General features: G+C 69.8%; 85 protein-coding genes and 4 pseudogenes (1 of these 89 cut by a window edge). 47 read left to right on the top strand and 42 right to left on the bottom strand.

All coding sequences use genetic code 11. The features are described from left to right. Positions 1 to 100 precede the first annotated feature (100 nt). Positions 101 to 334 (bottom strand): annotated as a pseudogene (locus tag ACFXJ5_RS03965) (RICIN domain-containing protein); the annotation flags it as partial. A 776-nt stretch (positions 335 to 1,110) separates the two neighbouring features. Here ACFXJ5_RS03965 and ACFXJ5_RS03960 point away from each other — a divergent pair. From ACFXJ5_RS03960 to ACFXJ5_RS03940, 5 genes are read left to right on the top strand one after another with little or no spacing between them, the layout of a single operon-like run. Beyond that, positions 1,111 to 2,007, top strand: a complete 897-nt coding sequence (locus tag ACFXJ5_RS03960; RefSeq protein WP_384626378.1) for a TauD/TfdA dioxygenase family protein — start codon at positions 1,111 to 1,113, stop codon at positions 2,005 to 2,007. Then, on the top strand, positions 2,004 to 2,894 hold the full coding sequence (locus ACFXJ5_RS03955; protein ID WP_384626376.1) for an ABC transporter permease: 891 nt from the start codon (positions 2,004 to 2,006) through the stop codon (positions 2,892 to 2,894). The genes ACFXJ5_RS03960 and ACFXJ5_RS03955 overlap by 4 nt, the downstream gene beginning before the upstream one ends. Beyond that, a complete protein-coding gene (locus ACFXJ5_RS03950) occupies positions 2,891 to 3,631 on the top strand; it encodes an ABC transporter ATP-binding protein (protein ID WP_384626373.1) in 741 nt (246 codons plus the stop codon). The genes ACFXJ5_RS03955 and ACFXJ5_RS03950 overlap by 4 nt, the downstream gene beginning before the upstream one ends. A gap of 38 nt (positions 3,632 to 3,669) precedes the next feature. Beyond that, positions 3,670 to 4,719: an aliphatic sulfonate ABC transporter substrate-binding protein gene (locus tag ACFXJ5_RS03945; RefSeq protein WP_384626370.1), complete on the top strand. Its 1,050-nt coding sequence runs from the start codon at positions 3,670 to 3,672 to the stop codon at positions 4,717 to 4,719. A gap of 38 nt (positions 4,720 to 4,757) precedes the next feature. After that, a complete protein-coding gene (locus ACFXJ5_RS03940) occupies positions 4,758 to 6,083 on the top strand; it encodes an LLM class flavin-dependent oxidoreductase (protein WP_384626368.1) in 1,326 nt (441 codons plus the stop codon). Positions 6,084 to 6,097: 14 nt separating this feature from the next. Here ACFXJ5_RS03940 and ACFXJ5_RS03935 read toward each other — a convergent pair whose 3' ends face one another. Further along, on the bottom strand, positions 6,098 to 7,162 hold the full coding sequence (locus ACFXJ5_RS03935) for a LacI family DNA-binding transcriptional regulator (protein ID WP_384626366.1): 1,065 nt from the start codon (positions 7,160 to 7,162) through the stop codon (positions 6,098 to 6,100). Positions 7,163 to 7,270: 108 nt separating this feature from the next. Between ACFXJ5_RS03935 and ACFXJ5_RS03930 the strand changes: the two genes are divergently transcribed. The 5 genes from ACFXJ5_RS03930 (at position 7,271) to ACFXJ5_RS03910 (ending at position 13,330) form a co-directional block, all read left to right on the top strand. Continuing rightward, positions 7,271 to 8,497 (top strand): phytanoyl-CoA dioxygenase family protein, encoded by a 1,227-nt coding sequence (locus ACFXJ5_RS03930; RefSeq protein WP_384626363.1) that lies wholly within the window; start codon positions 7,271 to 7,273, stop codon positions 8,495 to 8,497. Next, complete coding sequence (locus tag ACFXJ5_RS03925; protein WP_384626360.1) at positions 8,494 to 9,282, top strand: SDR family oxidoreductase; 789 nt, start codon at positions 8,494 to 8,496, stop codon at positions 9,280 to 9,282. The genes ACFXJ5_RS03930 and ACFXJ5_RS03925 overlap by 4 nt, the downstream gene beginning before the upstream one ends. Before the next feature lie 21 nt (positions 9,283 to 9,303). Continuing rightward, entirely contained in the window at positions 9,304 to 10,305 is a 1,002-nt protein-coding gene (locus ACFXJ5_RS03920; RefSeq protein ID WP_384626358.1) for a Gfo/Idh/MocA family protein, read from the top strand. Further along, positions 10,302 to 11,321, top strand: a complete 1,020-nt coding sequence (locus tag ACFXJ5_RS03915) for a Gfo/Idh/MocA family protein (protein ID WP_384626356.1) — start codon at positions 10,302 to 10,304, stop codon at positions 11,319 to 11,321. Before ACFXJ5_RS03920 ends, ACFXJ5_RS03915 begins: the two co-directional genes overlap by 4 nt. A gap of 266 nt (positions 11,322 to 11,587) precedes the next feature. Then, entirely contained in the window at positions 11,588 to 13,330 is a 1,743-nt protein-coding gene (locus ACFXJ5_RS03910; RefSeq protein WP_384626354.1) for a multicopper oxidase family protein, read from the top strand. 31 nt (positions 13,331 to 13,361) lie between these two features. Here the strand turns inward: ACFXJ5_RS03910 and ACFXJ5_RS03905 are convergent. Together ACFXJ5_RS03905 and ACFXJ5_RS03900 are read right to left on the bottom strand one after the other, a co-directional pair. Beyond that, positions 13,362 to 13,475: pseudogene (locus ACFXJ5_RS03905) on the bottom strand (SAM-dependent methyltransferase); the annotation flags it as partial. Between the two features lie 12 nt (positions 13,476 to 13,487). Further along, positions 13,488 to 14,951: an MFS transporter gene (locus tag ACFXJ5_RS03900; protein ID WP_384626353.1), complete on the bottom strand. Its 1,464-nt coding sequence runs from the start codon at positions 14,949 to 14,951 to the stop codon at positions 13,488 to 13,490. 466 nt (positions 14,952 to 15,417) lie between these two features. On the opposite strand from ACFXJ5_RS03900, the pseudogene ACFXJ5_RS03895 reads away from it, so the two are divergent. After that, positions 15,418 to 15,632: pseudogene (locus tag ACFXJ5_RS03895) on the top strand (cation transporter); the annotation flags it as partial. Between the two features lie 18 nt (positions 15,633 to 15,650). Here the strand turns inward: ACFXJ5_RS03895 and ACFXJ5_RS03890 are convergent. Continuing rightward, a complete protein-coding gene (locus ACFXJ5_RS03890) occupies positions 15,651 to 16,043 on the bottom strand; it encodes an SCO5389 family protein (protein ID WP_384626350.1) in 393 nt (130 codons plus the stop codon). A gap of 262 nt (positions 16,044 to 16,305) precedes the next feature. On the opposite strand from ACFXJ5_RS03890, the gene ACFXJ5_RS03885 reads away from it, so the two are divergent. After that, the gene (locus ACFXJ5_RS03885; RefSeq protein WP_384626348.1) at positions 16,306 to 17,271 is read left to right on the top strand and encodes a metal ABC transporter solute-binding protein, Zn/Mn family; all 966 of its coding nucleotides are present in this window, start codon (positions 16,306 to 16,308) and stop codon (positions 17,269 to 17,271) included. A 71-nt stretch (positions 17,272 to 17,342) separates the two neighbouring features. Here the strand turns inward: ACFXJ5_RS03885 and ACFXJ5_RS03880 are convergent, their stop codons facing one another. From ACFXJ5_RS03880 to ACFXJ5_RS03860, 5 genes are all read right to left on the bottom strand, one after another. Continuing rightward, on the bottom strand, positions 17,343 to 17,642 hold the full coding sequence (locus tag ACFXJ5_RS03880; protein ID WP_384626346.1) for a hypothetical protein: 300 nt from the start codon (positions 17,640 to 17,642) through the stop codon (positions 17,343 to 17,345). A gap of 219 nt (positions 17,643 to 17,861) precedes the next feature. Beyond that, complete coding sequence (locus ACFXJ5_RS03875) at positions 17,862 to 18,905, bottom strand: WD40 repeat domain-containing protein (RefSeq protein ID WP_384626345.1); 1,044 nt, start codon at positions 18,903 to 18,905, stop codon at positions 17,862 to 17,864. Further along, positions 18,902 to 19,954: a CobW family GTP-binding protein gene (locus ACFXJ5_RS03870; protein WP_384626342.1), complete on the bottom strand. Its 1,053-nt coding sequence runs from the start codon at positions 19,952 to 19,954 to the stop codon at positions 18,902 to 18,904. Before ACFXJ5_RS03870 ends, ACFXJ5_RS03875 begins: the two co-directional genes overlap by 4 nt. Beyond that, a complete protein-coding gene (locus ACFXJ5_RS03865) occupies positions 19,951 to 20,229 on the bottom strand; it encodes a hypothetical protein (RefSeq protein WP_384626341.1) in 279 nt (92 codons plus the stop codon). The genes ACFXJ5_RS03870 and ACFXJ5_RS03865 overlap by 4 nt, the downstream gene beginning before the upstream one ends. Further along, entirely contained in the window at positions 20,178 to 20,639 is a 462-nt protein-coding gene (locus ACFXJ5_RS03860) for a Fur family transcriptional regulator (protein ID WP_384626339.1), read from the bottom strand. Before ACFXJ5_RS03860 ends, ACFXJ5_RS03865 begins: the two co-directional genes overlap by 52 nt. Positions 20,640 to 20,857: 218 nt before the next feature. Here ACFXJ5_RS03860 and ACFXJ5_RS03855 point away from each other — a divergent pair, with 218 nt between their 5' ends. Next, positions 20,858 to 22,813, top strand: coding sequence for an APC family permease (locus ACFXJ5_RS03855; protein ID WP_384626338.1), 1,956 nt, complete (start codon positions 20,858 to 20,860; stop codon positions 22,811 to 22,813). 54 nt (positions 22,814 to 22,867) lie between these two features. Here the strand turns inward: ACFXJ5_RS03855 and ACFXJ5_RS03850 are convergent, their stop codons facing one another. From ACFXJ5_RS03850 to ACFXJ5_RS03830, 5 genes are all read right to left on the bottom strand, one after another. Beyond that, on the bottom strand, positions 22,868 to 23,485 hold the full coding sequence (locus ACFXJ5_RS03850; RefSeq protein ID WP_384626336.1) for a DUF1707 domain-containing protein: 618 nt from the start codon (positions 23,483 to 23,485) through the stop codon (positions 22,868 to 22,870). Between the two features lie 126 nt (positions 23,486 to 23,611). Continuing rightward, positions 23,612 to 24,178, bottom strand: coding sequence for a hypothetical protein (locus ACFXJ5_RS03845; protein ID WP_384626335.1), 567 nt, complete (start codon positions 24,176 to 24,178; stop codon positions 23,612 to 23,614). 111 nt (positions 24,179 to 24,289) lie between these two features. After that, a complete protein-coding gene (gene lysA, locus ACFXJ5_RS03840; protein ID WP_384626332.1) occupies positions 24,290 to 25,645 on the bottom strand; it encodes a diaminopimelate decarboxylase in 1,356 nt (451 codons plus the stop codon). Positions 25,646 to 25,657: 12 nt separating this feature from the next. Beyond that, the gene (locus tag ACFXJ5_RS03835) at positions 25,658 to 26,020 is read right to left on the bottom strand and encodes an SAV_915 family protein (RefSeq protein ID WP_384626330.1); all 363 of its coding nucleotides are present in this window, start codon (positions 26,018 to 26,020) and stop codon (positions 25,658 to 25,660) included. A 184-nt stretch (positions 26,021 to 26,204) separates the two neighbouring features. Then, complete coding sequence (locus ACFXJ5_RS03830; RefSeq protein WP_384626328.1) at positions 26,205 to 26,381, bottom strand: hypothetical protein; 177 nt, start codon at positions 26,379 to 26,381, stop codon at positions 26,205 to 26,207. 80 nt (positions 26,382 to 26,461) lie between these two features. Here ACFXJ5_RS03830 and ACFXJ5_RS03825 point away from each other — a divergent pair, with 80 nt between their 5' ends. From ACFXJ5_RS03825 to ACFXJ5_RS03795, 7 genes are all read left to right on the top strand, one after another. Further along, positions 26,462 to 28,024, top strand: a complete 1,563-nt coding sequence (locus ACFXJ5_RS03825; RefSeq protein WP_384626325.1) for a Na+/H+ antiporter — start codon at positions 26,462 to 26,464, stop codon at positions 28,022 to 28,024. 306 nt (positions 28,025 to 28,330) lie between these two features. Continuing rightward, entirely contained in the window at positions 28,331 to 28,420 is a 90-nt protein-coding gene (gene kdpF, locus ACFXJ5_RS03820; protein WP_329311587.1) for a K(+)-transporting ATPase subunit F, read from the top strand. Next, positions 28,420 to 30,072, top strand: coding sequence for a potassium-transporting ATPase subunit KdpA (gene kdpA / locus ACFXJ5_RS03815; RefSeq protein ID WP_384626322.1), 1,653 nt, complete (start codon positions 28,420 to 28,422; stop codon positions 30,070 to 30,072). The genes kdpF and kdpA overlap by 1 nt, the downstream gene beginning before the upstream one ends. Next, complete coding sequence (kdpB, locus tag ACFXJ5_RS03810) at positions 30,072 to 32,207, top strand: potassium-transporting ATPase subunit KdpB (protein ID WP_384626320.1); 2,136 nt, start codon at positions 30,072 to 30,074, stop codon at positions 32,205 to 32,207. Before kdpA ends, kdpB begins: the two co-directional genes overlap by 1 nt. A 21-nt stretch (positions 32,208 to 32,228) precedes the next feature. Next, positions 32,229 to 32,858, top strand: a complete 630-nt coding sequence (kdpC, locus tag ACFXJ5_RS03805; protein WP_384626318.1) for a potassium-transporting ATPase subunit KdpC — start codon at positions 32,229 to 32,231, stop codon at positions 32,856 to 32,858. A 95-nt stretch (positions 32,859 to 32,953) separates the two neighbouring features. Next, positions 32,954 to 35,500: an ATP-binding protein gene (locus tag ACFXJ5_RS03800; RefSeq protein WP_384626315.1), complete on the top strand. Its 2,547-nt coding sequence runs from the start codon at positions 32,954 to 32,956 to the stop codon at positions 35,498 to 35,500. Next, on the top strand, positions 35,497 to 36,180 hold the full coding sequence (locus tag ACFXJ5_RS03795) for a response regulator (protein ID WP_384626312.1): 684 nt from the start codon (positions 35,497 to 35,499) through the stop codon (positions 36,178 to 36,180). The genes ACFXJ5_RS03800 and ACFXJ5_RS03795 overlap by 4 nt, the downstream gene beginning before the upstream one ends. Before the next feature lie 28 nt (positions 36,181 to 36,208). On the opposite strand, the gene ACFXJ5_RS03790 is transcribed toward ACFXJ5_RS03795, so the two are convergent. After that, the gene (locus ACFXJ5_RS03790) at positions 36,209 to 37,075 is read right to left on the bottom strand and encodes a nuclease (RefSeq protein ID WP_384626310.1); all 867 of its coding nucleotides are present in this window, start codon (positions 37,073 to 37,075) and stop codon (positions 36,209 to 36,211) included. Positions 37,076 to 37,419: 344 nt separating this feature from the next. Between ACFXJ5_RS03790 and ACFXJ5_RS03785 the strand changes: the two genes are divergently transcribed. The 3 genes from ACFXJ5_RS03785 to ACFXJ5_RS03775 all read left to right on the top strand — a co-directional run bounded on the left by ACFXJ5_RS03785 (position 37,420) and on the right by ACFXJ5_RS03775 (position 43,494). Next, positions 37,420 to 37,887, top strand: coding sequence for an RICIN domain-containing protein (locus ACFXJ5_RS03785; protein WP_384626308.1), 468 nt, complete (start codon positions 37,420 to 37,422; stop codon positions 37,885 to 37,887). 664 nt (positions 37,888 to 38,551) lie between these two features. Beyond that, on the top strand, positions 38,552 to 39,769 hold the full coding sequence (locus ACFXJ5_RS03780; RefSeq protein WP_384626305.1) for an Ig-like domain-containing protein: 1,218 nt from the start codon (positions 38,552 to 38,554) through the stop codon (positions 39,767 to 39,769). Between the two features lie 287 nt (positions 39,770 to 40,056). After that, positions 40,057 to 43,494 (top strand): hypothetical protein, encoded by a 3,438-nt coding sequence (locus ACFXJ5_RS03775; RefSeq protein ID WP_384626302.1) that lies wholly within the window; start codon positions 40,057 to 40,059, stop codon positions 43,492 to 43,494. Positions 43,495 to 43,547: 53 nt separating this feature from the next. On the opposite strand, the gene ACFXJ5_RS03770 is transcribed toward ACFXJ5_RS03775, so the two are convergent. Beyond that, on the bottom strand, positions 43,548 to 43,730 hold the full coding sequence (locus ACFXJ5_RS03770) for an SRPBCC family protein (protein WP_384626576.1): 183 nt from the start codon (positions 43,728 to 43,730) through the stop codon (positions 43,548 to 43,550). Between the two features lie 90 nt (positions 43,731 to 43,820). On the opposite strand from ACFXJ5_RS03770, the gene ACFXJ5_RS03765 reads away from it, so the two are divergent. After that, complete coding sequence (locus ACFXJ5_RS03765; RefSeq protein ID WP_384626299.1) at positions 43,821 to 44,972, top strand: histidine kinase; 1,152 nt, start codon at positions 43,821 to 43,823, stop codon at positions 44,970 to 44,972. Next, positions 44,960 to 45,604: a LuxR C-terminal-related transcriptional regulator gene (locus tag ACFXJ5_RS03760; RefSeq protein ID WP_384626296.1), complete on the top strand. Its 645-nt coding sequence runs from the start codon at positions 44,960 to 44,962 to the stop codon at positions 45,602 to 45,604. Before ACFXJ5_RS03765 ends, ACFXJ5_RS03760 begins: the two co-directional genes overlap by 13 nt. Positions 45,605 to 45,685: 81 nt before the next feature. On the opposite strand, the gene ACFXJ5_RS03755 is transcribed toward ACFXJ5_RS03760, so the two are convergent. Further along, positions 45,686 to 46,657: an SGNH/GDSL hydrolase family protein gene (locus ACFXJ5_RS03755; RefSeq protein WP_384626293.1), complete on the bottom strand. Its 972-nt coding sequence runs from the start codon at positions 46,655 to 46,657 to the stop codon at positions 45,686 to 45,688. A 262-nt stretch (positions 46,658 to 46,919) separates the two neighbouring features. Then, entirely contained in the window at positions 46,920 to 47,120 is a 201-nt protein-coding gene (locus ACFXJ5_RS03750; RefSeq protein ID WP_384626291.1) for a hypothetical protein, read from the bottom strand. A 168-nt stretch (positions 47,121 to 47,288) separates the two neighbouring features. On the opposite strand from ACFXJ5_RS03750, the gene ACFXJ5_RS03745 reads away from it, so the two are divergent. After that, positions 47,289 to 47,813, top strand: coding sequence for a sensor domain-containing protein (locus ACFXJ5_RS03745; protein ID WP_384626289.1), 525 nt, complete (start codon positions 47,289 to 47,291; stop codon positions 47,811 to 47,813). Here the strand turns inward: ACFXJ5_RS03745 and ACFXJ5_RS03740 are convergent. The 3 genes from ACFXJ5_RS03740 to ACFXJ5_RS03730 all read right to left on the bottom strand — a co-directional run bounded on the left by ACFXJ5_RS03740 (position 47,806) and on the right by ACFXJ5_RS03730 (position 52,167). Then, positions 47,806 to 49,356 (bottom strand): carboxylesterase/lipase family protein, encoded by a 1,551-nt coding sequence (locus tag ACFXJ5_RS03740; protein WP_384626286.1) that lies wholly within the window; start codon positions 49,354 to 49,356, stop codon positions 47,806 to 47,808. The two genes, ACFXJ5_RS03745 and ACFXJ5_RS03740, sit on opposite strands and share 8 nt — an antisense overlap. Before the next feature lie 133 nt (positions 49,357 to 49,489). Continuing rightward, entirely contained in the window at positions 49,490 to 50,986 is a 1,497-nt protein-coding gene (locus ACFXJ5_RS03735; protein ID WP_384626283.1) for an MFS transporter, read from the bottom strand. A 137-nt stretch (positions 50,987 to 51,123) separates the two neighbouring features. Then, complete coding sequence (locus ACFXJ5_RS03730) at positions 51,124 to 52,167, bottom strand: zinc-binding dehydrogenase (protein WP_384626280.1); 1,044 nt, start codon at positions 52,165 to 52,167, stop codon at positions 51,124 to 51,126. Positions 52,168 to 52,710: 543 nt separating this feature from the next. Here ACFXJ5_RS03730 and ACFXJ5_RS03725 point away from each other — a divergent pair. Further along, positions 52,711 to 53,205, top strand: coding sequence for a MarR family winged helix-turn-helix transcriptional regulator (locus ACFXJ5_RS03725; protein ID WP_384626277.1), 495 nt, complete (start codon positions 52,711 to 52,713; stop codon positions 53,203 to 53,205). A gap of 186 nt (positions 53,206 to 53,391) precedes the next feature. On the opposite strand, the gene ACFXJ5_RS03720 is transcribed toward ACFXJ5_RS03725, so the two are convergent. Then, positions 53,392 to 54,330 carry a helix-turn-helix transcriptional regulator gene (locus ACFXJ5_RS03720; protein WP_384626274.1) on the bottom strand — a complete coding sequence of 313 codons (939 nt, stop codon included), beginning with the start codon at positions 54,328 to 54,330 and terminating at the stop codon, positions 53,392 to 53,394. Here ACFXJ5_RS03720 and ACFXJ5_RS03715 point away from each other — a divergent pair. The 4 genes and pseudogenes from ACFXJ5_RS03715 to ACFXJ5_RS03700 all read left to right on the top strand — a co-directional run. Beyond that, the gene (locus ACFXJ5_RS03715; protein ID WP_384626272.1) at positions 54,329 to 54,598 is read left to right on the top strand and encodes a carboxymuconolactone decarboxylase family protein; all 270 of its coding nucleotides are present in this window, start codon (positions 54,329 to 54,331) and stop codon (positions 54,596 to 54,598) included. The two genes, ACFXJ5_RS03720 and ACFXJ5_RS03715, sit on opposite strands and share 2 nt — an antisense overlap. A 34-nt stretch (positions 54,599 to 54,632) precedes the next feature. Further along, positions 54,633 to 55,046: a (R)-mandelonitrile lyase gene (locus tag ACFXJ5_RS03710; protein ID WP_384626270.1), complete on the top strand. Its 414-nt coding sequence runs from the start codon at positions 54,633 to 54,635 to the stop codon at positions 55,044 to 55,046. Positions 55,047 to 55,078: 32 nt separating this feature from the next. Further along, positions 55,079 to 56,056, top strand: a complete 978-nt coding sequence (locus ACFXJ5_RS03705; protein WP_384626268.1) for an aldo/keto reductase — start codon at positions 55,079 to 55,081, stop codon at positions 56,054 to 56,056. A gap of 36 nt (positions 56,057 to 56,092) precedes the next feature. Further along, positions 56,093 to 56,401, top strand: a pseudogene (locus ACFXJ5_RS03700) (DUF2255 family protein); the annotation flags it as partial. A 102-nt stretch (positions 56,402 to 56,503) separates the two neighbouring features. Here ACFXJ5_RS03700 and ACFXJ5_RS03695 read toward each other — a convergent pair. Then, complete coding sequence (locus ACFXJ5_RS03695) at positions 56,504 to 57,193, bottom strand: response regulator (RefSeq protein WP_384626265.1); 690 nt, start codon at positions 57,191 to 57,193, stop codon at positions 56,504 to 56,506. Beyond that, entirely contained in the window at positions 57,190 to 58,863 is a 1,674-nt protein-coding gene (locus tag ACFXJ5_RS03690; RefSeq protein ID WP_384626262.1) for an ATP-binding protein, read from the bottom strand. Before ACFXJ5_RS03690 ends, ACFXJ5_RS03695 begins: the two co-directional genes overlap by 4 nt. A gap of 387 nt (positions 58,864 to 59,250) precedes the next feature. Between ACFXJ5_RS03690 and ACFXJ5_RS03685 the strand changes: the two genes are divergently transcribed. The 3 genes from ACFXJ5_RS03685 (at position 59,251) to ACFXJ5_RS03675 (ending at position 62,163) form a co-directional block, all read left to right on the top strand. Then, complete coding sequence (locus ACFXJ5_RS03685; protein WP_384626259.1) at positions 59,251 to 60,129, top strand: ABC transporter ATP-binding protein; 879 nt, start codon at positions 59,251 to 59,253, stop codon at positions 60,127 to 60,129. A 10-nt stretch (positions 60,130 to 60,139) separates the two neighbouring features. Beyond that, positions 60,140 to 61,036 carry an ABC transporter permease gene (locus ACFXJ5_RS03680; RefSeq protein WP_384626256.1) on the top strand — a complete coding sequence of 299 codons (897 nt, stop codon included), beginning with the start codon at positions 60,140 to 60,142 and terminating at the stop codon, positions 61,034 to 61,036. Positions 61,037 to 61,113: 77 nt separating this feature from the next. Then, positions 61,114 to 62,163, top strand: coding sequence for an ABC transporter substrate-binding protein (locus ACFXJ5_RS03675; protein WP_384626254.1), 1,050 nt, complete (start codon positions 61,114 to 61,116; stop codon positions 62,161 to 62,163). A 90-nt stretch (positions 62,164 to 62,253) separates the two neighbouring features. Here the strand turns inward: ACFXJ5_RS03675 and ACFXJ5_RS03670 are convergent, their stop codons facing one another. Next, positions 62,254 to 63,192, bottom strand: a complete 939-nt coding sequence (locus ACFXJ5_RS03670) for a GlxA family transcriptional regulator (protein ID WP_384626252.1) — start codon at positions 63,190 to 63,192, stop codon at positions 62,254 to 62,256. A 210-nt stretch (positions 63,193 to 63,402) separates the two neighbouring features. On the opposite strand from ACFXJ5_RS03670, the gene ACFXJ5_RS03665 reads away from it, so the two are divergent. The 6 genes from ACFXJ5_RS03665 (at position 63,403) to ACFXJ5_RS03640 (ending at position 67,218) form a co-directional block, all read left to right on the top strand. Further along, on the top strand, positions 63,403 to 64,092 hold the full coding sequence (locus ACFXJ5_RS03665) for a DJ-1/PfpI family protein (protein ID WP_384626249.1): 690 nt from the start codon (positions 63,403 to 63,405) through the stop codon (positions 64,090 to 64,092). Between the two features lie 64 nt (positions 64,093 to 64,156). Continuing rightward, positions 64,157 to 64,483: a hypothetical protein gene (locus ACFXJ5_RS03660; protein WP_384626247.1), complete on the top strand. Its 327-nt coding sequence runs from the start codon at positions 64,157 to 64,159 to the stop codon at positions 64,481 to 64,483. Continuing rightward, complete coding sequence (locus ACFXJ5_RS03655) at positions 64,480 to 64,950, top strand: DUF2269 family protein (protein WP_384626245.1); 471 nt, start codon at positions 64,480 to 64,482, stop codon at positions 64,948 to 64,950. The genes ACFXJ5_RS03660 and ACFXJ5_RS03655 overlap by 4 nt, the downstream gene beginning before the upstream one ends. 2 nt (positions 64,951 to 64,952) lie before the next feature. After that, positions 64,953 to 65,240 carry a DUF3817 domain-containing protein gene (locus ACFXJ5_RS03650; protein ID WP_384626243.1) on the top strand — a complete coding sequence of 96 codons (288 nt, stop codon included), beginning with the start codon at positions 64,953 to 64,955 and terminating at the stop codon, positions 65,238 to 65,240. 168 nt (positions 65,241 to 65,408) lie between these two features. After that, entirely contained in the window at positions 65,409 to 65,996 is a 588-nt protein-coding gene (locus tag ACFXJ5_RS03645) for a hypothetical protein (RefSeq protein WP_384626240.1), read from the top strand. A 139-nt stretch (positions 65,997 to 66,135) separates the two neighbouring features. After that, positions 66,136 to 67,218: an NAD-dependent epimerase/dehydratase family protein gene (locus ACFXJ5_RS03640; RefSeq protein WP_384626573.1), complete on the top strand. Its 1,083-nt coding sequence runs from the start codon at positions 66,136 to 66,138 to the stop codon at positions 67,216 to 67,218. 95 nt (positions 67,219 to 67,313) lie between these two features. On the opposite strand, the gene ACFXJ5_RS03635 is transcribed toward ACFXJ5_RS03640, so the two are convergent. After that, the gene (locus ACFXJ5_RS03635; protein WP_384626237.1) at positions 67,314 to 70,118 is read right to left on the bottom strand and encodes an FAD-binding and (Fe-S)-binding domain-containing protein; all 2,805 of its coding nucleotides are present in this window, start codon (positions 70,116 to 70,118) and stop codon (positions 67,314 to 67,316) included. 245 nt (positions 70,119 to 70,363) lie between these two features. Here ACFXJ5_RS03635 and ACFXJ5_RS03630 point away from each other — a divergent pair, with 245 nt between their 5' ends. Further along, positions 70,364 to 71,734, top strand: coding sequence for a beta-1,3-glucanase family protein (locus tag ACFXJ5_RS03630; RefSeq protein WP_384626234.1), 1,371 nt, complete (start codon positions 70,364 to 70,366; stop codon positions 71,732 to 71,734). A gap of 69 nt (positions 71,735 to 71,803) precedes the next feature. Here ACFXJ5_RS03630 and ACFXJ5_RS03625 read toward each other — a convergent pair whose 3' ends face one another. Next, positions 71,804 to 73,861 (bottom strand): DUF1906 domain-containing protein, encoded by a 2,058-nt coding sequence (locus ACFXJ5_RS03625; protein ID WP_384626231.1) that lies wholly within the window; start codon positions 73,859 to 73,861, stop codon positions 71,804 to 71,806. 911 nt (positions 73,862 to 74,772) lie between these two features. Between ACFXJ5_RS03625 and ACFXJ5_RS03620 the strand changes: the two genes are divergently transcribed. Next, a complete protein-coding gene (locus tag ACFXJ5_RS03620; RefSeq protein WP_384626229.1) occupies positions 74,773 to 77,649 on the top strand; it encodes an FG-GAP-like repeat-containing protein in 2,877 nt (958 codons plus the stop codon). A gap of 148 nt (positions 77,650 to 77,797) precedes the next feature. Here ACFXJ5_RS03620 and ACFXJ5_RS03615 read toward each other — a convergent pair whose 3' ends face one another. The 7 genes from ACFXJ5_RS03615 to ACFXJ5_RS03585 form a co-directional block, all read right to left on the bottom strand. Next, on the bottom strand, positions 77,798 to 80,773 hold the full coding sequence (locus ACFXJ5_RS03615) for a glycoside hydrolase family 2 TIM barrel-domain containing protein (RefSeq protein WP_384626226.1): 2,976 nt from the start codon (positions 80,771 to 80,773) through the stop codon (positions 77,798 to 77,800). 92 nt (positions 80,774 to 80,865) lie between these two features. Further along, positions 80,866 to 83,595, bottom strand: a complete 2,730-nt coding sequence (locus tag ACFXJ5_RS03610; protein ID WP_384626223.1) for a glycoside hydrolase family 38 N-terminal domain-containing protein — start codon at positions 83,593 to 83,595, stop codon at positions 80,866 to 80,868. A 31-nt stretch (positions 83,596 to 83,626) separates the two neighbouring features. Beyond that, complete coding sequence (locus tag ACFXJ5_RS03605; protein ID WP_384626220.1) at positions 83,627 to 84,484, bottom strand: carbohydrate ABC transporter permease; 858 nt, start codon at positions 84,482 to 84,484, stop codon at positions 83,627 to 83,629. After that, entirely contained in the window at positions 84,481 to 85,425 is a 945-nt protein-coding gene (locus ACFXJ5_RS03600) for a carbohydrate ABC transporter permease (protein WP_384626218.1), read from the bottom strand. The genes ACFXJ5_RS03605 and ACFXJ5_RS03600 overlap by 4 nt, the downstream gene beginning before the upstream one ends. A gap of 7 nt (positions 85,426 to 85,432) precedes the next feature. Further along, complete coding sequence (locus ACFXJ5_RS03595) at positions 85,433 to 86,767, bottom strand: ABC transporter substrate-binding protein (protein ID WP_384626216.1); 1,335 nt, start codon at positions 86,765 to 86,767, stop codon at positions 85,433 to 85,435. Between the two features lie 237 nt (positions 86,768 to 87,004). Then, positions 87,005 to 88,009 carry a LacI family DNA-binding transcriptional regulator gene (locus tag ACFXJ5_RS03590; RefSeq protein ID WP_384626213.1) on the bottom strand — a complete coding sequence of 335 codons (1,005 nt, stop codon included), beginning with the start codon at positions 88,007 to 88,009 and terminating at the stop codon, positions 87,005 to 87,007. 89 nt (positions 88,010 to 88,098) lie between these two features. Next, entirely contained in the window at positions 88,099 to 88,239 is a 141-nt protein-coding gene (locus tag ACFXJ5_RS03585; protein WP_384626211.1) for a hypothetical protein, read from the bottom strand. Positions 88,240 to 88,321: 82 nt separating this feature from the next. On the opposite strand from ACFXJ5_RS03585, the gene ACFXJ5_RS03580 reads away from it, so the two are divergent. The 3 genes from ACFXJ5_RS03580 (at position 88,322) to ACFXJ5_RS03570 (ending at position 94,119) form a co-directional block, all read left to right on the top strand. After that, complete coding sequence (locus ACFXJ5_RS03580) at positions 88,322 to 88,663, top strand: hypothetical protein (RefSeq protein WP_384626208.1); 342 nt, start codon at positions 88,322 to 88,324, stop codon at positions 88,661 to 88,663. A gap of 636 nt (positions 88,664 to 89,299) precedes the next feature. Then, positions 89,300 to 92,626 (top strand): S8 family serine peptidase, encoded by a 3,327-nt coding sequence (locus ACFXJ5_RS03575; protein WP_384626205.1) that lies wholly within the window; start codon positions 89,300 to 89,302, stop codon positions 92,624 to 92,626. Between the two features lie 329 nt (positions 92,627 to 92,955). Further along, positions 92,956 to 94,119, top strand: coding sequence for an FAD-dependent monooxygenase (locus tag ACFXJ5_RS03570; protein ID WP_384626203.1), 1,164 nt, complete (start codon positions 92,956 to 92,958; stop codon positions 94,117 to 94,119). Between the two features lie 87 nt (positions 94,120 to 94,206). On the opposite strand, the gene ACFXJ5_RS03565 is transcribed toward ACFXJ5_RS03570, so the two are convergent. From ACFXJ5_RS03565 to ACFXJ5_RS03550, 4 genes are all read right to left on the bottom strand, one after another. Further along, positions 94,207 to 95,541, bottom strand: a complete 1,335-nt coding sequence (locus ACFXJ5_RS03565) for a UDP-glucose dehydrogenase family protein (protein ID WP_384626200.1) — start codon at positions 95,539 to 95,541, stop codon at positions 94,207 to 94,209. 24 nt (positions 95,542 to 95,565) lie between these two features. Then, positions 95,566 to 96,600, bottom strand: a complete 1,035-nt coding sequence (gene galE / locus ACFXJ5_RS03560) for a UDP-glucose 4-epimerase GalE (protein WP_384626198.1) — start codon at positions 96,598 to 96,600, stop codon at positions 95,566 to 95,568. Positions 96,601 to 96,627: 27 nt separating this feature from the next. Next, positions 96,628 to 98,538: a glycosyltransferase family 2 protein gene (locus ACFXJ5_RS03555; protein ID WP_384626196.1), complete on the bottom strand. Its 1,911-nt coding sequence runs from the start codon at positions 98,536 to 98,538 to the stop codon at positions 96,628 to 96,630. 93 nt (positions 98,539 to 98,631) lie between these two features. Then, positions 98,632 to 99,657, bottom strand: a complete 1,026-nt coding sequence (locus ACFXJ5_RS03550) for a UDP-glucuronic acid decarboxylase family protein (RefSeq protein WP_384626194.1) — start codon at positions 99,655 to 99,657, stop codon at positions 98,632 to 98,634. Positions 99,658 to 100,142: 485 nt separating this feature from the next. Here ACFXJ5_RS03550 and ACFXJ5_RS03545 point away from each other — a divergent pair, with 485 nt between their 5' ends. Beyond that, the gene (locus tag ACFXJ5_RS03545) at positions 100,143 to 101,291 is read left to right on the top strand and encodes an arabinogalactan endo-beta-1,4-galactanase (RefSeq protein WP_384626191.1); all 1,149 of its coding nucleotides are present in this window, start codon (positions 100,143 to 100,145) and stop codon (positions 101,289 to 101,291) included. A 34-nt stretch (positions 101,292 to 101,325) separates the two neighbouring features. Here the strand turns inward: ACFXJ5_RS03545 and ACFXJ5_RS03540 are convergent, their stop codons facing one another. Together ACFXJ5_RS03540 and ACFXJ5_RS03535 are read right to left on the bottom strand one after the other, a co-directional pair. Further along, on the bottom strand, positions 101,326 to 102,225 hold the full coding sequence (locus ACFXJ5_RS03540; RefSeq protein ID WP_384626188.1) for a UTP--glucose-1-phosphate uridylyltransferase: 900 nt from the start codon (positions 102,223 to 102,225) through the stop codon (positions 101,326 to 101,328). Positions 102,226 to 102,624: 399 nt separating this feature from the next. Then, positions 102,625 to 103,566, bottom strand: coding sequence for a carotenoid biosynthesis protein (locus tag ACFXJ5_RS03535; RefSeq protein WP_384626185.1), 942 nt, complete (start codon positions 103,564 to 103,566; stop codon positions 102,625 to 102,627). Positions 103,567 to 103,696: 130 nt separating this feature from the next. Here ACFXJ5_RS03535 and ACFXJ5_RS03530 point away from each other — a divergent pair, with 130 nt between their 5' ends. Then, positions 103,697 to 104,179 (top strand): MarR family winged helix-turn-helix transcriptional regulator, encoded by a 483-nt coding sequence (locus ACFXJ5_RS03530; protein ID WP_384626182.1) that lies wholly within the window; start codon positions 103,697 to 103,699, stop codon positions 104,177 to 104,179. Between the two features lie 31 nt (positions 104,180 to 104,210). Here the strand turns inward: ACFXJ5_RS03530 and ACFXJ5_RS03525 are convergent, their stop codons facing one another. Continuing rightward, positions 104,211 to 105,059 carry the 3' portion of an alginate lyase family protein gene (locus ACFXJ5_RS03525; protein WP_384626180.1) on the bottom strand. Its footprint extends 468 nt past the window's final position, so only the last 849 of its 1,317 coding nucleotides appear in the window; its start codon lies beyond the right edge, outside the window; the stop codon is at positions 104,211 to 104,213.

Below are 105,059 nucleotides of genomic sequence, written 5' to 3'. Positions count from 1 at the left end.
TATAGTTCCTGCTATACACCCCCAAACCCCGCGGCGCCGCCTCGCGGGGGGGGGGGGGGGGGGCCCGCCCCCCCCCCCCCCCCCACCCCGCTGGTCGGGACTAGCTTCGGGTCCACGTCTGGGTGGCGTTACCGAGGCCCGTCCACAGTCGCACCTTCGATCCGTTGGCCGTCCCCCAACTGGTGACGTCGATGGCGAGACCGTTGGAGCGGTTGGCGATGGTGCCGTCCACGCGGAACCACCACTTCTGGCTGGGCTTGCCGTTGCAGGTCCAGAGGATGAGCTTGGTGCCCGCGGTGGTGCCGTCACCGTTCGCGGCGAGGCACTTGCCGCAGACGCGGAATGAGACTTGAGCTGGACGGGGACAGTATTGGGACGCGGCGCCGCCATGTCACCGGTGTGTTTCCGAAAGCGTTTCGTAAGCTGACCGTCATCGGGTGTTGACGCGGCGGCGACCGGAGGACGAGGTCGCAGCACGCGAGCCGCGACCTGGTGTGAGGCGGCCCGGTGGTCCCCGCGGCTCCATTCCGAGGAGACGGAGAAGTTCCGATGTCCGCAATGCGGGATCAGTTCGGAACTTCTTGACCGAACAGGTGCACGTCTGCTCAACTCACGTTCCATGAACCCGCGCGTGGACCTGACTCGGCGGCGCCACATCGATCTGGCGCACGTGTCCAGCATGTCCTGTTGTCGCTGACCCGGTAAGCGGTCGGCGTGCGCTGAAGGCGTACGTCCGGGCGAAGCGGCGCGAAGCCGCCCGTACATCGGTGCCTCCCCGCGGGACCGGCGTACCCACCCTCTTGACCGCCTCCTCCTTGGTCTTTGGCTGACGCGGTCGTCGAAGACACGTGGCGTCGTCGACCGGCTTGAGGCCGAAGAAGCGACGTTCCCTCAGATGCGGTTGGGCAGCATCCGCTGACCGAGGTGGTCGCACGACCTTGTCCCCGTGGCTTCACCTACTTCGGGCGCTCCGCGCGTGGTTCTCGGTCGCCGAAATATCGCTTCCGGACCGGCTACTGACGCTGCGGCCGTTCGTCCGCGCCCATCACCCGTTCACTCCAACTCTCAGCACGCGGCAGTGCGCCCCATTCCTCGAGAGGGACCCTCCTCATGTCTCCGTCCATCCGCAAGCTCACCGGTCGCATCGGCGCGGTCGTCGAGGGCGTCGACCTCACTGCGCAGCCTGACCCCTCGACGATCACGGCGCTGCGTGACGCCCTCAACGAGCACAAGGCGATCGTGTTCGACAACGTGAACCTCGACAACGCCGGTCAGGAGCGCGTGGCCGGGTGGTTCGGCGAGCTCACCATCGCCCACCCGAACGTGCCGGCCGCCGACGGTACGACGAACGTGCTCGCCGTCGACAGTGAGACGTCCAAGGCGAACGAGTGGCACACGGACGTCACCTTCGTGGTCAACCCGCCGCAGGTCAGCACGCTCCGGTCCATCGTGACCACCCCGTACGGCGGCGAGACGCTCATCGCCAACGCGGCCGCGGCCTACCGCGACCTGCCCGAGCCGCTCCGCGCGCTGGCGGACTCGCTGCGCGTCGTACACACCAACCAGTACGACTACGCGAGCCCTCCGGCCACGACGGAACTGCGGAAGGAGTACGACCGGGTCTTCGTCTCGACGCCGTACGAGACAGAGCACCCGGTCGTGCGGGTGCATCCGCTGACGGGCGAGCGAGGGCTGTTCATCGGCGGTTTCGCCAAGCGGATCGTCGGCCTGTCGAGCAGCGAATCGGCCGAGCTGCTGCGCATCTTCCAGTCGTACGTGACGCGTCCGGAGAACATCCTGCGCTGGACCTGGTCCCCCGGCCAGCTGCTGATCTTCGACAACCGGATCACCCAGCACTACGCGATCGACAACTACGACGACCACCCGCGTCGCCTCAACCGGGTGACGGTTGCGGGAGACGTGCCGGTCGGCGTCGACGGCCGCCGCAGCGAGCAGCTCGTCGGTGACGCCTCGCACTACACCAGCGTCCTGGAGGTGGCGGCATGACCGAGATCCGCCTCGCGGCGCCGGCCGTCACGCCGCCGGCTGCCGAGACGACGAGCGCGCCGGCGCGCGAGGTCTTCCTGCCGAGCGACACCCGCCGCCAGACGCTGCTGGGCACTCTGCGCAAGCGCCTGCGCTGGCCGCTCGGGGTCTACACGACGCCGGTCGTGATCCTCATCGCCTGGGAGATCCTCTCCAAGGCCGGGGTGCTGTCGCCGACCTACGCGCCGGCACCGACCTCCATCGTGAAGTCCACCGTCGATCTGTGGCAGCAGGGCGTGCTCGGGCCGGACTTGGCGATCTCGCTGCAACGGGCCGGCATCGGTCTCGCGCTCGGTCTGACGGTGGGCATCGTCACCGGGGTGCTCGGCGGTCTGCTGCGCAGCGGCGAGTATCTGTTCAACGGCGTCGTGCAGGTCCTGAACACGATCCCGCTGCTGGCGGTGCTGCCGCTGATGATCGTGTGGTTCGGTATCGACGAGCTCACCAAGGTGCTCCTGATCTCGTTCGGTGCCGGCGTCCCGATGTACCTCAATCTGTTCGCCGCGATCCGGGGTGTCGACCAGCGTCTGATCGAGATGACGCGGACGACCGGCGCGGGCACCTGGCGCCTGGTGACGCGGGTGCTGGTGCCCGGATCCCTGCCGGGGTTCCTGGTCGGCCTCCGGTTCTCGCTCGCGTACAGCGTTCTGGGCCTCGTCGCCGCGGAGACGGTCAACGCGGACAAGGGGCTCGGCTTCCTCATCACTCAAGGGCAGACCTACCTCCAGACCAACCAGGTCTTCGTGGGGCTGGTGATCTACTCGCTCCTCGGTCTGCTCGCCGACCAGTTCGTCCGGGTTCTCGAGCGGGTGCTGCTGCGGTGGCGCCCCAGTTATGAGGCAGCATGAGCGCCACGGTTGCGACGCAGAGCACGCAGCCCCGCAAGCAGTCCGGGGCCGTCGTCGAGAAGGTCGTCCGCCAGTTCGGTGACCGGGTCGTCCTCGACCACCTGGACCTCACCATCGCCGACGAGGAACTGGTGGTCCTGCTGGGTCCCTCCGGCTGCGGCAAGAGCACCCTGCTGAGACTGCTCGCCGGTCTCGACCGGCCCGACGGAGGGCGGGTGGAGGTCCCGGCGAAGCGCGCGATCGTCTTCCAGGGCGACCGGCTACTGCCGTGGCAGAGGGTTCTGCGCAACGTCACCCTCGGCCTGCGCGGACCGGACGCGGAGCAGCGGGCCCGCGACGTGCTCGCCGAGGTCGGACTCTCGGGCCGCGAGAAGGCATGGCCCAGGGAACTCTCCGGTGGCGAGGCCCAGCGGGTGTCGTTGGCGCGTGCACTGGTCTCGGAGCCCGAACTCGTGCTGCTCGACGAGCCTTTCGCGGCGCTCGACGCGATCACGCGGCTGCGCATGCACGACCTCGTGCGGGCGCTGCGGAGCAAGCACCACGCGGCGATGCTGCTCGTCACCCACGACGTCGACGAGGCGATCGCGCTGGCGGACCGCGTCGTCGTCATGAGCAACGGACGCATCGGCACTTCGCACCTCGTCCGGCTCTCGGCCGCAGACCGTGAGGCGAGCGTCGCCCGTGAGGAGCTCCGCTCCGCGCTGCTGTACGACCTCGGTCTCGCCAACCAGCACTGACTTCTCCCACCCACAGCACAGAAAGCACGTGAGAACCCATGTCCAGGAGAACCTTCCGACTCGTCGGCACCCTCGGTCTGCTCGCGCTGGGGAGCACCCTCGTCGCGTGCGGATCGACGTCGGAGGCCGCCGCGCCGCTGAGCACCAGTGGATCGAGCGCCGCCAGTCACCCCGAGTGGAGCAAGTACACCTTCACCATCGGCGACAACGGCGGCGACGGCAGCCAGGCCCTGGCGAAGATCACCGGCGTGTTCGACAACGCGTCCTACAAGGTGAAGTTCGCCCGGTTCACCTACGGTCCGCCGCTCGTGCAGGCTGCCGCGTCGGGCGACATCGACCTGGGCAGTGTCGGCGACGTACCGCCGATCACCGGTGCCGCGAAGGAGTACGGCTTCAAGGTCGTCGCCGTCAATCGCTCGCTCACGCCCACCCAGTCGTCGGAGAACATCATCGTTCCGAAGGGCTCGAAGCTGAAGACGCTCGCGGACCTCAAGGGCAAGAAGATCGCCGTTCCGCAGGGCAGTTCGGCCCACGGCCTGGCCCTGAACGCCCTCAAGAGCGTCGGCCTCACCCCCAAGGACGTGAAACTGGTCTTCCTCGACCCGGCGGCAGGCGCCACGGCGTTCAACACCGGCAAGGTGGACGCCTGGTCGATCTGGAACCCGCAGTCGGCGATCGCCGTCAAGAACGGTGCGCGGATCCTGGCGAAGGGTCTCCCGCCGATCGACCAGACGAGCAGCTACTACGTCGCGAGTGAGAAGTCGCTCAACGACAAGACGAAGCGGGCGGCTCTCACGGACGTCCTGAAGAGGCTGGCCCACGAGTTCGCCTGGGGCGTCAAGCACCCCGACAAGTACGCGCTGGCGATCTCCCAGGAGGAGGGCATCCCCCTGGCCGATGCCAAGACGTCCCTGGCCGCCTTCGAGACCCGGGTGACGCCGGTGGAGAAGTCGGACATCGCGGCGGAGCAGAAGCTCGCCGACGCCTTCCTGGAGGCGGGCCAGATCACCAAGACGGTCGACGTCTCGACGATCACCGACAACCTCCTCCCGGCCGGCTACGACAGCTCGAAGCTCAAGGTCAGCTGAGCCAGGTCGGCTTCCTCGGAACGCAAAGGAGAGTACTCATGAGCGCGAGACCGCGTCGGCTCCACCTCAACGCCTTCCTCATGGAGGCGGGCCACCACGAGGCATCGTGGCGGCTCCCGGACAGCAATCCACGGGCCGACTTCGACCTGGGGCACTGGATCAGGCTGGCTCAGCTGGCCGAGAGCGCCACGTTCGACTCGCTGTTCCTCGCGGACGGCCCGGCGATCACCGGCACCGGCGAGTTCCGGCCGCCGGGTCAGCTCGAGCCGCTGACGCTGCTGACCGCTCTGTCCCAGGCGACCAGCAGGATCGGACTCATCGCGACCGTGTCGTCGACGTACAACGAGCCGTACAACCTCGCTCGCCGGCTCGCGTCGGTCGACCACGTCAGCGCCGGCCGCGCCGGCTGGAACATCGTCACCTCGGCCGGGGCCGACGAGGCGGCCAACTTCGGCCTCGACAACATCCCCGACCACGCCGGGCGCTACGCCCGGGCCGACGAGTTCCTGCACATCGCCAAGGCACTGTGGGACAGCTGGGAGTCCGAGGCCATCGTCGCGGACAGGACCACGGGGCGCTACGCCGACCCCGCCCGGCTCCACAAGCTCGACCACCGGGGCACGCACTTCACGGTGGCCGGCCCCCTCAACGTCGAGCGTCCGCCGCAGGGCTACCCGCTGCTCGTCCAGGCCGGATCCTCCGAGGACGGCAGGGACTTCGCGGCACGGCACGCCGAGGCGATCTTCACCGCTCACCAGACGTACGAGCGCGCGGCCGACTTCTACGGCGACATCAAGGCACGGACCAGGGCTGCGGGGCGTGACCCGGACGGCGTCATCGTCCTTCCGGGAATCGTCCCGTACATCGGGTCGACCGAGGAGGAGGCCCGGGCGCTGGCGAAGCAGTTCGACGACCTGCGAGTGCCGGAGTACGGGCTGCGCCAGCTGGCCGCGGTTTTCGAAACCGAGCCGTCCGCGTTCGAGCTCGACGAGCCGTTGCCGGACGTCATCCTCGCGCGGCCGAAGCTCGAGGGGTCGCAGAGCCGCTCCGACCTGATCATCGAACTCGCGGTACGCGAGAAGTTGACGGTCCGCCAGGTCATCTCGCGACTCGGGGGCGGACGCGGTCACTTCGAGTTCATCGGTACGCCCGACCAGGTGGCCGACACGATCACCGCATGGTTCGAAGGCGGTGCCGCGGACGGATTCAACATCATGGCGCCCGCCCTGCCCTCGGGCCTGGAGACCTTCATCGAGCACGTGCTGCCGATCCTGCGCAGCAAGGGCCTGTTCCGTGAGGAGTACGAAGGCACGACCCTCCGTGAGCACTACGGTCTCCGGGTACCGGCCAACCAGTTCCACTAGGGCCGGGAGGGACACTAGGGCCGGTCCGGTCGCGGCGTGCTGCCGGGCGCCTCCGGCGGCAGGTTGTACGGGGTCACGACCTGGATGGCTGACGGAAGGGAGGACGCGGTGCCGGCGGGCAGGGCGCCGTGGGCCTGCATGATGATCTGGCAGGCGCGGCGCATGTCCTGGCGGAGGTCGTGGTGGAGTACTGCGGAGAGCCGTCGCTGGTGGAGCAGGCGTGTGTTGTCGTGGTCGAGGTCGTGTGCGATGAAGACCGCGCATTCGCGGTCCAGGGCCACGAACGCCTCCAGGGTGGCGATGTTGCCGCCGCCGATGGAGTAGACCGCCCGGATGTCGGCATCGCGTTCGAGAGCGTCGAGGACCAGTTCGCGCTGGGTGGCGTCCAGTCCCTGGCCCTCGGTGATCTCGACCAGGGTGCGCTGCGGATGCAGTGTGCGCATGGCGCTGCGGAAGCCCATCTCGCGTTCCTCCTCGCCCCGGAAGAAGCCGCTGCTGAGGCTGGTGAGCACATTGCCGGGCCGGTCGCCGAGCCACTGGCCGACGAGGTACGCGGCGGTGGCGCCGGCTGCCCGGTTGTCGATGCCTACGTACGCGAGCCGGCTGCTCGCCGGAAGGTCGGTGACGAGGGTGACGACGGGGATGCCGGCATTGGTGAGGCGGGCGACGGCGGCGGTGACCTCGGGGAGGTCCGGCGCCTTGAGGATCACTCCTTGGGACTGCCGCTTCCTGGTGAGCCGGTCGAGGGTGCCGACCAGCTCGCTGACGGGGCCGGTCTCGCGGAAGTGGAAGCGTGAGCGCATGACGGCCGGGTGCAGTGCGGGCAGTTCCGCTTCCAGCGCGCGTTGCACGGCGGAGGAGAACCGTTCCGGTGCCTGCATCACGATGTCGATCAGGAAGGAGCGGCCGCCGAGGCGGATCTGGTCCCGTTGACGGTGCAGGTCGGTGATGGCTTGCTGCACCTCCCGTGCGGTGCTCTCGCGGACTCCGCCACGGTTGTTCAGTACCCGGTCGACGGTGGCCTCGCTCAGTCCTGCCTGCCGGGCGATCTCCCTGATCGAGTAGGGGTGGGACGGCACGTCGCGCCTCCTTGAGGGCTTTTTGAAGGCTTCCTGGTGGTTGATTGCGGGGTTCCCGTTACCAAGAATGACATCAACCCGTCGCCGACAACCTCGAGAGGACGACCGATGTCCCTCATCACCGCAGGCCGCCGGACATGGCTGTCCGAGAACGACTGCGACCTCGACGCCTTCCGCTCCCTGGTCGAGCAGAGCACCGACCCGCGCGACTACCCGTACGCCGCTCGTACGGAGCGGAACGTCCTGCTGTACGACAGCCACCGGCTGCGCGCCGCCGCTGCCACTCCGGCGGGCCGCCGGGACGTACAGGCCGAGCTGGTCCGGGCACTTACCGACGGTCCCGGCATCGTGGTCTTCCGGCAGGCCTTCCCGGACCTGGCGGTCGTGGACCGGGCCACCGGCGCGTTCAACGCCCTGATCGCCGACCAGCGGGCGTCGGGCGCGACGGCGGGCGACCACTTCGCCAGGCCCGGCGCGAACGACCGGGTGTGGAACGCCATGGAGAAGATGGCGCTGCGCGACCCGGAGGCGTTCGCCGACTACTACGCCAACGACATCGTCGCCCTGGTCTCCACGGCCTGGCTCGGCCCCGGCTACCAGGTCACCTCGCAGGTCAACGTGGTCAACCCGGGCGGCGCCGCCCAGACCGTGCACCGCGACTACCACCTGGGCTTCCTCCCCAACGACGTGGCGGCCGCCTACCCCGCCCACGTCCATCGCCTCTCGCCGGTGCTGACCCTCCAGGGCGCGGTCGCCCACTGCGACATGCCCGTCGAGTCCGGCCCGACGATGTACCTGCCGCACTCCCAGAAGTACGAGCCCGGTTATCTGGCCTGGCGGCTGCCGGAGTTCCACGAGTACTTCGAGGCGAACCACATCCAGCTGCCGCTGGCCAAGGGCGACGCGGTGTTCTTCAACCCGGCCCTCTTCCACGCCGCCGGGACCAACCGCTCCGCGGACATCAAGCGGATGGCGAACCTGCTCCAGGTCTCCTCCGCCTTCGGCCGTGCCATGGAGACGGTGAACCGGGAGGCGATGGTGAACGCGGTCTACCCGGTGCTGCTGAAGCGCAAGGCCGAAGGCGCCGGACGGGACTGGCTGGAGGCGGTGGTCTCGGCCTGCGCCGAGGGCTATCCGTTCCCCACCAACCTCGACCTCGACCCGCCGGTCGACGGCCTGGCCCCGCTGTCCCAGGCGGACATCGTCCGCCGCGCGGTCAGCGAAGGCCGGCCCCCGGAGGCGCTCCGCGCCGCCCTTCGGGCCGGCGCCGAGCGCCGCGAGAGCCGAGCCGAGAGCCGGGCTGACAGCCGAGCTGAGGAGAAAGATCATTCATGACACTTCTTGAGGACAGAGTCGTCCTCGTCAACGGCGGCAGCCAGGGCGTCGGCGCGGCCGTCGCCCGTGCTGCCGCGCGCGAGGGCGCCGTCGTGGCCGTCACCGGACGACGTCCTGAACCCGGCGAGGCCCTGGTGGCCGAGCTGACCGCCGCCGGGACCGGCGCCGGTGCCAAGGCCATGTTCGTACGGGCCGACCTGGCCGACGCCGAACAGGCGAAGGCCGCCGTGGGGCAGGTGATCGCCGCGCACGGCCGCATCGACTGCCTGGTCAACTCGGCGGGGCTCACCTCCCGCGGGTCGCTGCTGGACACCACTCCGGAGCTGTTCGACGCGCATATCGCGATCAACCTCAAGGGCCCGTTCTTCGCCATGCAGGCGGCCGTCGCCGACATGGTGGCGCGGAAGGCACCCGGCACGATCGTCAACATCATCACCTCGTCCGAGCACGGCGGCCAGCCCTTCCTGGCCCCGTACGTCGCAGCCAAGGCGGGCCTGGCCGGCCTGACCCGCAATGCCGCCCATGCCCACCGCTGGGACCGGATCCGCATCAACGGCCTGAACATCGGCTGGACCGCGACCGAGGGCGAGGAAGCGACCCAGCGCACCTTCCACGGCGCGGGGGACGACTGGCGTGAGGAAGCCGCCCGCGAGCTGCCGATGGGCAGACTCGGCCAGCCCGACGAGATCGCCGATTTCGTCGTCCTGCTTCTCTCCGACCGCTCCGGTGTGGTCACCGGCTCGGTCATCGACTGGGACCAGAACGTCCTCGGCGGACTCGACTAGGGCTAAGGAGCCGTATCAGCCATGCGTATCGGAATCATGGGCCTCGGCAGGATCGGCGCGTTCCACGCGCAGACGCTGGCCGGGCTGGACCCGGTCGAATCCCTCGTCGTCACCGATCCGTTCGCGGACGCGGCGGCCGTCGCCGCGCGGTTCGGCGCCGAGGTGGCGGACTCGCCGGAGGCGGTGCTGGCCGCCGGGGTGGACGGCGTCGTCATCGCCGCCGCGACCGACGCCCACCCGGGACTGATCCTCGCCGCCGTCGAGGCGGGCGTGCCGGTCTTCTGTGAGAAGCCCGTCGCCCGCACCATGAAGGAGGCCGTCGAGATCCTGAACGCCGTCCAGAACGGCGGCGTGGAGATCCAGATCGGCTACAACCGCCGCTTCGACGCCGGGTTCGGCGCCGCCCGCGCGGCCGTCATCAGCGGCGAGCTGGGCCCGCTGCACACCGTACGTTCCACCACACTTGACCCTGCGCCGCCGCCGCCCGCGTACGTCGCCGCCTCCGGCGGGATCTTCCGCGACTGCTCGGTCCACGACTTCGACATCATCCGCTGGGTCACCGGCCGCGAGGTCACCGAGGTCTACGCCACCGGAAGCAACCGGGGCGCCGACTACATCGCCGCGGCGGGCGACGCCGACACCACCGCCGCGATCCTCACCCTGGACGACGGCACCCTTGCCGTGGTCTCCAACAGCCGCCACAATGCGCGCGGTTACGACGTCCGGCTCGAGCTGCACGGCTTCAACGACAGTATCGCCGTGGGCCTGGAGGACAAGCTCCCCCTACGCTCCGTCGAACCCGGCGTCACATTCCCGGCAGGCACCCCGCACGACTTCTTCATGGACCGCTTCGCCGCCGCCTACCGCGCCGAACTCACCGCCTTCACCGAGGTCGTCGCCGGACGCCGCCCGTCCCCCTGCACTGTCGCCGACGCCCTGGAGGCGGGCTGGATCGCCGAGGCGTGCACACTGTCGCTGCGCGAGCACCGAACCGTGACGATTGAAGAGGTAGGCACCGCATGACAGTTCGGACCGAGCCGTTGCGCATCGGAGTGCTGGGCGCCGCGCGCATCTCGGAACTGTCCATCGTCGGACCGGCCCACGCGACCGGCCATCGCCTCGTGGCGGTGGCCGCCCGCGACCGCTCCCGCGCCGAGTCCTTCGCCGCCCGGCACGGCGTCGAACGGGTCCTCGATTCGTACGCCGATCTGGTCGCCGACCCCGACGTCGAGGCCGTCTACAACCCCCTCGCCAACAGCCTGCACGGGCCGTGGAACCTCGCCGCCCTCGCCGCGGGCAAGCATGTCCTCACCGAGAAACCCTCCGCGAGCAACGCGGAGCAGGCCGCCGAGGTACGTGACGCCGCCGCCAAGGCGGGCACGGTCTTCATGGAGGGTTTCCACTATCTCTTCCACCCGGTGACCAGGCGCCTGCACGAGCTGCTGGCCTCCGGCGAACTCGGGGAACTCCGGCACGTCGAGACAGTGGTTGCCATCCCGGCCCCGCCCGCCACCGACCCCCGCTGGTCGCTGGCCCTGGCCGGCGGCGCCCTGATGGACCTGGGCTGCTACAGCCTGCACGCCCAGCGCATGCTCGTCCCCTTCGCCGGTGGCCCGCCCCGCCTGGTCGCCGCCCGGGGCGCTCGGCGCGTGGGGGCACCGGACGTGGACGAGTGGCTGGACGCCGAACTGGCCTTCCCGGGCGGCGCCACCGGCTCCGCACGCTGCCACATGGCGTACGAGCGGACGCGGATGACCTACCGGCTCGTGGGCTCCCGGGGCGAGGCCACCGCGGCCAACTTCGTCCAGCCGCATCTGGACGACCGCGTCACCGTCCGGACCCCGGCCGGCGAACGCGTCGAGGAGCTGGGCAGACGCTCCTCGTACACGTACCAACTGGAGGCGTTCGCCGCAGCCGTACGCGAAACCAATCCGCCCACGCTCGACGCGGACGACGCCCTGGCCACCATGGCGCTGATCGACGACTGCTACCGCGCCGCCGGATTCCCGCCCCGCCCCCGCACGTCGCTGCCGGTGTAGGCGGGACTGCCCGGACATTGCCCCGTACCACCGCACCCACGGCGTGAGGGTGCAGGCTCAACCAGCCCTTACGGCCCACTTCATGACCGATCGTCATCTCGGGCTCGACGTTGCACACTCGTGAGTAGATAGTTGCTCACGGGTGTGCAATTCTGTTCTCGCGGATGTGCAGAGTGGCCCTTGGTTCAGATGTGGCTCAGTGCGAGCCCCTGCGACGCCTTCCTCTGTTCGTCCGTCCCCCCACCAATGAACTCGAAATGGATTCCATGTCGCACAAACTCTCACGTCGTCGACTGCTGAGCGCGGGCCTGGTGTTGGGCGCCGCCGGGGCGGTCGGGGTGGTGACCCAGGCCATGGGGGCGACGACCTCCACGGCTGGGGGCCAGGGCTCCCCGGGGGACGAACTCACCTTCCCCTCGCCCGATCTGACGCCGTACGTCGACGACCTGTGGACCCCGCCGGTGGTGAGCGGCGACGCGACCCTGTCGATGGCCTGGTCCAGCCACCGCTTCCACCGCGATCTCGACAAGGCACCGACCTGGTCCTTCGGAGGCCAGCCGTATCTGGGTCCGACGATCGAGGCCCAGTCCGGCGAGAAGCTGAAGCTCACCTTCACCAACGACCTCAACGGCCACCTTTTCGCCAAGGACATCGACACCACTCTGGACGGAGTGACCGAGCAGGACCGCACCCGGCCCCGCACCTCGGTCCATCTGCACGGCGCGGTCGTCCGGCCCGAGTTCGACGGGCACGCCGAGAACACCTTCCGCACCGGCGAGTCCATGACGTACCAGTACACCAACGAGCAGGAGGCGGCGGGGCTTTGGTACCACGACCACGCGATGGGGATCACCCGGCTGAACGTCCCGGCAGGCCTCGCCGGGATGTACCTGATCCGGGACGAGTTCGATACCGGCGACTCGAGTAACCCGCTGGGCCTGCCGAGTGGCGCTGACGAGATTCCGCTGATCGTCGCCGATCACCGTTTCAACGCGGACGGGTCGCTGAATCCCCGTACGACTCGCAGCACCCCCGAGGGTACGCTCGGGGGACCCATGATCGGCGACACGATGTCGGTGAACGGCGTCGTGATGCCGACGCTGGAAGTCGCGCGGGGGCTGTACCGGTTCCGGCTGCTGAACGCGTCCAACTGGCGGGCGTACCACCTTTATCTGTCCAACGGCATGCCCTTCTGGGTGATCGGGAACGACCAGGGGCTGCTCAACGGCAGCGTCAGCACCACGTCGATCCACGTCTCGCCCGGCGAGCGGGCCGATCTGCTGATCGACTTCTCCGCCCTGTCCGGCGGCGACGTGGTGGAGTTGCGCAACGACGAGCAGGTGAACCCCTCCATCGCCGCCACCAGCGGCACCTACACCCTGCCCCGGGTCATGCGCTTCACCGTCTCCACCAGCCGGGGCTTCACCAAGTCCGCGCCGATCACGCTGCGGGGCGGTCCGTCCCAGCCCGCTCTCCTGCCGCCGGCCGCGGCGGTACCGACCCGCAGGGTGGTGGGCCTGACGCTGACGGCCGACGGCATGGCGCTGAGCAACCTCTGCTACGGCGACGACCCGATCGAGAAGCCCAAGCAGGGCAGCACGGAGGTCTGGGAGATCGTCAACTCCACCGTCGAGGACCACCCCGTCCACCTGCACCTGGTGAACATGCGCGTCCTCGGCCGCCAGTCCTTCGACATCAAGACCTACCTCAAGGACAGCCCGGTCCTACCCATGGGAAACCGCTGGGCCCCGCCGGCCGACCGCTACCTGACCGGCCAGAGCCAAGTCCCGGAAGCCTGGGAGTCCGGCCTCAAGGACACCGTGCTGTGCCCGGTGAACATGGTCACCCGCGTCCTGATCCGCTTCCCCACCGCCGACGAGCTGGGCTTCGACCCCGACGCGGTGTTCGAGTCCCACGGCGGCGACCAACTCCAGGGCTACGTCTGGCACTGCCACCTCATCGACCACGAGGACGACTGCATGATGGCCCAGTACCGCATCATCGCCTGAGCCTCCCCGCATGTGAGGAGCCGTACCCTCGGCCCGGATCCTCGGCGACCGGGTCGAGGCCGTGGAAGAACCGCTCGGCCTCGACCCGGGTGCGCAGCCACCTGGGCGTGTCGCGCGCCGCGTACTCGTGCGCGACCCGTCCCACGGAACGCCGCGTTCACACCACGGCAGGCCCGATCGGAACCTTGCGCACCTTGGCCGCTTCCGCCTTGGCGAGGGCCGTCTGCCACTGCTCGCGCGTCGGCGGCTTGCACTTGAAGTAGACGACGAGCGCCCCGAGCGCGCCGAGGCCGGCTCCGAAGAAGAAACCTCGTTCCCAGTGGAACTGCGCATTGCCGTAGAGCGTGCCGGTCATGATCAGCGCCGCCAGACCGCCGGCAAAGCTGCCACCGAGCGTCTTCCATGCGTAGACGGAGCCGTAATTGACGGCGTTGTTGTTCTCCCCGTAGTAATCCGCCACAGCGGCCGCGGTCATAGGGAAGTTCGCGCCTGCCAGGCCGCCGGAGATGACCGCGCATATCGCGAAGAGAACGGGTTGGTGCTCGAGACCCGCCCACAGGGTCAGCAACTGGAAGACCACGTTGCCGGAGTAGGCGTAGGCCATGGTGCGCCTGCGCCCGATGTACTCCGACAGCAGCCCGTAGAAAGGCCGGGCTGCGCCGTCGGCCAGCGCGAAGCCGGCTGCGCCCCCCACCGCCGCGACCGCGCCAAGATGCATCGCCTGACCGAAGGAGTAGTAGTAGGCCACGCCGAACAGTGAGCAGCCGATGTAGAGGGCGTACTGGATGCCGAGCCATTTGGCCTGGGGTGTGCACCACATCTGCCGCAGGGTGTAATGGCTGAACGCGGGCGGGTTGCTGCGCAGATCGCGGGCGGAGCGCTTGTTCTTCGCCCACTCAAGCGGATTGACGTCCGAGGGCCACCAGTTCTTCGGCGGGTCCTTCATGAGCAGACCGAAGAGGAAGATCCCTACGGTCATGATGACGCCCTGCGTCAGGATGAAGTTCCTGGTGGCCGTCGCGGAGAGGGTGGCCCCGCCGCCCGCGCTGGCGAAGCCGCCGATGGCGAGGATGAAGGGGACCGAACCATAGGCCCAGCCGCCGTTGACGAACCCGGTCCGCCAACCCTTCTTGTCCGGATACCACTTGGCGACGATGTTGATGGCGCTCGAGTAGACCATCCCCGAGCCGACGCCGCCGAAGAAGGCGTAGCCCAGGTATGCCTCCCAGATGCTCGACGAGTAGGCGGTGATGCCGTAGGCGAGGATCCCGCAGATCACACCGCCGACGATCACGGCCCACTTCACCGGGAGGTATCCCTTGTTGCGCAGGAAGCCCGAGCCGATCTGGACAACCGATTCGAAGGCCACGAAGAAGGAGAAGAGCCAGAACACCGGCGCTGTTCCCCAGTGGTGTGCCGAAGCGAGCGAACCGTTCAGCGCGCCCCACGTGTACTCCACCAGTCCGGACAGGCACATGACCACCCACGCCGCCATGATGACGACCCACCTCGGATAGCCGAGGAGTTGCTTGTCGGTCTCGCCGACGCGGAAGACCCGCCCGGTGTCGTTGACGATCTCCCGGTAACTCGCATGCGTCGTCCTTGGCGTTGTTTGCGCCATATCGCACTTCTCCGTTCGATTCTTCCCGCTCCTCCGCCGCCTTCGCAGTCCTTGGACTGCGGGCGACATCGTGTGACCGCTTCCTGCGCCGGAGCTTGCGCCTGCGCGGCGTCAAGCCGTCGCGTCGGCGCTGAGAAACCAGTCCAGATCTCATGGCAGAGATCACAGCCAATTGCATACAGTATGGTGTAGTCATTTAGTCTTGAACTGCTTACGGCAAGCTGTCCAGGTGGCGTTACGCAAAGGTTTCGCCTGCTCCAGGTGTTGTTGCGCAAAGGTTTCATCACGACGCGGCAACGCCGGACGCTCGGCGCCCCGCTGCGGGCGTACCGCCTTCGAACTGGGCGGGCCCTCACCGCGCCTCGTCCGCGTCGTGATCAGGGACAGGCGTATGGACCGCCTTCGGGCGGTCTGCGGATGTTCATGAAGGGAGCCGCGGCGGCATCGTCCCTCACGGCCTGCGCCGGTGGCGGACTCCAGGCGTGCTCTGCTGTGTACGTACCTGTCCGGCGTGCTGCTCGTCGGCCTGATCGCCAACGCCGCCTTCGGCTGGGCCTGGGCCGAACCGGTCGCGACGCATGGCGTGGTGACGCCTGTTGCCCGGCCCCCGTGGTCGAGGTCGCGTCGACCACGGGGGCTGACGCCTGCGGTTGCGTGCCCGGGCGCTCGCGCTGCGCCTGAGCGTCCGGGTCGCCGGGCTCAGCAGTCGCGGAATTCGGGCGACTGGTTCAGGATCTGCGACCGTGTCGAGGTGAACTTGGCGTACGACTCCCCGTTCTCGGCCCCGGGCCGGAACGCCGCCACCCGGTGGCAGTTCATGAACGCGAGCGTGACGCCGAAGTGGCGCTCCAGGCTGCTGCGGATGGAGTCACTGGCCAGCGCCCGCAGCAGTTGGCCGCGTTCGGCCTCCGAGGGTGGCGGTGTGTGGTTGTCGGCGAACTCGGCGTTGCCGCCGCCCAACTCGCCGACGAGGCCGGCGATGAGGTCGTAGGCGTAGGGGAGTGAGTCGCGGACTGTGGTGACGAAGTCCTCCTCGCGGACCTCGCCTTGTTCGGCCTGGGCCAGGAGTTGCGGTGCGACGTTCAACGACATGGTGGTGGCGTCCCATCAGGTTTAAATGAACATGAATGCCATGTCCGAAATGGAGCTTCCCGGGGAGGGGCGCGCCTGTCAAATCGCGTCACCTCAAGGTGCGAGCGTGGACCGGGGGTTGGGGGTGCGCATGGAGTCGGGGGCGCGGTGGGTGGGTCAAGTATTGGCAAGGGTTTTCAACTCCGCCCTACGCGATTATGATGATGGTAATCATTTTCATCTAGACTGGACGGCATCCGGCCCTGCTGAGGAGAACCACGTCATGCGAACCGCCACATCCAGCCCGTCCCGCGCCCGCACGCTCCCCGCAGAACTGGCGGCCGTCGCGGCTCTGGCGGCCACAAGTGCCTGCTCCACCGCCGTCTCCGATACGGCAAGCACCACGGCCACCGGCAAGGTGGCCTCGAGCAGGACGATCCACGTCGTGGCCGCCGAGAATTTCTGGGGCAGCATCGCCACGCAGCTCGGTGGCAGCCACGTGGACGTGAAGAGCATCATCAACAACCCCAATGCCGACCCGCACGACTACGAGCCGACGGCCGCCGACAGCCGAACCGTGGCCACCGCCGAGTACGCGATCGTGAACGGCATCGGCTACGACGCCTGGGCCGACAGGCTGCTGTCCGCCAGCCCCACCATTGGCCGTACCGACCTCAAGGTGGGCGACCTGGTCGGCATCAAGGCCGGCGGCAATCCGCATCGCTGGTACTCGCCGGTCAACGTCCACCAGGTCATTGAGAGGATCACGGCCGACTACAAGAAGATCGACCCGGCCGACGCGGCGTACTTCGACGCCCGGAAGACGGAATTCGAGACCCAGGCCCTCACGCCGTACAACAAGCTGATCGCCGACATCAAGGCGAAGTACGGCAGCAGCCCGATTGGCGCCTCGGAGTCGATCGTCACCCCACTCGCCGAAGGGCTGGGCCTGAAGATGCTCACCCCCGAGTCCTTCCTCGACGCCATCAGCGAGGGAACCGACCCGACGGCCAAGGACAAGGCGACGATCGAGGCGCAGATCAAGGCCAAGGCGATCAAGATCTACGTCTACAACACGCAGAACTCCACGCCGGATGTGCAGGCCCAGGTCCGGGCCGCCAAGGCGCAGGGCATCCCGGTCGCCACGGTGACCGAGACGCTCACCCCGCCCGCCGCCTCATTCCAGGCGTGGCAGACACGGCAGCTCCTGGGCATCGAGAAGGCCCTGGAGGAGGCAACGGGCAGGTGAGTACCGTGAATCCGAGCCTGTTCGCGGTGTGCTGATCGCGATCTACGTCCTGGCTCGGGACAGGCCGGCGGTCAGTGGTCGTCCCAGTGGCCGTCGTGCGCGGTGTGGCGGTGGCCGTCGTGGACGTAGTCGATGTGGTCGCCGTGCGGGACGGCGACGTGGCCGCAGCCGGGCTGGTGCTGGTGGCCGTGGCTCTCGTGCACGGTGTGGCCTACGGGCTCGCACTCGTCGATGTGGTCGGCGTGAGCCCGGTGCAGGTGCCCGTCGTGGACGTAGTCGACGTGGTCGGCGTGCGGGACGGCGACGTGGCCGCAGCCGTCGCCGTGCTCATGGGCGTGGTCGGTGTGGGGAGCGTGGGCTGCGGTGGTCATGGCGCCTCCTTCGTACTCCCCCCGATTTCAGATTCGGCCCTCCAACGACAGCGGATGCGCGTTGGTCACGCGCGTTGGACTGAATCAGTGCAGGTCCCGAACCCCGAGCCACAGATGCTCGATGTGGTGGACGGCCTCGTCCAGGAACGGATGCGGTCCAGCTGCCAGGCGTGGTCCCTGCCGGGTCGCGGGCGGCGCCGGTGGTCACTGTAGGAGCGCTCACAGGGTGTTCCGTGCGGGCAGCTGGTGGGCCTGTACGCGGCCGTCCCGGTGGGCGGCGATCAGTAGGTGAGGCCCGGCCCAGGCGAGTGCCGCCACGGGCGAGTCCCCTTCCAACTCGCGCACCGGGCGCAGCCGGGACTCGGGCCGGCCCGATGTCGCCCGCCACAACGCGACGGTGCCGTCGTCGCCGCCGGTGGCGAGGTGACCTGCTGCGCCGGGCCGCCAGGCCAGGGCCGTGACGGTCTCGTGGCAGCGCAGGGAGCGGGGTGCGGTGCCGGCCGGGCCTTTGCCGGCGAAGTCCCAGACCGTCACGTCGGGGGCGCCGTCGGCGGCGAGCCAGAAACCGGTGTCGTCGAAGGCCAGGCGGGAGACCTTCTCCGGGTAGCCGGACATGGTGAGTTCACCGGCGTCGCGGGTGCGCCAGATGTGGATGGAGGCGTCCTGGTTGCCGCTGCAGATCCACCGGCCGGTCGGCGCCACGGCCAGAGCCAGGTGTGAGCCGAGGTAGGGATAGGTCACCACGGGCTCGGCGGTGTGGCGTTCGTGGCAGCGCACGGCTCCGTACGCGGCGACGGCCAGCCGCCGCCCGTCGCGCAGCCAGGCCAAGTCGGTGACGGTGCTCGGGGCGGGTTCGGTGGCCCACAACTCCTCGCCGTCCGTGCCGAGTACGACAGCGCGCCGGCCGCCGGCGACCGCGACGCGCTCGTTGTCGGCCCAGGCGGCGGCCGACGACCAGGCGCCGGTCTCGCGGACCACGGTACGGCCGCCCGGACCGTCCTGGCGGCGCCACAGCGCGTATCCGGTGGGTCCGGTGACGGCCAGGTGCCGGGCGTCGGGGGCCAGGGCCACGCTCAGTGCGCCGCCGGGGAGTTCGAAGGCGTCGATCCCGGCCCCGGTGGCGGTGTCCAGGACCCACACCATGCCGTCGGCCCCTGCGACGGCGGTCAGGTCGCCGCGGGTGCTGAGCGCGACGGGGGCGTCGTCGACGGTGATGTCCCAGGCGGTGGCGAGTTCGGCGTCGGGGGAGGCGGTGACGCTCATGCGGTGGCTCCCGCGGTGGCCAGGCAGTCGGCGAAGCCGCGCTCCAGGTCCTCGCGGTCGAGGTTGCGGCCGATGAAGACCAGCTTGTTGCGGCGTTCCTCGCCGTCGCGCCAGTCGCGGCCGAACTCGCCGTCCAGCAGCATGTGTACGCCCTGGAAGACGTACTGCCGGGGGGCGCCCGCAATGGCGAGGATGCCCTTGGAACGGAAGATGTCGACGCCCTTGCTCCGCAGCAGGTTGCCCAGCCAGTCGTTGAGCCGCTCCTCGTCGAGCTCGCCGGGCAGGTCGATGCCGACTGAGGTGACGGTGGTGTCGTGCTGGTGCTCGGTGTCGGTGAGGAACGACGGGTCGTCGGCGAGCACCCGCTCCAGGTCGAACGCGCCGACGTCCAGCACCTGCCGGAGGTCAACTTGCGCCTGCCGGGCCGGAATGATCCGTACGCCGCTGTTGATCGCGCGGATCCGCGCGGTGACCTCGGCGATGGTCGCCTCGTCGGCCAGGTCGGTCTTGTTGAGCACGACCCGGTCGGCGAAGGCGATCTGCTCGACGGCCTCGTTCTCCACACCCTCGGGCTTGACCTCTTCCAGGTGCTGCAGGACATGCGCGGCGTCGACGAGGGTGACGATGGCGTCCAGTCGCAGCTGGGCGGCGATCTCGTCGTCCATGAAGAAGGTCTGCGCGACCGGCGCCGGGTCGGCCAGGCCAGTGGTCTCGATGAGGATGTGGTCGAACCTCTCGCGCCTGTGCATGAGCGCGCCCAGGATGCGGATGAGATCTCCTCGTACGGTGCAGCAGATGCAGCCGTTGTTCATCTCGAAGATCTCTTCCTCGGCGTCGAGGACGAGGGCGTCGTCGATGCCTACCTCGCCGAACTCGTTCTCGATGACGGCGATCCGCAGCCCGTGCTGCTCGGTGAGGATGCGGTTGAGAAGCGTCGTCTTGCCCGAGCCGAGGAAGCCGGTCAGTACGGTGACGGGGACCCTCCCCCAGACTTCGCCCGGGGGTGCCCCCACGTCGCGGGGTCCGGGGATGGCTTCCGGGGTGGTCATTCGCAGGCTCCATCTGACGTAGGGGTGAGCAGGACGGCCCGCAGGTCGTCCTCGGTGATCTGTTCGGTGGGGCGGTGCAGGGTCCATCGGCGCGCCGGGGCGTCCATCGGAAGCACGGCCACGACCGTCTCCAGGGGCGGGCAGCCGGGCTCGGTGCAGGCGAGCTGCCGGACCACGACGGCGGTGTCCTCGTCCAGGGCGAGCAGGCACCGTACGGTCTCCTTCAGCTCCCGCAGCTGCGGGCTCTGTCCCGGCGGGCGGGCTCCGAGCGGCATGGCGGTTCTCCTTCGTCAGCGGCGGTTCGACGGCAGCGGGGACAGACACCGGTGAGTTCGACGGTGTGCTCGACATCGGCGAATCCCGCGTCCGCACCGGTCCGGTCGGCCCACGACTCCACCGCGCCGGACTCCACCGGCCAACTCCGGCCGCAACAGCGGCAGATCAGGTAGTGGCGGTGCCCGGCGTCCGATCCGGGGCGGTAGAGCCGCTCGCCGGTGTCATCACGTACGACGTCGACGCGGCGGTTCACCTCCAGCTCTCGCAGCGCGCGATAGACGGTGGTCAGCCCGATCGGAATCGCGTCGGCGGTCAGCAGGGCGTGCAACTCCTGCGCCGAGACGAAGTCCTGGCAGCCAGCCAGCACTCGCAGGACGGCGGCACGCTGCCGGGTCGTCCGGCCGCTCACGGCAGAGATCCCCCCCCACTTGCGCTCGGAACCGGGTCGCTCGGATTCACGTTAAATGAAAACGACTTCCATGTCCATATCCATGTCGCAGTGTGTGCGCGGTGTTCGTTACCAAGGGTGTCGTTGCTGCTACCGAGTGATTTCATACGGGTTCTTAACGCCTGATCGGCGGATGGGAAGGACTGCCGGGGCCGAAGCGTGCCTACGCTGAAAAAATCGTGTCCACGCTCCCTAAGCAAGTGCTGCTCGGCCGTCCGTTGCGCACCACCCAGATGGGGGAGACGCTGCTGCCGAAGCGGCTCGCCATCCCCGTGTTCTGCAGCGACCCGCTTTCGTCCGTCGCGTACGCCACCGAGGAGATCCTGCTCATCCTGGCGTTCGGCGGTACCGCTCTGCTGCACCTCGCGTGGTATGTCGCAGCCGCGATCATCGTTCTGCTGGTGGTCGTTGTCGCCTCCTACCGGCAGACCTGCCTGGCCTACCCGAACGGCGGCGGGGCGTACGTCGTCAGCTCGGAGAACCTCGGCCAGGGGCCCGCGCTGACTGCTGCCAGCGCCCTGCTGGTCGACTACGTGCTCACGGTGGCCGTGTCCGTGGTCGCAGGAGTGGCGGCGATCACCTCGGCGGTGCCGTCGTTGTCGCATCACGCCGTGATCATCTGCGTCGGCTTCGTCACCCTCCTGACGGTGATGAACCTGCGTGGCCTCAAGGAGTCCGGCCGGGTCTTCGCGTTTCCCACGTACGGCTTCGTGCTGGGGATCTACCTGATGTTCGCCTTCGCGGCCGTACGGCTGGCCATGGGCCACACCATCCACGCCGAGTCCGCCCACCTGCCGATCCACCAGACGGCGACCTACGCCGGGCTGGCGCTGGTCCTGCTGGCCATGCGCGCGTTCGCCTCCGGCTGTACGGCGCTGACCGGTGTCGAGGCGCTCAGCAACGGCGTTCCCGCCTTCAGGAAGCCGAAGGCCAAGAACGCCGCCGCGTCGCTCGCGATCATGGGCCTCATGTCGATCACGATGTTCGCCGGGATCACCGCGCTCGCACTCATCTACAAGGTGCATGTGGCCGCCAGCCCGACCGAGCTCGGCCTGCCCGCCGGCGCGGACACCCCCACCGCTCTGGCGCAGATCGCCAAGGCGACCTTCGGTGATGTGAGCTTCCTCTTCTACTACGTCCAGGCCGTCACCGCCGGCATCCTGATCCTGGCCGCGAACACGGCCTTCAACGGCTTCCCGATGCTGACCTCGATCCTCGCCCAGGACCGCTACCTGCCGCGCCAGCTGCATAACCGGGGGGACCGGCTGGTCTTCTCCAACGGCATCATCCTGCTGGCGCTGGCCGCGGTCGGGCTGATCATCGCCTTCGACGCCAACCTCAGCTCGATCATCCAGCTCTACATCATCGGCGTCTTCGTCTCCTTCACCCTCTCCCAGGCCGGCATGGTCCGGCACTGGAACAGAGACCTGGAGGGAACCACCGACCGGGCGGCGCGCCGTCACATGCGCCGCTCGCAGGCGATCAACGCCGTCGGCGCGGTGATCACCGGCATCGTGCTGATCATCGTGCTGGTCACCAAGTTCACGCACGGCGCGTGGATCGTCACCATCGCGATGCCGCTGCTCTTCGTGCTGATGAAGGGCATCAAGCGGCACTACGACGGCGTCGCCAAGGAACTGGAGGTCGCCCCCGGCGCCCGCCCCGAGCCGCCGTCCCGCAATCACGCCGTCGTCCTGGTCTCCAAGGTGCACGCGCCCACCCTGCGCGCTGTCGGCTACGCCCAGTCGATCCACCCGAGCACCATCGAGGCGGTCACGGCCGGCGTCGACGCCTCCGAGACCGAGGCCCTGCACGCGGAGTGGGACGCCCACGACCTGGACGTACCGCTGGTGGTGCTGGACTCCCCGTACCGGGAGGTCTCCCGCCCGGTCCTGGACTACGTACGCCGCAAGCGGCAGGACAGCCCGCGCGACGTGGTGACCGTCTTCATCCCGGAATACGTCCTCGGGCACTGGTGGGAGCAGATCCTGCACAACCAGAGCGCCCTGCGGCTCAAGACGCGACTGCTGTTCATGCCCGGCGTGATGGTCACCAGCGTGCCGTACGTCCTGCGGTCGGGGAAGAAGTTCAAGGAGCCGGGCACTCCGAGCATCGAGGCCGGGTCAAAAAAGTAGCCCCGGCCCGCACCTGCGACCTGCGACCTGCGACCTGCGACCTGCGAGCTTGCGTCAACCGCGCGGAGCAGGGCGCGGTCGGCGCAGCAGCCAGGCCACGAAACCGCGGCGCGGAGGGCGTGCCGGGCGCGCTTCGAGAACCCCGCTTCGTACGGAGCCGGACACCTCGACGCGCAGCACGGTCGACGTCGTCAGGTCCGCCGAACGCGGCGTACGGACCGCGACGCTTCCGGCGGTCACCGTCACATCGTCGGCATCCACCTCGACACCCGGGCGGGTGACGATCACCAGACTTCCGTGGCGCACGTCCGCCGCGATCCGCAGCGTCGGCCGGCTGATCACCGCCTCGGTGAGGTCCAGTGTCACGCTGCCGCCGACCACCGTGACCTCCAGGGCGCGCGGCACCACCCAGCGGCCGTCACGCCTGGTGCTGGCCCTGTCGACCTCGATGCGCACCAGGTCCTTGACCTGCGCCCCTGCGGGCAAGTCCGTGACGAGCACGTCGAGTTCGCCGCCGGTCCGTGCGGTGAGCGCCCGTTCCAGCCGCTCGTCCAGCTCTTCCAGGGTCAAGCGTCCGTCACCCGCGGCGATGCGCAACTGCTCGACGGTCCGGTCCCGGTCCTCGTGCGACACCCTCAGGTCCCGTCGCTCCGGCGACGTCTCTCCAGCCATGGCTCGTACTGTAGGCGCAGGCCGACTTCAGCGGTACGGCGATGCCGGCCGGAGCCCCGGCCGGTTCCTGGCTTGCGACTTCAGCGCTCTGACCCGTTCCTGACGCTGCTCCGACACGCGCCTGAGCTACTCCAGGCCGGAGGCCCGGAACACCGCGTGGGCCTGCGCACCGTCGATCCGCTCGCTGAGCCGCTGCAGTACGTCCGTGCCGGAACGCAGGGTGCCGCGTTCGCGGGACCGGCGGACGCCCGCGTCCACCTCGTGCCAGATGAGCGCGTTGCCGACCAGGACCCTCGGATCGAGTTCCAGCCAGCGGCCGGCGGCGTCCCGGAGGAGCAGGTGGGCGGAGACGCCCGGGTACTGCCGCACCTCGACCAGGGCATCGGTGCGCACCCGGCGCTCGTGCACCAGGCCCCGTACGGCCAGCCACCCCTCGCCGACGGTCACCCGGGGCGGCAGCAGGACCACGAGGACCAGAAGCGCCAGCCCGGTCCACAGGGCAGCACGCGGCAGGCTGAGGGTGCCGGCGGCCCCGTCGAGCAGCATGGCCAGCGCGTAGAAGGCGAGGGCGCACCGGATCGCGTTCCGGGCGTCGCCGCGCCAGTGCCGGTCGTCGGCCCAGCTCCCGCCAGGTGGCGGCCCCGGAGGCCGCCGCCTGCGCGCCGAGGCGGATCGAGCGCTTCGCGAGTCCATGGATCCGACGCTAGAGGCGCCGCATCTCCGCGACCCCGGCCCTGACACTTCCCTGACGCCGTGGTCCGTGGTCTTGTCGCGTCCTTGACGCCGGAGCGGGTGGAGCGGGCACTACAGGCCGATGTCGCGGCTGCTCATGTCGGCGAGTGACTCGCGGCGTACGAGGACGCGGGCGGTGCCGTCGGCGACGGCGACCACGGGCGGGCGGCCGACCAGGTTGTAGGCGGAGGCCATGGAGAGGTGGTACGCGCCGGCGACGGGGACGGCGAGCAGGTCGCCGGGGCGCACGTCGTCCGGCAGCGGTGCGTCGTCGGCCAGGATGTCGCCGGCCTCGCAGTGCCGGCCGACCACCGTGACCGGGTGCGGTGCGGCGGAGGTGGGGCGGCCGATGAGCCGGGGGGCGTAGCGGACGCCGTACAGCGCGGGCCGGGGGTTGTCGCTCATGCCGCCGTCGACGGCGACGAAGGTGCGCTTGCCGGTGCGTTTGACGGCGAGGACGTGGTAGACGGCCACACCGGCGGGGCCGGTGACCGCGCGGCCCGGTTCGATGGTGAGGCGGGGCACGGGCAGCCGGGCCCGGGCGCAGCCGTCGGCGAGTTCGGTACGTACCCGGGCGGCCAGGGCGTTGGCGTCGAGCGCTTCCTCGCCGGGCCGGTAGGCGACGGCGTGGCCCCCGCCGAGATCCAACTGCGCGAAGGTGACGCCGTGTTGGTCCCGTATCCGGGCCATCAGGCCGATCAGGCGGCGGACCGCGACGACGTACGGCTTGACGGTGGCGATCTGGGAGCCGATGTGGCAGTGCAGGCCGACCAGTTCCAGGCCGGGCTGGCCGAGGATCCGGTCGATGGCGTGCTGGGCCGACCCGTCGGTGATCGACAGGCCGAACTTCTGGCCGTCGGTGCCGGTACGTATCGCCGCGTGCCCGCCGGCCGCGATCCCCGGCACCACGCGCAGCATGACTTGCTGGCGGGCGCCGCCCACCGGCACAAGTGCGGCCAGCCGTACGATTTCCGAGGCGCTGTCGATGACGATCCGCCCGACGCCGAGCCGGAGGGCAGCCTGCAAGTCTTGCGGGCTCTTGGCGTTGCCGTGCATCACGATCCTGTCCGGCGGGAAGCCGGTGGTGACCGCGAGCTCGAGCTCGCCGGCGGAGCAGACGTCCAGGCCGAGCCCCTCTTCCATCACCCAGTGGGCGACGGCCCGGCACAGGAACGCCTTGGCGGCGTAGACGACATCGGCGTCCGGGAACGCCGCGCGGTACGTACGGCAGCGCTCCCGCACCTCCTGCTCGTCCAGGACGTACAGAGGCGTCCCGAACCGGTCGGCGGCCTCGGCCAGGGACACTCCGCCAACGCTGACGTCGCCGCCGGGGGCAGGCCGGGCGGACGCCGGCCAGACGGAGAAAGGGCCGGGCTCACCGGGCACGGGTGTGGCCGGGGTGGCTTCCGGCGACAGTGCGAGGGTCATGGCGGTCGCCCTTCAGCCGATCAGCAGGTTCAGGGAGGCGACCTGCGCGTCCCAGTCGCGCCCGGTCTCTGTCGTGGAGGTCGCAGCCGGGGCCGGAGCGGCGAACTGCGGGTCGACGGTGAGGGCGGTGACGCCCAGCGGCGTGGCCAGGGCGCGCAGCGCGTGCTCGGAGAGCATGATCCAGCCCTGGCCGGTGCCCAGGGTGGCGACGAGCTGCCGTTCGGTGGTGAAGCCGACGGCCGTCCGGCCGCCCAGCGGGGTGCGGAAGAAGCGGGCCGTACAGCCCACGGGTCCCGGCCGGACGGGCACGAACAACGGTCCGGCCGGGACGGGTTCAGAAGGCTCGGGGTCCTCCGCGAGCAGGCACTGCGACATGGCGTTCCTCCCTGAAGGAAAGACGGACTGCGCCGGTCCGGCACGGTGGCCGTAGACGCTCCACCGACGCTATGCCTGCTGGTCCGGGCCCTGACCATGCTCTGACGCGCGCTTGACGCGACGTGCGAATGCCCTGACGACTCCCTGACGCGGAGCCCCTGTCGGCGTGCGGGCCTTCGCCGGATCAGCGGAACTCGGTCAGGCGGGGGCGCAGGCCGATGACGGTGATGACGTTCTCGGCTGCCTGGCGCTCGCCGGTGAAGGTGACCCGTCCTGGGTTTCGTACGGCAGCGGTCCCCTTACGCCGCTGGATCCGGTCTCCCAGTGTGTGGCAGGAGGAACCGGCCGGGACGGCTGTCATTAGACTGGCCTCGGTGTGCCGGGAAGTCTGGTCGGCGGCGGGACAAGCATGACCAGCTCTGACGACCCGGGGGACACGCCGTGAGCGACCTGACCGCAGTACTGCTCCTGGTGGCGGTGGCCACGGCCGTGGCCACAGGTGCTCGTCATTGGCGTATTCCGGCGCCGTCCTTGCTGGTCATAGCCGGTATCGGGGTGGGCCTGCTGCCCTGGGTGATGGCTTTCCGGGTGTCGCCGCAGGTGATCAATCTGGTGGTGCTGCCGCCGCTGCTGTATGCCTCGGCGGAGGAGATCTCCTGGCGTGAGCTGCGTCGGGTGTGGCGGCCGGTCACGGTGCTCGCCTTCGGACTGGTGCTGGCCTCGGCCGCTGCCGTGGGTGCGGTGGCGGCGGCGTTGACCCCGCTCTCCGGGACGATGGCCTTCGTCCTGGGAGCGGTGCTGGCCAGCACGGACCCGGTGGCGGTGACCGCGCTGGGGCGGCGGCTCGCGCTGCCGCCGCGTATCCAGATGATGGTGCAGGCCGAGAGCCTGTTCAACGACGCCACGAGCCTGGTGCTGTTCAAGGTCGCGGTGGGTACGGCGGTGGCCGGCGGGGCGTTGTCGGGAGGCACGGCAGCGGGTGAGTTCGTGGTCTTGGGTGGTGGCGGGGCGCTGGTCGGGGCGGTGGTGGCCGGGGTGGTGGCGCTGATCCGGCGGCGTACCGAGGACCCGGTGCTGGAGACGGTGATCGCGCTGGTCACCCCCTACGCGGCGTACGTCCTGGCGGAGGATGTGCACGCTTCGGGGGTGACGGCGGTGGTGGTTGCCGGGGTGGTGTTGGGCGGGCAGACACACCGGCTCACCAACGCACCCATCCGCCTGCAGGTGCACGCGGTCTACGACACGGTCGTCTTCCTGCTGGAAAGCGTGGTCTTCGCCCTCATCGGCCTGGAACTCCCGTCGCTCATCCGCGATCTCGGCGCCGAGGGCCACACCTGGCCGCTGCAGGCGCTCGCCGTGGCCGGGACCCTGCTGACCGTCCGGATGCTCTGGGTCTTCCCGCTCTCCGCCGCCATGCAGCACCGGCGCGGCATCGGCCCGATCTCCTGGCGCGTCCCGGCCGTACTGTCGTGGGCCGGCACTCGCGGCGTCCTGCCGCTTGCGGCCGCCCTGTCCATCCCGCTCACCGCCCACGACGGCACGCCGCTGCCGCAGCGGGAACTGGTGCTGGTGCTGACCACCGCGGTCGTCGTGTTCACCCTGGTCCTGCAGGGTTTCACGCTGACGCCCGTGGTCCGCCGCTCCGGCATCGCCCTGGAGCCCGACAGCACCGCCCGCGAGGAAGCCAAGGCCCGGGACAGCCTCGCCCGTGCCGGGCTCACGCACCTGGAGCAGCTCGCCGACCTGGACGCCGCTCCCGAGGTCGTCGTGGATCAGCTGCGCCGCGGCCTGCAGGCCCGTATCGACCACGCCCGGTCCGAGATGGACGAGGCGGCGGATTCGGCGGACTCCACCGCCACCGCCTATCGCGCCATGCGCCGGGCCCTGATCGAGGCGGAGTCCGCAGAGCTGCAACGGCTCTACGACGAGCACCGGATCAGCGACACCACGCGCAGGCGTATCCAGCGCGCCCTGGACCAGGAGGACGTCGGCCTGGGGGAGTAGCCCGGACGGGTCGGGACCGCCGGATGGTGCGTGGCGCATCAATACGGCATCAAGGTGCTGGGTCGCGGCGTCAGGGGAGCGCTAACGGGGGTCGTCAGGGGAACGTGCGGGCGCTTCGCTTCAGGAGTCGGTTCTCGCCGACCCGCTCAGGTCAGCTCGTGATCACCCCACGTCCGAGAGGATTGGGCGGTTATATCCCTTTCCTTACTTCCGGGGTGTCTCCCACATGCCAGACCTAGCCTTCATCGTCCTGACCGTCGTGGTCTTCGCTGTCATCGGCCTGATCGCCAAGGGGGTCGAGCGGCTGTGAGCGTCGAAAACGTCGTCGGACTCGTCGTGGCCGTGGCCCTGGTCGGCTATCTGGTGCTGGCCCTGATCTTCCCGGAGAAGTTCTAGTGAACGACACCCTCGCGGGCTGGCTCCAGGTCATCGCTCTGATCGGTGCGCTGGCCCTGTCGTACCGGCCGCTGGGCGACTACATCGCCCACATCCTCACCACGCCCAAGCACCTGCGCGCCGAGGCGATCGTCTACAAGCTGGGCGGCGTGAACGGGGACGCGGACCAGAAGTGGTCGGCGTATCTGCGCAGCGTGCTGGCCTTCTCCGCCGTCTCCGTGCTGTTCCTGTACGGATTCCTGCGGCTGCAGAGCCACCTGCTGCTGTCCATCGGCATGAAGGCGGTCACCCCGGGCCAGTCGTTCAACACGGCCGCGTCCTTCGTCACCAACACCAACTGGCAGTCGTACTCGGGTGAGACGACGATGGGCCACCTGGTGCAGATGTCGGGCCTGGCCGTGCAGAACTTCGTCTCCGCGGCCGTCGGCATCGCCGTGGTCGCCGCCCTGATCAGGGGCTTCACACGGAAGAAGACCGACCGGGTCGGCAACTTCTGGGTGGACCTGACCCGGGTCGTACTGCGACTGCTGCTGCCGCTGTCGATCGTCTTCGTGGCGAGCGGAATGATCCAGAACTTCCACGGGATCGAGTCGATCTCGACGATCGCCGGTGACCACCAGAGCCTGACCGGTGGTCCGGTGGCCTCGCAGGAGGCGATCAAGGAGCTGGGCACCAACGGCGGCGGTTTCTACAACGCCAACTCCGCGCACCCCTTCGAGAACCCCAACGCCTTCACCAACTGGCTGGAGATCTACCTGCTGCTGGTGATCGGGTTCTCGCTGCCGCGCACCTTCGGCAAGATGGTCGGCGACAACCGCCAGGGCTACGCCATCGTTGCCGTCATGGCGATCATCTGGGCCTCGTCGGTCGCGATCGTCACGGCGAACGAGCTGCACAGCGTCAGCAGCCAGGCAGGGCATCTGGCCGGCGGCATGATGGAGGGCAAGGAACAGCGGTTCGGGATCTGGGCGTCGGCGCTGTTCGCGGTGTCGACGACGCTCACCTCGACGGGCGCGGTCAACTCCTTCCATGATTCGTTCTCGCCGGGTGGCGGCGGGATGACGATCTTCAACATGATGCTGGGCGAGATCGCGCCCGGCGGCACCGGATCCGGCCTCTACGGCATCCTGATCCTGGCGATCATCGCGGTCTTCGTGGCCGGGCTGATGGTCGGCCGCACCCCGGAGTACCTGGGCAAGAAGCTCGGCGGCCGGGAGATGAAGTTCGCCTCCCTGTACATCCTCACCACCCCGACCGTGGTGCTGGTCGGCGCCGGTCTGGCGATGGCGCTGCCCGGTGAGCGGGCCTCGATGCTGAACAGCGGTCCACACGGGTTCTCGGAGGTGCTGTACGCGTTCACCTCGGCCGGCAACAACAACGGCTCGGCGTTCGCGGGTATCTCGGTCAACACCGACTGGTACAACACCGCGCTCGGCCTCGCCATGCTCTTCGGCCGGTTCCTGCCCATGGTGTTCGTGCTGGCGCTGGCCGGGTCGCTGGCCAGACAGCAGCCGGTTCCGGTGACGGCGGGCACCCTGCCCACTCACCGGCCGCAGTTCGTCGGTCTGCTGACCGGCGTGATTCTCATCGTCGTCGGCCTCACCTATTTCCCCGCACTCGCGCTGGGGCCGCTCGCGGAAGGCCTGTCCTGATGTCCCTGACCACCGTCGAACCCCCCGCCACGGGGAGCGATCCCTCCGCATCGGAGCAGCACCGGGTCTCCGGCGGCATGCTCGACCCCAGGCAGCTCATCACCTCCATCCCGGACGCCTGCCGCAAACTCGACCCCCGGGTGATGGTGAAGAACCCGGTCATGTTCGTGGTGTGGATCGGGGCGGTCCTGACCACCCTGTCGGCGATCAAGGATCCGTCCGTCTTCGCCTGGGTGATCACCGTCTGGCTGTGGCTGACCGCGATCTTCGCCAACCTGTCCGAAGCCGTCGCCGAAGGCCGCGGCAAGGCGCAGGCGGAGACCCTGCGGCGGGCGAAGACCGAATCGGTCGCCCGGCGGCTGACCGGCTGGAAGCCGGGAGTGAAGGAGCTACGGGAGGAGGAGGTGCCCGGCGCCCAGCTCCAGCTCGGCGACCATGTGGTGGTCGAGGCCGGGCAGATCATCCCCGGCGACGGTGACGTCGTGGAGGGCGTCGCCTCGGTCGACGAGTCGGCGATCACCGGTGAGTCGGCCCCGGTCATCCGGGAGTCCGGCGGCGACCGGTCGGCCGTCACGGGCGGTACGAAGGTGCTGTCGGACCGGATCATCGTGAAGATCACCTCCAAGCCCGGCGAGACCTTCATCGACCGCATGATCGCCCTGGTCGAGGGCGCCGCGCGGCAGAAGACGCCCAACGAGATCGCGCTGAACATCCTGCTGGCGTCGCTCACGATCGTCTTCCTGCTGGCGGTGGTCACTCTCCAGCCCTTCGCGATCTTCGCGGGCGCGGAGCAGTCCATCGTCATCCTGGTCGCCCTCGTGGTGGCACTGATCCCGACGACCATCGGCGCGCTGCTGTCCGCGATCGGCATCGCCGGCATGGACCGCCTGGTGCAGCGCAACGTCCTGGCCATGTCAGGACGGGCCGTCGAGGCCGCCGGTGACGTCAACACCCTGCTGCTGGACAAGACCGGCACGATCACTCTCGGCAACCGCCAGGCCTCGGAGTTCCTCCCGGCCGGCGGGGTCGACGTCAACGAGCTCGCGGACGCCGCGCAGTTGTCCTCGCTGGCCGACGAGACCCCCGAGGGCCGTTCCATCGTCGTCCTGGCCAAGGAGACGTACGGGCTGCGGGCCCGGACCGAAGGCGAGCTGGGCCATGCCGAGTTCGTTCCCTTCACTGCCCAGACCCGTATGAGCGGCGTGGACCTCGACGGTTCCGGCGACGGCCGGTCGCTGCGCAAGGGCGCCGCGACCGCGGTGATGAAGTGGGTGCGCGACAACGGCGGACACCCCACCGACGACGTCGGCCCGCTGGTCGACGGCATTTCCGCAAGCGGCGGCACCCCCCTGGTGGTCGGCGAACTGGTTCGGCGCAACGGCGTGGCCACCGCCCGGGTGCTGGGCGTCATCCACCTCAAGGACGTCGTCAAGAACGGCATGCGGGAACGCTTCGACGAGCTGCGGCGCATGGGCATCCGTACGGTCATGATCACCGGCGACAACCCGCTGACCGCCAAGGCCATCGCCGAGGAGGCGGGCGTCGACGACTTCCTCGCCGAGGCGACTCCCGAGGACAAGATGGCGCTGATCAAGCGGGAGCAGGCGGGCGGCAAGCTCGTCGCCATGACCGGCGACGGCACCAACGACGCCCCGGCGCTGGCCCAGGCGGACGTCGGGGTGGCCATGAACACCGGCACCTCGGCCGCCAAGGAGGCCGGGAACATGGTGGACCTGGACTCCAACCCGACCAAGCTGATCGAGATCGTGGAGATCGGCAAGCAGCTGCTGATCACCCGGGGCGCGTTGACGACCTTCTCCATCGCCAACGACGTCGCGAAGTACTTCGCGATCATCCCGGCGATGTTCGCCACCGCCTACCCGGGCCTGAACAAGCTCAACATCATGGGCCTGCACAGCCCGACGTCGGCGATCTCCTCGGCGATCATCTTCAACGCGCTGATCATCGTCGTGCTGATCCCGCTCGCCCTGCGCGGCGTCCGCTACCGGCCGTCATCGGCGGCGTCGCTGCTCAACCGCAACATCCTGGTCTACGGCCTGGGCGGCCTGGTCCTGCCGTTCGTCGGCATCAAGGCGATCGACCTGATCATCCAGTTCATCCCCGGGCTCCGCTGACCGAGACAGAAGGCAACCATCATGTCCAGCTCCCTTTCCACGGTGGTCCGCAACCACCTGGCGGCCCTGCGGATGCTGCTGGTGTTCACCGTGATCACCGGCATCGCCTACCCGCTGCTGATCACCGGCGTCGCCCAGGCCGCGTTCTCCGGTCAGGCCAACGGCTCCCTGGTGAAGCAGAACGGCAAGGTCGTCGGCTCCAGCCTGCTCGGCCAGAACTTCAACCTCCCCAAGAAGAACCCGAACGACGCCAACGAGGTGGCCAAGCCCGACCCCAAGTGGTTCCAGCCCCGCCCCTCCGCCGGCGGCTACGACCCGACAGTCTCGGGTGCGTCCAACCTCGGCCCCAACAACCCCGACCTGGTCAAGACCGTCAAGGAGCGCAAGGCGGCCGTGGCCGCGTTCGACGGGGTACCCGCGTCGAAGGTCCCGGCCGACGCGGTCACCGCGTCCGGCTCCGGCCTCGACCCGGACATCTCCAAGGCGTACGCGTACGAACAGGTCGCCCGCGTCGCCAAGAACCGGGGCCTCGAACAGAGCGCCGTGAACAAGCTCGTCGCCGCCAACACCCACAGCCGGGCGCTGGGCTTCCTGGGCGAGCAGTACGTGAACGTGGTCGAACTCAACCTGGCCCTGGCCAACCTCACATAACGATGCATGACCGCGTCCATCACACTGCCCGCTCGCACAGGAACGCCCTGCGCGAGCGGGCAGCGTGGCACTTACCGCAAGGAGGAGGGTTCCCGGTGACGCGAACCGTCACAACGACGGCTGCCGACGCCCCGGGCGGACTGCCCGGCAGGCTCAAGGTCTTCCTCGGGGCGGCGCCCGGGGTCGGCAAGACCTACCGGATGCTGGACGAGGGCCGGCGCCGAGCCGCACGCGGGACCGACGTCGTGGTGGCGTTCGTCGAGTGCCACAGGCGTCCGAACACCGAGGCGATGCTCGAGGGACTGGAGATGCTTCCCCGGGCCGAACGCCACTACCGGGACAGCGTCTTCCCCGAGATGGACCTCGACGCCGTCCTGGCCCGCGCCCCGCAGGTCGCGCTGGTCGACGAGATGGCCCACACCAACATTCCCGGCGGCCGCAACGCCAAGCGCTGGGAGGACATAGACGAGCTGCTGAACGCGGGCATCGACGTCGTCACCACCGTCAACATCCAGCACCTGGAGTCGCTCAACGACGTCGTCGAGAAGATCACCGGCGTCCCGCAGCGCGAGACCGTCCCCGACGAGATCGTCCGCCGCGCCCACCAGATCGAGCTGGTCGACATGCCCGCCGAGGCGCTGCGCCGACGCATGGCACACGGCAACGTCTACGCCCCCGAAAAGGTCGACGCCGCGCTCTCGCACTACTTCCGGGTCGGGAACCTCACCGCACTGCGCGAACTGGCCCTGCTGTGGGTCGCCGGCCGCGTGGACGAGGGCCTGCAGAAGTACCGCTCCGAGCACGGCATCGGCGGCATCTGGGAGACCCGCGAACGGGTCGTCGTCGCCCTCACCGGCGGCCCGGAGGGCGACACCCTGATCCGCCGGGCGGCCAGGATCGCCGACCGCTCCGCCGGCGGTGACCTGCTCGCCGTGCACATCGCCCGCAGCGACGGACTCGCCGACGCCTCGCCCGCCGCACTCGCCAGACAGCGCGAACTCATCGAGAGCCTCGGCGGCAGCTACCACTCGGTCGTCGGCGACCACATCCCCACCGCCCTCCTGGACTTCGCCCGCGCGGAAAACGCCACCCAGCTGGTCATGGGTACCAGCCGCCGCGGACAGCTGATGCGTTTCGTCACCGGACCCGGCGTCGGCGAGATCACCACCGAACTCTCCGGCGACATCGACGTCCACCGGGTCACCCACGAACGCGCCGGACGCGGCCGCCTGTTGCCCACCACCGGCAGCAGCCTGCCCCGCACCCGCAGAGTGGCCGGACCGGTGGCCGGATTCGTCCTCCCGGTGCTGCTCACCGTCCTGCTCGCCAACAACCGAGGAATCCTCAACCTCACCAGCGAGGCCCTGCTCTTCCTCCTGGCCGTCGTCGGCGTCGCCTGCATCGGAGGTGTGGCCTCCGCACTGCTGGCCTCGATCACGGCCTCGCTGCTCCTCAACTACTACTTCATCCCGCCCATCGGCCGGTTCACCATCGGCGAGGCCAACAACGCCCTCGCCCTGGCCGTCTTCGCGTCGGTCGCCGTGACCGTCGCGACGATCGTCGACCGCTCCCTACGGCTGTCCCGGCGCGCCGCCAACGCCACCGCCGAGGCCGAGACCCTCTCCTCCCTGGCCGGCAGCATCCTGCGCGGCGCCCAAGCGGTGCCCGCTCTGCTGGAGCGCACCAGGGAGGCCTTCGGCATGGAGTCCGCTGTCCTGGTCGACCAGGACAGCGGTCCGCAACCGGGAGCCGACGAGGCCGCCGTGAAGGTTCCGGTCGGGCACGACAGCCTGCTCGTCCTGCGGGGCCGCACTCTGGCCGCATCCGAACGCCGGGTGCTCACCGCCTTCGCCGCCCACGTCTCCGCCGCCCTGGAACACGCCCGGCTGGCCGAGGCCGCCGCCGAGGTCGAGCCGGTCAAGGCCGCCGACCGGATGCGTACGGCGCTGCTCGCCGCCGTCGGCCATGACCTGCGTACCCCGCTGGCCGCCGCGTGGGCCGCCGTGAGCGGTCTGCGCAGCCGTGACGTCGAGTTCTCCGACGACGACCGCGACGAACTCCTCGCCACCGCTGAGGAGTCACTCGACAAGCTCAACCACCTGGTCGACAACCTGCTCGACATGAGCCGTCTCCAGGCCGGTGCCCTCACCCTGCACATCCAGGCGACCGCACTCGCCGACGTGTTCGCACTGGCCCTGGACACTCTCCCCGAAACCCCGGTGCCCGTCATCGCCCAGGCACTCGACGAGACCACCGCCGTCCTCGCGGACCCGCCCCTCCTGGAACGGGTCGTCGCCAACCTGGTGGCCAACGCCGTACGGCACACGCCCGACGGCAAGCAGGTCCTGGTCAGCGCCAGCGCCCTCGGCCCCCGCGTCGAACTGCGCGTCGTCGACCAGGGACCCGGGCTGCGGGCGGAGGACCGGGACCGGGTCTTCGAACCCTTCCAGCGCCTGGGCGACACCGACAACACCACCGGCCTCGGACTCGGCCTCGCCCTGTCCCGCGGCCTGACCGAGGCCATGGGCGGCACCCTCACCCCCGAGGACACCCCCGGCGGCGGCCTGACCATGGTCCTCGCCCTGCCCGCCACCGCGGCTGCGGGGGCGACGGTGGCCACCGAGGAGGCGGCACCGGCATGAGCCGAGTCCTGATCGTCGACGACGAACCGCAGATGACGCGGGCCCTGCTCATCCACCTCAAGGCCCGTCACTACGACGTGGCCACCGCCCCGGACGGCGCCACCGCCCTGCAACTGGCCTCCCGCAACCCGCCCGACGTCGTCGTCCTCGACCTCGGTCTGCCCCAGGTGTCCGGCATCGACGTCATCCAGGGCCTGAGGGCCTGGACCTCCCTGCCGATCATCGTGGTCTCCGGGCACACGGACCTCGCCGAGAAGGTCGCCGCCCTCGACGCCGGAGCCGACGACTACCTCACCAAGCCTTTCCTGATGGAGGAGTTCTTCGCCCGGCTCAGAGCCGTGCTGCGCCGCCCCCCTGCCATCGACGAGCCCGGAACCGTGAACATCGCGGACTGGCAGGTCGACCTCGCCGCCTACACCGCCGTCCCCGCGTCGGGCGAAGGCGAGGCACTGCACCTCACCCCCACCGAATGGCGGCTCCTCGCCCCGCTGTTGCGCAACCCCGGCCGCCTGGTGACCGGACGCCAGCTGCTCCGCGCCGTATGGGGGCCAGGTCACGAGCAGCGAACCAACTACCTGCGCGTCTACTTCGCCGGCCTGCGCCGCAAGTTCGAACCGGACCCGACACACCCGCGCCACCTGATCACCGAACCCGGCATCGGCTACCGCTTCGAGCCCTGAGCGCAGGGAGCGGCATCCTCCTGGCCGGTCACCCCTCGTCGAAGACCAGGTCCTCGGCGGGGCGGGTCATCCGCACCGTCTGGCCGTTGGTGACCTCGACCACCGCGTCGAGCCCGGTGGTGGAGTGGCCGGTCGACAGGATGAAGAAGCGGTCCTGGGCCTGAGCCAGGAAGGCCGGGAACCCCGACAGTGACGTGTCACCCAGGTGCAGGTAGTCCACCAGCCGCCGGAACAGCTTCGGCAGGATCACCACGTCACCGGTGATCGAGGACAGCCCGGAGATCTTCGCCCCGGTCGTGGTCACGTCGCCCGGCCACAGGCCCTTGGCAGGCTCCGCCTGCGCCTGGTGGACGGCGGAGGTCAGTGCCGTACGCAGGTCGGGGAAGAGATTGCGGTAGTAGGTGGGGTAGGCCAGCCCCGCCGTGAGCAGGTGGTGGTTGGCGGTGGTCTCCAGCAGCGTCACGTCCACGTTGACGCCCGTACCGCTGGCGCCGGGCGGTTCGCCTCGGCCGGCCAGCGCGACGCAGCGGCCGTGCAGGTCGGCGCCACGGGTGAGTATGAAGCCGGGCACGGCGTCCGGGATGGAGGTGGCGACGGTTTCGTTCGCCGCGCGCTGGATTCCGGAGAACCCGAGCCAGCTGAGCAGTTCGTCGGCAGCGGCATGGGCGAACGTCAGCGGCTGGTGCTGCCTGGGGCCGGTCCGCGCGTAATGCGTCTCCAGCGCGTCGATGGCGTCCAGCCGCAACTGGGCCGTGCCGACCGCGTTGCGTTTGACGGGGTGCGTCCCCCCGACGAGGTCCCACTCGGCTGGTGCGTCCGGGGTGAAGTGGACGGAGTCACCGTCGGGTTGGGATCCCTTCACCCGGTACGAGCCCTTGATCAGCAGCATCGGCATGGTGACTCCCTGGGGAGGATGGAGACCCGTTATTGTGACGGTATGACCGTATGCGCGCGCCTGCCATCGGGGGAACAGCCGGGCGGGCGGTGTGATGCGTGGCCGGTCGTAAATCCCCTACGTCAAAGCCGGCCGGCTCGGCGTCCCCACGTCACCGCCGCACTCGCAGCGCAGCGGCGGGAGTACTGAGCGTGGTCGTGTGACCCGGCTGGGTCCGAGCGCATCGGGTGGAATGGCCGGGCCCGTCATACGGGAGGACCATGGATCACACGGGTGGGGCCATGGCCGGGAGCCGGTCGGGATCACCCCCCGTCACGGCCCCGGCACGCCTCAGGGAGGCCATCGTGAAGATTCTCCGTCCGCTCCCCGGAACCACCATCGCGGTGACCGCGGCGGCACTCGCTCTCGCCGGCCTGACCGCCGGCCCGGCTCGCGCCGTCGGCCATGACCACCTGGAGACGTTCGTGAACCAGAGCACCGGGCTCTGCCTGGAAGGTCTGGGGTCCGGTGTCATCCGGACCAGCTCGTGCGCGGGTGTGTCCACCCAGAAGTGGAGCGTTCATGTCCGGTCGGACGGCACACGCCAACTGACGAACGCCAGAACCGGTCAGTGCCTCGCCGACAGGCACACGTCCGGCCTGCGCACCCACCCGTGCGACGGGGGCACCTCGCAGAGATGGGTCGTCCACGGGCGGAGCAACGGCACGGTCGAGCTCCGGAACCGGGAGACCCAGCGCTGCGTGGAAGGCAGCGCCGGCTTCGGGGCCCGTACGTCCCGATGCGACGGCGGCTCCTTCCAGAGCTGGTACTGACCGGACAGGCCGGCCGCCGGGTGCTGACCGCAACGGTGCGCCCCGTGCCGTGGGAGCCGACCTCGTCGTCCCGCGCTGACCCTGACCCTGACCCGAACCCGCCCGGTGAAGGTCGGCTCATGGCCGCGGCGTGATGTGGGTACGTTGCCGGTGTGGCCGTCGAAGGAACGAGTGCCGGGCATCCCGGGGCTGAGCCGACGCTGGACGTGGTGGTTGTTGGTGCCGGTCCCACGGAGATTGCCCGGTGGACCGGGCGCGTGAGTCGCGCGCGCCGGCTGCGCAGCCGCGCACACTCGAGGTCCTGGCACCTCTCGGGGTCGCGGATGAGATGGTCGCGTGCGGCAACCGGGCTGTGCGGCTGCGCTCCTGCACGACCCCGACGGCCTCGCGCTGCATCGTCTGGGCCTGCGCGGCCCCGAGGCCGGGCACTGCCTGGTCCGCCCGGACGGCCACCTCGGCTACCGCTCCGCCGGAACCGGCGTGGTCGGCCTGAACGCTTACCTGGCGCGGTGGTTGCCCGGTGGGGGAGGAAGCCGGCCTGGGCGTGTGCCACCGGCGTGGCTTCGTTCGAACGGTAGTCGTATCAGCTTTGCAACGGCGGCAACCGGGTGGTCGGGCTGTGCGTGCTCCTATCAGCAGCAGCATCCGAGATGGGGAGACTCGAGTGATCACGGTACGTGCGGCGAACGTCGCGAGGAAGAGCCGGCTCGCGGCCGGGCTCGGCGCGGTTCTGCTGGGGGCGAGCGCGTGCAGCGGCAGCGCCGGAGCCCAGCCCAACGGGGGCGGCGGTGGTTCTGCCACGCCGACGGCGTCGCAGGCGGTGGTCAGCGTCCTGCCGAAGAACGGCGCCACCGGAGTCGACACCAACGGCGCGGTGAAGGTGTCCGTGGCCAAGGGCAAGCTGACCAAGGTGGCGGTCACTTCCTCCGACGGTGCCGCGGTCGCCGGGGCGATATCCGCCGACGGCCGGAGCTGGGCGCCGTCCGGGGCACTGCGCACCGGAACCCGCTACACCGTCGCCACCACCGCGGCCGACACGACCGGACGTACCACGGTGCGGAGTTCGTCCTTCACGACGCTCGCCCCGGCCGCCAGTGCGACCACCTACGGCGTCTTCAACGTCGACCCGGGCGCGACGTACGGCGTGGGCATGGAGGTGTCGCTGAACTTCACCAAGCCGGTGACCGACCAGGCCGCCGTGGACAAGGCCGTGACCGTCACCGCCGACTCTCAGGTGGAGGTGCGCGGCCACTGGTTCGGCAACCAGCGGCTGGACTTCCGCCCGGAGGCGTACTGGAAGCCGGGCACCAAGGTGACGCTGCATTTGCGGCTGGACGGGGTGAAGACCGCGTCGGGGGTGTACGGGAAGCAGTACAAGGACGTGTCCTTCACCATCGGCCGCGCGCAGACCTCGATCGCCGACAACACCGCCCACACCCTGAAGATCTACCGGGGCGGTTCCCTGTACAAGGCGTATCCGGCGAGCCTGGGCGACGCGCAACACACCACGTACAACGGCAAGATGGTGATCATGGAGAAGGACCAGGTCGTGGACATGGATTCACGCACCGTGCATCTGGGCAACGCCTACCACATCAAGGACGTCCCGCACGGCCTGCGACTGTCCACCTCCGGCACCTTCGCACACGGCAACTACTGGCGGCCGCTGTCGGTCTTCGGCCACCAGAACACCAGCCACGGCTGCGTCGGCCTGCATGACGTCAAGGGCGGCGGCGACCCGTCCACCCCGGCGGCGTGGTTCTACAACAACTCGCTCATCGGCGACGTGGTCCAGGTCGTCCACTCGCCCGACAAGACCGTCGCCCCGGACAACGGCTGGAACGGCTGGAACATGCCCTGGTCCCAGTGGACCAGCAACTGACGACACGGGCCGTACGGGCGGCAGGGGAGGCCTCGGCCGAGATGCGCCGTCCGAGTGAGTGTGTTGTGCTTGATACAGGTGCGAGCGCCCCCCTGGGTGACGACCGCTGATGCGTTATCAGGCGCATCTGAGCCGTCGTTCGGCAGCACCGTCTGTCGGGTGATCTCCCTTTCTCGAGCCTCCGTTCTTAGCGGCTGAGGCGTCCTTCGACGGCCTCGTACGTCCGCAAGGGGCAGCGATCGCGATCCTTCATGTCCTGTCCCGGCAGGAGGAACGGAGGAGAGACGATGATCACGCAACTCGCCGCGCTCGATGGCGCGATCGCAGCCGTTGAAGACATCGACCGAGGCCTCATCTGGGTCCTGGAAGGCGGCCCGCCCGGCCTGGCGTCGTGGAACCGGTCCGCCGGCCGGCTCGACCGGCACATGGCGCTCGGTTCCACGCCGAGCGGCGTCGCCCTGAGCGGGGACCGCCAGGAGGTGCTGATCGCCTTCCGCGACGGCACGATCGTCGCGGTGCCGGCCGACGATCCGAGCGCGGGAACGACGCAAGTCGCCCAGACGGCGCAGACTCTCGGCCAGCTGGCGGCCACCACCCCGCCCAGTGGCCGCGGCCACGCGCTCGCAGTTTCCGAGGACCAGGCGCGGGTGCTCGCCGTGCGCCTCGGCGACGGCCAGGTGCGCAAGCTCGCCGACATCCCGAACCTGACCGGCGTCACCGCCGGCGCCCAGGACGTGTGGGCCGCGGCCGCGACGGCGGGGGAGGGCCGTCTGCTCAAGGTCACGACCGGCAGTACCCAGGGCGTCGTGGCCGGCCTGCTTCCCACCGGGCACGTGACCGTCAGCGCCGACCGCGAGCTGCTGCTCACCGCACACCCCGCCGCCGACCGCGTATCGGTCTTCCGCTTCGCCGACGGCAGCGTGACAACCTGCGCCACCGACGTGCCCGACCTCGACGGGCGCATCGTCGAGATGCACGGCCTCGACGACGGACACCTCCTGCTCCTGACCGCCAACGGACTCGCCGTCGCCGACGACCTCTCCGACCTCGAGAGCCGGCCGCGGCTGGTGCCGCCGGCCGAGCCGCTGTTCGTGGGTTCCTGGACGCCGCTGCAGTACGACCTGTCGGGATCCGCGCTGACGGGCGACGATCTGTCGTTCGTCGTGCACGGCGACCCCGACGCCGCGCTGATCTCGCACACTTCGACAACCCCCGGCCCGGGCGGCCACAAGGTACCGATGCTGATCGCCGGCGGGCTGCTCGGCACGTTCGAGGTCTCCATGGTCGACAAGAGTTCGGGCCAGGAGCTCGACCGCGTCACCTTCGAGGTGACCGATCACTGGCGCGACCCCGACCACGGGCCGTCGAAGATGGTTCAGGGCGACAGCGCGCCACCGCCGGCCGGCGACTGGGGCGGCGGGCCGAGCACCCCTCAGAACCTGGGCACGAACGCACACAACGGGCACTGGCGCGTCCTCGTCCTGCTCGTCAACACGTCCGACGGGTCGTTCCCGACAGCCGCCGCCGACCTCGCCGCGGCCCGTAAGGCGATCCTCGACGAGGTCCAGGACGGGGTCGCCTTCAACGGCCAGACCCGCTCGGCGCGCCTTTACTACGAGGAACTGTCCGGCTGGAACGCCGCAACCAACCGCGGCCTCACGATCCAGGCCTACAACAACCGGGTCTACGGACCGGTGGACCTGCCGCAGGGCTGGACGAGCTACTTCGCCCAGAAGAAGAACGCCGCGGGGACGGTCATCGACGAGCGCTGGTCGTCGCTCGGCGCGACCGTACAGACGATCGTCACGCGCACCATATCGACCGGCCTGCTCACCAACGCCGACTACGGCAACATCGACGTGCTGCTGATGGTGCCGTTCTCCCCGGACGCCCCGGGGACGGGAACCAAGCGCTTCGTGTGGCCGCACGCCAGTGCGGCTCAGCCCTTCCTGGCCGGGACCAACGTCTCCACCGACCAGGAGACCTTCGGCTTCGTCTTCGCGCCGCCCGACTTCGCGACGCAGGACGGCCGCCAGTTCCACACAACGCTGTCGCACGAGTTGGGGCACACCCTCGGGCTGCCCGACCTCTACAACTTCCCCTCCTACACGCCGAACGTCACCAGCCGCCTCACCGGCGGCTGGGACCTGATGGCGGGCAGCCGCGACGAACTGCCGCACTACACCCTCTCCAACCGCATGCGTCAAGGGTGGGTCGATGCCGGCCACCTGAAGCTCTACAACTTCAGCGGGGCGGCCAGCGTCAGCGAGCCGGTCACGCTGCACGCAGCCGAGCTCGGCAGCCCACCGGCCAACCGCGTGCGCGGCATCGAGATCCGCCTGGCCGACGGCTGGAACACGTACGTCGAGTACCGGGGCCGCCAAAGCGGCCAGATCGGCGACACGTTGCCGACCGATCGCCGCGTGGTCATCTGCGACGTCACGTCGGACGCGTTCGTGGCGCCCAACTCACGCCCGCCGATCATGTTTGTCCAGAAGGACGCGGACGGGGACGGGCCCATCCTGGACACCGCGGCCGACTACGAGGACATCGACCCGGCGACGCACAAGACGCTGCTCGTCAAGGTCGACTCGACGGCGGCCGACAACGCGGTGGTCAAGGTGGAGTACGGCTCCAACGGGCGTCCCGACCCGGGCATCCGCCCCTGGACCGGCGGCCCCGACTGGCAGAGCCCCGATATCGAGGTCCGCAACGCCAAGTCGATGGCCGACCCCGCACGCTGGTTCAACACGCCCTGGAGCGGCAACCCGAACACCGTCGTGGCCAAGGTCCGCAACAGTGGCGACCTCCTGTGCAAGGGCGTCGTCGTCGACTTCTTCGCGGTCGAGTTCACCACCGGGGACGGACCGATGGTGTCGTTGGGCAGCGATACGCACGACATCGCGCCCGACGCGACCCAGGAGTTCACCGCCGAGTGGTCCCCGCCCAACTCCGGCGGCCACTACTGCATCGTGATCCGTATCCGGCTCTACCAGGACCCGACGGTCGCCGGTGTGATCGAGACGAACATCTACAACAACGAAGCCCGGTCCAACTACACCCGCTTCGTGTCGGCGTCCGCGTCGCCGTCCTCCCGCGCGGTGGCCAATATTCAGCTGGCCAACCCCTTCGACGAGTCCACCCTGGTCAAGGCGGTCGTGCACCAGACGCATCCGTACCACCGCGTCTACATCGATCACCAGTGGTTGCGCGTCCCGGGCGGCACGAGCCTGCCGGTGCAGGTCTTCGACGAGGCACTGGCGGGGTTCCCCGAGGCGGACGGTCAAGGCGACGTCACCGAGCTGCTGTGGGCGCGCGACAACAAGGTCAGCGTCGAGGGCTGGGCGGAGCGGCCGTTCGCGGCCGACTGCGGCGCACCCACCCTGACCGGCGGGGCAGGGATCCGCGTCGGCTCAGGCCGGGCGACGGTGACCCGGATCGAGGACGCGCGATTCGGTTCTGCGCGCGGTACCGTCGAGTTCGTCGACAGCGGCGGCGGCGCGCCGGACGGCAAGGTCGTCGTAGTCGTGCAGGAGGCCGACAGTGCGGGCGTGATCGATCCGATCGGGGACCGCGTCACGGCTGACGGCACCGTGCACAACGGTCGCTTCGCGATGGAGTTCGAGCGACCGCTCGACGCCGAGCACGGAGTCGTGCAGGCTCACTTCCTCGGGGACTTCGGCGCCGCGCCGTCGGAGAGCGAGCCGGTGGAGGCGCAGCGCTGAGCAGGGGGGCGCGGGCCGAGGCGGGAGAGCTGTGTGCCTGCCGCAGGACGGCGTCAGGCATCGAGCGGGGTCCAAGGGGGTATGCCGCGGTAGGCCCGGCCGACCATGGTCACCCAGCGGTGCACGGCGTCCTCGTTCGGGGCGAAGGGCCCTGGACGGAAGTGCGGTGAGGCCAGCCCGCGCTGCACCGACTCGCAGGCCGCCTGCCGCTGCCCCCGGCCCTGGAGGAGGCTGATGCCCGCTCCGAGGGAGACGACGCCGAACTTCGGAGATCAACGATGCCGTGGCCCGCCGGCGGATGCGGTGGTTCGCCTAACCTGATCACCATGCGGAAGACGGTGCGGCAGGCGGCGCGGGCGACGGGCCGGCTTGCCATGGCCGCGGTGCTGGCCTTCGGCTCGTACATATTCATCACCGTGCTGCTGATCACGGCCACGGCCACAGTCACGGTGGTCGGTGCGGGGATGCTGCCCGAGACGGTGCTGCTGGTGCGCCGGATCGCCGGGGCCAAGCGGCGGATGGTGGCCGGCTGGACGGGCCGGGAGATCCCCGAGGCGTATCTGCCCATCGAGGGCCCGGTCCGCGAGCGCCTGCGCACGGCGACCCGCGATCCCGGAACGCTCACCGACATGCGCTGGATGGTCGCCTACTACGGCTACGGCTGCCTCCCGTACCTGGCGTTGCCGCTGTGGCCGGTGGGCCTGCTCGTCGACGGCGTGTGGCAGGGAGTGCTGGGCCGCGAGGCGGTCGTGCTCCCGCTGATCAGCCGTCTCGTGGACCTCGACGCCGCGTGGTCGACCGCCCTGCTCAGGCCGTCGCCGAAGGCGCGGCTCGCCGAGCGCGTCGAGGAGCTGACCGAGACCCGGGCGGGCGCGGTCGCCGCGCACGGGGCCGAACTGCGCCGTATCGAGCGGGACCTGCACGACGGCACGCAGGCGCGGCTGGTCTCGCTGTCGATGCGGATCGGGCTGGCGAAACGGGCGTACGACCGCGACCCGGAGGCCGCGCGCAGGCTCCTCGACGACGCGCAGGACCAGGCCGAGGAGGCGCTGACGGAGCTGCGGCACGTCGTACGCGCCATCCACCCGCCGATCCTCACCGACCGGGGTCTCGCCGGAGCCGTACGGGCGCTCGCGTCGAGCAGCGGGCTGGATGTCACCGTGCGTGTGGTCGGTCTGGAGGACGGGCCGCGGGCGCCGGCGGCGGTCGAGGCGGCCGCGTATTTCGTGGTGGCCGAGGCGCTGACGAACGCGGCGAAGCACAGCGGCGCGGAGCGGGCCGAGGTCCGGCTCGCCCGCACACTGGGCGGGCTGGCGGTCTCCGTCCGCGACGAGGGGCGGGGCGGCGCCGACGAAGCGGGCGGTTCCGGGCTGCTGGGCATGCAGCGCCGGATCGCCGCACTCGACGGTACCGTGCACGTGACCAGCCCCGTCGGGGGCCCGACGGTGATCGACGTGGAGCTGCCATGCGTGTGGTGATCGCCGAGGACAACGCCCTGCTGCGGGAAGGGCTCGTCCTGCTGCTCACCTCCGCCGGGCACGAGGTCGTGGCCGTCGCCGGCAGCGGACCCGAGGTGCTGCCCGCGCTGCTCACCCACCGCCCGGACGCCGCCGTGCTCGACGTCCGGATGCCGCCCGCCTTCCGCGACGAGGGCCTGCGCGCGGCACTCGAGGCTCGCAAGGAGATCCCCGGCCTGCCGGTGCTCGTGCTGTCGCAGTACGTCGAGGAGTCGTACGCCGCCGAACTGCTGGGCGGCGGCGCCGGCGGGATCGGCTACCTGCTCAAGGACCGGGTCGGCCGGGTCGACGAGTTCCTGGACGCCCTGGACCGCGTCGCGGCCGGCGGCACCGCCCTCGACCCCGAGGTGGTGACCGAACTCCTCACCCGCCGCCGGGACTCGCCTCTCGACTCGCTGACCCCCCGCGAACGCGAGGTCCTGAAACTGATGGCCGAGGGCCACGACAACACGACCATCGCCAAGACCCTGGTCGTCACCGAGCGCTCGGTCAGCAAGCACATCGGCAACGTCTTCCTGAAGCTGGGGCTGCCGCAGAGCGACAGCGGGCATCGCCGGGTGCTGGCAGTGCTGGCGTACCTGAACAACGCGTAGGGATCCAAGAGCTCGGGGGAGGGTTCCGGCCGCGGCGCGGGACCGCCTCCCTCGAGGCGGTCCCGGTCGGTGACGCCGTGCTCAGTCCTTGACGGCGCTGAGCACGGCGTCGGCCATGCCGCGTTCGCCGCGTGCGTTGGGGTGCACGGGGGCGGCGGGCGTCAGGGGGACGAAGGGCTCGATCCAGCGGGTCTCCGGTGCGGAGCAGGCGTCGTGGCCGACGGAGGGGGCGTAGGTGTCGACATAACCGATGCCGGCGTCTTCCGCGCGCTGCTTCAGCGTGGTGTTGAGCTGTTGCAGCTCGTGGTGCAGGAAGGCGACGTCGCCGGGTGCGAGGCCCATTTCGCGGCCGCAGTTGCCGCTCTTGGACGGCAGGATCGCCGGATAGCCCACGACGTAGACCCGCGCCTGCGGGGCACGGTGCTCGACTTCCTTGAGCGCGTCGGCGAGCCGTTCGCCTGCCGTCCGGATCCTCTGCTGGATCTCGTCGGTGCCGCCGGAGACGTACTGTCCCTGGCAGGGTGCGTCGTCGCCGGTGTACTTACCGCTGCCGGTGGCGTAGTAGAAGATGCCTGACTTCGCGCACCGCTTGACCAGTTCGCTGAAGCCGATGTCGTTGCCGCCGAGGCCGATGGTCACCAGGCGGGTCCTGGAGGACAGCGCGGACAGCTGGGCCGGGTTGGCCCCGTCGCCGGTGGACTGGGATCCGGAGAGGTCGTTGATGGTGGCGCCGCCGCAGCTCATGTCCCGGAAGTCGGAAGCCTGGATGTCCAGTTCCCGGGCGACCAGTGAGGGGTAGTTGCGGTCGGAGCGGTCGCATCCGGCGGGCGTTCCGGTCCGGTCGGGGATCCCCGGGCCGGCGGTGTAGGAGTCGCCCAGCGCGACGTACGAGTCCGTGGACATCGGGGAGCCGACCGTGCCCTTCACCGGGGTGGCCGTCGCGGTCGCGGTGGCGGTCGAGTCGTAGTTGCCGTCCTGCTTGCAGCCGACCGTGGTGAGGAGGAGGCCGCCCGCGGCCATCACGGCCAGTCCGGCTCGTGCGTAAGCCTTCATCAAAGTGTCCTGTCTTCCGTCTCAGGTGGTCCCATACGGGCGTGTTCGCGTTGGACACCAGGCCGGTGATCGGCGGGCTGAGCCCATGAGCAGGAACACGGGCGCTGTACCGACGTCGGCCCCGGTGAGAGGGGAGGGGCGATGTCGGCAGGTGTCCTCGGGCCCGGCAGGGGATGGGGGTTGCATCCGGCCGCCGGGCCCGGGACTGCGACGATCCCCGTCCCCGGGGATTCGGCGCGGCGAGGCGGAGGAGGGGCGTACGTCAGGCGCTCTGCCCCTGCTGCTGTCGCTGCCCGCTGCCCTTGCGGAGGCCGAGGCCGGCGCCGATGGCGACGACGCCCATGCCGACGGAGGTCGCGATGCCCTGGGCGCCGTCGACGACGAAGGGTGCGGCGAGGGCGACGACGAGGTTGAAAAGGAACAGGAACCAGAGCACCGGCCGGGACGAGAGCAGCGACTTCATGAGGGTTTCCTTCTGGATGGGGGCTGTGAGCTTCCGAGATCAACGATTCCGTCGCTCACTCGCCGCCACGAGGTAGTGCACTCCCGAACCGGGGGTGTAGCCCGCTACACCATCGTTCGGGTGCCTGCTCGCCCGCGTCCGTGCGGGACGCCGCCTAGCGTGAGAAGCATGCGGAAGACGGTGCGGCAGGCGGCGCGGGCCACGGGCCGGTTGGCCATGGCCGCCGTCCTGGCCTTCGGCTCGTACCTCTTCATCACCGTGCTGCTGATCACGGCCACCGTCACGGTCGCGGTGGCCGGTGCGGGGATGCTGCCCGAGACGGTGCTGCTGGTGCGCCGGATCGCCGGGGCCAAGCGGCGGATGGTGGCCGGCTGGACGGGCCGGCGGATCCCGGAGGCGTATCTGCCCATCGAGGGCCCGGTCCGCGAACGGCTGCGCTCAGCGGTCCGTGATCCCGGCACGTTCACCGATCTGCGCTGGATGGCGGCCTCTTACGTCTACGGCTGCCTGCTGTTCCCGGCGTTGCCGCTGTGGCCGGTGGGCCTGCTCGTCGACGGCGTGTGGTGCGGGCTGCTGGGCCGCGAGGCGGTCGTCCTGGCCACGCCCCGCTGCCCACCCCCGCCGGGCACCGGGGCGTGGCCGTCGCCGACGGCGGGGCCCGAGGCCCTGCCGCGGCGAGGTTCGGTCACGTGAGCAGCGGCAGCGCCCAGAAGGTGTGGTCCTGCCAGAGACGTCGGGAGGCTTCCTCCGGGTAGGCGGTGACCTGCGGGTCCACGTCGAGTACTTGGACCAGCCGCCGTACGGTGTCGTACGGGGGCCAGCCCGGGTCGCCCGTCGTGGCGAAGGCGGTCCAGGCCGCGCGGAAGCGGGAGGACAGGGCCTCGGCCTCCGGTGAGGGTTCGGAGCCGGCGAACAGCAGTGAGCCGAGGTCGGCGTCGAAGGTGCCGAACAGCAGCGGGATGTCGAGGCCGTGGCAGGCGCCCAGGACGCCGCCGTTGCCCGGGGCCGGCCAGGTCAGCTCGTACACGTGGGCGCGGCCGCCTCCGGCGATCTGGGCCTCGGCCAGGTGCAGCGAGGGCATGCGGAACAGCCAGTCGGACTGGACCCGTTCGTACAGCTCGCCGGGCGAGGCGGCCGGGAAGGCGGCGCGGTAGGCCCGTTCGCCGTCCGGTCCCGGTGCGAACAGGCGCAGTGCCGCCGACGCTTCCTCGTCGCTGATCTTCCCGAGCTGTCCGCCGAGGACGACGAACAGCTGGAACTCGTCCCTGTTGTGTCCGGCGATCAGCTCCACGTCCCGTGCCGCGCCGGCCGAGAGCGCCTGCCACGGAGTGGTCGGCAGCACCTCGCCGTCGACGACGGGGGAGAAGGGGGTCTGGGTGGGGACGACCTGCCCCCACCTTTCCTCGTACTGGCGCATCTTGGTGCTCAACGCCTGCCCTGCTGCGGTCAGTTGGCGTGGATCCACGGTGGACAGGTCGGCGACCGTCGGCCGCAGGCCCGCCTCGGCGGCGAGGGCGGCCGCGATGTCCCGGGCCAGCTCGTCCGAGAAGTAGGTGCCCGGCACGCTCTGGGCGATGGCCCGCCGGAAGAGCCCCGCAGCGCTCGGCATGGCCAGTAGTGAGGCGACCGATCCGGCTCCGGCCGACTCTCCGAAGACGGTGACCTGACCGGGGTCGCCGCCGAACGCCGTGATGTTTTCCCGTACCCATTCCAGGGCCGCGATCTGGTCGAGCAGGCCGCGGTTGGCGGGCGCCCCGTCGATCCGGGCGAAGCCCTCGATGCCGACGCGGTAGTTGAGGGTGACCACGACGACGTCGCCGTCGCGGGCGATGCGCCGGGCGTCGTAGCCGGGGCTGCCGGAATGGCCGAGCTTGTAGGCGCCGCCGTGGATCCACACCATCACAGGGCGGCGGGCGGCCGGGTCCGGGTCGGGTGTCCAGACGTTGACCGTCAGCCAGTCGTCGCCGGTGGGCGCGTCCAGTACGCCGGTGCGGCCCTGTATCCCCACCTCCTGCGGGGGCGGCGGACCGAAGGCGGACGCGTCCCGTGTCCCGTCCCAGGCGCGCACGGGGCGCGGCGCCTGGAATCGGGCACCCCCCACCGGCGGTTCGGCGAACGGGATGCCGCGGAAGACCGCCAGGCCGCCCTCCCGGCGCCCGCGCACCGCACCGGCGGCGGTACGCACCGAGGGCTCGGCGGAACCGCATTCGGTCTCGCGTGACTCGGCTGTCGTCATCGATGACTCCTCACTGGTCGCTGCCCCTGGAACGATATGGCCGCACAGACGCCAGGCGGTCGCCTCCCGCGAGGAGCGGGACGGCGACCGCCCTGGCGCCCGGTGATCGACGGGCATCCCCGCACGCCTGGCGCTACGCCTTCGCCTCGGACACCTCCGCAGCCTCGGCCTGCTCGCCCGGACCTGCGCCGGCGGGCGCCGCCTGGGTGGCGGTGGCGCGCCGGCTGGGGAGGAAGGCGGCGAGGGCGAGGGCGAGGAGGGCGGCGCCGGCGCCGATGGCCATGACGGTCTTGAAGCCGTTCTCGGCGGGGAGTGCGGTGGTGCCGAAGGTGGTGGTCATCTGGGCGAGGATGACGCCGGCGAGGGCGCTGGCGAAGGAGGTGCCGATGGAGCGCATCAGGGTGTTGAGGCTGTTGGCGGAGGCGGTCTCGGTGGCGGGTACGGCGCCCATGATGAGGGCGGGCATGGCGCCGTACGCGAAGCCGATACCGGCGCCGATGATGCACGAGACGAGGATGAGGTGCCAGACCTCGGACATCAGGAGGATGTTGAGGCCGTAGCCGGTGGCGACGATGACGGCGCCGAGCATCAGGGTGATCTTGGGGCCCTTGGCCTTGGAGATCGCGGCGGACACCGGTGCCATGGCCATCATGACCAGCCCCTGCGGTGCGAGGACCAGGCCGACGGTGAGCATCGACTTGCCGAGACCGTAACCGGTGGCCTGGGGCAGCTGGAGCAGTTGGGGCAGGACCAGGGACATGGCGAACATCGAGAAGCCGAAGGCCACGGAAGCGAGGTTGGTGAAGAGCACCTGACGGCGGGCGGTGGTGCGCAGGTCCACAAGCGGCTGGGCGGTGCGCAGTTCGTACGCACCCCAGGCCGCGAGCACGACGACGGCGGTGGCGAACAGGCCGAGGGTGGTGGCGCTGGTCCAGCCCCAGTCGGAACCCTTGGAGATGGCCAGGAGCAGGGAGACCAGCGCGGCCGACAGGCCGAGGGCGCCGATCAGGTCGAAGCGGCCGCCGGCGCGGACCTTCGACTCGGGCACGATCGTCAGGACGAGTGCGAAGGCGACGGCGCCGAGGGCGGCCGAGGTCCAGAACAGAATGTGCCAGTCGAAGCGGTCGGCGACGAAGGCGGCGACCGGCAGGCCCAGGGCGCCGCCCACTCCCAGTGAGGCGCCCATCAGCGCGATGGAGCCGGTGAGCCGTTCCTTGGGCAGGATGTCGCGCATGATGCTGATGCCGAGCGGGACGACGGCGGCGGCCAGTCCCTGCAGGGTCCGGCCGACGATCATCGGGACCAGGGAGTCGCTCAGCGCGCAGACGACCGAACCGGCCACCAGCAGAACGATGCTGACCAGGAGCATGCGGCGCTTGCCGAACATGTCGCCGAGGCGGCCGACGACCGGTGTGGCGACGGAGGCGGCGAGCAGTGTGGCGGTGACCGCCCAGATGGTGTTGGACGCCGAGGCGTGGAGGTACTTCGGCAGCTCCGGGACGATCGGGATCACCAGGGTCTGCATCAGCGAGACGACGATCCCGGCCAAGGCCAGCACTGCCACCACGGCGTTCGACTTCGGCGGGGCGGAACCCCCGGCCTCGGCGGATCGGGTAAGGGCGTCGGACATGGCGGAGCCTCCGTCGGGAGAAGGGGGGATGTTGCGGAGATTGCTTAACTCACTCAACGATAATAGAGATTGATTGACTTAGGCAAGCGCATCGGATCGAGGGATGGGCGGCAGGAACCCCGGACGCCTTCTGCCGCCTACGGCTGGTCGTCGAAGGTGACGACGACCTTTTCGGCGGCGCCCGGTGTCCTGGCGAGCAGGAAGGCGCGCTCGACGTCGGAGAAGGGGACGCGGTGGCTGATCAGTTTCGCGAAGCGGTCCTGGTGCTCCGCGAGTTCGGGGGTCACCTCGAAGATCTCGGTGGGGTAGCCCTGGGACGCGACGAGGGTCAGCTCGCTGCGGAGCATGCCGCCGAGGTCGATGTCGTCGCCCTTCTTCTGCACGGCCACCATCACCAGGACGGCGTGCCACTTCGCCGAGGCCAGCACGGTGTTGAAGACGGCGGTGGCGCCCGCCGCGTCGATGTAGATGTCGGTGTCCGGGCGGGGCTGGCCCAGCGCGTTGGCGCCCTGGCCGTGGAGCTCGGTCAGCCGTTCCGTGACGTCCTCGGTGGCGGAGTTGATGACCGCGTCCGCTCCGACGGCCAGCGCGGTCTCCAGGCGTCCGGGGACGATGTCGACGACCACCACGTGCGCGACGCCGCGCAACTTCAGCCAGATGGTGGCGCCCAGACCGATCGGCCCGGCGCCGAACACCACGACCTTGTCCTCGGGCCCGGCCTCGGAGCGGTTGACGCAGTGGCGGGCGACCGCCATCGGCTCGTTGAGCGCGGCGACGTGCCAGGGCACGGTGTCGGGGATGACCGCCACGCTCTCGCCGACCACGGCGTCCTGGATGAGCAGGTACTCGCGCATGCCGCCCAGCTCGCCGCCGCAGCCGATGATGCCGGAGGGGGCGCCCTGCGGGTTGATGACCACGCGGTCGCCGACCTTCAAGCCGTCCACCTCGGCGCCGACCTCGACGATCTCGCCGGCCGGTTCGTGGCCGAGCGGCAGGGAGATCATCGACCCGCCGGGACCCATGGGGGTGCCGCCCAGGTGGAGGAAGAAGGTGTCGGTGCCGCAGATGCCGCAGGCGCGGACCCGCACCAGGGCGTCCTTGGGGCCGGGTACGGGGCGTTCGATGTCCACCACGTCGATCTCGTTCTGCTCGCCGGTCCGGACGGACTTCATCGTGGCCATGGGGAGACTCTTTTCCTTCTGTAGGTGCTGGATACGGGTATTGCATTGCTGGGCTCGCGCGGGTCCTGACGGACTCCGGGGAACCGCGACCCGACCGGAGCCGGGAGCCGGAGGTGCTCGCGTCGGCGGGCGCGGATGTGGGGCGGTGTCCCGGAGCGGTGGGGCCGACGGTCGGCTTCGGGGACGCAGGGGCCGTACGAGGACCGGGGACGCGGCACCGAGGGTGTCACCGGGCCCGGCGGCGGACGGGGGGAGTGTCCCGGCCGCCGGGCCCGGCGACTGCGCCGTACCCCGTCCCCACGGGTTTCGGCGCGGGGGCCGCTTCCGCTCGAGGCGGCCCCGGTCTGGGTGACCACGGTCCGGGATGCCGTGGGTTCGGGTCTGCGTCAGGTGGCTCCTGGGACGGGAACGGGGGGTCGGCCGGCCCTGGTCACGACAGTCGCGCAGCGGCTTGCTTGAGTTAGGCAAGCATGGCTGGGTTACTTAAGTCAAGCAACGATATGATCTTGCTTGACTAAGGCAAGTATCTGTTACCGTGGTCCCATGCACACATCGTCAACCGCAGCCCCCGTCTCGACCGAGGTGAGCGAGATCGAGCAAGCCCTCACCCGCGTCGCGTACCTGGCCGGCCGGGCCCGGCAGCACGAGCGTCTGATGGCCATCGCCGGACTGTCGCTCGACCGAGCCGCCACCGCGATCCTGCGGAACATCGCCGAGAGCGAGCCACTGCGACCCGGTGTGCTGGCGGTCCGGCTGTCCGTGGAAGCCTCCCACGTCAGCCGGCAACTGCGGCAGCTGGAGAAGGATGGCTACGTCATCCGCGTCCCGGACCCGGACGACAGCCGTGCCCATCGCATCCAGCTCACCGACGCCGGCCTGGCCGCGGTCGAGCGCATCCGCGAGGCGAGCCGCCGCGGCATCGAGATGGCCCTGGCGGACTGGTCGACCGAGGACCTGCGGCAGCTCGCCACGCTCTTCCACCGGCTGGTCGACGACTTCGTCACTCACGCCGAGGCCGAGGTCGAGCCCTCCGCCTGACGGAGCTGCGGCTCCCGGCGCAATGACTGCCGCCCAGGACAGCGGCGCGCTTCCCGCGGCGACCCGGTCCGGTTCGCCTCGCTGTTGCGCGCACTCGCGCACGGCGGCGCCGACCTCGCCTACGCCGGGCACCTCACGCCGGACGGCAAGGGCCACGCGAGACCTGGCTCCCGCCCCGGAGGGGCGTCAGGACGAAGGCGGCGAAGCCCCGCCCTCGGTGGTTGCCGACGGCCTGCTCGGCGGCACCGCCTCGTTCGGGGGGTGCTCGTGTGCGGCCATGTCGAGGAGGACCATCGCGTCGTACTCGGGGGTGCCGGGTTCGGCGTAATAGGCGACCAGGCGGTGGCCGGGGGTGCCGTCCAGCTGCATGGACTGGTAGCCGAGGGTGAGGTCGCCGACGTCGGGGTGGTGGAAGGTCTTGTGGCCGGGCCTGTGCCCCTTCACGTCGTAGCGGTCCCACAGGCGTGCGAACTCCGGGCTTTTGAGCAGGAGTTCGCCGGCGAGCTGGGCCAGGTCGGGGGCGTCCGGGTCGGTGCCGGCCAGGGCGCGCAGGCGGGCGACGCAGCCGCGGATCTGGTTGTCCCAGTCGTCGAAGAGCTCGCGGGAGGCGGGGTGGAGGAAGACGTAGCGCGCGATGTTGCGCTGCTTTGCCGGCCACTTCTCCATTCCGGCGAACAGCCGCAGCCCGCTCGGGTTGGAGGCGAGCACATCCGTCGTGCGGCTGACCACGTGTGCGGGGTTGGGCCGCAGGCTCTCCAGTAGAAGCTTGATGCCGGGTCGTACGGTCCGGCTGGGCGCGACGGGCGGTTCCGGGGCGTTGCGGGCGGCGCGTGTGGCGAGGTCGCGCAGGTGCTCGTGTTCGTCCGGTTCCAGGAGGAGGGCGCGGGCCAGGGCGTCGACCACGGATGGGCTGGGGCGGGTCTCCTTGCCGCGTTCCAGGCGGGTGTAGTAGTCGATGCTGATCCCGGCGAGGGTGGCCAGTTCCTCGCGGCGCAGCCCGGGCGTGCGGCGCAGGCCGACGCCGGCCGTCAGGCCGACCTCGGCGGGGGTCACCTGGGCGCGGCGGGCACTCAGGAATCGCCCCAGCTCGGTGCCGCCGCTGCCGGTCCGCTGCTCACTGCTCATGCCTTCAGTCTTGCAGCGCCGTGACCTGCGCGGCAGGCGCGTGGGGGGCCCTGTCGCACCCCCGAACGCCGCTCCCCGGCACAGCGCGGTCTGCCACGCGGCGAGCGCAGCGGCGAGGGTTGAGAACGGGCTGACCAAGGACGAGCTGGTCGAGGCCATCACCCACCTGGCGTTCTACGCCGGATGGCCCAACGCGATGAGCGCGATCAGCCGGCTCAAGGACATCGTCGAGAACCCGGCCGAGGCGCAGGCCGACAGCGCAAAGTGATGCAAAGTGACGCAAAGCAACAAGGAGAACCACGATGGAAGTCCAGCCGAAGAAGCCGTCCACCAAGGGCCCGGCTCAGATGTTCACCGGTGACGTCTGGTTCGACGTCATCGCGGCGGGCCAGGAGCCGTCCCGGTTGCGGGTCAACATGGTGCGCTTCGCGCCCTGCTCCCGTACGGCCTGGCACAGCCACGCGGTCGGGCAGACCCTGCACGTCACCGAGGGTGTCGGGCTGGTGCAGTCCCGCGGTGGCGAGGTCGTCGTGATGCGCCCCGGCGACACCGTCCACACGCCGCCGGGCGAGTGGCACTGGCACGGCGCCGCCCCCGACCACTTCATGACGCACCTCGCGATGTGGGAGGGCCCCGGGGAGGGCGACGGCCCCGAATCCGAGTGGGGTGACCACGTCACCGACGAGGAGTACGACGCCCGGCCCGCGTCGAGTTGACGATGACCGAGACGACCGAGAGGACGAACGGCATGCGCACCACGACACTGGGTAGCAGGGGGCCCGAGGTCGGTGTCATCGGCCTGGGGTGCATGGGGATGACCTTCTCCTACGACATGAAGACCCCGCGTGACGACGACACGTCCATCGCGGTGATCCGCCAGGCACTCGACCTGGGCGCGACACTGATCGACACCGCCGATGTGTACGGCCCGTACACCAACGAGGTGCTGGCCGGCCGGGCTCTGGCGGGCGGCCATCGCGAGCGCGCGGTGCTGGCCACCAAGGTCGGCCTGGTGGTCAGCGACCCCACCGGCGGTCCGGACAAGTCACCGCTCATCGTCAACAACGGCCGCCCGGAGCACGTACGCAAGTCGATCGACGAGAGCCTGCGCCGGCTCGGCACCGACCATGTGGACCTCTACCAGCTGCACCGGGTGGACCCGCAGGTGCCGCTGGAGGAGACCTGGGGAGCGATGGCCGAGGCCGTGGCGGCGGGCAAAGCACGTCACCTGGGGCTGTCCGAGGTGACGGTGGACCACATCAAGCGGGCGCAGTCGGTGCACCCGGTGACGTCGGTGCAGTCCGAGATGTCGCTGTGGACCCGCGACCCGCTGGCCGAGGTGCTGCCGTACTGCGAGGAGCAGGGCATCGCCTTCCTGCCGTTCTCGCCCTTGGGGCGGGGTTTCCTTGCGGGACGGTTCACCTCCTTCGACGATCTGCCCGAGGACGACTTCCGGCGCCGGATGCCGCGCTTCCAGCAGGACGCGCTGCGCGCCAACCTGGCCATTGTCGGCCGGGTGCGGGAGATCGCCGAGCGCGTGGGGGCCACCCCGGCGCAGGTAGCGCTGGCGTGGGTGGTCGCCCAGGGCCAGTACGTCATCCCCATCCCCGGGACCAAGACCCCGAAGTACCTGGCGGACAACGCCGGCGCGGCGGACGTGGAGCTGAGCGCGGCCGACCTGGCCGAGCTCGAGGCCCTGCCCGCGCCGACGGGCGGCCGCTACTGACCGAACGACTGACCGACTGACCGACACACTTGGAGGACGATCTGGGTGGTCCGGCTGGGCGACGACATCCACGTCCGCTCCGTCAACGGCCCGGCCTCCGACTGGTACCGCGGCACCCGGGCCCGCCACGAAGGCCGCATCCGGGCCGGCGGGGTGGAGAAGGACGTAACCTTCGTGGACGTCGACCCCGGGATCAACGACCAGGTCGACGCCGCCTACCGCAGCAAGTACGGGCACTACGCCGCGTACATCATCAAGTCCATCACCAGCCCCGAGGCCGGCTCCACCACCATGCGGCTCGTGCCGCGCCCGGCTGACTCCTCGTCCTCATTCAACAGCCACTGAGTTGTCGAGGAACCGGACCCCCCGATCCCGCCCGGCGCCTCGCCCTCCAGGAGGTTCGGCCGTCCCGGCGCGAGGCGGCCGAGTGACCTGGTGAGGGCGAGGTCAGGACACCCTTCGGTAGCGGTGCTCGGGGCGTCCGGTCGCGCCGTACCGCAGTTCGAGGCGGACCAGGCCCTCGCGTACGAGGTAGGAGAGGTACCGCTGGGCCGTGGCGCGGGAGACGCCGGTGAGCTCGGCGGCTTCGGCGGCCGACAGATCGCGGCGGGCGGTACGGATCGCCTCGTGGACGAGGGCGAGGGTCGGCGCGGAGTGGCCCTTGGCCGGGATCGGGGGCAGGGCGGTGGGCCGGGCGGCGCTGAACAGGGCGTCCACGTCGGCCTGATCGGTCTCCGCCGCCGGGCCGAGGGCGTCCACCCGGTGCTGGAGCTCGCGGTAGGCGTTGAGTCGCTCGGCCAGGGCCGCGGAGCCGAAGGGCTTGACGAGGTAGCCCACGGCCCCGAGTTTCATCGCGGTCCGTACCGACGTGATGTCCCGGTCCGCCGTGATCATGATGGCGTCGGGCCGGGCGCCGCCCGCGTCACCGGTCAGCTGCCGCAGTACGTCCAGCCCGCTGCCGTCGGGCAGGAAGACATCGAGCAGCAGCAGCTCCGGGTGGAGCGTACGCACCGCCGCCAGCGCCTCCGCCACGTTCGGCGCTTGGCCGACGACCTCGAAGCCCTCGACACGGGAGACGTACGAACAGTGGATGCCGCTCACCCGGAAGTCGTCGTCCACCACCAGCGTCCGGATCACCAGCGATCACCTCCGTCGTGCGCGGTCACCGCGCCGGTCGGCACCGGCGGGGCGATCGTGAACAAAGCTCCCTGCGGGGCCGGGGCGGTGTCCGGCAGCGGCAGCACCACGGTGAAGACCGCGCCGGGCCCCTCGCTGGCCGTTATCGTGCCGCCGTGCCGCTGCACCAGCCGGTGTACCAGGGCGAGCCCCAGTCCGCGCCGGGCGGTACCCCGGTCCGGCCGGGTCGACCAGCCGTCCTCGAAGATCGCCTCGGCCGCGCCTTGCGGGATCCCCGGCCCGGTGTCGGCGACTCGGACGCTCACCTCCGCGACGCCCTCGACCACCGAGAGCCGCACCTCGGGGCCGCCCGCCGGGGCCGGTCCGCCTGCCGCCGCGTCGACCGCGTTGTCCAGGAGGTTGCCGACGATGGTCAGCAGCCGGCGCAGATGCGGCGGTTGCTCACCGAGCGCGGAGTCCTCACCCAGCACGATCCGTACCCCGCGCTCGGCGGCGACCGTGGTCTTGGCCACGATCAGCCCCACCATCAGCGCGTTGCCGACCCGCTCCCGCACCGACTCGGCCAGCGCCTGCTCGGCGCCGGCCGACTCGACCGCGTACTCGAAGGCCGATTCGTACTCGCCCAGGTCCAGCAGCCCGGCCAGGGTGTGCATCCGGTTGGTGAACTCGTGCTGCTGCGCCCGCAGCGCGTCGGTCAGCCCGCGCACCGAGTCCAGCTCCCGCAGCAGCCCCACCATCTCGGTGCGGTCCCGTACGGTCACCACCGCGCCCAGCTCGCGGCCGTGCAGCGTCACCGGCATCCGGTTGACGACCAGGCAGTGGTCGTCGGTCAGTACGGTGAGATCCGCGCCGGCGAGAGTGCCGTCGAGAGCGCGGCGCAGCCGCCCGTCGGGCAGTACGTCCTCCAGCCGGCTGCCGAGCCCGGTGCCCAGGCCCAGCAGCCGCCGGGCCTCGTCGTTGACGACGGTGATCCTGCCCTCGGGGTCGAAGGCGAGCACGCCCTCCCGGATGCCGTGCAGCATCGCCTCGCGGTCCTGGAGCAGCCCGGCGATCTCCTCCAGCTCCAGCCCGAACGTGGACCGCTTCAGCCGCCGCGCCAGCAGGTACGCCGCCGCCGACCCGACCGCCGTCGCGATCCCGGCGTACAGGCCGAAGGTGGGCAGCTCCCGCCACAGCTCGCCGAGCACGTCCCGCTCCGGGATACCCACCGACACCTCGCCGACGAGCGAGCCGCTGGGCCCGTACAGCGCGGCCTTGCCATTGGCGGAGCGCCCGGTGACGCCCTGGTCGATGCCGACCTGCGTACGGCCGTGCAGCACCACGAGCGGTTCGGCCACGTGCTTGCCGATCAGCTCCGGGTGGGGGTGCGAGTGGCGGACCCCGTGCAGGTCGATCACCACCACGTACGAGGCCTTTGACGCCTTCCGGATCCGCTCGGCGACCGTCTGCACCGTGTCGCCGCCGCCCCCGTACTCCATGGCCTGCTGGATCTGCGGCTCGGCGGCCGTGGTCTGCGCGATGGCCAGCGCCCGCTTCTCGTAGGCACGGTCGAGCTCGGCTCGCTGCGCGAAGGCGAGCAGTACGAAGCCGATGGTGCCGGTGACGGCGAGGATCAGCAGCTGGCTGACCAGGATCCGCGTGGAGAGCCTTCGCTTGCCGCCACGGCGCACACGTACGCCGCCTGCGCGCAGGCCGCCTGTGCGTATCCCGCATGTGCGTATACGGAGACGACGAACACGGATGGGCATCACAGGCACCTCTCCGCTCCTGTCGTACCGCACGCCGGCCCGGCACGCGGTCCGGGAACTCTGGGTGTTCCACGGCGGCGGCCGCACCCGGGTCCGACCCCTTCGCCGAGCCCACGTGCCGGTGATTGTGCCTGGTGACGGAGGTTTTGCCCACCCCCCGGGACGCTGAGCAGAACGCGCAGAACTGCGGTGAACGTGGGAAAGCCGCGCAACGTACGCAAGACTCGCCGCGCCCTCGCCGCCGTTCTACGTTCTCGTCACCCGCCGGAAACACCGGCGCAACGCAGAGTCCGAAGGCGGTGCAACGTAGTGAATGAATCAGCGACCGATCCGGTTCCCGCGATCGAGCTGCGCAATGCGACAAAACGTTTCCGCACCCCGTCGGGCGGGATCTACACCGCCCTGCGCGACCTCGGAATGACCGTCGCCCCGGGCGAGTTCTGCGCGGTGGTCGGCCCGACCGGGTGCGGCAAGTCGACCACCCTGTCCCTGGTCTCCGGCCTGGAGCAGGCGAGCGCCGGCCAGACCCTGATCCACGGCGAACCGGTCACCGGCATCGATCCGCGGGTCGGGTTCATGTTCCAGACCGACGCGGTCTTCCCCTGGAAGTCGGTGCTGGACAACGTGGCCGCCGGCCCGCAGTTCCGCGGCTCCTCGAAGAAGGACGCCGTCACCAAGGCCCGCGACTGGCTGCGCCGGGTCGGACTGTCCGGATTCGAGGACCGGCTGCCGCACCAGCTGTCCGGCGGCATGCGCAAGCGCGTGGCGCTGGCCCAGACACTGATCAACGAGCCCGAGATCCTGCTGATGGACGAGCCGTTCTCGGCACTGGACGTCCAGACCCGGCAGATCGTCCAGGACGAACTGCTGGCCCTGTGGGAGCTGACCCGCCCGGCGGTCGTCTTCGTCACCCACGACCTCGAGGAGGCCATCGCGCTCGCCGACAAGGTCGTCGTCCTGACCGTCGGCCCGGGCACGGTGAAGGACACCTTCCACGTCGACCTGCCACGCCCCCGCAAGGTCCAGGAGATCCGCTTCCACCCGCGCTTCGTCGAGCTCTACGAGCAGATCTGGACCAGCCTGCGCGACGAGGTCCAGCTCGCCTACGCCCGTACGGCGGGCACCGAGTACGAGCCGCCGCCGGCGGCGTCGGACGACCCGATCATCCCCGTCAACACCACGGTCTAGGAGACCCGCGATGACCGACCTCATCTCCGACGCCGAGCCCCATGCCGCCTCCTCCCTCCCGTCCGACTTCGACGAGGCCGCGCTGATCCGCAGCGCGAGGACCCGGGCACGCCGGCGCCGGCTGCTGATCCTCCTCGCCCAGATCGGGCTGGTCGTGCTCGTGCTCGGCGGCTGGCAGCTCGGCGCTTCCAGCGGTTCGCTGGACAAGTTCACCTACGGCTCGCCGGACGGGGTCGTGAAGCAGCTGAAGACCTGGTTCACCGACGGCACCTCGCTCGGCTCCATCTGGCACAACATCGGCGTCACCATGCAGGAGACCGTCCTCGGCTTCATCATCGGAACCGTCGCCGGTGTGGTGCTGGGCATCGCCCTGGGCCGGATCCGGGCGCTGGCGGACGTGATGGCCCCGTTCATCAAGGCGGCCAACTCCATCCCGCGCATCGTGCTCGGCTCGATGTTCATCATCTGGTTCGGCCTCGGGCCGTCCGGCAAGGTCGCGCTGGCCGTGGTACTGGTCTTCTTCTCGGTCTTCTTCAACGCCTTCCAGGGCACCCGCGAGGTGGACCGCAACCTGATCGCCAACGCCCGTATCCTCGGCGCCTCCGAATGGCGGGTGACCTCCCAGGTCGTCCTGCCCTCGGCGATGACCTGGATCGTCGCCTCCCTGCACGCGGCCTTCGGCTTCGCGCTCATCGGCGCCATCGTCGGCGAGATGCTCGGCGCGCAGGCCGGCCTCGGCCAGCTGATCGCCCAGGCCCAGGGCAACTTCAACGCCGACGGCGTCTACGCCGGAACGCTGATCATCGCCGTACTCGCCCTGATCGCCGAATTCCTGGTGACCCGCTTCGAGAAGCGCGTCCTGCGCTGGCGGCCCACCCAGCTGTCGGGCGACGGCGCCGGTCTGTAACCCCTCAGCCCCCCTCAGTTCTGCCCTCTCCCGCCCCACCCCGTCCTGTTTCCGCTCCGTCCCGAAGGAGACCAGCAATGAAGCCGGTCAAGAAGTCCCTGCTCGCCACGGCCACCTGCGCCGCCCTCGCACTCACCCTCTCCGCCTGCGGCGGCGGCTCCAGCACCAAGGTCGCGGCCAAGAACTCCGCCGGTGAATCCACGGTCAGAATCATGGTGGGCGGTCTCAACAAGCAGATCTACTTGCCGGTGATGCTCGCCAAGAGCCTTGGCTACTACAAGGCCCAGGGCGTCAATGTCCAGCTCTCCGACGAACCCGCCGGCGTCGACGCCGAGACCGCCATGCTGGCCGGCCAGGTGGACGCGGTGGTCGGCTTCTACGACCACAACATCGACCTGCAGTCCAAGGGCAAGGCCACCGAGTCCGTGGCCCAACTGCTCCAGGCCCCCGGCGAGGTCGAGATGGTCCGCACCGATGAGGCATCCAAGATCAAGAGCCCGGCCGACTTCACCGGCAAGCACCTCGGCGTGACCGGCCTCGGCTCCTCCACCAACTTCCTCACCCAGTACCTCGAGGCCAAGAACGGCGTCAAGGCAGGCACCGCCACCTCGGTCGCCGTCGGTGCCGGCTCCACCTTCGTCGCCGCCATGCAGAACAAGCAGATCGACGCCGGCATGACCACCGAGCCCACCATCTCCATGCTGGAGCAGAAGAAGCTGGCCAAGCCCCTCATCGACATGCGCACCTCGGCAGGCGCCAAGGCCGCCCTGGGCGGCACCTACCCCGCCTCCTGCCTCTACCTGACCACCGGCTACATCCAGAAGAACCCGGTCGTGGTGCAGAAGCTGGTCAATGTCTACGTCGAGACACTCAAGTGGATCCAGACCCACACCGCCGCCCAGATCGCCGACAAGATGCCGGCCGACTACTACGCGGGCGTGGGCAAGGACGTCTACACCAAGGCACTGCAGAACGAGAAGGGCATGTACTCGCCGGACGGGCTGATGCCCGCCGACGGTGCCAAGACGGTCCTCAAGGTCCTCTCCGCCTTCGACCCGACGGTCAAGGGACACACGGTCGATCTGTCCAAGACCTACACCAACGACTTCGTGAACAAGGCCAAGTAACGGTCCGTCGGAATCAGTCGCATCCATCCCCCCGTGTTCCCCGGGCGTGCCTCTCGCGCCCGGGGAACACGGGCGTGGTGACCATCGGCGTCAACTGAAGGCGCGCCGGTAGGCGTGGGGGCTGACGCCGGTGGTGCGCTTGAAGCGGTCGCGGAAGGCGGTGGGTGAGCCGAAGCCGACCTGGGCGCCAATGCGTTCGACGGGGTGGCGGGTGGTCTCCAGGAGGTGTTGGGCCTGGCGGATACGGGCGCGGTGGAGCCACTGGAGCGGGGTGGTTCCGGTCTGTTCGCGGAAGTGGCGGATCAGGGTCCGGGTGCTGGTTCCGGCGTGGGCGGAAATGTCGGCGAGAGTGAGGTCGCGGGCGAGGTTGTCCTGCAACCACGTGAGCAGGGGTTCGAGGGCCGAGCCCTGGGGGGTGGGCGTGCGGTCGTGGACGATGAACTGCGCTTGTCCGCCCTCGCGTTCCAGGGGCATGACCGACAGCCGGGCGGCGTCGGCGGCGACGGCCGAGCCGTAGTCGCGGCGGATCATGTGCAGGCACAGGTCCAGGCCGGCGGCGGCGCCGGCGGAGGTGAGGATCTGGCCGTTGTCGACGTACAGGACGACCGGGTCGACGTCGATGTCGGGGTGGATGGCGGCAAGTTGGGCGGCGGCGATCCAGTGGGTGGTGGCACGCAGGCCGTCGAGCAGCCCGGAGGCGGCCAGCGGGAAGGTGCCCGTGCAGATGGAAGCGATGCGCGTGCCGTCGTCGGCGGCTGCGCGCAGGGCATCGCGGACGGCGGGGGCAAGGGGGGCCGCCGGGTTGTCCGTACCGGGGACGATGATCGTGTCCGCGCCCTTGAGGCCCTCCAGTCCCCACGGCGCGCGCAGGGTGAAGGCGCCCGCGTCGATCTCCGGCTTCTCCGCGCACACACGGATCTGGTAGCCGGGGCGCCCGTCCGGGAGGCGGGTACGGGTGAAGACCTCGATCGGGGTGGACAGGTCGAACGGGATCACCCGGTCAAGCGCGAGAACGGCGACTGTGTGCATGGCCAGAACATACCTGCCCGCCGCGTTCCTGCCTTGGCCGCGGCGAAGAAGCGATCTGCGGTTCCCGCAGCTCACAGTCTCTTTCCGACGTGCTGGCGATATTCCGTTGGAAGCTGTCATTAATGCCCCTGGGAGACGGTTCACCGACCGGTTTAGCGTCGTGACGTCCGGCGCAGAGACCGGCCTCCGTACAGCGTCCGAAGGACCTCCATGCATGCCCAGATCGTCTTGTTCGACGGTTTCGATCCGCTCGACGTCATCGCCCCCTACGAGGTGCTGTACGCGGGCGGCACCGCCTCCGGCGGCGCGGTCAGCGTGGAACTGGTCTGCGCCGAAGGGCCACGCGAGGTCGTCAGCGGTACCGGTGGCCTCGCGCTGCGCGCCACTGCCGCCCTCGACCCCGGGCGGGCAGGCCTGATCCTGGTTCCGGGCGCCTCGGGCCGGGTCGGAGAGCCCGGCGAGGTCCCTGACCAGGACGCGGGGGCCGGGCAGCGGAGGCAGGACGAGCTCATCCCCGTGCTGCTGGGCCGCACCCTGACCACCGAGCTGCCCACGCTGATGAAGGCGGCGATGGAGAATCCGGAGGTGACGACCGCCGCGGTGTGCGGCGGTTCGCTCGTCCTGGCCATGGCCGGCCTGCTGGAGGGCCGCCACGCCACCACCCACCACCTGGGCCTGGACATGCTCGACGCCACCGGCGTCCACGCGGTCCACGCCCGCGTCGTCGACGACGGCGACCTCGTCACCGGCGCCGGAGTCACCTCCGGACTCGACCTGGGCCTGTATCTGCTGGAGCGCGAGGTCGGCCCCCAAATCGCCCACGCCGTCGAGGAGTTGTTCGCCCACGAGCGCCGCGGCACGGTCTGGCGCCACCAGGGCCCGGCGCCCGCCGCCCTCTGACGACTCCGCCGCGCGCCACTCCCGTACGTCCTACCCGCACCACACCGTAAGGAAGAACAGCAGCATGCCCGTCGAAGGTATCTGGGACCTGTCCATCGCCACCCCCATCGGCCGGATCAAAGCCGTGGTCGAACTCCATCGGCACGACGGGGTCCTGACCGGGACCGCCCACGGGGCGGGAGAGGAGGTCCCGCTCGACGACGTCGCCCTCGACGGCGACCGGCTCACCTGGACGCAGGCCATCACCAAGCCCCTGCGCCTGAACCTGGCCTTCGCCATGACCGTCGACGGCGACACTCTCACCGGCACCTCCAAGGCCGGACGACTGCCCGCCTCCAAGGTCACCGGCCGCCGTCGCACCGTTCGAGCAACGGCGGAACTCCGACCGTGACGAAACTCTTCCTCTCCCTGCACGTCCTGGCCGCCGTGCTGGCCATCGGCCCGGTCACCGTCGCCGCCAGCATGTTCCCCAAAGCCCTACGCCGCGCCCACAGCGACCCGGGTGACCACGAGGCGCTCACCAGCCTTCGGCTGCTTCACCGGATCTGCCGCGTCTACGCCGCCATCGGCATCGCCGTACCCGTCTTCGGGTTCGCCACGGCCAGCAGCCTCGGCGTCCTCGGCAGCGGATGGCTGATCACCTCGATCCTCCTGACCGCCGCGGCCGCCGCCATCCTGGCCCTGCTGATCCTGCCCGCCCAGGACAGCGCGCTCGCCACTACGACGCAGGTGCCCGGCTCCGGCGCCGACCCCCGATCAGCCGCCCGCCTGGCCATGCTCACCGGCCTCTTCAACCTGCTGTGGGCCACAGTCACCGTCCTGATGATCATCCGCCCCGGCTCCACCACAGGAGCATGAGAATGCAGCACCTTCGCCACCTGCGCATCGCGGCACACGTCGAACTCATCTCGCTCATCGCCATGCTGGCCAACCTCGCCACCGCTCACCTCAAACCCATCTCCGCCCTGATGGGTCCCACCCACGGCTGCGCCTACCTCTTCGTACTCGCCGCGACCTGGCGCCTCGAACAAGCCGAGACCACCACCAAGGCCACCGCCGTCATCCCCGGCATCGGCGGCCTCCTCGCACTCCGCCGGCTCCAACGTCCCCGAACCATCGATCAACACAGCACTCCCACGGCACGGTGAAGGTCCTCGGCATGCTGCCCGTCGTCGAGGTGGTCGTCACCGTCGGGAGTATGCTCCCGAGCGCAGGCAGCGGTGCCTGAGAACCGGGGGCATGAAGTGGCGATGGACGACGGGGAAGACTCTGCGTCTCCCAATCAGCCGACGGTGGCCGGCGGAGGTGTCCCATCCGTGGCGTCAACCCAGGAGAAGCACGGAACCATCGTGTTGTCGAGGGCGCAGGACGGCTACCGCGATCTGCTTCGCCGCTACGCGGTGCTCATTGACGACACGCAGGTGGGCTGGATCGCCCGGGGACAGACGCTGCGCTTCGATGTGCCCGCGGGACCCCATCGCTTGCAGCTCAAGATTTCCTGGTGCTCCAGCGCGCCGCTGACCGCCATGGTGGAAGCGGGTGAGACGACCTCCTTCCTCTGCGCTCCAGGTGGTGAGGCGTCTGAGACGCTCACCTCCGTCACCGCAGGCGCGGGTGACTACATCGCCCTGCGGCCGACGCCGGAGCCGATCGCCGTGGTCAAGACTGCGCTGGACGGGGGGACCCGGTTTCGCCTGGCCACAGCGCTTGGCTTCTTCGGCGGAGGCTTCACGTTCATCGGGGCCTGGATCTGGCACTACACGGGCGTGGCGCGTGACGCGGACAACGTGGTCGTCGGCGTGAGCCTGGCGGTCGCCCTTGCCAGCATGCTCGCCTTCCGGCTCGGTCGGCGCAGGAGGGCTGGTCGCGCAGTCACGAGTGACCCTGCTCAGCCGGCCGGCTGAAGCACTCAACCAGGTTGGCAAAGGTTCACGGCCCGTGGGGGAGGGCTGCCGGTCGGAAGCGCCACGGACAAGGGGCCGCTTACGCCAGTATGGTGCGCGCTGGGATGGGCGCGCGGCGGCCCCGGACCGGACAGCCGTGATGGGAGAGCGGGGCGGCGTGGGCGGCGGCGGGGAAACGGTGTTGGTGACCGGGGGCAGCGGGTTTGTCGGGAGTCATCTGGTCCGATTGCTTCTGGAGCGCGGCTACCGCGTGCATGCCACGGTGCGGCCGACGGCAGGAGCCGTGAAGACGCGGCCGCTCGAGGTCATGCGGGACCGTTTCCCCGACATGCTGCGCCTGTTCGAGGCCGATCTGCTGACGGAGGGTTCCTTCGACAAGGCGATGGACGGCTGTCGTGTCGTGTTCCACGTTGCCTCGCCGTTCTTCATGCCCGAGACGATCAAGAAGGGCGCCAAGGACGTCGTCGCGCCCGCGCTGTCCGGCACGCGTAACGTCCTTGCGAGCATCGAACGCACACCAGCGGTCGAGAGGCTGGTCTTCACATCCACGGTCGGTGCGATCTTCGGCGACTACGCGGACGTCCTCGGGATGGACGGACACGTCCTCTCCGAGCGTTACGTCAACACCACCAGCACCCCCGAGAACAACCCGTACCACTACGCGAAGACGGTCGCCGAACAGACAGCCTGGGACGCGGCACGGGCCCAGGACCGCTGGAGCATGGTCGCCGTCAACCCGGGCCTGATACTGGGACCTTCGCTGACGCCCGGGTCCGAATCCGGCAGTCTGTTCCTCCTGGACGAGCTGTTCAAGGGCTACTTCTTCTACGGCGCACCGGACTTCAGCTTCACGGTCGCGGACGTCAGGGACGTCGCGAGCGCGCACGTGGCGGCGGCGGAAACCCCGGAAGCGCATGGCCGCTACATCGTCGCGCGGGAGGAGATGTACTCGTTCCTGCAGATGTCGCGCATCCTTCGTGACCGCTTCCCGCGGAACATCGAGCTTCCCGCCCACCGCCTGCCGCGCTGGGCGGTCAGAACGCTCGGACCGGCCTTCGGGCTCACGCCGGACTACATCCGCAAACACCTGGGGATCAGGTTCACCGTGGACAACCGGCGCAGCGTTGACGAACTGGGCGTCACCTACCGCCCGTTCGAGGAGACGGTCCTCGACCACTACCAGACCTGGCGTCAGCACCGGAGTGCGCGCGGAGCACGGTGACCGCCGCGCCGGTTCGACCACGCCCGGTCCGGCTCCGCCAGGAAGGATTGCCTCGGGTAAGCCGAGCCGCCTCCCAGCCGACCTGAACCGCGGTCTCAGGACTGGTACTGAGCGAGGAGCTGCGCCAGGTGTACGCCCCGGCGACCGGCGAGCTGGTCCAGCTGGGTGCGGCAGGAGAAGCCGTCGGCGAGCAGTGAGGTGCCCTCGTCGGCGGCGCGTACGGCGGGCAGCAGGGCGGTCTCCGCGATCGCCGCGGAGACCTCGTAGTGGCCGCGTTCCGCACCGAAATTGCCCGCCAGGCCGCAGCAGCCGCCCACCGCGTCCACGGTGGCTCCGGCCTTCTCCAGCAGGGCTCGGTCGGTCGCCCAGCCCATCACCGCGTGCTGGTGGCAGTGCGGCTGCGCCAGTGCCCGTACGCCGGTCAGGTCGGGCAGCGGGACGTCGCGGTCGGTGAGCAGCTCGGCCAGGGTCCTGGTGGCCGCGGCCACGGCGGCGCGGTCGGGGTCGTCGGGCAGCAGGCGCGCCGCGTCGTCGCGGAACACCGCTGTGCAGGAGGGTTCCAGGCCGACGATCGGCACTCCGCGTCGGGCTTCGGGGGCGAGGGAGGCCACGCTGCGCCGGAGGATCCGCCGGGCCGCGTCGAGCTGGCCGGTGGAGATCCAGGTCAGCCCGCAGCACAGCCGGCGCGAAGGGATACGTACGGACAACCCCGCGGCCTCCAGGACCCGCACCGCCGCGATGCCGACCTCGGGACTGAAGTAGTCGGTGAAGGTGTCCACCCACAGCACGACCGGATCCCCGGCGGCCGGCTCGTGCGTGGCGAACCAGCGCCGGAAGGTCTGCGCGGCGAAGAGCGGCAGCTCGCGCCGGGTATCGACGCCCGCCATGCGCTTGCCGACGGCCGCGAGCGGGCCGCGCAGCACGCGGTTGGCGACCGCGGGCGCCCGCGCGGCCAGGGCGGCCCAGCGCGGCAGCCGGCCCAGGGCGTAGTGGCTGGCCGGACGCAGCCGGCGCCGGTACGCCTGGTACAGCATCTCGGCCTTGTAGGTGGCCATGTCCACCCCGGTCGGGCAGTCCACCGAACAGCCCTTGCACGACAGGCACAGGTCGAGCGCCTCGCGCACCTCCGGCGCACGCCAGCCGCCGGTGACCAGCCCGCCGTTGACCATCTCCTGGAGTACCCGGGCCCGCCCGCGCGTGGTGTCCTTCTCATCCCCGGTGGCGAGATACGAGGGGCACATCACCCCGCCGCTCCCCGTGGTGTCCGCGCGGCACTTGGCGACCCCGGTGCACCGGTGCACCGCCGCGCCGAAGTCCCCGCCGTCCTCGGCGTATGCGAAGGCCAAGGACCGGCGCAACGGCCCGGCCGCCGGCACCCGCAGGTCGGCGTCGAGCGGCCGGGGACGCACGATGACCCCCGGGTTGAGCAGGTCGTCGGGGTCGAAGACGGCCTTGGTGGCGGCGAAGGCGTCCAGCACGGCCGGCGAGTACATCCGGGGCAGCAGCTCACCGCGGGCCCGCCCGTCTCCGTGCTCCCCGGACATCGAGCCGCCGTGGGAGGCCACCAACTCGGCCGCGTCCAGCAGGAAGGCGCGAAAGACCTGCGGGCCGCCCGGCCGCTCCAGTGGGAAGTCGATCCGTACGTGCACACAGCCGTCACCGAAATGACCGTACGGAACGCCGGTCAGGCCGTGGGCCGCCATCAGCGCTTCGAACTCCCGCAGGTACGCGCCCAGCCTCTCGGGCGGTACGGCAGCGTCCTCCCATCCCGCGTGCGCGCTGCGTCCGCCGACCGGCCGTGCCGCAAGCCCGGCGCCGTCCTCGCGGATCCGCCACAACGCCAGCGCCTCGGCCGGGTCCGACACCAGCCGGGAATCGAGTGCGGCGGAATCGGCGATCAACGCCGTGGCCGCCGAACCGAGTTGCCCCGCCTCGGCACCGGCCAGCTCCACCAGCAGCCAGCCGCCGCCCCGCGGCATGGCGGGGACCGACGCGGCGCCCCGTCGTGCGGTCACCACGTCGGTGATCCGCGAATCCAGGCCCTCGATCGCCACCGGGGCGTGCGACAGCAGCGCCGGCACCGCGTCAGCCGCCGCGGCCATGTCGGGGTAGCCCAGCACGACCAGGACCGTGGCCGCGGGGGTACGCACCAGGCGTAGCGTCGCGCCGAGCAGGACCGCGAGCGTCCCCTCCGTGCCGACCAGGGCGCGGGAGACGTCGAATCCGCGCTCGGGGAGCAGATGCTCCAGCGAATAGCCGGAGACCTGCCGCCCGAACCGGCCCAGTTCCGTACGGATCGGCCCGAGACTGCCCTCGACCACGTCCCGCAGAGCGGACAGGGTGGGGGAGGAGCCGGCGGCTGCCGACGCCAGGTCCAGCCGTTCCCCACCACCGGTGACCACGTCCAGCGCCACCACGTTGTCCGAGGTGCGGCCGTAACCCAGCGCACGCGAACCGCAGGCGTTGTTGCCGATCATGCCGCCGATCGTGCACCGGTTGTGCGTCGACGGATCGGGCCCGAAACGCAAGCCCTGCGCGCCGGCCGCGGCCTGCAGCCTGCTGAGAACCACACCGGGGTCGACCTCGGCCGTTGCCGTGGTCGGATCGATCGTCCGGATACGCGACAGGTGCCGCGAGAAGTCCAGCACCAGACCGGAACCCACAGCGTTGCCCGCAATGGAGGTACCGGCCCCGCGTGCCGTCAACGGCACCCCCAACGAACGGCACACCTCCATGGCGCCGATGACCTCGTCCACCGACCGGGGGAAGGCGACCGCGGCCGGAACCACCCGGTAGAGCGACGCATCGGTCGAGTACTCGGCCCGGCGCCGGGTCGAGACGTCGACCTCGGGCAGACCAGCACGTCGCAGAGCTGCCGACAGTTCCGCGGATTCAGCCACCTCAGGCATGCGCACCTTCCGGGTCGGCCAGGGAGAGGTCGTGCGGGGGTCGCACGACGACGTCGATGTTGTCACGGAGGCGTCCACAGGTACTGACTGATGACGTCGTTTCCGTTGACACCGAGGCGACAGCGAAGGTATATACCAATCACCCTCGAGAGAGCGCTCTCTGGAGCTTTCGGCGCTAACCGAGGCATGCCGGGCACGTCAGGATCCGCAGGACCCCACCCTGTTCAGGAGACACCATGCCGAGCAACCCCCTCGTGCTGGCGCACCAGCAGCCAGCACGGCACCGGCCCACGACCCCCATCGTTCTGGCCCTCCTGGTCGCCTTACTGGCGGCCCTCGTCGTCACGGTGGCCGAGCCCTCCGCCCATGCGGCCGGCACCCTGCTCTCGCAGGGGAAGCCGGCCACCGCCTCGTCCGTCGAGGCCGTGGGAACCCCCGCCTCGGCCGCCGTGGACGGCTCCACCACCACCAGATGGTCCAGCGCGTTCAGTGACCCGCAGTGGCTTCAGGTGGATCTCGGTGCCACGGCCACGATCAGCCAGGTGGTGCTCAACTGGGAGGCCGCCTACGGGACCGCCTTCCAGATCCAGACCTCCACCGACGGCACCAGCTGGACCTCGATCTACTCCACCACCGCCGGCACCGGCGGGGTCCAGACTCTCAACGTCACCGGCAGCGGCCGGTACGTCCGCATGTACGGCACGGCCCGGGCCACTCCGTACGGCTACTCGCTCTGGGAATTCCAGGTCTACGGCACCGGTGGCGGGACCACGACGCCCCCACCGACCGGCGACTTCTGGGGTGACACGAGCACCATCCCGGCCGCCAAGAACGCGGTCGAGGTGGCGATCCTCAACCGGACCAACGGCGCCTACCCGGACAGCCAGGTGTACTGGAGCTTCAACGGCCAGACACACTCCATCGCCGAACAGCCCTACCTCGACATGCCCGCCAACTCGTCCGGCCGGATGTACTTCTACGTCGGCTCGCCGACCAGCCAGTACTACGACTTCATCGAGTTCACCGTCGGCGGCGGCGTGTTCAACGGCAACACCACCCGCGTGGACGCCTGGGGCCTGCCCCTCGCGATGCGGCTGCACGCCACCGACGGCTACGACGTCCAGGTCGGGGACGTCCAGAGCCTGTTCACCACGTCCCGCACCCAGGTCTTCCAGAACTTCATCAACGCCGTCCCGCAGCAGTTCCAGGTGTTGGCGCAGACCCAGGCCCCGTACCGGATCATCGCCCCGGGCAGTGACGCGAGCTTCAAGCCGGGTGGGGTGAACGCGAACTACTTCACCTCCTACGCCCAGTCCGTCGGCGTCAACGAGACCACCCAGTACATCTTCGGCTGCGCCGGCACCATGGCCAGCAACCCCGACATGTGCGCGGCGCTCAACCGGCACGTCGCCGGCCTGCCGGCCTCGAGTCAGTCGGACCCGACCCAGTACTACAAGTCGGCCCCGGCCAACTACTACGCCAAGTTCTGGCACGACAACGGCATCAACGGCCTCGCCTACGGCTTCCCCTACGACGACGTAGCGGGCCAGTCCTCCTTCATCTCCCACGCCAACCCGCAGTGGCTGGAGGTGGCCGTCGGCTTCTGACCGAGGCAGGTCCGGCCCCGTCCGTACGCTGCTCGCCGCAGCGCGCGAACGGGGGCGGGTCCCACGGTGTCAGGCGTTGGTTCCGACGTGGAGGGTTCCGTCGGGGGTGGCGGTGGCGTAGGTGCCGAAGATGGCTCCGTTGGCGTCGACTTCGGTGGGGGTGCTCCAGTTGCCGGTGGTGCCCTTGTGGACGCGGTCCCAGACCTGTCCGTTGACGACGGCTTCGACGTGGAGGTCGCCGTTGGGGAGTCCTGCGGAGGAGATCTGGGTGACGGCTCCGCCGGAGTCGATCAGGGTGTTGGTCCAGGTGCCGCCTTCGGGCCGGACGCGGTCGTAGACGGTGCCGTTGACCAGGGCTTGGACGTGCTGGTCGCCGTTGGGGGTGGCGGAGGCGGCGAGGTCGGTGATGTTGCCGTTGACGTCGATGGCAGTGGACAGGGACCAGTTGCCGGTGTCGCCCTTGCGGACCCGGTCGTAGATGGAGCCGCTCACCAGGGCTTCGACGTGGAGGTCGCCGTTGGGCAGGCCGACTGAAGCGACGTCGGTGATGGATCCGTTGGAGTCGATCTCGGTGGAGCTGCTCCAGGTGCCGCTGGCGCTGCGGGTGCGGTCCCAGATCTGGCCGTTGACGATGGCCTGGACGTGCAGGGTGCCGTTGGGGAGTGCGGCTGCGGCGATGCCGGTGATGGCGCCTTGGGCGTCGATTTTGGTGGCGGTGCCCCAGGTGCCGCCGGCGCTGCGGGTGCGGTCCCAGATCTCGCCACCGATCAGGGTCTCGACGTGGATGGTGCCGTCGGGCAGGGCGGCTGAGGCCACCGCGTTGATGCCGTCGTTGCCGTCGATCAGGGTGGCGTTGGTGTCCCACGGTCCGCCGTCGGGACGCCCGCGGTCCCACACCTTGCCGTGCGGAAGTGTGGCGGTGCTGACCTGGACGTCCAGGTAGTCCTGGTCGATGTTGATCGTGGTGCCGCCCCAGGTCTCGCTGCGGCCCCCGGAGTACTGGTGGACCCGCTGGTGGTTGGCCCAGTACGAACTGGGCACGACGGAGTCCGCGGTGTCGGCGCTACCGTTCCACAGCGCGTCGTAGATGACGTCCGGCATCGTGGAGCTGGTGTAGTGGTCGGCCAGGTCGTTGATCCCGGAACCACTGCTGCTGTAGACGCCGGCCTGGTAGCCCTTGGCGTGGAGTTCCTTCGTCCAGGCGGAGGCGTAGGACAGCACGTTGGTGGTGTAGGCGGAGGAGTACGCCTCGATGTCGACGTACAGGGTCGCCCCGGCGCCGAGCCCGAGGGCGGCCGCGTCGCTGACGGCGTCGTCCGCGGCGGTGGTGCCCTGGCTGGTCGGCGAGGAGAGGGTCTCGGCTATCGGCCCGGCGTAGATCGGTACGAACCGCCATCCGGCGTTGTACTGCGTCTGCACCCAACTGGCCGTCAGGTTGGGCTGGGTGCAGTAGCGGTTGGGGCCGCCGATGTAGATTCCGACCGCGCTGTACGGCGAACTCGTCCGCCAGGAGCTCATGGCCGCCGCCGACGGAGCCGCACACGTGTCAAAGCCCTTGCCGGTGTAGTTGGTGGCGGACGAGGGCAGCGCGGCCGTCGCGAGAGGCTGCGGGGCCTGCGAGGCTTGCGGGGAACTGGGCGCGGCCGTCAGTATCGCGGCGCTCGACAGGATCCGCCGGACCAGAGCCGCATCGGTGTCGTAGGTGGCGGTGATGCTCACCCCGGCCGCTTTGGCGTCGTACTCGTGGTCGATCGGCTTGGCCACGGTCCCCTGCTGGGACAGCGCGTTGGTGGCCGGCTCGACCACGAGGGCCTCGGTGCGGCCGATCGCGCCACTGGGGCAGTTCTGATCGGTTCCGGGGTGGCCCAGGTACACCGCGTGCTGATTGAACCTCACGCAGGCGGTCGGGTCGTCGGCCAGGTCGACCACCCGCCATGAGCGCGGCACGGTGAACTGGTAGCCGTGGTAGCTGACCTGCTTCGTCGTGGCCTGCGGGTCCGCCTGGGCGGGGGTGCCGACAAGCGCGGCGAGGCCCAGGCCGAGTAGTGCGGCGGCTGTGCGGGCGGGTCTCCTTCGACCCGGTCTTGTACCGACCCTGACAAGTAATCGTATGCGTGACTTCTTCATCGCTGTTTCCTCGATTCAGTACCGACTGGGGGTGGCTGCCTCACCAGGGCAATGCGACAGAGGTCCGCCACAATTGCGCCGCACGGGTTCTACATGGTGGTCGTGATCCCTGAATTGAATAGCCTCTCGGCCATGTCGACGACTGGCCTTTCCCTGTCTGATTCCCGTCGTCGCGCGTGGATTTTGCAACTATCCCCATAGATAGCCTTCAAGAAATTTGCGGCTGCGTTGGAGCTACTGGTGCCCCAGGTGCCGCTCGCGCTGCGAGCGCGGTCCAAATATTCAACTCGGTGGCACGGAATGTTTGGTTCCGAGAATGCCGACCCGCTGCGCAGCGTGGACGTTTCCGCCGAGGTGGTCGAGCGGAGCCAGCGCGGATGATCCGGCCGCCGTGGACAAGATCCACGGCGGCTGCCTCCTACCGCCACTGGCTACCGACCTCAGCGAACACCGCACCAGAGCCCGCCACTTGTTCCCGGTCGCACCCGTCGCCACGATCATGTCGATCCCCCCTCTGCTCCACGCCCGGTCCTCCGTGACGCGAGTCGCCCACGGGCCGGCATCACCAGAGTGCGTGGTCGGGACGGGAGAAAACCTTGACGAAAACTGGATTCGCGGCGGGCGGCCGAAAAGAGTCGATGGAACGCGTCCAAAAGGCGCCTCCCGGCTCCTTTTGTGCCAGGTTGTCGGCCACGAAGCCGAACTGGATCTGACGTCCGGCATCGGCCCGTGCAAACCAAGGAATGGCAGATCGACCCCACCGCCTTCAAAGACTTCGCCGACGTTCTGTGAGCGCCCGCGTCGGCCGGGGTGGCGGATGCAGGTTTCGACACCTCTAGAATTCGCCCGACGGGGAGTTCGCTTGTTAGCTTCACCGTATGAAGCTATTTTTAGCGTGGCGTCGCACGGCGATGCCCACCATCCCAGGCGGGTATTTCGCGCGGGCTGCCGCCGTCCTGGCCCTGCTGCTGCCTTTGATCGCCGGCATCGCGCTGGTGGCCCCGGCCCCGGCCGCCGCGGCACCCGTCGTCACCGCACAGCCACCCCAACTGCCCACCCAGTCGACACTGTTCACCTCCAACACGACGATCTCCGGCCGCACCTACGCGTGCTTCCGCATACCCGCGGTGGTCCGTACCGGTACCGGGACGCTGCTCGCCTTCGCCGACGCGCGGTTGGACGCGAACTGCGACGACACGAAGGAAATGGACATCGTGACCCGCCGGTCGACCGACGGCGGCGTCACCTGGAGCGCGCCGCAGATCATCGCCCGCGGTCTGCCGGGCGCCCCGAACACACCGGCCATCGACACCGAGGCCACGCCGATCGTCGACGCCACCTACAACGGCAACGCCGGCCAGGTCGTGCTGCTCTACAACGTCCGGGAACTCGTCAACGGCTCCATCAACGGGCCGGACGGCCCAAACCCGATCAAACCCCATGTCATGTTCAGCCGGGACGACGGCCAGAGCTGGACCGACCCGGTGGACATCACCGACCAGGTGAACCCGGCGGGTGTCCGCTACTTTCTGACCGGCCCCGGACACGGCATCCAGTTGCGCCCCCAGTCCGCACAGGATGGGGGCCGGCTGCTGGCACCCACCTACCAGACGGAGAGCGCACCGGACAGCCCCGCCACCCTCGGCCACAAGGCCGCCGCCATCTACAGCGACGACCACGGCGAGCACTGGCACCGCGGCGCATCCACCGGCAACGTCATCGGACAGGCAAGCGCGGGCGAGGCCAGCATCGCGGAACTGTCCAACGGCGACCTCTACATGACCGCCCGCAACAACCAGGCCACCTCCGACGCCGCCGCCACCACAGGCGACAACCGCGTCACCGCCATCAGCCACGACCACGGCGAACACTGGTGCACGGACGAGAAGAACGAGTCGTGCCCGGTGGTCTCGTCCAACCTGCCCGGCGCGAGGATCTTCGCCCCGGTGCTGTCCTTGGACAGCGTCCCGCGCGGTGACAGCTTCAACCAGATGGTGATCGCCGAGCCCGTCTACCGCGACCCCAAGTATCCGACCCAGCACGGCACCCTCAAGCTCCGCTCGTCGTTCGACGACGGCCACACCTGGCAGACACCGGCTGAAGGCCTGACGATCGCCAAGGCGGGCGCCGGCTACTCGGATCTCACCGGCACGGCGTCCGGCGGCATCGGCGTGCTCTACGAGGCGGGGCGCGATCCGTCGAAGGACGGCGACACGGTGAACACGTACACCCTCACCTCGATCCGCTTCACCATCGTCCCCGCCGGGCAGACGGTACTGACCTCACCGGTGACCGGCGCCCGTACCCCGGACACCGCCCCCGGCGGCAACGCGGCCGTCCTGCGCGGCGCTGCCCGGCTGACCGCGGGCAAGTTCGGCCGCGCGGTCACCCTGACCCCGAACGTCGACGGCGCGACCGGGCGGGTCGAGGTCCCACCCAGCCCCGCGTACGGCGGGCTCAGCGGGGACTTCACGGTCGCCGCCGACTTCACGTACAACGCCACCACCGGACTGCTGCCGATCGTCTGGGGCTTCGGCGTCGGCGCCGGAGCGCCGCAGATCTGGGTCAGGGCGGAACCGGCCACCAACCGGATCGCGGCCACCGCCACGACGACCACCGGCAGCGCCACGCTCTACTCCACCCGGAGCTACAACGACAACGCCTGGCACCACGTCGCGCTGGAACGCGCCACCACGCCCGCCGGCCAGGAGCTGAGCCTGTGGGTGGACGGCACCAAGATCTCCTCCGCCGCCGCGCCCCTCGGGGCGGTCTCCCCGCAACGTCCGCAGCCGCTCGAGATCGGCAACCGGATCGACGGCGCCCAGCCCTTCGCCGGCTCGATCGACGACGTGGTGCTCTACAGCCGGGCACTGAGCGCCCAGGAGCTCGCCGCCGCGGCGACCAGCGGTACGTATTCCGGCGGCAGCCCACTGCTGCACCTGCCGTTCGACAGCGGCGAGGCGGACACCCGCTCCTGGGACGACACCGACGGCGACGGCCAGCTGGACGTCTTCAGTCGCACCACCGCGGGCGACCTCTGGTACTTCCCGAGCGTCGGCGACGTCACCAGCGGCTCGGCCGGTGACCGGTTCCTGCAGAACCACACCGTCGTAGGCGGTACCTTCGGCTCGTCCTTCCACCCGGCCCGCGGCGACTTCGACAACGACGGCGTCGGCGACCTCATCGCCGTCAACGACCAGGGTCAGTTGAACTTCTGGTCGGGACAGGGCGACGGCATCTTCTCGCCGCCCGTCGTCCTGATGTCCGGCACGTCGTTCAGCACGGTCAAGGCGGTCTCCGCGGGCGACTTCAACGCGGACGGCCTCACCGACGTCGTCGGCCTGGGCTTCGACGGCCACCTGTGGTGGTGGCCCGGCAACGGTGACGGGACCTTCGGCGCCCGCCAGAACCTCTGGCCCGACACGTCCTTTTCCGGTTACACCGCGGTGCCCACCGGTGACTTCAACGCCGACGGCAACACCGACGTCGCCGGTATCGACGCGACCGGAACCCTCTGGTGGTGGGCGGGCAACGGCAACGGCGGCCTGTCCGCCGCCCGGCAGTTGGCGGCCGGCACCTCGTTCGCCTCCTACACCCGCTCCTTCACCGGCGACGTGAACGCCGACGGCCACACCGACCTCGTGGCCCTCGACTCCTCCGGCGCCGCCCACTGGTGGCCGGGCGACGGCGCCGGCCACATCTCCGGCACCGCCCGTTCCCTCCCCGTACGCTCCCAGAAAGCAGGTGTCGCTCCCGACCCGGTGAACGGCGGCGTCTACACCTTCTGACCCACCGTCGTCGGCCCCGGCCCCGTCGTCGGCCCCGGCCCCGTCGTCGGCCCCGGCCCCGGCCGGGGCCGGTGAGGACGGCCTGTGCTTGGGCGGCGGGCAACGTGTTGAACCAGCGGAGGGCGAGCTCGGGCCGGACGGACAGCCCTCAGCCTGCTGCGATACGAAGCCTGATCGTGCGGGATTCAGGGCGAAGCGCGAACTCAGGCCACACATCCGGTCCACAGGCCCGGGAGCCGAGTCCGTGCTGGGCCGCATCGACGATCAGGTGGCTCGTCGTCGAATCCGGAAGCTCGAAGGGGTGACCGGCTTGGGCGATCTGTTGGGGGGTGTGGCGGCTGAGAGTGAAGCCGGGGCGGCGTCCGTGCGTGTCCGGGAATGTCACGATGCGCAGCACCTTGGTGCCGGCACTCGTCAGCGCCAGCTGTCGCAGCTGGGACCGGTGCCCGGTCTCCTGGGGTCGCGCGTAGTCGACGGAGAGGTCGCGGATGGTGGAGGAGAAACGGCCGGTGCGTGCCGCGCGGAGACTATCAGGGTAGGACTCGAGCGGGCCGAGGCCGAACCACTCGGCGCCATCGATGGGAGCCGCGCCATCGGGCAGATCGAAACGAATCCCGATCCGCGGCCACACCGTCAGCCAACCGCGCGAGGGCTCGATCTCCACACGCAGTTCGAGTTCGTCGCCTTCCAGCGACCAGACGGACTCCACCATCACGGACATACCCGAGTTGGCGGCCGAGACTTTGTCGATGGTGCGCAGAGCCTCCGCGGTGCGCTCCACGGACACTCGCCGCGTGGTCAGCCGGTCGAGTCCATCGCGACGCCACAGTTCGGCGTTGGAGACCCCGGCGATGCTGGCGTCGCTCTCCTCGACTCCTTCGGACGCCCCTTCATCGTTGTCGGTCGGAGCACGAAACAGTTCCAACCGCGGGCCCGTGACGGCGCGGCCGGCGAGGCGCACGAGGGACCCGCCGACGAACTCAGCGATCCCGAGCGTCAGCCCTCCGCCGCCGGGCCGCCAATCGGTCCGGGCACGGACACCAGGAACAGGACGGCGAAGTGAGCAGTCCAGTTGGGCAGTTGCGATCACGTGCCCCTCGCGTGCCCAAGTGGTTCCAGCCGCCAACACCGCGTCAATCGCCAGCCACGTTTCAGAGTCGGGCGACACCGGGATCCGCGGCAGCGGCACCCACCCCGAGTCGCCCGCCGCGACGAAGGGGACCTCCAGGTCCCCGGAATCCACAGGCATCCCGTCGTGCTCGACACGCCAGCGAAAGCGCAGGTCGGACGTGTCGGTCGTATGCCGCAGGTTCGTGATCGCGACTTTGTCGCCGTCGAAGGTGAAGCGGACCGGCTGTACGACGGCCTTGAACTCGTGGAGGCCGGGAGTCGGGACGTCGTTGCTCAACAGCATGCCGTCCATCACGAAGTTGCCGTCGTGGACGACCTCTCCGAAGTCGCCGCCGTACGCGTAGTACGGCGTCCCGTCCGGGGCCGTGGTCAGGATGCCGTGATCGCGCCACTCCCAGACGAAGCCGCCGTGCAGCCGCGGATACTCGTGCACCAGCGCCTCGTACTGGTCGAGTGCTCCCGGCCCGTTGCCCATCGCGTGGGCGTACTCGCACAGCAGGAACGGCTTGGTGCGCTGCCGGGCGCCCTGTGCGGGAGTGCAGTTGAGCAGCGTGGAGCGCGAGCCGTCGGTGCCGATCTGCTCGGTCTCGAGCACCGACGCGTACATACGCGAGTAGACGTCGGTGTATTCGCCGGCGTGGTCACCTTCGTAGTGCACAGGTCGTTCGGCGTCGCGGGCGTGGACCCACGCTGACATGGCGGCGAGGTTGCTGCCGGTTCCCGCCTCGTTGCCGAGCGACCAGATCACGATGCTGGGATGGTTCTTGTCCCGTTCGACGGTGCGCTGGATGCGGTCGAGGTACGCCCCGCGCCAGGTCGGGTCGCCACTGGGATTGCCGACCCAGTCGACCTTTCCGAAGCCGTGCGTCTCCAGATCGCACTCGAGGATCACCCAGAATCCGAGTTCGTCGGCGAGGTCGAGCAGCCGTGGATGCGGCGGGTAGTGGCTGGTGCGGATCGCGTTCACGTTGAACCGCTTCATTCGGGCCAGGTCCTCGCGGGCGTGCTCCTCGTCGAAGACGCGGCCGCGCTGGGGATGGGTCTCATGGCGGTTCACCCCGTGGAACACGACGCGGCGGCCGTTGACCAGGAACTGGTCCCCGCGGATCTCGACCGTGCGGAAACCCACCCGCATGGCGATGCTCTCCGCGGCCGTTGACACGGTGACGTCGTACAGGCGAGGCTGCTCGGCCGACCAGGGCTGCACGTCGGCGACGGCGAAGGGAGCCACGTCGGCCGGCGTGGCCCAGGCCTGCTCGATGCCGAGTTCGGGGATGCGCAGGGTGACCGGGAACGCGGCCGCATCGGCGGTGACCTCCGCGTCGACCCGCCCGTGCCCGTTGTCGAAACCCGTCCGCAGCCAAACGTCCTCCATGCCCCCGGCCGGTCGGGCGATCAGGGTGACATCGCGGAAGATGCCCGGCAGCCACCACTGGTCCTGGTCCTCGACGTAGCTGGCCGCCGACCACTGGTGCACCCGCACGGCGACGATGTTCTCGCCCGGGCGTACGGTGGACGTCACGTCGAATTCGTGGGCGAGCCGGCTGCCGCTGGCGCTGCCGATCTCGACGCCGTTGACCCACACCCTGAAGAGCGACTCGACGCCGTCGAAGCGCAGCACGACGCGCTCGGCGTCCGACCAGTCGGAGGGGATGTCGAAGTGGCGGCGATAGTCGCCGGTGGGGTTCTCGTCCGGGACATGGGGTGGGTCGATCGGGAACGGGAACTGCACGTTCGTGTAGATCGGCCGGCCGTAGGCTCCGTCACCCTGGAGCACCCAGTGGGAGGGCACGGGGATGCTGTCCCAGCCGTGATCGTCGAAGCCTTCGGCCGCGAAGTCCTCCGCCACCGACGCCGTGGGCGACAGACGGAAACGCCAGGGCCCGTTCAGCGAACGAGAGGGTGCGTCGGAGTGCAGCCACGAGCGCGGCGGGCGCAGCGCGCCACGCCCTGGTGCGGTGTCCGAAACACGGGGGGAGAGCTCGGTGAGCAAGAGGTCACGACGCTTTCTTGGTAGCAAAAGGGGACCGGACGTCGGCGGCGGTCGCCGGCTCAAGTGATGGCATTGCGTGCGGTGATGGCGGTCTACCGGAGCACGACGGTGCGGATCTCCCATGGACCGAGGGCGAGTTCGAGCTCGTCCGGGACCTGCGTGTGGGAGATGGGTCGGCCGAGCAGGTCGACCGTGGTGGCTTCCGTGAACGCGCCGGTCACGCGGGCGGTCGATCCCGTGTCGCTCATCGCGGCCAATCGCACCTCGGTGCCGGCACCGCGATCGTCGTCGGCGACGCGGCGGATGCTCGAGACGAGGATGTCCGCACCGTCGACCTGCACGCCGGTCGCGTCGGGGGGCAGTCGACCTTCGGCGGGCGCGGTCCCGCGGGCGACCAGCACGTCGTTGCGGAAGCCTTCGGCGAGAGCGACCGCGTTCGCACCCTGCCAGCCGGTCGCCGACGGCACGACGGCGAACCGGTTCTCGATGCGCACGCCGAGATCCTGCGCGCCCGGTGCGGGGATCTCGGTCGCCGCGGGCTCGTCACGCAGTGGATGGATGTTGACGCTGATCGAGCCGATCGCGCGCAGCAGGGTGATGGCGAGTTCGGAGCCGTCGCCGACGAGTTCGTACTCGGTGGCGTGGTCGAGCAGGACGTTGGCGGCGCCGGCCGACACGAACGAACTCGCGGGGAAGGTCGGGAGCGGGTATTCGCCCCAGCCACCCTCGGCGGTGAGCCCACGCTCGGTGACGGCGAACTGCCCGGCGGATGCGGACACGGCCGCCGGCTCGGGCAGCGGCACGTGGAAGCGCAGCCGGTGGTCGGCGGACTGGTTCAGGAACGACGTGGAGACGCGCACGAACGGCTCACCTGCGCGCACCTCCACGAGTGTCTCCACCGGGGTCGGCACGGTCCGGCTGCTGCGCAGGTCGCGCTCGGAGGAGAGCGCGGTGGGCCATGCGTAGATGCGGGTGACCCGCACCCTCGAACGCAGCGGGCCGTTCTCGAGGAGTTCGACGGCGGCCTCCGTCGGCTCCTCCACGAGCACGTCCTGTGCCGGAGGGGCGTAGTTGTAACTGTCGCCGCGGTCACCGCCATCGACGAGGCGGCCGACTCCGTGCAGCACGATGCCGTCGGCCCCGGTCACGTCCAGGGTGCCGTCGGCGGCGATCGCGACCTCGACCAGTCCGTTGGAAAGCGCGCGGGCCGTCGCCGTCGCGGGTGGAGACGCCGTCGACTGCGCGGCAGTCCGGTCGCTCGGTTCGACCCGGAAACTCGCCAGCCCGGAGGCGGGGACGTTCACGGGCACCAGCGCCGTCGCGCGAGCTTCCTCCAGCGTCAGCACCCTCCACTCACCCGGATGCGCGGCGGCCGCGGCAGCGACCTCCCGGCGCAGGATCAGCAGGTCGAACGGTCCGTCGGCCGGCACCTCGGCGAGGTGGAAGACGAGCGACCCCGGGGTGAGTTCGTACGTGTCGATCAGACGGCCGAACAGCTCGCGGCGGTGGATGCGGCGCAGCACACGTTCGAGCTGCGAGGCGTCCATGCGCTCGTCGCTGAGCACGGTCGGGGCCTGTGAGATCAGCTGCACGGGATGCGCCGAGCCGTCGGCGGCGGTCGCGACCAGAACGGTTCCCTCGGGCGGGGCCACGACATCCACCTCGACCAATGCCGTGCGCGGGAACGGCAGCGGGTTGGCGACCAGGTAGCCGTCGCTCGGCACCAGGGCCGCGGGCTCGGCGAGGGCCGCATCCCGAACCGCCCGCGCGGTGTGCGTGGCTTCGGCGAGACGCGCCTCGACCTGATCGCAGGTCTCGTCGGTGCCGGAGCCGACGACCGAGTCGTGCGCGGTCGACTCGATGATCTTGTGCCATGCGAGCGAGAGGAACGGCGAGTCGTCGCGCCGGGACCACAGGGCGTTCACCCGCTCGGCGTGGTCGATGGTGCGCTCGGCGACGGCCATCCGCTGCTTGAGCCCGAGCCGTACGGAGAGCACGCCCGGGAGGATGTTGCCGCGCACGTGGCTGCGCAGTTCACCGGTGACGACGGTGGAGACCTCGTCGCGCACATGCTCGCGGATGTACTCGTCGAGCGTCGCGATGGTGATGGCGCGCTCGTCGCTGGATGCGTCCCGCAGCCAGGTCGCGAGCTGCGGGTCGGGGGCGTTGTGGTCGGTGCCGGCCATCGCGAGCACCGGGTCGTCACCCCACCGCTCGGCCGTCATCTCCGCGTACTCGCCGATCGCGCGCCCGATCCGGTCGGGCACCAGCAGGACGTCGAGGCCGTTGTCGTAGCCGTCGAAGAGGAACTCGGTGCGCACCTCGGAGCCGTCGGGAGCGCGCCAGCGGAAGGCGTGACCGTCGACAGAGCCGGGAACACCGCGCCACAGCGCCGCATGCTCGATGCCGGCGCGCGCCAGGATCTGTGGCATCTGCGCGACGTGGCCGAACATGTCCGGCAGGTAGCCGATGGGCATCGAGCCGCCGAGGTCCGCCGCGGCCGCCCAGCCCATCTGCAGGTTGCGCACGATGGTCTCGCCGGAGCAGAGGAACTCGTCCAGCAGGATGAGCCACGGCCCGATGGCGAGCCGGCCGCCGGCGACCAGGGCCACGACTCGATCGCGGTTCTCCGGTCGCATCTCCAGGTAGTCCTCGATCGCGGCCATCTGCCCGTCGACGGTGAACCGGAAGTCCGGGTTCGCCTCGGCCGTCTCCAGCACGGTGTCGAGAGCGGCGACAAGCCGGTGCCGGAACACCTGGAAAGGCTCATACCATTCCCGGTCCCAATGGAAATGGGGCACGAAGACGGCGGAGTTCTGCATGGGGAGAGGGACCTTCTGTTGGGGTACGGAGTTACTTGAGGGAGCCGGAGGCGAGCCCGGTCCGCCAGAACCGCTGGAGGAGGATGAACACGATGATCACGGGCACGATCGAGACCAGCGAGCCGGTGATCACGGATTCCTGAAGGAGCGGGGCCCGGGCGGTCTGACCGTTCCACTCGTAGAGGCCGAGCGTGATCGGGAAGAGCGACTCCTTCTGCAGCATCACCATCGGCAGGAAGAAGTTGTTCCAGATGGCGACGAACTGGAACAGGAAGATGGTCACCAGCGACGGCGCCATCAGCTTGAACGCCACCGAGAAGAACGTGCGGAACTCGCCGGCGCCGTCCAGGCGCGCCGACTCGATGATCTCGTCGGGGACGGCGGCGGCGGTGAAGATGCGGGCGAGGTAGACGCCGAACGGGCTGACGATGCTGGGCAGGAACACCGCGAGGTAGGTGTTGACGATCCCGGTCGCCGAGAAGAGAAGGAACAGCGGGAGCGCGAGCGCGGTGGTGGGAACGAGGACGCCGCCGAGGATGACGGAGAACAGGAACTCGCGGCCACGGAAGGTGAACTTGGCGAGCGCGTAGCCGCACAGCGCGGAGATCAGGGTTCCGACGGCCGCGCCCAGCACCGCGTAGATCACGCTGTTCAGAGCCCACCGCCCGAAGATGCCGTTGCTCCGGCTGAACAGGGTTCCCAGGTTCTTGAACAGGTCGAAGTGCGAGAACGCCAGCCCGTTGGTGGCGGCGAGGTCGCCCTGCGGTTTCGTCGCCGCGACGATCAGGAAGTAGATCGGCAGCAGGAAGTAGATCGCCAGGAGGAACATCAGGGCCGTGGCAGCCGTGCGGCTGACTCGGCTTTCGCGGATCAGGGGCTGGTTGCTCACAGTCCGGCCCTCTTCGTGGTCAGTCGCATGAACCCGAAGCTCAAGACGAAGGTGATGACGGCGATGACCACGGAGATCGCCGCTGCCTGCTGGTAGTTGTTTCCGGAGGCCACCGCATACGCGAGCATGTTCGGTGTGTACGTGCTCGAGATGTTCGAGGAGATCTGGCGCAGCACGGCGGGCTCGGCGTAGAGCTGCAGCGTGCCGATGATCGAGAACACCGTGGTGAGGATGATCGACGGGGCGATGATCGGGACCTTGATCTGCCACGCGATCGCCCAGTTGCTCGCACCGTCGAGCTTGGCGGCTTCGTAGAGCTCCTGCGGGATCGACTGCAGTGCCGAGAACATGATCAGCATGTTGTAGCCGGTCCAGAGCCAGGTGGAGACGTTCGCCGCCGACCACAGCACGGCGCCCGGGCCGAGGAAGTCGGGCTGGAGGCCGATGCCCTTCAGCAGGTCGACGACGGGGCTGAGCTGCGGCGAGTAGAGGTACGACCACATGATCGCGGCGATGACGCCGGGCACGGCATACGGCATGAACGCCGAGATGCGGAAGAACGACTTGACCTTCAACAGGGGTGTGTCGAGCAGCAGCGCCATGGTCAGCGCGACGAACAGCATGACCGGCACCTGCACGATGCCGAACAGCGCGATGCGCCCGATGCTGTTCCAGAACTCGTTGTTCTGGAACACCTGCACGTACTGTTCGAAACCGCCGAAGGTCGTGTACGACGTGCCGTACTGGCCGCCGGTGCGGCGCACGACGAGGAAGCTCTGCCAGATCGCGTAGCCGACCGGCACCAGGTAGAACAGCACGAACGGGAGGAAGAACGGGATCAGGAACGCGACGATGGTGCCCGCCCGGGGGCCGCCGCCTGGACGACGGCGGCCTCCGGTCGCCGGAACCACGCGGGTCGCGCGGGTTGCGATATCAGTCATGCTGTGGTCACTTGCCCGCTGTAGCCGGGATCGCCTGATCCTTCATCGACTTCAGTGCGGCCGCCTGGGCGGCCGAGACTGCGCCGGTGAGCGTGCCGCTGCCGGCTGCCGCCTTGGCCATCGCGTCCTGAAGCGCCAGGTTCACCGTCTTCTGGGTGGGACCCCAGGAGAAGCTGGTGTCGATGTTCTTGGACGAGTCGGCGAAGACGTCGAAGATCTTCTCGTTGTTGTAGTACGGGACGCCCTGCGAGAGTGCGGGAAGCTTCGAACCGGCGGTGGCTGCCGGGTAGAGGCCGCCCAGCTTGTTCTCCAGCGCGAGGGCTTCCGGGTCGGTGTTCAGCCAGGAGTTGAACTTGACCGACTCGTACAGGTGCGTGTTGCCCTTCATGAACGCGACGGTGGATCCGCCCCAGTCGCCGGATGCGGCACTCGAGCCCCAGGTCGGCATCGGGACGATCGTCCACTTGCCGGCCTGGTCGGGCAGGTTGTCGCGGAACATGCTGTAGCCCCAAGCGGCGCCGACGTAGCTGGCGATCTGGTTCTTCTGGTACGCGGCGTACATCTGGGTCGAACCGTGGGCGAGGTCGGTGCGAACGAGCTTGGCGTCGATCAGCTTCTGCCAGTACTCGGCGACCTGCTTGCTCTGGGCGGATTCGACGGTGACGTGCCACTTGTCGCCGGAGTAGCTGTACATCTCGGCGCTGTTCTGCCAGAGGAGTCCGTTGAACCACTCGGCGTTGTTCGGGTCGAAGAACGTCATGCTGAGGTTGGCGTCTGCCTGGTGCAGCTTCTGCGCATCCGCTGCGTACTCGTCCCAGGTCTTCGGGATCTTGAGGCCGTGCTGCTTGAAGATGTCGCTGCGCACGTAGAGGGCCATCGGGCCGGTGTCCTGCGGGAAGGCGAACACGCCGGTCTCGCCGAAGCTGGTCTGCGACCAGGTCCACGGCACGAACTTCGACTTGGCCGCGGTGGCTGCCGAGCAGGCCGAGGCGTCCACGAAGGCGTTCTGGGTGCGCAGGTCGGGGAGCTCGTCGTAACCGACCTGTGCGAGGTCCGGCGCCTTGCCCGCCTTGAGGGCGTTGCCGATGGTGCCGTACTGGTCGTTGGAGATGTTCTTCGTCTGAACCTGGATGTTCGGGTTCTTCTTGTTCCACAGGGCGACGACCTGGTCCATGCCCGGAACGGTGTTCCAGTACTGGAGGGTGACTTTGCCCTTCGCGGGCGCACAGGAGCCTGCGGATGCATGACCCGACGGAGCGGGCGACGAGCACCCGGCGAGTACGGCGATACTGGCTGCCGCGGCGACGACGGCGAGGCGGATGCGCGTGACTGTGCTGCTCATATCTTCCGTTCCAGAGGACGACTAGCGACGGCGCTAGACGGGTCGACGTTGACACCTCGGGCAAGCGGGTTTTCGGATGCCTTCTGGTTGGAATGGACAGGTCCATGTGTCCCGCCCCGTGAGCGCTCCCGTGAACGTTCACGTGAGCGCTCACGGGAGCCTTGCGAATTGTTCGGAAGTGTGCGCTCCGGTGCGCTCGAGTGTCAAGGCTTTCGGGTCACGCACGAGTCCGGCAGGTTACGCGGACCCGCTCAACCGCAGCTCGGCCCGGACGACGAGGTCGTCGGCCCCGAGCGGGTTCACCCCGGTCAGCAGCCGTGCGACCTGGTCGATGGCGAGCGCTCCGAGCTTACGCGTGTCGAGGGCGACGCTGGAGAGCTGCGGCTCGACGAGGGCGCCGAGCTGCAGGCCGTCGAAGCCGATCACGGCGAGATCCTGCGGGACGCTCCTGCCGAGCCGGCGCGCCTCGCGCAGGGCGCCGATCGCGATGATGTCGTTGAAGGTGAAGACCGCGGTGACATCCGGATGGGCGGTGAGCAAGGTCCTGAGCGCCGCTCCGCCGCCGTCGGCCGACTGGTCCGCGCCGACCACCATGCCGGCGTCGATCCCGTACGCCGCCGCGGCCGTCGTGAACCACTCGCGCCGGATGCTCGGTTCGGCCCGGCCGTCGTGGTCGAGCATGCCGATTCGCGTGTGGCCCTCCGCGACCAGGTGCGCGACCGCGGCGTGGACACCCTCCTCACCGTCGATCCGGATCGAACTGAACCGCGCGGTGTGGTGCTCGCGGCCGATGAGCACCACCGGCATGCCGCGGGTGAACAGCTCCAGTTGGTAGTCGGGGCAGCTGAAGTAGCCGACGACCGCGTCCACTTGTGAGCCGATCACCTGCAGCGTGCCGAGTTCCTCCTGGGGCCGGTCCGCGGTGTCGTATACGACAACGTGCCAGCCACGGGCCCGGGCCGCCTCCAGCGCGGCCGCGGCGACCTCGGTGAAGAACGGATTGAGCAGGTCCGGGATCACCAGCCCGATGGTCGTGGTGTCCTGCCGGACCAGACCGCGGGCGAACCGGCTCGGCCGGTATCCGAGCTCGCGGGCGGCGTCGAGCACGCGCTGTTTGGTGGAGCCGTCGATCTCGGCCTTGTCGTTCAGCGCCCGCGACACGGTCTGACGGGACACCCCTGCGGACCGGGCGACGTCATGGATCGTGACCCTCCGGGGTTCCGTCCCCGACGACGACACCATCCTGCACCTCCCACTGCTCGCGGACGCCGATGCGTCCGCAAGGCCCGAGTATGCACGTGCCGGGCGCGGCGGCGCGACATCCGGCCGGCTCAGCCGTGAGGCAGCGGGGACAGCAACTCGATCAGCCGCTGCCACGCCGGGGAGGAGCCGGTGGCGTGGGAGTACATCAGGGTGAGCGTCCCGGGCTGGGCCTCGCCGGGCTCTTGCTGACGAGCGTCCCAGACTGCCATGGCGGCGAGCTCGGTGAGCCTCGGGTCGTCGGGATCCCAGTCCAGTGCCTTGTCGCAGGCCAGGTAGAGGCGCTGGAATTCGGTGTCGGCGAAGGCCGCGTTCTTGGCGGCGATCCCGCTCGCTGGTGCCGAGGGCGCGCAGTCGGTCGAGAATCCCGATGACCTCGGCGGGCAGGATCAGCAGCTCTCCGGCGGCCGGCTCGGCGATGCGGCGGCGGTGGTGAGTGAGGTCGCGGATCTTCTTCGTCAGCGCCTTGTCGATCTCGGCGATGGCCTCGAATCTCTCGGCCCCGACCTCGCCGAGGAGTTCCGGGTGCGGATGTTCGCAGGCCTCCGGCGCGTGCATGCCGAAGGCGGTATCGCCGTCAATGCCACCGTCGCTTTTAACCGCATGCGCAAGCCCGCTTCGGCGGCGATTTCCTGACAGTGCTCCCGGTTTTCAAATGCGGCAGGCGCGGAGCTGGGCTCTCTCCGAACGCGGCGCGACGGCCCACAATATTCAGATATCGACCCTTGGTGGCCGCCGCGCGCAGGCCGGTCTGGGCGCCTATCAGGCGTAGAAAATGGACGCTGGGGGATTCGCCGGGATCCTGGTGGGGGTCCGATATCCGGTTGAGGTGGTCCGGGAAGACGGTGCCGCTGGTCCGGCCGCTGCTCGGAGGGGTGCGACGTGGCCCGCCGCAGCCCGGATCGCCGAGGCCGCGCCGCAGAAGACACGAAATGGAAACATGCCGGAGTATCGCCCGACGTCGGTGGCCTGAATGGCCTCTCGAAGCCCTGCGCCGCCCGAATGGTACGGCCGGAAACCGGCTGATAGCGGGGGCTTTCGCGGTATGTCCCGGGCCCGTTCAGTACGTCGAGTTCCCGCCACACAGGAAAGGGGACTTCATCGTATTTCACCTCAACTGTCCTCGCTCGGTGGGCTGTTGAGTGAATGGGCTTGCCCTGCCCATACTGAGCGATCAAGGACCCAGGAGGGTTTCCCCCACAACGCCGTCATCAGGGGCTTGAATTGCGCAGACAGTTGAACAGCCGGCTGGGAAGATTACGGGCCGCGTCGGTGACAGCCGTGGCGGCGGTGGCGCTCACGGCGGGAATGACCGTGGCGTCGCCGGCCGTCGCGGGAAGCCCGGAGGGCTCAACGCCGGGGACCGCGACGGACACCGGCGGTGCGCGGCACTGGATCACCCTGATCACCGGCGACCGGATCGCGGTCGATGACAAGGGCGAGCCGGCCGCGGTGGAACGGCCCGCGGGCCGCGAGGACATACCCATCCAGGTCCAGAGCGTGGAAGGGCACACGTACGCCGTGCCCGTCGACGCGGAGGAGTTGGTCCGCAGCGGCCGCGTCGACCGGCGGCTCTTCGACCTCACCACCCTCAGCAAGCCCGAGTACCTGGCGCAGCAGCAGGACGGCATCCAGCTGATCGTCACGTACAAGGGCGAGCGCCCGGCGGCCAGGACCGAGCTGCGCAGTGCCGGGGACACCAAGCTGCGGCGCTCGTTCGGCTCCATCGACGCCGACGCCGTGACCACCCCGCGCGCCGACGCCGCCTCGGCCTGGGACGCGCTCACCAGCGAGCCGAAGAGCACCGCCCCGTACCGTACGGCCGCGGCCGGGGTCGACACCGTCTGGCTGGACGACATCCGCCAGGTGGATCTGGACCAGAGCGTGCCGCAGATCGGCGCCCCGACGGCGTGGGCGGCCGGCTACGACGGCAGGGGTACGACGATCGCCATCCTGGACACTGGAGTGGACGAGACCCACCCGGACCTGGCCGGCCAGGAGATCGCCGAGAAGAACTTCTCCGGGTCCCCCGACGACAAGGACCACTACGGCCACGGCACCCACGTCGCGTCGATCGCCGCCGGTACGGGGGCCAAGTCGAACGGCAAGTACACGGGCGTCGCGCCCGGCGCGAAGATCCTCGACGGCAAGGTGCTCAACGACTACGGCTCCGGCAGCACGTCCGGGATCATCGCCGGGATGGAGTGGGCCGTCGCGCAGGGCGCCGACGTGGTCAACCTGAGCCTGGGCAGCCCCGACACCCCGGGCGTGGACCCGCTGGAGGAGGCGGTCAACCGGCTCTCGGCCGAGAGCGACACGCTGTTCGTCGTCGCCGCCGGCAACACCGGTGTCGGCGCCGGCACCGGAACGATCAACTCGCCCGGCAGCGCCGACGCCGCCCTGACCGTCGGCGCCGTCGACAAGAGCGACAAGCTCGCCTCCTTCTCCAGCCGCGGCCCGCGCGTCGGCGACGGCGCGGTCAAGCCCGACGTGACCGCACCCGGGGTGAACATCGCCGCCGCCGCGGCAGCCGGCAGCGTCGTCGCGGCCACCGGAACGCCCGTCGCGGACGGCTACGTGGCCCTCTCGGGGACGTCCATGGCCACGCCGCACGTCACCGGCGCCGCCGCCATCCTCGCCCAGGAGCACCCGGACTGGACCGGCGAGCAGATCAAGTCCGTGCTGACCGGCACCGCGGTCTCCGGCGGCTACACGCCGTTCCAGCAGGGCGCCGGCCGGATCGACGTGGCCCGGGCCATCGACCAGACCGTCACCGCCGAGCCGAACTCGCTCTCCTTCGGCCGGCAGGACTGGCCGCACACCGATGACCAACTCGTCACCAAGACCATCACCTACCGCAACGACGGCACCGAGCCCGTTACTCTCGACCTCTCCGTGGCGGCCACCGGCCCAGACGGCAAGCCCGCGCCCGCGGGCGTGTTCACCGTGGCGGACCCGCAGCTGACCGTCCCCGCCGGCGGCGAGGCCTCCACCACCGTCAGCGCGGACACCCGCGTGGGCACGCTGGACGGCGCCTACAGCGCGTACGTCACCGCGAGCGGCGGCGGTCGGACCGTACGCACGGCCGCGGTCGTGGACCGCGAGATCGAGTCGTACGACCTGACCTTCCAGCACATCGGCGAGGACGGCGCGGCCGCCACGCGCTACAGCAGCCACCTCGTGGGCGTCGGCGGGCTCGGCAAGGGCCGCTGGACCGATCTGAACAGCGGGACCGGCACCGACACCGTGCGGCTGCCCAAGGGGCGCTACTTCGTCAGCACCTCCTTCTACGTCCTCACCGGCTCCACCTGGACGGGCGCGGACGTGATCAACCAGTCCAACCTGCAGCTCGACCACGACATGACGGTGACCGTCGACGCACGCACCGCCAAGCCCGTCGACATCACCCCGCCCGATCCGCAGGCGACCGCCGTCTCCGGTTACGTCGGCGCGGACATCACCACGCCCGAGTACTACACCAGCGCCGCGTGGCTGCTCCAGGACTTCAAGACCTTCACCTTCCGCACCGCACACCTCGGGCCCGACGCGGCCCCCGGCGAGCTCCAGCAGCGGATCCAGGCAACCTTCCAGGACAGCGCGACCGCGTCCGAGTACCACCTGGCGTACAACGCGGCGGGGACCAGATACGCCGACGGCTTCGTGCGCAGCCCGACGTCCGGCGAGCTCGCGAAGGTCTCCACCCGGCTCGGCTCGCCCGCCCCGGGCAAGCGCGGCTATCTGTGGGTGCAGGCCGACACCGGCCAGGGCGCGACCGGGGCCGAGTACGGCCTCAGCCGGACCCTGCCGTACGAGGGCACGGTCTACGTGAACACCGGCGCGACCACCACATGGCAGCTGAACTTCCAGCGCTACGACCTCGCGACCAACCTCTTCGACGCCCAGTTCCTGGCCCCGTACACGGCGTACGAGGCGGGCAAGAGCTATCAACGGTCGTTCAGCATCGGCGTGTTCGGGCCGAATCTCGGCGCCGGACAGGGGCTGTCCCGCACCGGTGACGAGATCACCGGCACGGTCCCGCTGTTCGCGGACAGCGACGGCATCGTCGGGACGTGGACGTACGACGCGGAGCAGACCTCGACCTCCCTGTCCAGGAACGGCACCGAAGTGGGCACGGTCGGCGATCCGCTGACCGGTCTTGCGTCCTTCACGGTCCCGGCCGGCAACGCCGCGTACCGGCTGACCACGACGGCCACCCGGCCGCCCGGCACCCCGGTCTCCAGCAAGGTCACCGTCAGCTGGACCTTCCGCTCGCAGCACGCCGACGAACGCACCGCACTGCCCACGTCCGTCGTCCGCTTCACCCCGCCGCTCGCCGCGGACAGCACGGCCACGGCGGGCACCACCCTGAAGATCCCGGTCACGGTCCAGGGCGCGGCCGCCGGCCGCAACCTCGCCGCGCTGCTCGTCTACGCCTCGTACGACGAGGGCGCGCACTGGACCCTGCAGCCCGTCATCGGCGGCAAGGTCAGCGTCAGGACACCCGCGGCGGGTACCGCGGTGTCCCTGCGGGCCAAGGCCGTCGACACGAAGGGCAACACGGTCGACCAGACGGTCTACCGCGCGTACGTCGCCAAGTAACCCCCGAAAGAGCGAAAGCCGCTCCCGCGCGATCCGTTCTCCGGACCGCGCGGGAGCGGCTTCTACTTGGTGCGGCAGGCGTCGGTGATCGTCTGGGTGACGGTGTTGCCGTCCTCGTCCTCGGCCTTCGCCCGGAAGGAGACGGAACCGCCTCCAGCCGTCGCCGGCGGCGGCGCCCTGGACGGTCACCGGCACGGACAGCCGGGCGCCCGCGGCAGCCGGCGGCTGTCAGCGAGCCGTCAGCGAACGATCAGCGAGCGGTCAGCGGCCCCCGCGAGTCTCTGAGCAACGCACGGACCACCCGCGCGGCACTCACCAGGGAGCTCACGATGCAGAACACCACCGTCCTCATCTCCGGCGCCAGCATCGGCGGCCCGGCCCTCGCGTACTGGCTGGCCGAGTACGGCTTCGAGGTCACCGTCGTGGAACGCGCCCCCGCTCTGCGCTCCGGCGGGCAGGCGGTCGACGTACGCGGACCGGCGCTGGAGGTCGCCGAGCGGATGGGCGTGCTGGAGGAACTGCGCGGCCTGGCCACCGATATGCGCGGCATGTCGATGGTCGACGCGAGCGGCAACGAGCTCTACCGCAGCACCGAAGGCACCATCAGCGGCGGCGACTTCGCGACCCCGGACGTCGAGATCCTCCGCGACGACCTGTGCCACCTGCTGTACCGGACCGCCGCCGACCGCACCGAGTACCTCTTCGACGACTCCGTCACGGCCCTCATCCAGGACCCGAACGGGGTCCACGTCACCTTTGAGAACGCCGCCCCGCGCACCTTCGACCTGGTGGTGGGCGCCGACGGGCTGCACTCCAACACGCGGCGGCTGGCCTTCGGCCCGGAGTCCGACTACATCACCCACCTCGGGTCGTACGTGTCGGTCTTCACCGCCCCCAACTACCTGGGACTGGACCGCTGGCAGGTCTGGCACCAGGGCGGTACCGCCGGCGGCGTCATCATGACCGCCCGCGGCAACACCGAGATCCGGGTCTTCGCCGGATTCGAGACGCCGGAGCCCGTCGACTACGACTACCGCGACACCGAGGCGCAGAAGAAGCTGGTCCACGACCGCCTGGCCGGCGTCGGCTGGGAGTTTCCGCGAGCGCTCGAGTACATGTGGGAGGCGGCGGACTTCCACTTCGACTCGATGAGCCAGATCCACCTGGACCAGTGGTGGCGCGGGCGCGTGGTCCTGCTCGGTGACGCCGGTTACTGCGGTTCCCCCATGTCCGGCCAGGGCACCAGCATGGCCATGGTCGGTGCCTACGTGCTGGCCGGCGAGCTGAAGTCCGCCCACGGTGACCACCGCACCGCCTTCCCCGCGTACCAGGACGCCTTGCGCGGCTACGTGGCGGACAACCAGCGACTCGCCCTCACCAACAAGGCCCGCGTCGAGACCCGGACCGGCGCCGCCCAGGGCGAGGCCCTGGCAGAGATCGAGTTTCAGGACTTCGGCCACGTCGTCAATGCCCTTGTCCTCAAGGGCTACTGACCGAGTACGCCGAGAGGAGCCCGTCGGCGTGGGGGTGCCGACGGGCTCCTCGGTCTTCGGTTCTACCGGCTCACCGAGGGCTCCGGCTCACGCTGTGGCGCCGGCGAAGGCACGGCCGAGGGCGCGCACGGTCCACCCCGCCGCCTGCCACCGCTCCACCGGCAACGCGTTGCGGGCGTCGAGGATCCGTGGGCTGCGCACGGTCGCGGCCAGCGCCTCGGGGTCGAGGTCGCGGTAGTCCTGCCATTCGGTGAGATGGAGGATCAGGTCGGCCTGTTCGCACGCCTTGTCGATGTCGAGGGCGTAGTCCAGGGTCGGGAACACGGCGCGGGCGTTGTCGATCGCGGCGGGATCGTGGACGCGGACCCGGCCGCCCTGCAGCTGGATCGCGGCGGCGACGTTGAGCGCGGGGGAGTCGCGTACGTCGTCGCTGTCGGGCTTGAAGGCCGCGCCGAGCACCGCGATGTTGCGGCCGAGGAAGGAGCCGCCGACGAGTTCGCGGGCCAGGGAGACGGTACGCAGCCGTCGCCGCATGTTGATCTCGTCGACCTCCTTGAGGAAGCCCAGCGACTCCTGTACGCCGAGCTCCTGCGCGCGGGCGAAGAAGGCGCGGATGTCCTTGGGCAGGCAGCCGCCGCCGAAGCCCAGGCCCGCGGAGAGGAAGCGCGGGCCGATGCGGGCGTCGTAGCCGATGGCCTTTGCCACGGTGGTGACGTCGCCGCCGGCGGCATCACAGACGTCCGCGATGGCGTTGATGAAGGAGATCTTGGTGGCGAGGAAGGCGTTGGCGGACACCTTGACCAGTTCGGCCGTGGCGAGGTCGGTGGAGATCCACGGTGTGCCGTCGCTGTCCAGAACGGGGGCGTAGACGGCGCGCAGGAGGATTTCGGCTGCCGGTGAGGTGACGCCGACGACCAGCCGGTCCGGGTGCAGGGTGTCCTGGACCGCGAATCCCTCGCGGAGGAACTCGGGGTTCCAGGCCAGCGCGGCGGCCGCGCCGACCGGGGCGAGGGTCCGGATCCGCTCGGTGAGGCGTGCCGCGGTGCCGACGGGGACGGTGGACTTCCCGACGACGAGCGTGTCGCGGTGCAGATGCGGGGCGAGGCCGTCGACGACGGCGTCGATGTAGCGCATGTCGGCGGCGTTGGACCCGGGCTTCTGCGGGGTGCCGACGCAGATGAAGTGGACGTCACCGAACTCGGCGGCCTCGGTGAGCGAGGTGGAGAAGCGCAGCCTGCCGGCTTCGACGTTGCGGGCCAGGATCTCGTCCAGACCCGGTTCGTGGAAAGGGGTCCGGCCGGCGGCCAGTGCTTCGATCTTGGCGGTGTCGACATCGACACCGAGGACTTCATGACCGATCTCGGCCATGCACGCGGCGTGGACGGCACCGAGATATCCGGTGCCGATGACGGTGAGACGCATCGGGGGGCCTCCTCGTAATGCGGATCAGGCGGTGGGGGAGCCGCTGGAGTAGCCGTGGGGGTGGAGCTGCTGGAAACGCCAGGCATCGGCGCACATGGCGGTGAGGTCGCGGGTGGTCCGCCAGCCCCAGGCGCGCTCGACGCGGCCGGGGTCGGCGATGAGGGTGGGCACGTCACCGGCGCGGCGTGCCTGGATGCGGTACGGGATGGCGGCGCCGACGGCCTTGGTGAACTCGGCCAGGAGCTCCAGGACCGACGCGCCGGTCCCGGTGCCGAGGTTGAACACCCGCAGACCCTGCTCGTCGTCGAGGTGGTCGAGGGCGACCCGGTGGCCGTCGGCGACATCGGAGACGTGGATGTAGTCGCGTACGCCGGTGCCGTCGGGGGTGGGGTAGTCGTCGCCGAAGACGGGCAGTTCGGTGAGACGCCCGACGGCGACCTGGGCCATGTAGGGCAGCACGTTGTTCGGTACGCCGGTCGGGTCCTCGCCGATCTCCCCGCTCGGGTGGGCGCCGATCGGGTTGAAGTAGCGCAGGGCGATCACCGACAGCTCGGGGTACCTCGCGCACGCGTCGGCGAGCAGTTGTTCACACAGGTACTTGGTCCGCGCGTACGGGTTGGCGGGGGCGGCGGGGTCGTCCTCGTCCAGCGGGACCTTCGGGGTCTCGCCGTAGATCGAGCAGGACGAGGAGAACACGAGTCTGCGCACTCCGTGCCGGGTCATGGCCCGGAGCAGGGTGACGGTGCCGCTGACGTTGATGTCGTAGTACTCCAGCGGGATACGGGTCGATTCGCCGACGGCCTTCTTGGCGGCGAAGTGGATGACCGAGTCGATCTCGTGGGCGGTGAACACGGCGTCCAGCGCCGCGCGGTCCCGCAGATCGGCCTGGTGGAACACCAGCGGCCGGCCTGCCAGCTTCTGCACCGCGTCCAGGGCCGCGGGCGAGCTGTTGGAGAAGTCATCGACGACGATGACCTCGTGACCGTGCTGGAGGAGCTCCACACAGGTGTGGCTGCCGATGAAGCCGGCGCCGCCGGTGACAAGGACGGTCTGGGGCACGGGGATTCTCGCTTTCGTCGGGCGCGGCTACCAGCCGAGGAACGCGCTGGCGTAGGCGGGGTAGCGGGCGATGGCGATGGTGACGGGCACGGCCGCGAGCACCGCCGCCACCAGCGGGACCGCCACGGTGCGGCGCACCGCGGTGCGCCGCCGGACACCGGCGGCGCGGGCGGATTCCCCGGCGTGCAGCAGCGGAACGAGCAGTCCCACGACCGTGTAGGTCGTCGATCCCAGCAGGCACAGGAAGACGTAGCCGGCCGCCCGTGTCCAGGTCTCCGCGTAGAGGGCAGCGGCTGCCAGCAGCACGTTCGTCGTCAGGTAGGGGAGCGTCAGCCGCAGGGGGAGAGGTTCCAGGCCGAGGGCGGACTTGGGGGTGACCTTGAAGGTGATCTGCCGGGGCCTGATCCGCTGGACGACCGCCGCTGTCACTCCCCAGGCGATCAGTGGCCAGCGCGTCAGGCAGTAGAGGTTGTTCTCCCAGCTGAGGACGGGAGCGCGCCGGGGACGCAGCAGTCCTCTGCGCCGCAGCAGGAGGGCCAGCGCGAGCACCCAGGCCGAGATCGACCACCAGCGCAGCAGGAATTCGACGTAGTTGACGTGAATCCACGGGGTGCCGGTGACCGCGGCGACGGGCGCCAGAGCCATACCGGCCACCGTGGTCGTCGCCAGCAGCACGTAGTACGACAGGGCGTACAGGAACCGCAGCCGCAGTTTCCACGGCAGCCTGGGCAGGTGCCGGGGGACGAGGTCGAGCAGGACGGTGGTCAGGCTGCGCGACCACTGGAACTCCTGGACCAGCATGGCGGAGAAGGTCAGCGGACCGTCACCCTGCGCTTCGGCGTCGATGGCGAAGGCACCGTGCCAGCCCGCGGAGTTGAGCAGAAAGCTGGTCGAGAAGTCCTCTGCCAGCTCGGGGCCGATGCCGCCGATGGAACGCAGTGCCTGGGTACGCACCGCGTAGTGCGAGCCGATGCACGCCGGCGCCAGCCCCGCGCTGTGTCCCAGCTGCGCCGGGCCGTGGAACGTCGCCTCCCGGTGCAGCCGGCCGCGCGCCGCCCAGGACAGCTCGGCGTTGGAGTCGCACACGCTCGGTGCGGCGACGTAGCCGATCGCCTCGTCGGCGAAGGGCCGGACCATCTCGGCGAGGTAGCCGGGCTCGGGGACGTGGTCACAGTCGAGCTGCGCCACCACGTCGTAGTCCCAGTAGCCGATCTGGTCGTAGAAGTAGGCGAGGTTGCCTTCCTTGCACCGGGTCCTGCGGGGCCAGGTGGTCCGGTGGTAGTCCGACACCTCGAAGCGGGTCGCCACGCCGACGCCGTTGTCGTCGCACCAGACACGTATCTCGTCGGTCGGCGACTCGTCGCACAGCCACACGTCGAAGGGGTGGGGGTAGTGCTGGTCTAGCATCGCCCGGAGGGTGGTCCTGGCGACGTCCCAGGGTTCGGACGGCGCCCGCGTCACGACGAAGGCCACGCGCAGCCGCGGGATGCCGATCGAAGGGTCCACCCGCTTGAGCCGGTTGACGCCGACCATGAAGTAGACCGGCATCACGGACAGGTAGAGCAGCACCGTGCCGTTGATCGCGAGACCCGGCCAGCCGATCCGGTGCGACGGCTGGAGCAGCCAGGCCCAGAACAGCCCCAGGCAGGTCAGCCAGCCGGCGGTCAGCACGGCGACGACCATCCGGTCGGCACGGCCCAGCACCGGTACGAACGTACGGCTGAGAAGCCGGCGGGACCGGCCGGAAGAACGGTCGAACACCGGCCCGCTCGGCGGGATCCCGACGACGTGGCCGTCGGACAGCGTGAGCACGGCCTCGGCCAGCTGTTTGCCGTCCAGCGCGGGGGCAACGAGGGAACCGCTGTCTCGGACAGCGGGGAGCAGGGAAGACGCCGTGGACAGGGGGGACGGTCCGGCGCCTGGACGCAGAACACTCATCTGCTGGACTCCGAAGATGTCGCCCCCGCCGGCCGCTGGGGGAGGGGGGAGGCGGCCTGCGGGGGAGAAGAGGACGTGAGATGACGGAAGGCCTCAGGCGGCCTGTACGACGCCGACCGTGCCGTGCGCGGGAACCACCGCGCCGTCGAGTTGCCCTCCCGCGATCGCCTCGCGAGCGGCTTCGACCTCTTCGGGCCGGCCCCGGAAGTACTGCACGGTGCGGCGGAGCCCGTCCTCGTCGGAGACGACCGGCTCCCAGCCCAGTACCTGCTGCGCCCGAGTGATCAGGGGGCGGCGGCGGGCGGGGTCGTCGACCGGCAGCGGGTGGTACTCGACGGTGCTCTCGGCCTGGGTCAACCGCAGTACCAGCTCGGCGAGTTCGGCCACCGTGCGCTCATGCGGATTGCCCAAGTTGACGGGCCCCGGGTCGGTGGAGTCGATCATCGCGACGATGCCACGGATGAGATCGTCGACGTAGCAGAAACTGCGGGTCTGCGAGCCGTCCCCGTACACCGTGAGCGGATCACCGTTCAGGGCCTGCGCGATGAAGCTGGTGACCACCCGGCCGTCGTGCGGGCGCATCCGGGGGCCGTAGGTGTTGAAGATCCGGACGATCCCGGTGTTGGCCTGGGCAGTTCGCCGGTGCGCGCTGGTCAGTGCCTCTGCGAAGCGCTTCGCCTCGTCGTAGATGCTGCGGGGACCGATGGGGTTCACATGCCCCCAGTAGTCCTCGGTCTGCGGGTGGACCTGCGGGTCGCCGTAGACCTCGCTCGTGGAGGCCAGCACGAAGCGTGCTCCGCTGCGTTGGGCCAGCGCCAGCCCCTGCTCGGTGCCGCGACTGCCGACCGCCAGCGTCTCCAGGGGCATGCGGTGGTAGTCGGGCGGGGAGGCGGGGCTCGCGAGGTGGGCCACGGCGTCCACAGGACCCGTAACGGGTATTTCCTCGGACACATCGGCCATGATGAATTCGAATTCATCATGGCTCAGCAGGTGTTCTATGTTGTCGCGCCGACCAGTTGACAGATTGTCGACGCAGATGACCGAATCACCGCGTTTGATCAGGGCATCGCACAAATGCGACCCCAGGAAGCCGGCGCCTCCGGTGACGACGATACGCACGATTCTCCTCGAAATGTGGGGGGGGGGAGGGAGGTGTGAGGGGCGAGGGCGATTTCCGGCAGCAAAGGAAGTGCCCATGCGGCAGTGAAAGTGCCAGTGCGGCAATGGAAGTGCCCGTCGTGCTCCGTAACTATCGCACTCCGAGGAGTTATTGGTCTATGCCATTCCGGGTGTGACGGTCGTCACATTCCCCACCTGACTCGGCAGTAATCGCTTGCATTCATTGGATCCGCCGTCTATGTTGCAGCCCTGTTACTGGAATGCGTCTTTCTGTGCGTATTCTTAGAATTCGAATGGGAGTCCGTAGGCGGTCGCGCCGGCCCGCCGTCCGGAAATGGTGTCCATCCGCTCCAGAATACGAGGAAGTGTGAAATGGTGCCGTTTCTGCTTCATCGCCAATCCGGGTGAAGGTGTTGTACCGTTAATGTCGCGGGTGGCCGTTGCCGCATTCCCTGTCGTATGGACACTTTCGGACCGGAGTGAGCTTGCTGTCACGGAGAAGACTGCTGGCCGCGCTGCCTTTGCTGGCTGCCCCGGTGGACCTCGGCTGCCAAGCGAAGGATGAGCCCGAGCTGGCCCCGATCGCGATGACCTCGCCGGCTCCGCCACTGCGCGGCGTGGACCTGTCCAGCACTCTGCAGGCGGAGTCCGCGGGCCAGAAGTACAAGGACAGGGGGAAGTCCGCTCCGGTGGAGCGCCTCCTCGCCGCTCGCGGCGCGAACCTGATGCGCCTGCGGGTCTGGGTCGATCCCTCGTCCGGCGGCTACGACCTCGCCTCGGCCGTCGAGTTGGCCCGCCGCGCCCGCCGCGCCGGGATGGGCGTGCTGCTCGACCTGCACTACTCCGACACCTGGGCCGACAATGCCCACCAGACGACCCCCGCCGCCTGGGCGGACATGGACTGGCACACGCTCGCCGCCACCGTCCGCGCCTACACGCGCGACGCCGTGCGGGCGTTCGCTGCGCAGAGCATTCCGCTGGACATGATCCAGATCGGCAACGAGGTCACCAACGGCATGCTGTGGCCCAACGGCCGGGTCCGCTACACGCAGGGAGAACACTGGGACGGCTTCGTCGAGCTGCTCCGGGCCGGTCTTCTGGGAGCCGCGGAGGGCGCGTCGTCCGAGCTGCGCACCCTCGTCCACGTGGACAACTCCGGCGAGGGCGTCGACATCTACTCCTTCTACGACCACCTCGCCGCGGCCGATATCCGGTTCGATGTGATCGCTCTCTCGTACTACCCCTTCTGGCACGGTTCGCTGGCCGCCCTGCAGACCAACCTGACCGACCTCGCGAGGCGTTACGGCAAGGACGTGCTCGTGGTGGAGACGGCCTATCCGTGGAAACTGCCGGCCGAGGGCGACGAGGGACAGCACCTCGTGACGAAGGTCGGCCAACTGCCGGACGGTGCGCGCTTCCCGCCCACCCCCCAGGGGCAGGCCGCCTTCTTCGACGCCCTGCGCACCGTCATCGCGCGGGTGCCCGGGGGGCACGGCCTGGGCTTTCTGGCGTGGGAGCCCGCCTGGGTGCCTGGGGTGCCCTGGACATTCGGCGGGGTGAACCCCTACAGCAACCTCACCATGTTCGACTGGTCAGGAACCGGGCTCCCGTCCCTTTCCACCTTCGGCGGTTGAGTGCCGCGCTCCGAGCGGGTCGGGCGGTGCCGGGTCAGCCGGTGTGGTCCAGGTCGTGGGCCAGCGCCCGCAGGACCGGCCCGTACTCCGGGTGCGCCAGGGCGGACGCGAACTGCGCGACCAGGTAGTCGGCCGGGTTGCCGGTGTCGTACCAACGGCCCTGGATGACCTGCCCGTACACCGCGCGGCTGCTCGCGTAGGCGTTGATGGCGTCGGCCAGGTACACCTCGCCGGTGCGGTGTTCGTACCAGCGCGCGGTCTGCTCCCGAAGCTCGTCGATGATGCCGGGGGTGATCACGTAGCCACCGATGGCGGCGAACGCGGAGGGAGCGTCCTCCGCCTTGGGCTTCTCGACCAGGCCGACGATCCGCAGCAGACCGTCGTCCAGGTCCTCCTTGACCACGGGCACGCCGTAGCGCTCGGAATCCCCTGGGGCGATGGGCAGCAGGGCCAGCACCGGGGCGTTGGTCACCTCGTAGGCGCGGATCAGCTGCTGTGCCCGGGGCACCTCGGCCACGAAGACGTCGTCCGGCCAGAGCACGATGATCGGCTCATCACCGAAATTCCGGGCGGCGTTCAGAACGGGGGTGCCATTGCCGTAAGGACCGTGCTGGTCGAGGTAGGTGATATGGCCTTGCCGGGCCAGCTCCCCGACTTCCTCCACGGCGTCCGCGTAGGCGGTCTTGCCGTCGGCACGCAGCCGGTCGACAAGGTCGGGGCTGGGCCGGAAATGGTCCTGGATCACGGATTTTCCGCCGGAGACCACGATGGTGATGTCCGTGATCCCTGACGCCACGAGTTCGCGCACGGTGTGCTCGATCACGGGTTTGTCGCCGACCGGCAGCATTTCCTTGGGTATTGCTTTGGTCAGGGGCAGCAGGCGGGATCCGAGCCCGGCGGCGGGAATCACCGCGCGGCGAATGGTGGGGGGCACGGTATCTCTCTCCGTAAAGTGGGATGCCACGCCGAATCGGCCACGGGAATGGCATGGCGTGGCAGGGCTGAAGTGCGGCTGACGAACGGGCGGAACAAGTGGGGTGTGCCGCCCGCCGAAGGGAACGTCCATGTTCCCCGGCAGACCGGTTGCGGATCGCAACGGCCGCCGATGGCCCGAATAGTTGGCATATCGCTGAGCGTCCGCGTGTCGGCTGAGCGCGCCTTTGCGTTCATGATCCCGAATGGGCGATTCCGGTGGGGTAGTGATTCGACCCCAGGTATCAATTGAACCGGCGGCCGCAGCGGCCCGTCAAGGGTCTAGACCAGATGCGTGGATGGTCGGGTGTGGGGTGAACTGCGTTCTTCGGGCCGGGTATACGTCATCGCTGACGAGCGTTCACTCCGGAGAAGCTGTCCCGGTGACCCGAACCGTCTCGGGCTCCGGCTGCCCGGCTGTCTCGGCCGCTGCGGTCGGTGCCGGTGCCGGTGCCGGTGCCGCGGCGCGTTGTTGGGCGATCCGGAGCAGGGCGAGAACCGCGACGAAGAACATGCCGTAGACGGTGACCAGGGTCGACGTCTCGTAGATGTCGGCGGTCTGCCAGGTGTGGCCCGCGGCGTCGGTCACGGTCTTGTGGTCGCCGGTGAACAGCAGGGTGAAGTAGGGGACGGTCGTCAGCCCGTAGAGCAACACACCCTGCAGGTCGCTGGTTCCCGTCCGGTCCGGCTCGGCGGTGGGCAGCGGGCCGCGGCTGCGCAGGTAGAGGGCGAAGACCTGCATGAAGAGGTAGACGGTGAAGGTCCAGCCCAGGAAGTTGCCCAGGGGGACGCCGAAGTATCCGCCGCCGTTCTCCCAGATCCAGTTGTGCCTGATGGTCGAGTTCTTGGGATCCATCGACAGATCCCAGGCGGTCATCGCGAAGGCCGCGATGACCGGGGTGCCGATCGTGGTCAGCCAGGGCGAGTTGCGGCGGACGTCGCTGAGCAGCACGGTGCCGACGATCCAGGCGAGGTAGCCGGTGGCAAGGTAGGCCGGTCCGATGAACCACGGCACGAGGAAGAGCTTGCCGCCACCCGTGTAGTGGTAGTGGCCGAACGGGAAGCCGGTCTCGATGGAGAGATTCTCCAGGATGTTGCTGATCACGAGGCCGGCGGCGACGAAGACCCCTATGGCGCGCCGGCCGTAGCGTCGGGCGCCGTGCAGCAGCGCGAAGGCGACCTGCAGGAGGATCACCAGCAAAGTGATCTGGGGGACGACGCTCTGGAGGAGCAGGCCGAGGCCGATGACGATCGTGACGGCCCACAGTGTGGTGACCCTGTTGGAGCGGGGGATGGTGGCCATGGACGACTCCGGCTTCTCGACAATCCCTGGGCCCCGAGGCGCGCTGGGAGGTCGTATTTTACCTTCCTGGCAAGAGGTTAGGTCGGATTCATCTTTCTGGCAAGCATCTTGCTCTTCGGTACAATGAGGCATGGCATCTGTCGCGCCGCTACCCGAACCGGAAGTCCCGTCGTCCGAGGAACTCGTCGAGTCGTGGACCACCATCGTCCTCGCCTACACCCACCTGTCGCGGGTGCTCACCGCAAAGGTCGAGCAAGCGACCGGGATGCCGGGCCGCTCCTTCGACGTGCTCGTCCGGCTGCTGCGGGCCGGCGACCAACCCGTGTCGCTGACCAAGCTGACCCGGACCATCTCCTTCTCCAGCGGCGGCTTCACCAAGCTCGCCGACCGCCTCGAGCAGGCCGGACTCATCCAGCGGCAGCCTTCACCGACCGACCGGCGGGTCACCAACGCCGTCCTCACCCCGGCCGGCCGCGCACAGGCAGAGAAGGCGCTCGCCGTCTTCGTCACCGAGCTGCGCGAGCTGGTGGTCCCACGCCTCGGCGCCGACGGCCTGGGAGTGCTGGCCGGGTACATGGAACGGCTCGGCGGCCACGAACACTGCGAGGACTGACCGCCGGAGAGCCCGCCCGGTCACCGGCGGATCAGCTCTCGATGGAGTCCAGTTGCTCGGCTGCCGGTCGCAACCGCCACAGGTCACCACCGGGCGGCGCCTCAAGTTCGGGTACGGCCGTGCGGGCGGCGCGGTCGCCGGCGTCCGCAGCCGCGTGTACGACGTCGGTGGCCGCGTAGGCGTGGAAGGAGAGTTCGGGGGCCGACCAGTCCGCGGCGCCGGTGGCTGCCGGAAGCAGGTAGTCCACCGTGCGCGACAGGGTGGCTCCGGCCGGAGTGGTGTAGTGCCAGAGGTCGACGCCGACCTTCCGGCCGATGTCGGCGAGCCGGGTCAGGGCGACCAGGTTGAAGGTGGAGTAGTGCCAGCTGCGGGTGCGACTGATCTCCTGGGGCTGAGAACCGTCCGCGGCGAGCTGGCTGTCCAGCCGCTTGGACTCGGCGGCCTCCACGATGTCCCTGGCGAGGCCGGTGCGGCCGGTGGCCAGGGCGAGCGCGGCTTCCTGCATGTCGAAGAAACTGCCGTGGTTGTTCGTGGCGGCGGCCTCGTCGGCCGCATTGCCACTGGTCAGCAGCCACTGCAAGTACTGGTCGTACCAGCTGTGCATCTCCCGGTGGTCCGAGTCCGTCCAGCCGGGCGCGCCGGTGTCGAGCAGGGCCGTGGCGTCGAGGATGTCGGTGAACTGCTGGGAGAAGTCGATGATGCCGATGCCGCGGCCGTCGGTTTTGCACGGGATGATCTGGGTGTGCTGGAGGTTCGGGTTCATCCGGGTGGCCGGGTCGGTGAACCAGGTGCGCAGATCCAGCTCGGCACGCCGGGCGTAGGCCGGATTGCCGGTGTAGTACCAGGCCAGGGTGAGGGTGTAGACGGCGTCGAACATCCT

The sequence above is a fragment of the Streptomyces sp. NPDC059373 genome, from assembly GCF_042751495.1.
Taxonomy (GTDB): Bacteria; Actinomycetota; Actinomycetes; order Streptomycetales; family Streptomycetaceae; genus Actinacidiphila.
This window is presented reverse-complemented; position numbering and strand designations above follow the sequence as displayed.

Excerpts from the sequence above, each read along its gene's own strand:
- ACFXJ5_RS03960 (WP_384626378.1), top strand. The coding sequence starts at position 1,111 with ATGTCTCCGTCCATCCGCAAGCTCACCGGTCGCATCGGCGCGGTCGTC.
- ACFXJ5_RS03955 (WP_384626376.1), top strand. The coding sequence starts at position 2,004 with ATGACCGAGATCCGCCTCGCGGCGCCGGCCGTCACGCCGCCGGCTGCC.
- ACFXJ5_RS03950 (WP_384626373.1), top strand. The coding sequence starts at position 2,891 with ATGAGCGCCACGGTTGCGACGCAGAGCACGCAGCCCCGCAAGCAGTCC.
- ACFXJ5_RS03945 (WP_384626370.1), top strand. The coding sequence starts at position 3,670 with ATGTCCAGGAGAACCTTCCGACTCGTCGGCACCCTCGGTCTGCTCGCG.
- ACFXJ5_RS03940 (WP_384626368.1), top strand. The coding sequence starts at position 4,758 with ATGAGCGCGAGACCGCGTCGGCTCCACCTCAACGCCTTCCTCATGGAG.
- ACFXJ5_RS03930 (WP_384626363.1), top strand. The coding sequence starts at position 7,271 with ATGTCCCTCATCACCGCAGGCCGCCGGACATGGCTGTCCGAGAACGAC.
- ACFXJ5_RS03925 (WP_384626360.1), top strand. The coding sequence starts at position 8,494 with ATGACACTTCTTGAGGACAGAGTCGTCCTCGTCAACGGCGGCAGCCAG.
- ACFXJ5_RS03920 (WP_384626358.1), top strand. The coding sequence starts at position 9,304 with ATGCGTATCGGAATCATGGGCCTCGGCAGGATCGGCGCGTTCCACGCG.
- ACFXJ5_RS03915 (WP_384626356.1), top strand. The coding sequence starts at position 10,302 with ATGACAGTTCGGACCGAGCCGTTGCGCATCGGAGTGCTGGGCGCCGCG.
- ACFXJ5_RS03910 (WP_384626354.1), top strand. The coding sequence starts at position 11,588 with ATGTCGCACAAACTCTCACGTCGTCGACTGCTGAGCGCGGGCCTGGTG.
- ACFXJ5_RS03900 (WP_384626353.1), bottom strand. The coding sequence starts at position 14,951 with ATGGCGCAAACAACGCCAAGGACGACGCATGCGAGTTACCGGGAGATC.
- ACFXJ5_RS03890 (WP_384626350.1), bottom strand. The coding sequence starts at position 16,043 with ATGTCGTTGAACGTCGCACCGCAACTCCTGGCCCAGGCCGAACAAGGC.
- ACFXJ5_RS03885 (WP_384626348.1), top strand. The coding sequence starts at position 16,306 with ATGCGAACCGCCACATCCAGCCCGTCCCGCGCCCGCACGCTCCCCGCA.
- ACFXJ5_RS03880 (WP_384626346.1), bottom strand. The coding sequence starts at position 17,642 with ATGACCACCGCAGCCCACGCTCCCCACACCGACCACGCCCATGAGCAC.
- ACFXJ5_RS03875 (WP_384626345.1), bottom strand. The coding sequence starts at position 18,905 with ATGAGCGTCACCGCCTCCCCCGACGCCGAACTCGCCACCGCCTGGGAC.
- ACFXJ5_RS03870 (WP_384626342.1), bottom strand. The coding sequence starts at position 19,954 with ATGACCACCCCGGAAGCCATCCCCGGACCCCGCGACGTGGGGGCACCC.
- ACFXJ5_RS03865 (WP_384626341.1), bottom strand. The coding sequence starts at position 20,229 with ATGCCGCTCGGAGCCCGCCCGCCGGGACAGAGCCCGCAGCTGCGGGAG.
- ACFXJ5_RS03850 (WP_384626336.1), bottom strand. The coding sequence starts at position 23,485 with ATGGCTGGAGAGACGTCGCCGGAGCGACGGGACCTGAGGGTGTCGCAC.
- ACFXJ5_RS03845 (WP_384626335.1), bottom strand. The coding sequence starts at position 24,178 with ATGGACTCGCGAAGCGCTCGATCCGCCTCGGCGCGCAGGCGGCGGCCT.
- lysA (WP_384626332.1), bottom strand. The coding sequence starts at position 25,645 with ATGACCCTCGCACTGTCGCCGGAAGCCACCCCGGCCACACCCGTGCCC.
- ACFXJ5_RS03835 (WP_384626330.1), bottom strand. The coding sequence starts at position 26,020 with ATGTCGCAGTGCCTGCTCGCGGAGGACCCCGAGCCTTCTGAACCCGTC.
- ACFXJ5_RS03830 (WP_384626328.1), bottom strand. The coding sequence starts at position 26,381 with ATGACAGCCGTCCCGGCCGGTTCCTCCTGCCACACACTGGGAGACCGG.
- kdpB (WP_384626320.1), top strand. The coding sequence starts at position 30,072 with ATGTCCCTGACCACCGTCGAACCCCCCGCCACGGGGAGCGATCCCTCC.
- kdpC (WP_384626318.1), top strand. The coding sequence starts at position 32,229 with ATGTCCAGCTCCCTTTCCACGGTGGTCCGCAACCACCTGGCGGCCCTG.
- ACFXJ5_RS03795 (WP_384626312.1), top strand. The coding sequence starts at position 35,497 with ATGAGCCGAGTCCTGATCGTCGACGACGAACCGCAGATGACGCGGGCC.
- ACFXJ5_RS03790 (WP_384626310.1), bottom strand. The coding sequence starts at position 37,075 with ATGCCGATGCTGCTGATCAAGGGCTCGTACCGGGTGAAGGGATCCCAA.
- ACFXJ5_RS03775 (WP_384626302.1), top strand. The coding sequence starts at position 40,057 with ATGATCACGCAACTCGCCGCGCTCGATGGCGCGATCGCAGCCGTTGAA.
- ACFXJ5_RS03765 (WP_384626299.1), top strand. The coding sequence starts at position 43,821 with ATGCGGAAGACGGTGCGGCAGGCGGCGCGGGCGACGGGCCGGCTTGCC.
- ACFXJ5_RS03760 (WP_384626296.1), top strand. The coding sequence starts at position 44,960 with ATGCGTGTGGTGATCGCCGAGGACAACGCCCTGCTGCGGGAAGGGCTC.
- ACFXJ5_RS03755 (WP_384626293.1), bottom strand. The coding sequence starts at position 46,657 with ATGAAGGCTTACGCACGAGCCGGACTGGCCGTGATGGCCGCGGGCGGC.
- ACFXJ5_RS03750 (WP_384626291.1), bottom strand. The coding sequence starts at position 47,120 with ATGAAGTCGCTGCTCTCGTCCCGGCCGGTGCTCTGGTTCCTGTTCCTT.
- ACFXJ5_RS03745 (WP_384626289.1), top strand. The coding sequence starts at position 47,289 with ATGCGGAAGACGGTGCGGCAGGCGGCGCGGGCCACGGGCCGGTTGGCC.
- ACFXJ5_RS03740 (WP_384626286.1), bottom strand. The coding sequence starts at position 49,356 with ATGACGACAGCCGAGTCACGCGAGACCGAATGCGGTTCCGCCGAGCCC.
- ACFXJ5_RS03735 (WP_384626283.1), bottom strand. The coding sequence starts at position 50,986 with ATGTCCGACGCCCTTACCCGATCCGCCGAGGCCGGGGGTTCCGCCCCG.
- ACFXJ5_RS03730 (WP_384626280.1), bottom strand. The coding sequence starts at position 52,167 with ATGGCCACGATGAAGTCCGTCCGGACCGGCGAGCAGAACGAGATCGAC.
- ACFXJ5_RS03725 (WP_384626277.1), top strand. The coding sequence starts at position 52,711 with ATGCACACATCGTCAACCGCAGCCCCCGTCTCGACCGAGGTGAGCGAG.
- ACFXJ5_RS03715 (WP_384626272.1), top strand. The coding sequence starts at position 54,329 with ATGCCTTCAGTCTTGCAGCGCCGTGACCTGCGCGGCAGGCGCGTGGGG.
- ACFXJ5_RS03720 (WP_384626274.1), bottom strand. The coding sequence starts at position 54,330 with ATGAGCAGTGAGCAGCGGACCGGCAGCGGCGGCACCGAGCTGGGGCGA.
- ACFXJ5_RS03710 (WP_384626270.1), top strand. The coding sequence starts at position 54,633 with ATGGAAGTCCAGCCGAAGAAGCCGTCCACCAAGGGCCCGGCTCAGATG.
- ACFXJ5_RS03705 (WP_384626268.1), top strand. The coding sequence starts at position 55,079 with ATGCGCACCACGACACTGGGTAGCAGGGGGCCCGAGGTCGGTGTCATC.
- ACFXJ5_RS03680 (WP_384626256.1), top strand. The coding sequence starts at position 60,140 with ATGACCGACCTCATCTCCGACGCCGAGCCCCATGCCGCCTCCTCCCTC.
- ACFXJ5_RS03675 (WP_384626254.1), top strand. The coding sequence starts at position 61,114 with ATGAAGCCGGTCAAGAAGTCCCTGCTCGCCACGGCCACCTGCGCCGCC.
- ACFXJ5_RS03670 (WP_384626252.1), bottom strand. The coding sequence starts at position 63,192 with ATGCACACAGTCGCCGTTCTCGCGCTTGACCGGGTGATCCCGTTCGAC.
- ACFXJ5_RS03665 (WP_384626249.1), top strand. The coding sequence starts at position 63,403 with ATGCATGCCCAGATCGTCTTGTTCGACGGTTTCGATCCGCTCGACGTC.
- ACFXJ5_RS03660 (WP_384626247.1), top strand. The coding sequence starts at position 64,157 with ATGCCCGTCGAAGGTATCTGGGACCTGTCCATCGCCACCCCCATCGGC.
- ACFXJ5_RS03650 (WP_384626243.1), top strand. The coding sequence starts at position 64,953 with ATGCAGCACCTTCGCCACCTGCGCATCGCGGCACACGTCGAACTCATC.
- ACFXJ5_RS03640 (WP_384626573.1), top strand. The coding sequence starts at position 66,136 with ATGGGAGAGCGGGGCGGCGTGGGCGGCGGCGGGGAAACGGTGTTGGTG.
- ACFXJ5_RS03630 (WP_384626234.1), top strand. The coding sequence starts at position 70,364 with ATGCCGAGCAACCCCCTCGTGCTGGCGCACCAGCAGCCAGCACGGCAC.
- ACFXJ5_RS03625 (WP_384626231.1), bottom strand. The coding sequence starts at position 73,861 with ATGAAGAAGTCACGCATACGATTACTTGTCAGGGTCGGTACAAGACCG.
- ACFXJ5_RS03620 (WP_384626229.1), top strand. The coding sequence starts at position 74,773 with ATGCCCACCATCCCAGGCGGGTATTTCGCGCGGGCTGCCGCCGTCCTG.
- ACFXJ5_RS03610 (WP_384626223.1), bottom strand. The coding sequence starts at position 83,595 with ATGCAGAACTCCGCCGTCTTCGTGCCCCATTTCCATTGGGACCGGGAA.
- ACFXJ5_RS03600 (WP_384626218.1), bottom strand. The coding sequence starts at position 85,425 with ATGACTGATATCGCAACCCGCGCGACCCGCGTGGTTCCGGCGACCGGA.
- ACFXJ5_RS03595 (WP_384626216.1), bottom strand. The coding sequence starts at position 86,767 with ATGAGCAGCACAGTCACGCGCATCCGCCTCGCCGTCGTCGCCGCGGCA.
- ACFXJ5_RS03590 (WP_384626213.1), bottom strand. The coding sequence starts at position 88,009 with ATGGTGTCGTCGTCGGGGACGGAACCCCGGAGGGTCACGATCCATGAC.
- ACFXJ5_RS03585 (WP_384626211.1), bottom strand. The coding sequence starts at position 88,239 with ATGGCAGTCTGGGACGCTCGTCAGCAAGAGCCCGGCGAGGCCCAGCCC.
- ACFXJ5_RS03570 (WP_384626203.1), top strand. The coding sequence starts at position 92,956 with ATGCAGAACACCACCGTCCTCATCTCCGGCGCCAGCATCGGCGGCCCG.
- ACFXJ5_RS03565 (WP_384626200.1), bottom strand. The coding sequence starts at position 95,541 with ATGCGTCTCACCGTCATCGGCACCGGATATCTCGGTGCCGTCCACGCC.
- ACFXJ5_RS03555 (WP_384626196.1), bottom strand. The coding sequence starts at position 98,538 with ATGAGTGTTCTGCGTCCAGGCGCCGGACCGTCCCCCCTGTCCACGGCG.
- ACFXJ5_RS03535 (WP_384626185.1), bottom strand. The coding sequence starts at position 103,566 with ATGGCCACCATCCCCCGCTCCAACAGGGTCACCACACTGTGGGCCGTC.
- ACFXJ5_RS03530 (WP_384626182.1), top strand. The coding sequence starts at position 103,697 with ATGGCATCTGTCGCGCCGCTACCCGAACCGGAAGTCCCGTCGTCCGAG.